At 63.0% G+C, this 115343-nt stretch carries 104 protein-coding genes, 6 tRNA genes, 1 other RNA gene and 1 pseudogene (2 of these 112 cut by a window edge); 56 read left to right on the forward strand and 56 right to left on the reverse strand.

Features of this window, described 5'->3' with window-relative positions; genetic code table 11:
- The 5 genes in view from JDV76_RS01390 to JDV76_RS01410 are tightly spaced (at most 3 nt apart) and all read left to right on the forward strand, a layout consistent with a single transcriptional unit that may run on beyond the window.
- Positions 1-267: the 3' portion of a cation:proton antiporter subunit C gene (locus tag JDV76_RS01390; protein WP_198735074.1), read on the forward strand. It extends 153 nt beyond the left edge of the window; the window shows 267 of its 420 coding nt (coding positions 154-420); the start codon falls outside the window, past its left edge; the stop codon is at positions 265-267.
- 3 nt (positions 268-270) lie between these two features.
- A complete protein-coding gene (locus tag JDV76_RS01395) occupies positions 271-1842 on the forward strand; it encodes a monovalent cation/H+ antiporter subunit D family protein (RefSeq protein ID WP_198735075.1) in 1572 nt (523 codons plus the stop codon).
- Positions 1842-2219 carry a monovalent cation/H+ antiporter subunit E gene (locus JDV76_RS01400; RefSeq protein WP_198735076.1) on the forward strand — a complete coding sequence of 126 codons (378 nt, stop codon included), beginning with the start codon at positions 1842-1844 and terminating at the stop codon, positions 2217-2219. Before JDV76_RS01395 ends, JDV76_RS01400 begins: the two co-directional genes overlap by 1 nt.
- A complete protein-coding gene (locus tag JDV76_RS01405; RefSeq protein ID WP_198735077.1) occupies positions 2216-2485 on the forward strand; it encodes a cation:proton antiporter in 270 nt (89 codons plus the stop codon). Before JDV76_RS01400 ends, JDV76_RS01405 begins: the two co-directional genes overlap by 4 nt.
- On the forward strand, positions 2485-2883 hold the full coding sequence (locus JDV76_RS01410; protein ID WP_198735078.1) for a Na+/H+ antiporter subunit G: 399 nt from the start codon (positions 2485-2487) through the stop codon (positions 2881-2883). The genes JDV76_RS01405 and JDV76_RS01410 overlap by 1 nt, the downstream gene beginning before the upstream one ends.
- Before the next feature lie 70 nt (positions 2884-2953).
- Here the strand turns inward: JDV76_RS01410 and JDV76_RS01415 are convergent, their stop codons facing one another.
- Both JDV76_RS01415 and JDV76_RS01420 read right to left on the reverse strand, forming a co-directional pair.
- The gene (locus JDV76_RS01415; protein ID WP_232958703.1) at positions 2954-3550 is read right to left on the reverse strand and encodes a DM13 domain-containing protein; all 597 of its coding nucleotides are present in this window, start codon (positions 3548-3550) and stop codon (positions 2954-2956) included.
- 102 nt (positions 3551-3652) lie between these two features.
- Positions 3653-5215, reverse strand: a complete 1563-nt coding sequence (locus JDV76_RS01420) for a catalase (protein ID WP_198735079.1) — start codon at positions 5213-5215, stop codon at positions 3653-3655.
- Positions 5216-5433: 218 nt separating this feature from the next.
- On the opposite strand from JDV76_RS01420, the gene JDV76_RS01425 reads away from it, so the two are divergent.
- Entirely contained in the window at positions 5434-6030 is a 597-nt protein-coding gene (locus JDV76_RS01425) for an RNA polymerase sigma factor (protein WP_198735080.1), read from the forward strand.
- A gap of 52 nt (positions 6031-6082) precedes the next feature.
- On the opposite strand, the gene JDV76_RS01430 is transcribed toward JDV76_RS01425, so the two are convergent.
- The 6 genes from JDV76_RS01430 to JDV76_RS01455 all read right to left on the reverse strand — a co-directional run bounded on the left by JDV76_RS01430 (position 6083) and on the right by JDV76_RS01455 (position 16846).
- Complete coding sequence (locus tag JDV76_RS01430) at positions 6083-6925, reverse strand: SpaH/EbpB family LPXTG-anchored major pilin (protein WP_198735081.1); 843 nt, start codon at positions 6923-6925, stop codon at positions 6083-6085.
- Positions 6922-7881 (reverse strand): class C sortase, encoded by a 960-nt coding sequence (locus tag JDV76_RS01435; RefSeq protein ID WP_198735082.1) that lies wholly within the window; start codon positions 7879-7881, stop codon positions 6922-6924. The genes JDV76_RS01430 and JDV76_RS01435 overlap by 4 nt, the downstream gene beginning before the upstream one ends.
- A gap of 155 nt (positions 7882-8036) precedes the next feature.
- A complete protein-coding gene (locus JDV76_RS01440) occupies positions 8037-9593 on the reverse strand; it encodes a SpaH/EbpB family LPXTG-anchored major pilin (protein ID WP_198735083.1) in 1557 nt (518 codons plus the stop codon).
- A gap of 181 nt (positions 9594-9774) precedes the next feature.
- Positions 9775-13875, reverse strand: a complete 4101-nt coding sequence (locus tag JDV76_RS01445; RefSeq protein WP_198735084.1) for a vWA domain-containing protein — start codon at positions 13873-13875, stop codon at positions 9775-9777.
- A gap of 596 nt (positions 13876-14471) precedes the next feature.
- Positions 14472-15503: an aspartate-semialdehyde dehydrogenase gene (locus JDV76_RS01450; protein WP_198735085.1), complete on the reverse strand. Its 1032-nt coding sequence runs from the start codon at positions 15501-15503 to the stop codon at positions 14472-14474.
- 77 nt (positions 15504-15580) lie between these two features.
- Complete coding sequence (locus tag JDV76_RS01455) at positions 15581-16846, reverse strand: aspartate kinase (RefSeq protein ID WP_198735086.1); 1266 nt, start codon at positions 16844-16846, stop codon at positions 15581-15583.
- A gap of 172 nt (positions 16847-17018) precedes the next feature.
- On the opposite strand from JDV76_RS01455, the gene JDV76_RS01460 reads away from it, so the two are divergent.
- Positions 17019-17873: a DMT family transporter gene (locus tag JDV76_RS01460; protein WP_198735087.1), complete on the forward strand. Its 855-nt coding sequence runs from the start codon at positions 17019-17021 to the stop codon at positions 17871-17873.
- A gap of 112 nt (positions 17874-17985) precedes the next feature.
- Positions 17986-18108, forward strand: coding sequence for a hypothetical protein (locus tag JDV76_RS12765; protein ID WP_255520403.1), 123 nt, complete (start codon positions 17986-17988; stop codon positions 18106-18108).
- A gap of 294 nt (positions 18109-18402) precedes the next feature.
- Here the strand turns inward: JDV76_RS12765 and JDV76_RS01465 are convergent, their stop codons facing one another.
- Positions 18403-19254, reverse strand: coding sequence for a GAF domain-containing protein (locus tag JDV76_RS01465; RefSeq protein ID WP_198735088.1), 852 nt, complete (start codon positions 19252-19254; stop codon positions 18403-18405).
- 483 nt (positions 19255-19737) lie between these two features.
- Here JDV76_RS01465 and leuA point away from each other — a divergent pair, with 483 nt between their 5' ends.
- Positions 19738-21579, forward strand: coding sequence for a 2-isopropylmalate synthase (gene leuA, locus JDV76_RS01470; RefSeq protein WP_198735089.1), 1842 nt, complete (start codon positions 19738-19740; stop codon positions 21577-21579).
- A 75-nt stretch (positions 21580-21654) separates the two neighbouring features.
- Here leuA and JDV76_RS12425 read toward each other — a convergent pair whose 3' ends face one another.
- Positions 21655-22740, reverse strand: a complete 1086-nt coding sequence (locus JDV76_RS12425; protein WP_232958704.1) for a ribbon-helix-helix protein, CopG family — start codon at positions 22738-22740, stop codon at positions 21655-21657.
- 621 nt (positions 22741-23361) lie between these two features.
- On the opposite strand from JDV76_RS12425, the gene JDV76_RS01480 reads away from it, so the two are divergent.
- The gene (locus tag JDV76_RS01480; protein ID WP_198735090.1) at positions 23362-23970 is read left to right on the forward strand and encodes a recombinase family protein; all 609 of its coding nucleotides are present in this window, start codon (positions 23362-23364) and stop codon (positions 23968-23970) included.
- Here JDV76_RS01480 and JDV76_RS01485 read toward each other — a convergent pair.
- On the reverse strand, positions 23938-24285 hold the full coding sequence (locus JDV76_RS01485) for a hypothetical protein (RefSeq protein WP_198735091.1): 348 nt from the start codon (positions 24283-24285) through the stop codon (positions 23938-23940). The two genes, JDV76_RS01480 and JDV76_RS01485, sit on opposite strands and share 33 nt — an antisense overlap.
- Positions 24286-24305: 20 nt before the next feature.
- Positions 24306-24755, reverse strand: a complete 450-nt coding sequence (locus tag JDV76_RS01490) for a hypothetical protein (protein ID WP_198735092.1) — start codon at positions 24753-24755, stop codon at positions 24306-24308.
- 827 nt (positions 24756-25582) lie between these two features.
- Between JDV76_RS01490 and JDV76_RS01495 the strand changes: the two genes are divergently transcribed.
- Complete coding sequence (locus JDV76_RS01495) at positions 25583-26212, forward strand: hypothetical protein (RefSeq protein ID WP_198735093.1); 630 nt, start codon at positions 25583-25585, stop codon at positions 26210-26212.
- Positions 26213-26333: 121 nt separating this feature from the next.
- Here JDV76_RS01495 and JDV76_RS01500 read toward each other — a convergent pair whose 3' ends face one another.
- A complete protein-coding gene (locus JDV76_RS01500; protein ID WP_232958705.1) occupies positions 26334-27014 on the reverse strand; it encodes a TetR/AcrR family transcriptional regulator in 681 nt (226 codons plus the stop codon).
- Positions 27015-27057: 43 nt separating this feature from the next.
- On the opposite strand from JDV76_RS01500, the gene JDV76_RS01505 reads away from it, so the two are divergent.
- From JDV76_RS01505 to JDV76_RS01525, 6 genes and pseudogenes are all read left to right on the forward strand, one after another.
- Positions 27058-28176, forward strand: coding sequence for a DNA polymerase III subunit epsilon (locus JDV76_RS01505; RefSeq protein WP_376992996.1), 1119 nt, complete (start codon positions 27058-27060; stop codon positions 28174-28176).
- A gap of 151 nt (positions 28177-28327) precedes the next feature.
- Positions 28328-28753, forward strand: coding sequence for a helix-turn-helix domain-containing protein (locus tag JDV76_RS01510; protein ID WP_198735094.1), 426 nt, complete (start codon positions 28328-28330; stop codon positions 28751-28753).
- Positions 28754-28902: 149 nt separating this feature from the next.
- Positions 28903-29109, forward strand: a pseudogene (locus JDV76_RS12980) (hypothetical protein); the annotation flags it as partial.
- Between the two features lie 75 nt (positions 29110-29184).
- Positions 29185-29442, forward strand: coding sequence for a hypothetical protein (locus JDV76_RS01515; protein WP_198735095.1), 258 nt, complete (start codon positions 29185-29187; stop codon positions 29440-29442).
- On the forward strand, positions 29439-30722 hold the full coding sequence (locus JDV76_RS01520; RefSeq protein WP_198735096.1) for a MurT ligase domain-containing protein: 1284 nt from the start codon (positions 29439-29441) through the stop codon (positions 30720-30722). The genes JDV76_RS01515 and JDV76_RS01520 overlap by 4 nt, the downstream gene beginning before the upstream one ends.
- On the forward strand, positions 30719-31471 hold the full coding sequence (locus tag JDV76_RS01525) for a type 1 glutamine amidotransferase (protein ID WP_198735097.1): 753 nt from the start codon (positions 30719-30721) through the stop codon (positions 31469-31471). Before JDV76_RS01520 ends, JDV76_RS01525 begins: the two co-directional genes overlap by 4 nt.
- On the opposite strand, the gene JDV76_RS01530 is transcribed toward JDV76_RS01525, so the two are convergent.
- The 6 genes from JDV76_RS01530 to ffs all read right to left on the reverse strand — a co-directional run bounded on the left by JDV76_RS01530 (position 31468) and on the right by ffs (position 37871).
- The gene (locus JDV76_RS01530; RefSeq protein ID WP_198735098.1) at positions 31468-32124 is read right to left on the reverse strand and encodes a recombination mediator RecR; all 657 of its coding nucleotides are present in this window, start codon (positions 32122-32124) and stop codon (positions 31468-31470) included. The genes JDV76_RS01525 and JDV76_RS01530 overlap by 4 nt on opposite strands.
- Before the next feature lie 195 nt (positions 32125-32319).
- Positions 32320-32649: a YbaB/EbfC family nucleoid-associated protein gene (locus JDV76_RS01535; RefSeq protein ID WP_198735099.1), complete on the reverse strand. Its 330-nt coding sequence runs from the start codon at positions 32647-32649 to the stop codon at positions 32320-32322.
- A 120-nt stretch (positions 32650-32769) separates the two neighbouring features.
- A complete protein-coding gene (locus tag JDV76_RS01540) occupies positions 32770-35547 on the reverse strand; it encodes a DNA polymerase III subunit gamma and tau (protein ID WP_198735100.1) in 2778 nt (925 codons plus the stop codon).
- 33 nt (positions 35548-35580) lie between these two features.
- Complete coding sequence (locus tag JDV76_RS01545; protein WP_198735101.1) at positions 35581-36240, reverse strand: suppressor of fused domain protein; 660 nt, start codon at positions 36238-36240, stop codon at positions 35581-35583.
- A 61-nt stretch (positions 36241-36301) separates the two neighbouring features.
- Positions 36302-37573, reverse strand: coding sequence for an aspartate aminotransferase type Ic (locus tag JDV76_RS01550; RefSeq protein ID WP_198735102.1), 1272 nt, complete (start codon positions 37571-37573; stop codon positions 36302-36304).
- A 201-nt stretch (positions 37574-37774) separates the two neighbouring features.
- Positions 37775-37871, reverse strand: an RNA gene (gene ffs, locus JDV76_RS01555) — signal recognition particle sRNA small type.
- A gap of 115 nt (positions 37872-37986) precedes the next feature.
- On the opposite strand from ffs, the gene JDV76_RS01560 reads away from it, so the two are divergent.
- Both JDV76_RS01560 and JDV76_RS01565 read left to right on the forward strand, forming a co-directional pair.
- Positions 37987-38071 (forward strand) — tRNA-Ser (locus JDV76_RS01560).
- A 160-nt stretch (positions 38072-38231) separates the two neighbouring features.
- A complete protein-coding gene (locus JDV76_RS01565; RefSeq protein WP_232958707.1) occupies positions 38232-39098 on the forward strand; it encodes a M48 family metallopeptidase in 867 nt (288 codons plus the stop codon).
- A gap of 47 nt (positions 39099-39145) precedes the next feature.
- On the opposite strand, the gene gluQRS is transcribed toward JDV76_RS01565, so the two are convergent.
- On the reverse strand, positions 39146-40078 hold the full coding sequence (gluQRS, locus tag JDV76_RS01570) for a tRNA glutamyl-Q(34) synthetase GluQRS (protein ID WP_198735103.1): 933 nt from the start codon (positions 40076-40078) through the stop codon (positions 39146-39148).
- A 76-nt stretch (positions 40079-40154) separates the two neighbouring features.
- Between gluQRS and JDV76_RS01575 the strand changes: the two genes are divergently transcribed.
- Positions 40155-40862, forward strand: coding sequence for a queuosine precursor transporter (locus JDV76_RS01575; protein WP_198735104.1), 708 nt, complete (start codon positions 40155-40157; stop codon positions 40860-40862).
- Positions 40863-40949: 87 nt separating this feature from the next.
- On the opposite strand, the gene tgt is transcribed toward JDV76_RS01575, so the two are convergent.
- The 6 genes from tgt to JDV76_RS01605 form a co-directional block, all read right to left on the reverse strand.
- Complete coding sequence (tgt, locus tag JDV76_RS01580) at positions 40950-42194, reverse strand: tRNA guanosine(34) transglycosylase Tgt (protein WP_198735105.1); 1245 nt, start codon at positions 42192-42194, stop codon at positions 40950-40952.
- Positions 42195-42230: 36 nt separating this feature from the next.
- Positions 42231-44693 carry an MMPL family transporter gene (locus JDV76_RS01585; RefSeq protein WP_198735106.1) on the reverse strand — a complete coding sequence of 821 codons (2463 nt, stop codon included), beginning with the start codon at positions 44691-44693 and terminating at the stop codon, positions 42231-42233.
- 184 nt (positions 44694-44877) lie between these two features.
- Positions 44878-44968 (reverse strand) — tRNA-Ser (locus JDV76_RS01590).
- 66 nt (positions 44969-45034) lie between these two features.
- A complete protein-coding gene (locus JDV76_RS01595; RefSeq protein ID WP_198735107.1) occupies positions 45035-45232 on the reverse strand; it encodes a CsbD family protein in 198 nt (65 codons plus the stop codon).
- A 277-nt stretch (positions 45233-45509) separates the two neighbouring features.
- The gene (locus tag JDV76_RS01600; protein WP_198735108.1) at positions 45510-45989 is read right to left on the reverse strand and encodes a nucleoside deaminase; all 480 of its coding nucleotides are present in this window, start codon (positions 45987-45989) and stop codon (positions 45510-45512) included.
- A 16-nt stretch (positions 45990-46005) separates the two neighbouring features.
- Positions 46006-46542, reverse strand: coding sequence for a tRNA adenosine deaminase-associated protein (locus JDV76_RS01605; protein WP_198735109.1), 537 nt, complete (start codon positions 46540-46542; stop codon positions 46006-46008).
- Positions 46543-46579: 37 nt separating this feature from the next.
- On the opposite strand from JDV76_RS01605, the gene JDV76_RS01610 reads away from it, so the two are divergent.
- Positions 46580-47593 carry a prephenate dehydrogenase gene (locus JDV76_RS01610; protein ID WP_198735110.1) on the forward strand — a complete coding sequence of 338 codons (1014 nt, stop codon included), beginning with the start codon at positions 46580-46582 and terminating at the stop codon, positions 47591-47593.
- A 53-nt stretch (positions 47594-47646) separates the two neighbouring features.
- Here the strand turns inward: JDV76_RS01610 and JDV76_RS01615 are convergent.
- The 3 genes from JDV76_RS01615 to JDV76_RS01625 all read right to left on the reverse strand — a co-directional run bounded on the left by JDV76_RS01615 (position 47647) and on the right by JDV76_RS01625 (position 48072).
- A tRNA-Arg gene (locus JDV76_RS01615) sits at positions 47647-47722 on the reverse strand.
- Positions 47723-47885: 163 nt separating this feature from the next.
- Positions 47886-47958, reverse strand: a tRNA-Arg gene (locus JDV76_RS01620).
- 22 nt (positions 47959-47980) lie between these two features.
- Positions 47981-48072: transfer RNA gene (locus JDV76_RS01625), tRNA-Ser, on the reverse strand.
- A 127-nt stretch (positions 48073-48199) separates the two neighbouring features.
- Between JDV76_RS01625 and hisC the strand changes: the two genes are divergently transcribed.
- Both hisC and JDV76_RS01635 read left to right on the forward strand, forming a co-directional pair.
- A complete protein-coding gene (hisC, locus tag JDV76_RS01630; RefSeq protein WP_198735111.1) occupies positions 48200-49222 on the forward strand; it encodes a histidinol-phosphate transaminase in 1023 nt (340 codons plus the stop codon).
- A gap of 189 nt (positions 49223-49411) precedes the next feature.
- Positions 49412-51160 carry a DUF5635 domain-containing protein gene (locus JDV76_RS01635; protein ID WP_198735112.1) on the forward strand — a complete coding sequence of 583 codons (1749 nt, stop codon included), beginning with the start codon at positions 49412-49414 and terminating at the stop codon, positions 51158-51160.
- A 151-nt stretch (positions 51161-51311) separates the two neighbouring features.
- Here JDV76_RS01635 and JDV76_RS01640 read toward each other — a convergent pair.
- Together JDV76_RS01640 and JDV76_RS01645 are read right to left on the reverse strand one after the other, a co-directional pair.
- Positions 51312-51401 (reverse strand) — tRNA-Ser (locus JDV76_RS01640).
- 152 nt (positions 51402-51553) lie between these two features.
- Positions 51554-52597: an alpha/beta fold hydrolase gene (locus JDV76_RS01645; protein ID WP_336244236.1), complete on the reverse strand. Its 1044-nt coding sequence runs from the start codon at positions 52595-52597 to the stop codon at positions 51554-51556.
- Positions 52598-52628: 31 nt separating this feature from the next.
- Here JDV76_RS01645 and JDV76_RS01650 point away from each other — a divergent pair, with 31 nt between their 5' ends.
- Complete coding sequence (locus JDV76_RS01650; protein WP_198735114.1) at positions 52629-53588, forward strand: NAD(P)H-quinone oxidoreductase; 960 nt, start codon at positions 52629-52631, stop codon at positions 53586-53588.
- Between the two features lie 22 nt (positions 53589-53610).
- Here the strand turns inward: JDV76_RS01650 and JDV76_RS01655 are convergent, their stop codons facing one another.
- On the reverse strand, positions 53611-54867 hold the full coding sequence (locus JDV76_RS01655) for an aminotransferase class V-fold PLP-dependent enzyme (RefSeq protein WP_198735115.1): 1257 nt from the start codon (positions 54865-54867) through the stop codon (positions 53611-53613).
- Positions 54868-54952: 85 nt separating this feature from the next.
- On the opposite strand from JDV76_RS01655, the gene wzm reads away from it, so the two are divergent.
- Both wzm and wzt read left to right on the forward strand, forming a co-directional pair.
- Positions 54953-55849 carry a galactan export ABC transporter permease subunit Wzm/RfbD gene (wzm, locus tag JDV76_RS01660; protein ID WP_376992984.1) on the forward strand — a complete coding sequence of 299 codons (897 nt, stop codon included), beginning with the start codon at positions 54953-54955 and terminating at the stop codon, positions 55847-55849.
- 14 nt (positions 55850-55863) lie between these two features.
- Complete coding sequence (gene wzt, locus JDV76_RS01665; protein WP_198735117.1) at positions 55864-56688, forward strand: galactan export ABC transporter ATP-binding subunit Wzt/RfbE; 825 nt, start codon at positions 55864-55866, stop codon at positions 56686-56688.
- Positions 56689-56705: 17 nt separating this feature from the next.
- Here the strand turns inward: wzt and JDV76_RS01670 are convergent, their stop codons facing one another.
- On the reverse strand, positions 56706-57473 hold the full coding sequence (locus JDV76_RS01670) for a FadR/GntR family transcriptional regulator (RefSeq protein WP_198735118.1): 768 nt from the start codon (positions 57471-57473) through the stop codon (positions 56706-56708).
- A gap of 325 nt (positions 57474-57798) precedes the next feature.
- On the opposite strand from JDV76_RS01670, the gene JDV76_RS01675 reads away from it, so the two are divergent.
- The 7 genes from JDV76_RS01675 (at position 57799) to JDV76_RS01705 (ending at position 66133) form a co-directional block, all read left to right on the forward strand.
- On the forward strand, positions 57799-59373 hold the full coding sequence (locus tag JDV76_RS01675; protein ID WP_232958709.1) for an ABC transporter substrate-binding protein: 1575 nt from the start codon (positions 57799-57801) through the stop codon (positions 59371-59373).
- Positions 59374-59487: 114 nt separating this feature from the next.
- On the forward strand, positions 59488-60444 hold the full coding sequence (locus tag JDV76_RS01680; RefSeq protein ID WP_198735119.1) for an ABC transporter permease: 957 nt from the start codon (positions 59488-59490) through the stop codon (positions 60442-60444).
- Between the two features lies 1 nt (position 60445).
- The gene (locus JDV76_RS01685) at positions 60446-62419 is read left to right on the forward strand and encodes a dipeptide/oligopeptide/nickel ABC transporter permease/ATP-binding protein (RefSeq protein ID WP_198735120.1); all 1974 of its coding nucleotides are present in this window, start codon (positions 60446-60448) and stop codon (positions 62417-62419) included.
- An 8-nt stretch (positions 62420-62427) separates the two neighbouring features.
- Positions 62428-63411 (forward strand): ABC transporter ATP-binding protein, encoded by a 984-nt coding sequence (locus JDV76_RS01690; RefSeq protein WP_198735121.1) that lies wholly within the window; start codon positions 62428-62430, stop codon positions 63409-63411.
- A 49-nt stretch (positions 63412-63460) separates the two neighbouring features.
- Positions 63461-64423, forward strand: a complete 963-nt coding sequence (locus JDV76_RS01695; protein ID WP_198735122.1) for a dihydrodipicolinate synthase family protein — start codon at positions 63461-63463, stop codon at positions 64421-64423.
- A 41-nt stretch (positions 64424-64464) separates the two neighbouring features.
- On the forward strand, positions 64465-65397 hold the full coding sequence (locus tag JDV76_RS01700; protein ID WP_198735123.1) for an ROK family protein: 933 nt from the start codon (positions 64465-64467) through the stop codon (positions 65395-65397).
- Positions 65398-65425: 28 nt separating this feature from the next.
- Positions 65426-66133: an N-acetylmannosamine-6-phosphate 2-epimerase gene (locus JDV76_RS01705; RefSeq protein WP_232958779.1), complete on the forward strand. Its 708-nt coding sequence runs from the start codon at positions 65426-65428 to the stop codon at positions 66131-66133.
- Positions 66134-66207: 74 nt separating this feature from the next.
- Here the strand turns inward: JDV76_RS01705 and JDV76_RS01710 are convergent, their stop codons facing one another.
- Complete coding sequence (locus JDV76_RS01710; RefSeq protein WP_198735124.1) at positions 66208-66456, reverse strand: NYN domain-containing protein; 249 nt, start codon at positions 66454-66456, stop codon at positions 66208-66210.
- A gap of 807 nt (positions 66457-67263) precedes the next feature.
- On the opposite strand from JDV76_RS01710, the gene glfT1 reads away from it, so the two are divergent.
- Positions 67264-68181, forward strand: coding sequence for a galactofuranosyltransferase GlfT1 (glfT1, locus tag JDV76_RS01715; protein WP_198735125.1), 918 nt, complete (start codon positions 67264-67266; stop codon positions 68179-68181).
- Positions 68182-68254: 73 nt separating this feature from the next.
- Here glfT1 and JDV76_RS01720 read toward each other — a convergent pair whose 3' ends face one another.
- From JDV76_RS01720 to JDV76_RS01735, 4 genes are all read right to left on the reverse strand, one after another.
- Complete coding sequence (locus JDV76_RS01720; protein ID WP_248140733.1) at positions 68255-68842, reverse strand: GtrA family protein; 588 nt, start codon at positions 68840-68842, stop codon at positions 68255-68257.
- A gap of 33 nt (positions 68843-68875) precedes the next feature.
- Positions 68876-69802 carry a plasmid pRiA4b ORF-3 family protein gene (locus JDV76_RS01725; protein ID WP_198735126.1) on the reverse strand — a complete coding sequence of 309 codons (927 nt, stop codon included), beginning with the start codon at positions 69800-69802 and terminating at the stop codon, positions 68876-68878.
- 85 nt (positions 69803-69887) lie between these two features.
- Positions 69888-70550, reverse strand: a complete 663-nt coding sequence (locus tag JDV76_RS01730; protein ID WP_198735127.1) for a hypothetical protein — start codon at positions 70548-70550, stop codon at positions 69888-69890.
- Positions 70547-71014 (reverse strand): hypothetical protein, encoded by a 468-nt coding sequence (locus tag JDV76_RS01735; RefSeq protein WP_198735128.1) that lies wholly within the window; start codon positions 71012-71014, stop codon positions 70547-70549. Before JDV76_RS01735 ends, JDV76_RS01730 begins: the two co-directional genes overlap by 4 nt.
- Before the next feature lie 64 nt (positions 71015-71078).
- On the opposite strand from JDV76_RS01735, the gene JDV76_RS01740 reads away from it, so the two are divergent.
- The 5 genes from JDV76_RS01740 (at position 71079) to JDV76_RS01760 (ending at position 79448) form a co-directional block, all read left to right on the forward strand.
- Positions 71079-71318, forward strand: a complete 240-nt coding sequence (locus JDV76_RS01740) for a hypothetical protein (protein ID WP_198735129.1) — start codon at positions 71079-71081, stop codon at positions 71316-71318.
- A 206-nt stretch (positions 71319-71524) separates the two neighbouring features.
- Complete coding sequence (locus tag JDV76_RS01745; protein WP_198735130.1) at positions 71525-72991, forward strand: FAD-binding oxidoreductase; 1467 nt, start codon at positions 71525-71527, stop codon at positions 72989-72991.
- Between the two features lie 42 nt (positions 72992-73033).
- Complete coding sequence (locus JDV76_RS01750; RefSeq protein ID WP_198735131.1) at positions 73034-73795, forward strand: decaprenylphospho-beta-D-erythro-pentofuranosid-2-ulose 2-reductase; 762 nt, start codon at positions 73034-73036, stop codon at positions 73793-73795.
- A gap of 68 nt (positions 73796-73863) precedes the next feature.
- On the forward strand, positions 73864-76035 hold the full coding sequence (locus JDV76_RS01755) for a galactan 5-O-arabinofuranosyltransferase (RefSeq protein ID WP_198735132.1): 2172 nt from the start codon (positions 73864-73866) through the stop codon (positions 76033-76035).
- Positions 76032-79448 carry an arabinosyltransferase domain-containing protein gene (locus JDV76_RS01760; RefSeq protein ID WP_198735133.1) on the forward strand — a complete coding sequence of 1139 codons (3417 nt, stop codon included), beginning with the start codon at positions 76032-76034 and terminating at the stop codon, positions 79446-79448. The genes JDV76_RS01755 and JDV76_RS01760 overlap by 4 nt, the downstream gene beginning before the upstream one ends.
- A gap of 1021 nt (positions 79449-80469) precedes the next feature.
- Here JDV76_RS01760 and JDV76_RS01765 read toward each other — a convergent pair.
- The 3 genes from JDV76_RS01765 to JDV76_RS01775 all read right to left on the reverse strand — a co-directional run bounded on the left by JDV76_RS01765 (position 80470) and on the right by JDV76_RS01775 (position 83241).
- On the reverse strand, positions 80470-81585 hold the full coding sequence (locus tag JDV76_RS01765; RefSeq protein WP_232958710.1) for a GH25 family lysozyme: 1116 nt from the start codon (positions 81583-81585) through the stop codon (positions 80470-80472).
- Positions 81586-81673: 88 nt separating this feature from the next.
- Positions 81674-82609: a PrsW family intramembrane metalloprotease gene (locus JDV76_RS01770; RefSeq protein WP_198735134.1), complete on the reverse strand. Its 936-nt coding sequence runs from the start codon at positions 82607-82609 to the stop codon at positions 81674-81676.
- Positions 82606-83241 carry a hypothetical protein gene (locus JDV76_RS01775; RefSeq protein ID WP_198735135.1) on the reverse strand — a complete coding sequence of 212 codons (636 nt, stop codon included), beginning with the start codon at positions 83239-83241 and terminating at the stop codon, positions 82606-82608. The genes JDV76_RS01770 and JDV76_RS01775 overlap by 4 nt, the downstream gene beginning before the upstream one ends.
- A 111-nt stretch (positions 83242-83352) precedes the next feature.
- On the opposite strand from JDV76_RS01775, the gene JDV76_RS01780 reads away from it, so the two are divergent.
- From JDV76_RS01780 to JDV76_RS01800, 5 genes are all read left to right on the forward strand, one after another.
- Entirely contained in the window at positions 83353-85284 is a 1932-nt protein-coding gene (locus tag JDV76_RS01780; protein ID WP_198735136.1) for a M13 family metallopeptidase, read from the forward strand.
- A 27-nt stretch (positions 85285-85311) separates the two neighbouring features.
- Positions 85312-86457, forward strand: coding sequence for a hypothetical protein (locus tag JDV76_RS01785; RefSeq protein WP_198735137.1), 1146 nt, complete (start codon positions 85312-85314; stop codon positions 86455-86457).
- A gap of 110 nt (positions 86458-86567) precedes the next feature.
- Positions 86568-87098 carry a PadR family transcriptional regulator gene (locus tag JDV76_RS01790; protein ID WP_198735138.1) on the forward strand — a complete coding sequence of 177 codons (531 nt, stop codon included), beginning with the start codon at positions 86568-86570 and terminating at the stop codon, positions 87096-87098.
- Positions 87095-87796: an ABC transporter ATP-binding protein gene (locus JDV76_RS01795; RefSeq protein ID WP_198735139.1), complete on the forward strand. Its 702-nt coding sequence runs from the start codon at positions 87095-87097 to the stop codon at positions 87794-87796. Before JDV76_RS01790 ends, JDV76_RS01795 begins: the two co-directional genes overlap by 4 nt.
- Positions 87793-90486 carry an FtsX-like permease family protein gene (locus JDV76_RS01800; protein ID WP_198735140.1) on the forward strand — a complete coding sequence of 898 codons (2694 nt, stop codon included), beginning with the start codon at positions 87793-87795 and terminating at the stop codon, positions 90484-90486. The genes JDV76_RS01795 and JDV76_RS01800 overlap by 4 nt, the downstream gene beginning before the upstream one ends.
- 118 nt (positions 90487-90604) lie before the next feature.
- On the opposite strand, the gene JDV76_RS12430 is transcribed toward JDV76_RS01800, so the two are convergent.
- The 3 genes from JDV76_RS12430 to JDV76_RS01810 form a co-directional block, all read right to left on the reverse strand.
- Complete coding sequence (locus JDV76_RS12430; protein WP_248140735.1) at positions 90605-92317, reverse strand: NEW3 domain-containing protein; 1713 nt, start codon at positions 92315-92317, stop codon at positions 90605-90607.
- Positions 92318-92363: 46 nt separating this feature from the next.
- Entirely contained in the window at positions 92364-93410 is a 1047-nt protein-coding gene (locus tag JDV76_RS01805) for a sialidase family protein (protein ID WP_232958711.1), read from the reverse strand.
- A gap of 278 nt (positions 93411-93688) precedes the next feature.
- Positions 93689-94168 carry a methylated-DNA--[protein]-cysteine S-methyltransferase gene (locus JDV76_RS01810; RefSeq protein ID WP_198735141.1) on the reverse strand — a complete coding sequence of 160 codons (480 nt, stop codon included), beginning with the start codon at positions 94166-94168 and terminating at the stop codon, positions 93689-93691.
- A 34-nt stretch (positions 94169-94202) separates the two neighbouring features.
- Here JDV76_RS01810 and JDV76_RS01815 point away from each other — a divergent pair, with 34 nt between their 5' ends.
- Positions 94203-95096 carry an alpha/beta hydrolase gene (locus tag JDV76_RS01815; protein WP_232958712.1) on the forward strand — a complete coding sequence of 298 codons (894 nt, stop codon included), beginning with the start codon at positions 94203-94205 and terminating at the stop codon, positions 95094-95096.
- Positions 95097-95563: 467 nt separating this feature from the next.
- On the opposite strand, the gene JDV76_RS01820 is transcribed toward JDV76_RS01815, so the two are convergent.
- The 8 genes from JDV76_RS01820 to JDV76_RS01855 all read right to left on the reverse strand — a co-directional run bounded on the left by JDV76_RS01820 (position 95564) and on the right by JDV76_RS01855 (position 100502).
- On the reverse strand, positions 95564-96385 hold the full coding sequence (locus JDV76_RS01820; RefSeq protein ID WP_198735143.1) for a VOC family protein: 822 nt from the start codon (positions 96383-96385) through the stop codon (positions 95564-95566).
- Positions 96385-96678: an RNA-binding S4 domain-containing protein gene (locus tag JDV76_RS01825; RefSeq protein ID WP_198735144.1), complete on the reverse strand. Its 294-nt coding sequence runs from the start codon at positions 96676-96678 to the stop codon at positions 96385-96387. Before JDV76_RS01825 ends, JDV76_RS01820 begins: the two co-directional genes overlap by 1 nt.
- Positions 96679-96736: 58 nt before the next feature.
- Positions 96737-97054 carry a YbjQ family protein gene (locus JDV76_RS01830; protein ID WP_198735145.1) on the reverse strand — a complete coding sequence of 106 codons (318 nt, stop codon included), beginning with the start codon at positions 97052-97054 and terminating at the stop codon, positions 96737-96739.
- 72 nt (positions 97055-97126) lie between these two features.
- Positions 97127-97405 (reverse strand): heavy metal-binding domain-containing protein, encoded by a 279-nt coding sequence (locus tag JDV76_RS01835; protein WP_198735146.1) that lies wholly within the window; start codon positions 97403-97405, stop codon positions 97127-97129.
- A 41-nt stretch (positions 97406-97446) separates the two neighbouring features.
- Entirely contained in the window at positions 97447-98109 is a 663-nt protein-coding gene (locus tag JDV76_RS01840; RefSeq protein ID WP_198735147.1) for a LysE family translocator, read from the reverse strand.
- Positions 98110-98151: 42 nt separating this feature from the next.
- A complete protein-coding gene (locus JDV76_RS01845; RefSeq protein WP_198735148.1) occupies positions 98152-98871 on the reverse strand; it encodes an SDR family oxidoreductase in 720 nt (239 codons plus the stop codon).
- 255 nt (positions 98872-99126) lie between these two features.
- The gene (locus tag JDV76_RS01850) at positions 99127-99729 is read right to left on the reverse strand and encodes a DNA-3-methyladenine glycosylase I (RefSeq protein ID WP_198735149.1); all 603 of its coding nucleotides are present in this window, start codon (positions 99727-99729) and stop codon (positions 99127-99129) included.
- Between the two features lie 95 nt (positions 99730-99824).
- Positions 99825-100502 carry an alpha-ketoglutarate-dependent dioxygenase AlkB family protein gene (locus JDV76_RS01855; RefSeq protein WP_198735150.1) on the reverse strand — a complete coding sequence of 226 codons (678 nt, stop codon included), beginning with the start codon at positions 100500-100502 and terminating at the stop codon, positions 99825-99827.
- Positions 100503-100541: 39 nt separating this feature from the next.
- Here JDV76_RS01855 and hrpB point away from each other — a divergent pair, with 39 nt between their 5' ends.
- On the forward strand, positions 100542-102968 hold the full coding sequence (hrpB, locus tag JDV76_RS01860; protein ID WP_198735151.1) for an ATP-dependent helicase HrpB: 2427 nt from the start codon (positions 100542-100544) through the stop codon (positions 102966-102968).
- A 14-nt stretch (positions 102969-102982) separates the two neighbouring features.
- Here hrpB and JDV76_RS12850 read toward each other — a convergent pair whose 3' ends face one another.
- Positions 102983-105304 (reverse strand): PKD domain-containing protein, encoded by a 2322-nt coding sequence (locus tag JDV76_RS12850; RefSeq protein WP_198735152.1) that lies wholly within the window; start codon positions 105302-105304, stop codon positions 102983-102985.
- A gap of 156 nt (positions 105305-105460) precedes the next feature.
- On the opposite strand from JDV76_RS12850, the gene JDV76_RS12985 reads away from it, so the two are divergent.
- Together JDV76_RS12985 and JDV76_RS01875 are read left to right on the forward strand one after the other, a co-directional pair.
- Positions 105461-105595: an ATP-dependent helicase C-terminal domain-containing protein gene (locus JDV76_RS12985; protein ID WP_376992997.1), complete on the forward strand. Its 135-nt coding sequence runs from the start codon at positions 105461-105463 to the stop codon at positions 105593-105595.
- A 162-nt stretch (positions 105596-105757) separates the two neighbouring features.
- Positions 105758-106012, forward strand: a complete 255-nt coding sequence (locus JDV76_RS01875) for a hypothetical protein (RefSeq protein WP_198735154.1) — start codon at positions 105758-105760, stop codon at positions 106010-106012.
- Here the strand turns inward: JDV76_RS01875 and JDV76_RS01880 are convergent.
- Together JDV76_RS01880 and JDV76_RS01885 are read right to left on the reverse strand one after the other, a co-directional pair.
- On the reverse strand, positions 105978-106526 hold the full coding sequence (locus JDV76_RS01880) for a phosphatase PAP2 family protein (protein ID WP_198735155.1): 549 nt from the start codon (positions 106524-106526) through the stop codon (positions 105978-105980). The two genes, JDV76_RS01875 and JDV76_RS01880, sit on opposite strands and share 35 nt — an antisense overlap.
- A complete protein-coding gene (locus JDV76_RS01885; RefSeq protein WP_198735339.1) occupies positions 106526-107302 on the reverse strand; it encodes a TSUP family transporter in 777 nt (258 codons plus the stop codon). The genes JDV76_RS01880 and JDV76_RS01885 overlap by 1 nt, the downstream gene beginning before the upstream one ends.
- A 147-nt stretch (positions 107303-107449) precedes the next feature.
- Between JDV76_RS01885 and JDV76_RS01890 the strand changes: the two genes are divergently transcribed.
- The 6 genes from JDV76_RS01890 to JDV76_RS12990 all read left to right on the forward strand — a co-directional run bounded on the left by JDV76_RS01890 (position 107450) and on the right by JDV76_RS12990 (position 112266).
- Positions 107450-108511, forward strand: coding sequence for an AbrB family transcriptional regulator (locus JDV76_RS01890; RefSeq protein WP_198735156.1), 1062 nt, complete (start codon positions 107450-107452; stop codon positions 108509-108511).
- A gap of 351 nt (positions 108512-108862) precedes the next feature.
- Positions 108863-109063 carry a hypothetical protein gene (locus JDV76_RS01895; RefSeq protein ID WP_198735157.1) on the forward strand — a complete coding sequence of 67 codons (201 nt, stop codon included), beginning with the start codon at positions 108863-108865 and terminating at the stop codon, positions 109061-109063.
- A gap of 342 nt (positions 109064-109405) precedes the next feature.
- On the forward strand, positions 109406-109933 hold the full coding sequence (locus tag JDV76_RS01900; protein ID WP_198735158.1) for an LppP/LprE family lipoprotein: 528 nt from the start codon (positions 109406-109408) through the stop codon (positions 109931-109933).
- Positions 109934-110477: 544 nt separating this feature from the next.
- On the forward strand, positions 110478-110699 hold the full coding sequence (locus JDV76_RS01905; RefSeq protein ID WP_198735159.1) for a hypothetical protein: 222 nt from the start codon (positions 110478-110480) through the stop codon (positions 110697-110699).
- A gap of 200 nt (positions 110700-110899) precedes the next feature.
- Complete coding sequence (locus tag JDV76_RS12440) at positions 110900-111454, forward strand: hypothetical protein (protein ID WP_232958713.1); 555 nt, start codon at positions 110900-110902, stop codon at positions 111452-111454.
- A gap of 455 nt (positions 111455-111909) precedes the next feature.
- Positions 111910-112266: a transposase gene (locus JDV76_RS12990; protein WP_418884415.1), complete on the forward strand. Its 357-nt coding sequence runs from the start codon at positions 111910-111912 to the stop codon at positions 112264-112266.
- Between the two features lie 924 nt (positions 112267-113190).
- On the opposite strand, the gene JDV76_RS01920 is transcribed toward JDV76_RS12990, so the two are convergent.
- Positions 113191-114060 carry a replication initiation protein gene (locus tag JDV76_RS01920; RefSeq protein WP_336244238.1) on the reverse strand — a complete coding sequence of 290 codons (870 nt, stop codon included), beginning with the start codon at positions 114058-114060 and terminating at the stop codon, positions 113191-113193.
- 86 nt (positions 114061-114146) lie between these two features.
- On the opposite strand from JDV76_RS01920, the gene JDV76_RS12445 reads away from it, so the two are divergent.
- Together JDV76_RS12445 and JDV76_RS01930 are read left to right on the forward strand one after the other, a co-directional pair.
- Positions 114147-114692: an LGFP repeat-containing protein gene (locus JDV76_RS12445; protein WP_198735162.1), complete on the forward strand. Its 546-nt coding sequence runs from the start codon at positions 114147-114149 to the stop codon at positions 114690-114692.
- Positions 114693-114926: 234 nt separating this feature from the next.
- Positions 114927-115343 carry the 5' portion of a hypothetical protein gene (locus JDV76_RS01930; protein ID WP_198735163.1) on the forward strand. 3 nt of this gene lie beyond the right edge of the window, so 417 of the gene's 420 nt are visible here — the first part of the coding sequence; its start codon is at positions 114927-114929; its stop codon lies beyond the right edge, outside the window.

The following is a 115343-nucleotide window of genomic DNA, read 5'->3' on the forward strand; positions in this document are numbered from 1 at the left end:
GAGCCCTTCGGTGGGCGCACCCCCCTCGACGAGGCCGCAGACCCCCTGCCGCAGGCATTCGTCCTGACTGCCATCGTCATCACCATGGCGACCACCGCCTTCATGCTGGCGCTCGCCGCCCTGGGCCGCTCCGACGACACCCGCTCCGCGGAGGACCCCGACGAGGAGTCCCCGCTGGAGACCCGCGGCCGAACGGCCGCCCCGGTCCGCCCCGGCTCCCACCGCGCGGCCCGCGTCGCCCAACGGCTGGCCAAGGAGGAGAAGTAGACAGTGAACAACGATCTTTCCTGGGTTCTTCCCCTCTTCGTCGCCGTGCCGCTGGCGGCCGCGGCCATCGCGGTGATCGTGCCGTGGCGCATCGTCCGAGACCTGCTCATGGTTCTGGTCCCCGGTGTCGGCATCATCGCGGGTGGCTGGCTGTTCGCCCACACTGCGGAGGCCGGCACCGTGGCGCACTCGGTCGGACTCTACGACGGCGGTATCGCGATCCCGTTTGCTGCGGATCCGTTCTCGGCGGTGATGATCCTGACCACCTGCGTCGTTGCCTTCGCCTCGAACATGTTCGCTCTCGTCGCCGGCGAGACCCGCGCCCGGTTCTACCCGGCGCTGACCCTGATGCTCACCGCCGGTGTCAACGGTGCCCTGCTCACCGCCGACTTGTTCAACCTCTTCGTATTCATCGAGGTCATGCTCCTGCCGTCCTACGGACTGATCGCCATGACCGGAACCTGGTCCCGCCTCGCGGGTGGGCGGATGTTCGTTCTGGTGAACTTGACCACCTCCACGGTCCTGCTCATCGGTGTGGCGCTCGTCTACGGCGTAGCGGGCACGGTGAACATGGCTGCTCTGGCTGGAGCAGCGGCGGGCAACGGCCCGCTCACCGTGGCGATGGGCGTGGTGGTCATCGCCCTGTGTGTGAAGGCCGGTGTCTTCCCGGTGCACACCTGGCTACCCCGCACCTACCCGGGTACGTCACCGTCTGTGATGGGATTGTTCTCGGGCCTGCATACGAAAGTTGCGGTGTACGCACTGTTCCGCATCTACACCGTCGTCTTCGCCCTGGACGAACGCTGGTCCTGGCTCATCGCCGTTGTCTGCGTGGTCTCCATGCTGGTCGGTGGCTTCGCGGGCCTCGCCGAACACACCATGCGCCGCGTCATCGCCTACCAGATGGTCAACGGCATGCCATTCATCCTGGTCGTGCTCGCATTTGCGACGCTCGACCCGGTCCGTGCTCTCGCGGCCGGCATCCTCTACGCCCTGCATCACATGATCACCGTCGGTTCCCTCGTTCTCACCGTCGGCGCCGTGGAGGAAACCTACGGCACCGGCATGCTGACGCGGTTGTCCGGTCTGATGCGTCGGGAGCCGCTCGTGTCTGCGGTGTTCGTGATGGGCGCGTTCTCGGTCGTCGGCTTCCCCCCGTTCTCCGGCGTGTGGGGCAAGCTGTACGTCACCCTCGCCGTCGCCCGGGAGGGAGACCTGAAGGCATGGCTGGTCATCGCCGCGATCATCGTCGCGAGCTTCGGGGCGTTGCTGTCCATGCTGCGGCTGTGGCGGGCGGTGTTCTGGGGCAAGGACATGAGGGAGAAGGAATTCCCGGCGACGTTGCTGGTCTCCGGATCCAAGCTCGCACCGGGTGCGGCACTCGCGGTGCTCAGCGTTGCGATGTTCTTCGGTGCCGGGATTCTCACATCCGTGACCACCACCGCCGCGGAGGGACTGCTCGACATAGACGGCTACCAGCAGGCAATCCTCGGAGATCTCTCCACCGCGGTGGGTGTCGTCGACACCGGGGGCACGCCCCTGCAGGGCATTGACATCCCAGAGGAGGTCCGCTGATGTTCCACGTGATCCGATTCGGGATCTGGCTGATCGGCCAGGTGTTCGCGGGAGCGCTCACCGTGGCCCGCGACGTGGTGCGCCACCGCACGCACATGCACCCCATCGTGGTGGCCTATCCACTGCGGGTGACCAAGGACTGGCAAATAGTGGCCCTGGCGACCTCCATCACCATGACCCCCGGCACGCTCTCCGTCGGGCTGCGGCCCAACCCAGACGGAGACGGCCCGGAGCTCCTCCTCGTGCAGGCGGTCTACGGTGCGAACCCGACCGAGGTGTTCGAGGGACTGGCTGACATGGAGGAACGGATGGTTCCCTCGGTCAGAGGAATCGACCATGGGGCGCCCGGTCAGGGTGCCGGAGAGGAGACCCGATGAGTGCGCTGACCATTATTGTGGCGGTGTCCGTCGTGATGATGACCCTGGCGCTACTGGCAAGCCTTGCACTGTTGCTGAAAACCCGTGAAGACACCACCCGGGCGGTGCTCGCGGACAAGGTTTTCTACACCATGATCGCGATCTTCGTGACGTGGACGATCATCACCCCGACGTCGATCTCCTACGAAATCCCGCTGCTCGCCGGCCTACTCGGAATACTGACAACCGTTTCCTTTTCTCGTGTCCTGTCGAAGGGACGTCGCTAATGACTGTCGTGGAGATCATCATCAGCCTGACCCTCCTGTTCGCCGCGGCGATGACTCTGGTCACCGCAGCCGCGATGTGGCGGGCCCCGGACGCCATGACGCGGGCGAACCTGTTGGGGCCGACCATCGGTGTCGCATTGCCGCTGATCATCGCCGCCCACCTCCTGTACGACTGGTCGACGACGGGTTTCGTCGCCACCGATCTACTGCGGGCGTGCATCGCGATCACCGGCCTGCTCGCCATCGGTAGCCTGTCCACCTTCTATCTCGGTCGTTCCATCTTCGCCCTGGAGAAACCGGAGGTGATCACCGCCGAGGCACTGCGTACGGGCTGCCACGGTAGACAGGGGCCGGAGCCCTCCGGAGTCGACGACGAATCCCAGTCCACATCAACCTAAGACGACAAAAACGAATGAGCCCCCACCGGAAAAACCGGTGGGGGCTTCTTCTTGTGTGGACGGGGTCGGGTCAGATCACGGTGAGCTCTGCGGCGCCGAACGCCGAGCTGAAGCGCTCACACCAGATCACCACGCTGTTCGCCGTGTTCAGATCGAGATCTGCGGGGATGGTGTAATTCTGGTTGCCGTGGGTGGCTTTGAGCTCCCCGAGGGTCACATATCCCGTGTCTCCCAGTGTCGAGTAGTCGCCGACCGCCGGGGTGAGGACGACCTTGAGATCCGGTCCATCGAGACTAGCCAGATCCTCCAGGCGTAAGACCCTCGAGCCGTCCGGGAGTTCCGCGATGAACGCGGTGCCGGAGGTGTCGTGATCCAGGGAGATGACCTGCCCTCTCTTGACCTTCACCGGCTTCACTGGTTTTACCGTGTCCACGGCGGCTAGGTCCGTGCTTTCCCCGACGGTGACCGTTTCATCACCTGGGGCGGTGGCGACGGCGTCGCCGGTGGAGGGAAATGCTTCGTCGACGCTGGACGAGGTGAAGGCGCGCCAGGGCTGGGTGAGCGCCAGGGCGATCCCAATGGCGATCACCATGATCAGGGCAATCAGCGCGATGTAGAGCGGTTTTCTGGCGGCGTTCTGTGTGAGGGGCATATCTGCTACAACCATGGATGACGTGTCTACATTCCCTGGTGGGCGATTTTCCTTCCCACGGCACAGAAAACGGCCCCGTGACCGAAGTCCCGGGGCCGTCCAGCTCACACCAGGTGACTAGCTGGCGGCGTCAGAACGGAGTTCGCGAACGCGGTTGCCGAGCCATTCGTCGACATTGGTCCAGTACTGGTAGACGTTCTTCTCCACCTCGCTGGTCAGGCCATCCATGGTGCGCGCGATGTTGCCTGCGAGACGCTCGCGGGCGGCATCGTCGAGAACCTCGCGGACGAGGATTCCGGCCTGCACGAAGTCGCCGTCCTCGGCATGCTGCACGTAGGCGCCGCGGGTGAAGTCCGTGCCGTGGGTGTCCCACAGGCCGAGGTCACCGGCGATACCGACGGTGACACCGGAACCGGAGGTCTCGCCGTCGTCCAGGTAGCCACCCTCACGCTGGGTTTGGTTCGGGGTGTAGACGGGCTGCTCGGGGGCGGCGAACTCGTAGGTCATCGAGCCGTCCTGCGAGTAGCTGTTGACCGGGCAGACGGGGCGGTTGACCGGAAGCTGCTCGCTATTCGCCCCAACGCGGTAGCGGTGGGCGTCGGCGTAGGCGAAACCACGGGCGATGAGCATCTTGTCCGGCGAGAAGCCGATGCCGCGCACCAGGTTCGACGGCGCGAAAGTGGCCTGTTCGATCTGTGCGAAGAAGTTGCGTGGGTTGCGGTTCAGGGTGAAGTGACCCACATGGATCAGCGGGTAGTCCTTCTGGGACCAGGTCTTGGTGAGGTCGAAGGGGTTGAAGCGGTAGCTCTCCGCCTCGCCGACCGGCATGATCTGCACCTTGACGTCCCATGTCGGGTAGTCACCGTTCTCGATAGCGGTGTAAAGGTCCTCGCGGGCGGAGTCCGGATTGGCGGCGACGGTTTCCGCGGCCTCGGCGTCGGTGAGGGTCTCCCAACCCTGACGGGTCTTGAAGTGGTACTTCACCCAGAAGCGTTCACCGTCCTCGTTGACCCACTGGTACGTGTGGGAACCGAATCCGTCCATGTGCCGGAAGTCCTTCGGGATACCACGGTCCCCCATGAGGTAGGTGACCTGGTGAGAGGACTCGGGCGTACGGGTCCAGAAATCCCACCGCATGTTCCAGTCCTGCAGGCCACTGCCGGGCATGCGCTTCTGGGAGTGGATGAAGTCGGGGAACTTGATTCCGTCACGGATGAAGAAGACGGGGGTGTTGTTGCCGACGAGGTCGTAGTTGCCCTCGGTGGTGTAGAACTTCAGCGAGAATCCGCGGACGTCGCGCAGTGCGTCGGCGGAACCCTGCTCGCCGGCGACAGTGGAGAAGCGGGCCAGCATAGGAGTGACGGTACCGGGCTGGAAGAGGGCGGCGCAGGTGTACTTCGAGACGTCCTCGGTGACGGTCAGCTCGCCGAAGGCACCGGAGCCCTTGGCATGGACGACACGCTCTGGGACGCGCTCGCGGTTGAAGTGGGCGAGCTTCTCGATGAGGTGGAAGTCGCGCAGGTCGACGCTTCCCTGCTGCCCCTGGGTGACCGAGTGGTTCTCGCTCGGGACCGGTGCTCCGGCGAGGCTGGTGGTGGAACCGTGGGCGACCGGGCACTGGCCGGCGGCGACGATGTCGTCGACGCTCGGGGTGCCGGTATTTTCGTTGTGATTGGTCATGCGGGTGAGTCTCCTCGACTGGGCTGGTGTGAGGTGTAGGTGAAGCAACCCTTAGGTTTACTTATCGGTTGCTGGTGACTCAAAGTCTATGCCATTTAATCGCGACATGCCAGCGATCCGACCAAGTACCAACTTTCGACGGATGCACGCGGCCGACACCCCTGACCGACGGACATGCGGGCGCGGCGGCTCACCTGTGCGCTGGTATATTCCAGGATGTGAAGTCTTCAGGTGAGAGCGATCGGGCGCAGCGGGACGCGCAGGTCACCGAGCTGGCACTCAAGGCCGGCCGCGGGGACCGCGCCGCCCTGGCGGATTTCGTCTCCGCCACCCAGGGGGATGTGTGGCGCCTGCTCGCGCACCTCGGGGGTCCCGACATCGCTGATGATCTCACCCAGGAGACCTATCTCCGGGTGATGGGCGCGCTGCCCCGGTTCGCCGCGAGGTCATCTGCGCGCACCTGGATTCTCTCCCTCGCGCGTCGCGTCTGGGTGGATAACATCCGCCACGACATGGCCCGCCCCCGGAAATCTACCGTCGAGTACCAGGACGCGGCCGCCGGTTCAGCAACCTCTGACTCGTGGACCGAATGGGTCGATGCCCGTATGTTGATTGACGCGCTCCCGGAGGATCGCCGTGAGGCGTTGATCCTCACCCAGGTGCTCGGCTACACCTATGACGAAGCGGCGAGGATCGCCGGGGTCCGCACGGGTACGATCCGTTCTCGGGTCGCTCGGGCGCGGGCCGATATTACGGCTGCCGTCGAGCCGGGTACCGGCGCCGGCCCTGGGGAGAACCGGCGCGGGGTACTGTAGCGGCGCGATCGCGATCCGATCGCTGGCAACGATACCGCTGCGCTATCGGCTTCTAATCTGACCGGCGGCGCCGGACGAGGAACATTCCAAGTAGCACGAGACACAGACCGATCACGGACAGGCTGACGACATTCGCACCGGTCTCGGGCAGATACCTGGCGATTCCCTTCGTCGGCCCTTTTTCGGGGTCCGGAGTGGGAACCTGTGGTGATTCCGGAACTGTGGATTCCTTCACCGTTGGTGCCGGGGACGACGATCCCGAGCCTCCAGGGATGGGAATCGGAATGGGCATCGGAATGATAATTCCGTCCGAGGAACCGGTGGAACCGGGTGGAATGACCGTGGGTTTGTTCTTCGGAACAACCCGCACGTCATAGGACCAGGTGGTTCCGTCAACGTCCGCTAGTGGTAACACAATGAGGAAGGGCGCGGAGACTTTGAAATCCTTTGACGGATCTGGTGGGGGAGTTTCCCGCACCCGGTAGAGCCCCTGAGGTAGCGTCTCGAACACCGCGTCACCGTCGCTGTTCGTTACGGCCGTATATTCTTCGATGACGGGGGCAGACAGGGTGTCTTCGACGGTAAGAGCCGGAAATGAATCCCACACCGATTGGTCTTTGAGGTCGTATCCGCCGAGCCTGTCGACCGTGAAGGTAGCCCCTGCCACCCCTCCCGGCGGTGGGGTGTCTTCCGGGACCTCGTCGAACGGGTTGCCGGCGTTCTTGTGAAGTACAAGGCGGACTGTACGATCAGCCTGAATAGCGGCGATGCTCAGTTTCCCGACGTTTCCGGTAACAACCTCAGCCGTTGCGAGCGGCGAGACTGCAACCGACAACAGGGCTCCAATCAGCGCAACGGTGGCTGCTCGTCTTTTCAGATCGTGTGTGTGCGTCAAAGCGTCCACCTGTCCTTGTCATCGTTTCCGGACATTGAGTGCCGTCCACGGGGTTCGTTTCTTCTCCCGGCTCCGAACAAAGCACGCCACAGCCATAGGAGCAGCAAGAGCAGTGCGAGCGCCGCGGCGGTGAGGGCGGCGATCATCCACCATTGCCAGACAATGCCGCCGGTCTCCTTGAAGGCTTCCCGTTCCTCGACCGGATCAAGAGGCACCCGCGTTCCGCGCACCAGGAGACGGTGGGAGTTGATGCCGTAGGGAGTGCAGGTCACCAAAGTCACCAGATCGCGGCCGGGAACAGCACGAAGATCGTCGGTTTCTTCCGGTAAGACCACCTTGATCTGGTCAACCTGATACTTCATGCGCTCGCCGAAGGTGTTGAGATAGAAGGCGTCGCCTTCCTTCAATTTGGTGAGGTTGTCGAATAGCGTGGCGTTGGTCAGTCCGGTGTGCCCGGTGAGAACGGCATGGGTTCCCTCGCCACCGACGGGGAGTGCTGAACCGAAGAGATGACCGACGCCTTTCTGCAGGGTCCGGTCGTCGGACCCGTGATAGATGGGCAGATTGACCTCCGCTTTGGGGATGACGATCTGCGACATCGCGTAGTCCGTGTTGAGTTGGCCAAGATACTCCTGGTACGCCAGATTGTCCTTACTGACTCGTGACAGCCAGGGGTCGAGGATCGGACCGTCGATATGCTCACTGTTGTACTGCCGTGCACGCTCTACTTGTTCGCTGAGCTTCTCGGGGGCCTGCTCCTGGATGACCTCGGAGTAGCGCTTCGCCACTTCGGTCTGACGGTAGTTGTTCCATTGTGTGGATACAACGGGATAGACCAAGACGGCGACGCCCACGATGATCAGGAGTGCCGGAAGAAGGATCGCCGAAGCTTTTCGCTTCCGCTCGCCCGTAGTACCCGCTCCAGGCGAGACTTCGGTTAGTACTTCGTGCGACATCCAATACTCCAGATCAAAGAAATCTAACTAAAAATGGTGGGGATCGAAGGCTCCCCACGGGCCTATTCTGGTGAGTATCGCACAAGGCTGATACCCACCGGATCTTCGATTACTCCAAAACTGGAGAAAACCGCAGAGTTACTGCCGGAGAGTCCCTAGGACTTCCGTGAGGAACGCTTCGCAGCGAAAGCGCCGAGTCCGAGAATCGAAGCACCGAGTGCCATCAGCAGACCCACACCGGCGCCACCTGTCGCCGGCAGCTTCGACGAGGTGCTCTTGAGGTTGGTGATGCTCTTCTCAATCGTCTTCTGTTCCGTTCCGCTATCCACGGTGGTGTCCGTCACCTCGACGACGATCGGCTCAACGAGCAGTTCATGCCCCTCCGGAGCCTTGACCTCCTCGAGGCAGTACTTGTACGAGCCGGACTCGGGAACGCGGACAGATTCGATCAGGATCGAACCTTCACTACCTTCGGTGGTCCAGGAGGACTGTCCGCCGACGGTCAGCGCAGTAGACATAAAGGTGCTGGCATCCGTACAACGGTAGAGCTTGAACTCCGCACCGGCGAGCTTGGTGGCGTCTTCGGAGACCTTGTTGATCTTGATGTTCGCCCAGCGGGCCGGCACCTTGGGGCTCGTGCCACCCGCGGGGTCGGTGGGCTTGTTCGGGACGATCGACCCAGGATTGGTCGGGTTTGCCGGGTCGTCGGAATCGCCGCCCGGGTTGGACGGATCACTGATGGGCTTCACCTTGTACGAGACGGTACCTTCGTTGGCAGTTTTGCCGTCGAACGTTCCGATCTTTTGGACCGTCGCAGGCAGCAAAACGCTCACCTCGTCGTCGTCGCCAGCGTCGCGCAGCTTGATAAGGCCCGCGTTGGTGAACTCGACTGCCACGTCTTGGCTCTTACCGGCGGTCGAGGAGACCGGGCTTTTGACTACGTAGTCATCACTTTCGGTCAGAGTCGTCGTGCCAATCTTGACGACCACCTTGTTCGCATCGGTATTGGTCAATTTCAACTCATCCGGAAGCTGGTCCTCGAAAGCGAAGTAGCTGAGGTATGAGCGGTTCTTGTCGAAGGGCGGGCGAGCCGTGGTGATTTTGTATTTGATGATGTCACCGGCGTTGGCATCCTGGCCGTCAACGATCTCCTTGGTGACTGTCGTACGGGTGTTCTTCGGGTATGCGACGACGTCGTAGTTCCAGCTGTTGAGGTTCGCCGGATCGGTCATCGGAAGGAACACGATGAAGGGATCTGTCTTGACGACGCCCTCGGGTGCATCGGTCTCCGTGACGACGTAGGCACCCACGCCACTGAGATCAGTGTTGCTGAATACTACGGTTCCGTCGGAACCCGTCGTCTTCGTAATCGGAGTGCTTCCCGTGGTGTCAGCGCTTTCGGGAGTCAGGGCGGCTGCCGCCTTGAACCCGGCTGCCGTGTTGATATCGGCGCGGATCTTCCTGAGTTCGAAAGTCACGCCAGCGAGCGGGGTTCCGCCAACGTTGGTGTCTTCCTTGCCCGTTGGATCATTCTTCGTGTAGGCGTTGACGCGCTTTTTGATCGTCAGAGACACGTCGTGGGTGGCGTCGATCTGTGCCTGCGCGGTGCGGACCGCGAGCGCTGCGGGAGCACCGATTGACGCCGTCGTGACGGCCATCGCGACGACGATGGCTTGTGTGGCGGCGCGCAGCGCGCGCTTGTTGTTCTGCATGGTAAAACCTTTCTTTTCCTTTTCAGGATGCGCCCAGTTGGGCGCGTTTGTGCGTAATATGCTGATCGTTGTCGGCCTAGCCGGAATAGCGCGACCGGTTGAATCTACTCGAGTTTCCACGAGGTACCGACACCGGCAGGACCTGCGCGCTGTCTTATCGACGACGATTTGTTCATCTTTTCTACACCTTACGTCCCCGACGGTTAATAAAGAACGCACCGGCAAAGAGAATCAGCGCACCGAGCCCATAGGGGGCAACGCCGAAGCCGCCTGACTTCGGAAGAAGCCCATCTAGTGCGGGTAGTTGAACAGCCCAGGCCCTGTCACTACTGATTATGTCCGGGTTAGTGGACTGACTATTACTCTGCATGAAACTTGCGTTAACCGTAGCGGTGTTGACGTGGTAGCCGTCGGAGTTGTACCTCATACGTTCGCCGTTTTCAATTCGCCATGAGCAGGTAATAGTTTGTCCCTGTGTTAGTGGCGCAGCCGGAGTGACCTTCACAGACGAGGAACCACTAGTGGCGATGTCCACATTCCGGTCACACTGGAGGCCCCTGATCGACAAACTCCGACCACTCTGTGCCTCCTCGCCGTAGCGGTCTCCGATGGTGAACCACTCGATGTCTGGTTTACCGAGGTTGGTCACCGCATAAGCAATCTCTACGTCCTTAGCTCCGGGGAGGATCGCGGTAGCGTGATCTCTATCATCTGCTTTTTCACCATTAATCAATTTTTCGAGTTCGATCCGCGGAATAGCAAGAGAGATACAAGCGTCAGCGTCGTTATCCGGTTCACTTAGGAAGTAGACGCGATTCCGAAGTCCACGTCCGTTATCGGAAGCCCTACATTCAAGGTACTCAGAGGTAGCGGATAAACCATCTTCTGAGGTGATCTGATACGTCACAAGCACGTCGATTGTGGCCTGGGAGTCTCCGTTAGCATTGGAGTTTCCCGGGATAGCAGCGAGTTCCGACTTGTTGAGTGTGAACGTCCCATCCGAGTTGTCTTGGAGCGTCACATCGCTCGAGCTGCTAAGAAGCCGCGTGTTCGAGCCGTCGGTGTTCCGTGCTACAACTTTGATCGCTTTAACCCCCGAGATTGGGGCAGGAGATTCAATAATCGATTCGGGTGTGCCCGCGACCACAGAGGTGTTTTTAACCGTCACGTTATAAGCGGCGGTGAATGTATCACCTTTCCTTCCTCTCGCGACAACGGTATCCGACACTGCGTTCTTCGACATAGTGAACGTCGCGGGGAGTTTCAACCAGGCTTTGTCACTGATCGGAGAGCCGACTGCCTCACTGCTTCCATTGAGTTCCTGATCACTGTCAACCTCGTAGGACGGGACGACGACTACCTCGTCACCGTGAATCCCGTCAACTATGTCGTCGGCATCAAGCTCCGCGGTACTTACGGTCCCACTACAGGTCACTTCCTCCTCTTTTGCGAGGGGCGGATTGAAAGTTACGACTCCACTTGCGGCGTCATATGTCCCGATGGTTTGAGTATTTTCACCCGAACAGGAGAGATTCTTAACTGGCACCTTCTTGGTAGTTCGGTTACCGGCACTGTCCAAGACATAATCGGTCACCTTGGCGGAGACGATAGCGCCCCTGGGAAGTTCAGACGTTGGATCATTGAGGTACTTCGGGCCGCGCACGCTGTTGTTGCGGATCACGTAAGAAACTTTAAATTCTGATGCGCCCGGGGGAATTGAAATGGTTTTGGCGCTTTTCTGATCATCCACAGACTGGCTGGGGTTAACGGGTGTTCCTTGATCATTGATCTTTTTCGTCACCGCCGCGTCGGCGCGTTGAATCGAAATACACACGTGTGCGTTGTTCGCGTTACGCACCTCAGCGATACCGTTTCCCTGCTTCGCGGAAATCGTATTATTCACACCTCGGCCGACGTTGTTTTTCGAGCGCGATTTTTCGCAGATGTAGGAATCTGCGTCGGCTCCTTGGAGAGCCTCGGTGACCTCATAGGTGACCTTGATCTGGAAGTTGCCTTTGTGGCGGGCCTTCAGTACCCGGAGTTTATCGTCAGCCAAGCGCCAGTTCAGCCCATCACCGTCGATGTCGACCAAGGAAACAGGCTGGTCTCCAACGATCAACTCATTCTGCGCGTCCAGATTGCCGGTATTACTTATCGGCGAATTGAACGCGGTCATCTCAATGACTTTTAGGCCGCGTGCGGTCCTGGGTGTGTCCGTGAGTTCAGGGACTTTGCCGTCGACATAGCCGGAATTTGTCAGCACTACAGTGTATTCGGTGTTGAACCGTTGGCCGACGGGACCGGTTACGACGCGGGTAGGACCGCCCTGGAAGGTCTTGAATAGAGTCAGGTTCGGTGACGCTTTAACCCAAGCGTTGTCCGAGACCGTCGCAGCACCACTGTCACCCGCATTCTTCTTGGCCGTTACGGTGGCCTCATTTCCGAAATATTTGATCGGAGCATCTGGGTTATCCGTATTCTGGAACTTTAGGTCAACAATGTTCTTCGTCTGCGTACAGATGAGACTCCGACCACGGACCAACGGATTCCTGAGCGTCACTCGAGCAGTCTTCTTGTCACTACTCAGGGCGACATCATTATTCTCGCCGCAATTCAGACCATCAAGCGTAAGGCCAGATTCACCAGAGGAAACCTCGAGCTGATTGTCAACCAACTCGAAATATCCAACCGGGATATCGCCAGTATTTGTTAGCTTGTAATCAACAAGAAAAGTTGGATAGTCGTTGTCGTTACCTAGATCGTATGCATCACTCTTATTATTAGCTTCGACGGCGGCGGCGGACTGAGACCGAACCAACTTGGAGAAGGTTATTTCGGGATCTACTTGCGGCGGATTGACGATGCAACCCTGTGTTTGTTTGAGAAGCTCCTCTCCTAATTTGGAAAAATCGGAAAGAGCTACTGCCTCACCATCATGAGCAAGACTTCCGGTAACGCGTTTCGGGGTTGAAACAGCATGAGTCGTTACATAATTATTTGATGCCCCATACGTACACGCATTCGGCTTGTAGACCAGACCGTATGGGTTACTTATAGCCGCCCATTTATTACTTGTCTGACAGGAGACCTTATTTAGTTCACTCTCCGGAACCACTCCGCCCCCTGCCAACCTATCACTATAGGTAACGCCCCTGGGCCGCAGAGACGGCAAATAAAATGACTGAGATGCGTTTTCACTCGCCCAATGCACGGTCGTACACTCGCCCTGTAAGATTTTCTTGCAGTTGGGCACGACGACGGAAACTTGCTTTTCCTCCCCAACATAGATCGGAATGATCTTGGTGTTTTCCTCAATCAGCCTGTCTGCAACTAGCTGAGCTTGCTTGAGAGAGTAACTTACGGCGTTGTCGCCGGGAGCATTACCTGGTCTGTTCGGGAGCCCATCCGTGACGAATAGGACCGAGTCATAGCCTTGACCTCTCACCTGTTCGAGACCTGCTGCCCAGTCAGTTGACCGGAAGCTGGGTTTACTTGTTAGTTGAGCTACTTTATCCTTCGCTTCTTTCGCATTCGATTCCGTAAGTATCTTGGGACCGAACTTTGCCTCAGGCACAACATTCGCTTGCTGAGCAAAGTTGTAAAGACCCAGTGTGGTTGACGTGCCAGCCAACTGATCGATCACGCTATCTGCCGCTTTTTTTATCTTCTGTATTCCGTTCGGATCAGCATCGGGAATACTTGACGAAACATCAAAGACAATGGCGATCTTGAGACCACATTGAAGTGAGGGATCAGCTCTGGGAGCGTTCTTGGCAACTCTCACATCAAAGGTTCCTACTGGCTCCGCAGTGCGAATAAGCCGGTGAACGTCGATATGGACAAGTTCATCCGGATTCTCTAAGTAGTACTCACGGAAGCCATTAGCCTCGTCCTCGGGCCAGTTCGCCAGGGCATCCTCGTATTCCTGAGGTAGCCGACCGGCCTGCTGCGCCGAGGTCTGAAGCTCCGGTGTATTGAGTCCGCTCGTCGAATCAATGATCCTCGATTCCGCGGCCGGTGCTTCCGAGAGAGTATCCGCCCCATCGACCGGTACCCACGGAGAAGTCGCACGATTCGGAAGACCTGCAGATGCGCGTTCCGGGGTCTCCACAGGGGTGCGCCGCTGCGATTCCTGGACCTCATCTGCGGAAGCATCTCTCGGCGACACCTGCACAGCCACAATGGCGATCAGGAGAGCCACGGTCGCGATCAACGCGAAAACTCGCTTTATGGTGAAGGTGACTCCACCCGCAGGGATGGTGCAGTTCTGTTGCTCACTCAAAACTCTGGTGCCTCTCGACGTACCCACCGTCAGGGACGATGGAACGGTTGTTTTCTCGCTTCAGGGGAATCAGCTCCGCGACAGAACCAAGACCCTTTGGTTGTTCTCCAGCAAACTCGTTTACTTGGCAGGCACTGATACTGCGCCTTCAGTGCGCACTCTGTGTCTGATCTGCCTTATACCGTTCGATGGTGGTCGCTCCGGCTGGGCACTGCGCATAAAAAAGGATACTCTCAGAAGATGGTAACATTTATCTTCACATATGCCAAGGCGGCATCTACAATATCTCCGGCTATACACCCTCGGCAGGACCAGTTAGTGAAATGACACAGACCCTACCCCTCTAGGGCAGATATTTCGCATCCTCCATAAAGCTATCCTTCATATTCCCCACAGCCGACCGGAAAAAAGACCGTGAGCAGGTATTTCGGCGTTTCCTCTGGATATATCGGAGATGGGGATTCAGTGCGTTACATCTACGACATACGGCAGAGCGGGACGTTTGGGTTGTCATGACCTGGGGCCCGTCCCGACATCCGGAAACGAAAACGCCGCCCCTGAAAGAGGAGCGGCGTTTCTTCGGTTTAAGGTTGCGTTCAGACCAGCAGTTCAGCTATCTGGACGGTGTTCAGAGCGGCACCCTTGCGCAGGTTGTCGCCGGAAACGACGAGCACCAACCCCTTCCCATCATCAATGGACTGGTCCTGACGGATCCGGCCGACGAGGGAGTCGTCACCGCCGGTAGCGGCGAGCGGCGAGGGCACGTCTACGACGGTCACACCCGGCGCGCCGTCAAGGATCCGGGTGGCCTCCTCAGGAGTGATGGGCCGGTCGAACTCTGCGTGGATCGTCAGGGTGTGCCCGGTGAAGACTGGGACGCGGATGCACGTCCCGGAGACCTTCAGGCCTGGGATACCCAGGATCTTGCGGGATTCGTTGCGTAGCTTCTGTTCCTCGTCGGTCTCGCCGCTTCCGTCATCGACGTAGTTACCGGCGAGGGCCACTACATTGAATGCGATCGGGGCGACGTAGGGGGAGGTGTCCTCCGGCGCGACAGCCGAGGAGTCGAGCGCCAACGAGGTGGAGCGGGAACCGACCTCTGCGATCTGGTTCGCCAATGCCTCCACACCGGCGATTCCGGAGCCCGAGACAGCCTGGTATGAGGAGACATGGAGTCGGTTGAGGCCGGCAGCGTCGTGTAGCGGCTTGAGCACCGGCATGGCGGCCATGGTGGTGCAGTTCGGGTTCGCGATGATGCCCTTGACCACGTTTTCCTTCGCCTCCGGGTTGACTTCGGAGACGATCAACGGAACTTCGTCGTCCTTGCGCCACGCGGAGGAGTTGTCCACCACGGTGGCACCCGCCGCGGCGAAAACCGGAGCGTACTTCTTCGAGGTGGAGCCACCCGCGGAGAACAGGGCGATGTCGATGCCCTTCAGTGACTCCTCGGTCGCTTCCGCGAGGTCCTCGACCTCGATCTCCTCGCCACGGAACGGCAACATGGTTCCGGCGGACCGGGCGGATGCGAAGAAACGGATCGTTTCCAGCGGGAAGTTGCGCTCCTCAAGGATGGCGCGCATAACGCGACCGACCTGTCCGGTTGCACCAACGACGGCGACAGTGGTCATGGAATCAGAACTCCTTTGTACTACGTGCGGACGGTCACCCCCGGAAATCTGGGATGACCGACAAAGCGGGAATGTGGTTAGCGTCCGGTACCGGCATAGACGGTGGCTTCGGAATCGCCGCCCAGCTCGAACGCATCGTGGAGCGCGCGTGCGGCGACCTCGACGTCAGTCTCACGAATGAGCACCGAGATGCGGATCTCCGAGGTGGAGATCAGCTCCAGGTTAACGCCGGCGTCGCGCAGGGCCTCACAGAACACGGCGGTGACGCCGGGATGAGACTTCATGCCTGCGCCGACGAGAGAGACTTTGCCGATCTGGTCGTCGTACAGGACGTTCTCGCAGGCGCCCTCGGCCTGCAGCTTCTTCAGCAACTCCACCGCACGCGGCCCGTCAGCTCGCGGGCAGGTGAAGGTGATATCAGTACGGTTGTCCTCCAGGGAGGAGATGTTCTGCAACACCATGTCGATGTTGATCTCGGCGTCCGCCAGTACCCGGAACACGCGGGCGGCCTCGCCCGGGGAATCCGGGATGCCGAGGACAGTGACCTTTGCCTCGGAGCGATCGGTTGCGACGCCGGTGAGAACTGCTTCTTCCACGGGAATATCCTCCATTGAGCCGGTCACGAGGGTGCCGGGGTCGTTGCTGTAGGACGAGCGTACCCGGATCGGGACGCCGAATGCACGGGCATACTCGACACTGCGCAGCACCAGGATCTTGGATCCCACCGCCGCGAGTTCGAGCATCTCCTCGAAGCACAGCTGATCGAGTTTGCGGGCGTTCTTCACGATGCGGGGATCCGCCGTGTAAACACCATCTACATCTGAATAGATCTCACAGACATCGGCGCCCAGGGCCGCGGCGAGGGCAACTGCGGTCGTATCCGAACCGCCCCGCCCGAGCGTGGTCACGTCACGGGTGTCCTTGTTCACGCCCTGGAAACCGGCGACGAGACAAATCCAGCCCTCGTCGAGGGCCTCGCGGACGCGGCCAGGGGTGACGTCAACGATTCGGGCGTTACCGTGACGCTCCGTAGTGAGCACTCCGGCCTGCGATCCGGTGAAGGACTGAGCTTTCGCACCGAAGGATTCGATGGCCATGGCCACCAGCGCATTCGAGATGCGTTCGCCTGCAGTGAGGAGCATGTCCATCTCCCGCGCGGGAGGGACCGGATTGACCTGTGCGGCCAGATCCAGGAACTCATCCGTGGTGTCGCCCATCGCGGAGCAGACCACGACGACGTCGTTGCCCTGCTTCTTCGTGGCGACGATCCGTTCAGCCACACGCCGGATGCGCTCAGCGCTCTCCAACGAGGACCCACCATATTTCTGGACGACCAGTGCCACGCGTCACCTCTCGGGTTTGATGTCTGTTACGAAATAGTCAACACCATCGTACAAGGCGCTACCACACCAGCCCGCCACCGGAGCACCGCCGCCGCACAGAGACCACCGACGCGAGCAGTGTAAGTCAGGCGGAATATGGGTGCCAGCAAGCGTATCCGCTAGCGTGGAGCGGGTGCAGAGCAACGTCATCGCCGTGGTGTTCGCCCTCGCCTCCGCCCTAACCATCGCCTGGGGAACCGTCATCCGGCACCGGATCGCCGAGGAGGCCCCGGGCGACGGTACGAGCCTCCGGAGTGCCCCGATCGTCGCGGTGATCGGGCGCCCCCTGTGGTGGGTCGGCACGTTCGCAGCGTTGCTCGGCTACGCGTTGCAGATCGCGGCACTCGGATTCGGCACGTTGCTCGTCGTGCAACCGGTCCTCGTCCTCTCCCTCATGTTCACGTTCCCGATGTCCGCAGTGTATGACGGTCGCCGGATAAGCAAGGCCGAGACATTCTGGTCGTTGATCCTGACCGCCGCTGTGGCGGTGCTGGTCATCCTCGGCCGGCCAAGTCCGGGCCTGCTCGAGCCGCCCCTCAACCGGTGGCTCCCGGCGCTCGCCGTAGGTGGTGCGCTGTTGTTCTGCCTCGACAGGCTCGCCTACACGCGGATCCGGCGGCAGAAGGCGCTCCTACTCGGAATGGTCACCGGCGGTGTGATGGGTTATGTGGCGGTGCTGTCCAAAGCATTCGTCGACATCTTGGTCCACCAGGGCTTCACCGGGATTCTCTTGAGCTGGGAGTCCTACGCGCTGCTCGGGGGAGCCGTGCTCGGGACCGCGGTCCAGCAGTCCTCGTTCAATGCCGGGGCCTTGCGCCAGTCGCTCCCCGCGATGACGGTCACCGAACCGATCTTCGCTTTTGTCCTGGGCTACGCGGTCCTCGGGGAGAAGTTCTCGGTGAGCGGGTTGAGCTGGACGTGGATGGCGCTGGCTCTGCTCGCGATGATCATCTCGACATTCCTGCTCTCCCGCCGGGGTGTCGGCTAGGGGACTGCCGTCTGACGGCCCACGGAGCTGCACGAGAGCGTTAGGATCGTCAACGGTGGGCACCGGCCCAGGTCTGTGCGCCACAACTGATCCCGCGACCCCCAGGAGAACCATGACCTTCATCCCGATTCCCGTCCCCGTCGTCGTCGAGGGCCTTCGCGACACCGGCTCCGCCGCCATCGACGCCTACGTCGCGTTCATCGACTGGGTTCGAGCGGCAACCGGCTCCGCATAAACAACGCACCAGACGATTGAACCCCACCCCCAGCGTTCCGGGGTGGGGTTCAATCGTCTGAGTCTCTCACACCTGCGGATGCGACTCCTGCGGTTGAGTTCGCGGACGCCGAGTCTCCTGAAAACCGAACGGCACGCGCGGGAACTCTCGGTAGTACCGCTCCGGATCACACTCCAGCAGACGCATCCTGCTCAGCAGCATCTCATCGGTAGGTCGTGACCTGTTGTTCACTGTGCACTTCCTCAAAAAGTAGACTCTGCCTCCGATTATCCCATGCCACACACCAATCGTCCGTCAAGCGGCACCGTCTGTGTCGGCCCGGATACCGGGGGCACTCTTCTCCACGGCGAACGTCAATGACATCACCGCAGCGAAGGTGCGGAACATATCCACATCATGGTCGGTTATATCACCAGCAGCGGGCGCATCAATGGTGAGTATCCCGTAGAGGGTACCGCTGATCAGCAACGGCCACGTGGCGAAAGTCTGATAGCCGCTACCATACTCTTCATGCACACGGGTGTTAAGAGTATCTCTCTCAAACCTATTGATACCTTTGAGGGAGTCCTCGAAAGTCTTATCCCCCCTTCGAAATACACGGTCCGACAGTTTTCCGCGGGTCCGGCCATCCTCCTGCCAGGCGGACAACGATGACTGATCACGATTAACCGTAAACAGACAGGCACGGACCCCGTCAGTCGGCCCCAGGTCCTGGCGAATCATGTTCAGGATGATCTTCCGCACAGATTCCATCTGGAGGCGAAGCGGTTCCTCACTCATATCGCTCATCCCATCCGCAGTCTTCAGGATCGCGCCCGACAACTCGTTCATCGCCCAGCGGAATGCCTTGTCGTCCTGTTCAATCTGCTTCGCAACCTCCGACTGCATCTCCTCCCGTAGAGCCTCCTCCCAGTCACTGCGACTCCGATCCTCCGCCTTCTGCTGCTTGGAGCGGAGGCCGATGAGCCCCAAGCCGACGATCAGAGACAAGGCACCGGAAATGACCATCCATGCCAGGCCGCCCTTTCCGAAAGCGTAGAAAGTAGCCGAAGACCCGATCGTCACACACGCTGTGGTCAACCACTCAGGTGCATCAGTAAGAAACCGGGATATCCGTTCCTCCGGGGTTTTCTTCTCGCCGCCCACCACTCACCTCCATGTGCTTTTCATAACAACCGCCGCCCTGGCCAATTCATCCCCTTAGCAAGTCTGCATCCTTGAGGTATTGCAGTCCATTCCCTTTCATCGAACGAACCATCCGCCACCCCCGCACCACACCCGTGCACAGATTTTATGGCGACGACATGTTCAGAACACAGCGGTGAGCAAATACGTTTAGATGCCGTAAAAAAAGGCGTGAACAGGAAAAATGGTGACCGCACGGCGAGGCCCCCCCGCACTCCGAATGTGCCGCAATGTCCATATAGTGGAATTGCTCTCCCAAAATCGAGGTTCTGTTGTACCGTATGCCCCATGCAGCGAGCGCTTCTCCTTAGCCGCCGCGGCGGGTGGAACAAGGTCTGACACGACCGGCACCCCGTCGCGGAGTAGAGTTCTGCCGCCGGTCGTGACTTCACCACCACAACCGACCGGCCCTCATATAAGGGTCCAACAAAGGATTGAACTCTCATGGCTCCCTCTGACGCATTCATCTCAGCGCCCGCAACCATCAACACCCCCTCCGGCCCGCGTGCCGAAGATCAGGCCTCCTGGAACATGCAGCGCGGATCCGATATGCCGATCCACCGCTACCAGCCCTTCCACGAGGAAGTGGAGCCGATCAGCCTGCCGGACCGCACCTGGCCTGACCAGCGCATCACCCGCGCCCCGCAGTGGTGTGCGGTGGATCTGCGTGACGGCAACCAGGCACTGATTGACCCGATGAGCCCGGAACGCAAGCGCCGCATGTTCGAACTGCTCGTAGAGATGGGGTTCAAAGAGATCGAGGTCGGTTTTCCCTCCGCATCCCAGACGGATTTCGATTTCGTCCGCGACATCATCGAGAACAACCGCATCCCGGATGACGTGACGATCCAGGTACTGGTGCAGGCCCGCGAGCACCTGATTCGGCGCACGTTCGAGGCGTGCGAGGGCGCGAAGAACGTCATCGTGCACTTCTACAACTCCACCTCCAAGCTGCAGCGCCGCGTAGTGTTCCGCAAGGATAAGGAGCAGATCAAGAAGCTGGCGACGGATGCTGCGGAACTGGTCAAGTCCCTGGCCGCCGACTACCCGGGCACCAACTGGCGGTGGGAGTACTCCCCCGAGTCCTTCTCCGGCACCGAGGTCGCCTACGCCAAGGAGGTGTGCGACGCCGTCGTCGATGTCCTGGAGGGGACCCCAGAGAACCCGGTGATCCTGAACCTGCCCTCCACAGTGGAGATGATCACCCCGAACGTCTACGCCGACTCCATCGAGTGGATGCACCGCAACCTGGCTAAGCGCGATTCCGTCATCCTCTCCCTGCACCCCCACAACGACCGGGGTACGGGTGTCGCAGCAGCCGAGTTGGGGTACATGGCCGGCGCCGACCGCATCGAGGGCTGTCTGTTCGGCAACGGTGAGCGCACCGGCAACGTCTGCCTGGTCACCCTGGGCCTGAACATGTTCACCCAGGGCGTCGACCCGCAGATCGACTTCTCGGACATCGACCGGATTCGCCGCACGGTGGAGTACTGCAACCAACTCCGCGTGCCCGAGCGTCACCCCTATGGCGGTGACCTGGTGTTCACCGCGTTCTCCGGTTCTCACCAGGACGCCATCAACAAGGGCCTGGACGCGATGGCCGCCGGTGTCCGCGCGGGTGCCACGCACACCGACGTCTCTCCCGAGGAACTGCGCGGATCCGTCTGGGAGGTTCCCTACCTGCCCATCGATCCGCGCGATGTGGGCCGTACCTACGAGGCCGTGATCCGCGTCAACAGCCAGTCGGGCAAGGGCGGCGTCGCCTACATCATGAAGACCGATCACGGTATCGCACTGCCCCGCCCGATGCAGGTGGAGTTCTCCGCCGCAGTGCAGGCCGTCACCGATGCCGAGGGCGGCGAGGTGAACTCGAAGAGCATGTGGGACATCTTCGCCGGTGAGTACCTGGATCAGCGGGCCCCGCTGGAGCAGGTATCCGTGCGCGTCGACGCCGCCGAGACCGAAAATGACCAGGCCTCCGTCACCGCGCACGTCATCCACAACGGCGAGGAGAAGACGGTCACTGGCCACGGCAACGGTCCCGTCGCGGCGTACGCCAACGCCCTCGAAGCACTGGGCATTGATGTTGAGGTGCAGGACTACAGCCAGCACGCCCGCACCGCCGGTGATGACGCCGAGGCCGCAGCCTACATCTACGCGGACGTCAACGGCACCCGTGTCTGGGGCGTCGGCATCGCGGGCTCCATCACCTACGCATCACTGAAGGCCATCACCTCGGCCGTCAACCGGGCGAACGTGAAGAACCTCGCTTTCACCGGAGCGTAACCGCACCCTACAGAACCAAACGGCGTCACCCACACGCCTCGACTTGACCGCGAACGCGGGGATCATCAAGGCCGACTACTTCACACAGCAGACCCAACACCACGTGTTGAGTCTGCTTTTCTTTTTGTACGGGTGCTTGGGGTGTGGGATGAACTCAATCCTCCAACCGCTCTCGCTCACGCTCTTCGAGTGAGACGGTCGCACGCTCCCGGCGACGCGCGGCTTCATGCTCGGCACGCACCGAGTAGACATGCTCCAACTCGTCAAGGGGTACTTACCCAACGCTTCACGGATGTAGAACGCGCGCGGGCGTCCTGTTTTTTCCGCCAGTGCATCCAACCGGTTTTTCTCATCATCCGTAAGCCGAAGACTCACAACACCACTTATGTAAACATGTTTACACTTCCCCGGTATCTCCACAAGGATCTCAGCGGGCAGTGCAGGGCAGGCACGCAGCAGGCGAAGGGGCGCGGGATCAGACCATTCGCACGCGCACACCTGGCACGCCAGAGGAACGCGCACACCGCATGAAAAAACGCGCACCGGGCGAGCACACCAAACCCACGGAAAACCCCACCGAAAAACCCCAAAATGCAATACACAGTATGACCTCCAAGTGAAGGGCACGAAAACTCCTTTGACCAGCGGCGACTTACTGGCGAGTAACCGTTCACGAAAGGCAGAATTTTTAACGCACGTGCGCGTAGATTCATCTACGCAGAGCGCCGAAAGGTGACCGGAGATCAGGAAGTGGAAGGGGCGGTGAGCGAGAGTGAGTGAGCAAGATCGCGCGATGTGTGCGCAATGTGGCGGGCCGATACCTCCGTGTCCAGACCCGCGCGGCCAACGCGCGCGGTACTGTTCGGGGGCGTGCAGGGCGCGAGCTTCTCGTGAGCGAGCGGCCGCAAAGTGGCGTGCTGAAGTGGAAGCGGAAGCCGAAAAGGCACGGCTTGCCGCGTCACGTTCCGCGCGAATCTCGACACTGGAAGTGTCCGCGATGATCGAACGGAACCCGAAGTGGCTTGCTGAAGTCGCGCTTAGTGTGCGCGCGGATCGGCTAAGAGCCGCGCTCCGGGAGGGGGACTCCGTGCTCGCATGGAAGTATGAAGAACCCACCCCACCGGTGGAGAACTCGCCCCGCCCCGCCGGTGTAGGAATCATCAGACCTCAGAAGAAAAATAAAAAGAAGAAGCGACGGAAGTAGCAAGCAACCCCCAGTCGGACACCTACAACTGGTTCCGTCACGGTTGACAAAGACCGTAAGTGAAGCCCCGACTGTTGCCGAAAAAGGCGAGAAAACGCACGCCGCTACGACACTACGAAGCACTTCACGCACAGATAACTGGCACACTTCGAAGCAAAAGTTACCCACTTTTTCCGCCGCAGACGGTCGCCTCCGGCGAGCACAACAAGACCGATCCGTGCCACAAAAAGTCGCGACACCGGACCACCTACGGACACAAAACCGGCCACACTATCGGCAGAACACTCACCCACAAACCGGCAACAAGTAGCGACTCCCCCACGCCTTTAACGCGCGCTCCCGTCCTCCGCTTCGCTCCGGTTGGGCCGTGACAATGGTGGAGACACAGCACAGAACAACGCACCAGAACGTGACACAACAGAGAGAAAGAAGCGCCCCTTTCTTCTTTCACTGGCGTTAAACCCATCGTTTTAGAGCTACTTGGAGACGCGCGTAAACCGGCTACTGTTTTACCTGCTGGGTGGTCTGTTAAACCCCGCCTGTTAACCGGTAGGGTCGGGGTGTGAGTGTTTACGGGTATGCGAGGGTATCGACCAGGACGCAGAAAACCGACCGGCAAAACAGACGAACTAACAGCCGCTGGTGTCGAGCACATCTACACCGACCACTACACCGGGCGCACGATGCAGCGCCCGAACTTTCAGGCATGTCTTGAAGTGCTTAGCGAGGGCGACACCCTTGTGGTGTGCGATCTAGACCGGCTAGGGCGCACCACCGTAGAGGTCATTCACACCGCCGAGGAACTTCAACAGCGTGGAGTGCGGTTGAAAATTCTTCGACTCGGGGTGGACACATCAACCAGTGAAGGAAAATTTTTCTACCGGCTAGCCGCATCCCTTGCCGAGCTAGAAGCCGACCGGCTCAGAGACCGCACCATGCAAGGACTAGAAGCCGCACGCAAACGCGGCCGGATCGGTGGCCGCCCCAAGGCCTTAACCCCCGCCCAGGCCGACCGCGCCCGCGAGCTACACGCAGCCGGGGAATCCCAACGGCGTTTAGCTGAACTGTGTGGAGTCAGCCGCACCGCCATCATCACCGCCCTTAACCAGCACGGTTCAACTAGGCCATTCCCGCGCAATACTGGCAACTACGGTTTACGAACGGCGGTGTTTCCACGCTACGTTTGAAGCTGCCAGCACACTGGCCGCCACACCAATCGAAAAGAACGTGACCATCCCTTTTGACTGGAGATCCAGCACAGCGGTCACCACGCAACCAATCGCGAAGAGACCACAGATCGCTGCGATGACTACCGGCTCTCCCCGGCCATCACCGTCAGGGAGAAGCCACTTCCAGTACTGGTAGGCAAGTACAGCACCCGCCGCCACCGTGGCCGACGCCGAGAAGTACCAATACTCGAAGGACGAGGCACCAGAGCCGCCGCCAAAGTAGGCCAGAGCCAGCGACAATGAACCAATGGCGGCCAGTATTACAGTGGCCACCGCAACAGACCCGGACCGCATCACTCCGGCTCAGGTGCATTCAAGAACGGAGCAAGCTGGGCTGCTGTGATGCCGACAACACCCAGCGCGGCTGCGATCCGTTGACGGTTCTTCCAAATCAGCTTCGCGACTTTCGTAGTCAAACCGGAAGCGAATGGGATGCCAGCACATCCCATAACAAGGTCCGCTAATTGATAGTAGATTCGATCCGCATCGTAGCCGTCACGGAACACCCACGCGGCATTGAGAACACATCCGACAATCGCTGTAGGGCCAGGGAGTAGGACTCCACGATCTTCCCCGAAAGCATTCCTATTTTCAAAAGCCCTACGTATCTCTTCCGGACTCGCATCACCAAGCCAAGTAAGAGCTTCTTCTATAGTGTCCAAATTTGCATCTTCGGAACGGTCCCCGGCCGCCGTCGTATTACCTGCACGGCCAGTCATCAAAACGCCTGCGTTGGCTGGCACGATGAATCCACTTGCGAGAGAGATGGCCGTAATTGCCGCCACCACACAACGTCTCGTCTTCACCGTATGCCGACACGGTCGGACATACCCAAATTGCATCACGATCACGCCTTTCCGGTCGAGAATACTTGTCGTCCCCGGCAGTCGAGAACCTATCGCGTTTGGAAACAGATTTCCAATAGATGCGTGTATAAAATCACCCCGCACCACCCCCTATCCGGGCTATTCTACCCCCGAATAGAACTGGTAACGGGGGCTTTCTCCACATCTTGAAAATGGTCCACACTCGACCAGCTATCAGGCCAGGACACGACTGCCAAAATGGCATAGTTGACCGAACAGCGCTTTTCCATTCGCCACCATCGACCGGTCAGGCCAGACCGGCGTTATTACTCTCACCAGCCGGGAAAGAAGCCGCCGCACCCGCCCACAAAACGGGCTTCACATTGGCGAAATGCCGTCCGCCGGCAATCGCCCCACCTATGCAGCTCAGAGGCTGACTGCCAACTTGTCACAGTGGGACGAACAGTGAAAACAGGATCACCGGAAAACCCGGCTTCAGGCAGCCACACATGACCACAGCTAGAGGGCTGTGCGCCAATCTGACACGGGGCTGAACAGTGGTTTCTAGTGCGACCACCACGACCGGGACAGCCACCACACGACAACCAGCACCAACCACCCGAAAACACCCCAACACAACCATAACACCATAATAATACGGCTCGTATCGGCTTATTATTATTCTGGTGGTATGATGGTTAGTATCCCTTTTCCGCGCCGTTTTCCCTAGGAGTCCCCTCCTGTCCGACCGCTACGCCCCGACCATGACCGACAGCCCCCGCCAGCGGCTCAACGCCGCTATCGCGCATCTGGTCAACACGGAAGGCCCCGGTGCTGTGACCGTGGCGAAGGTGCGGAAAATGGCGCGCACCGACAACGGGATCGCCGCCGAGGTGGTCAAGCAGTGGAGGGAGACGGCGAACGCGACAGCAGCCGCAGGGCCGGTCACCGACACCAGCGACCAAGAAGCCATGATCGTGGCGACCATGCGGGCCATGATCGAACAAGCATGTGCCGAGGCCCGCGCCGATCAGGCAGAGCGTGAAGCCATGCGGGTGGAAGAAGCCCAAAAAGCCGCCCGCCAGGCCGAGGACGAACGCACAGCCGCCAACGAGGAGTTGGAAGAGCTACGGGCGGAGTTGGCCGCCGCCCGCGCTGAAATCGCCCGCCTGACTACCGAGATAACCCGCGTCCAGGAGCGCGGCGAGACCAAAGCCGAGATGCTGGAAACCGAACGGCAGCGTGACGAGGAAAGGCACCAGGCCGAGCTGTCGCGGATGCAAGCCACCATCGACACCATCTTGGCCAGCACCAAAGCCGCCGCCGCGGCCAGCAAGACCACCAGGAAAACCACCCGGCCGACTGCAACCAAGAAAACCACCGCAGACAGGTAACCCTCCCTCCAAAAAGCCGCCAGCAACGCCGCTGGGGGCTTTTCACGTCCCAAGAAACGCCTCATCCCGGTCACGAACCGGGGTGGGGTGTCGTTCTTCTTGCTGGCACAGGTAAACCCGGTTACACCTCCGGCCGCCGACCCTCCAGACCCGCGATGATGAAATCGAGCTTCGAGTCCAGGAATCCCCTCCCGATCCAGGACTCCTGTGGCTTGAACGCATCATCCTTCTGCGCCACCTCGACCAACTTCTCAAACCCTGTCCGGCCGTCCTCCCCCGTGCCTCGCATCGTAGAAATGCTGATGTGCGTGGATATCACCGTGTCCCCGATGAAATCCAGTGCGAACAGAGCCTGGGATTCAGTGAACCCAAATTCATGAAGCGCATCGACGAGCGTCCTGGCGATTCCCTGGATGTGACGAAACGCCCCGGGGAACGTGAACAGAACCTGATCCAGACCCTGATACCGTTCACACACCATCCACGTCGTCTCCGCCCACTGTCTCAGCAGCTCCTGCCACGATCCAGCGGCGGCGTCCGGCCACTCCACTGACGCCGCTCCACGCGCCAGACACGCATCAACGAGATCATCTCTGCTATCGAACACGCGATACACCGCCGACGTCGATACCCCGATCTGCTTCGCCACCTCAGCCAGGGTGAAACGCGCAATACCGATCTCCAACGCAGCATCCACAACATCCTCGACCGAAAAACTGGGCTTCGGGCCCGTCTTACGTCCGACCCGGCGCACCGGGTGGTGGGGAGAACTCATCGGGATCATGCCGTCCAGATTAGTCATGAATCCCCGATACCTGCGCACCGACCTCACCACCATTGAGCCTATGATGGAGGTGATGACAACGACGATGCCCGGCACCACAGACAGCGCGAACGAGCGCTCCGGAGACAACCGGGACCGCGCACAACGCCAGCGCGATCGCGCGGCGGAGATCGCCGCCGCGCCATATGTCGTTGCGGCGATCCAGTCCACGGGCATCCATCCCAGCACCGCACGCCTCGTCGCCATCGACCTTGTCACCTACTCCACCACCGGCGAGGAGGTCGACTCCTACCACGCGGTCCTCAACCCGGGTACGGATCCCGGCCCTCCCCACCTCCATGGCCTGAGTTCCGCGGAGATCCGTTCCGGACAGCGATTCGACAACGTTCTGCGCTCGGTGACCAGGCTCATCGACGGCCGTACCCTCCTGGTCCACAACGCGCCCCGGGTCTGGGGATTCATCGTCTCCGAGTCCCGACGCGCCATCCGGAGCAACACCAACCGGACAAACCGCGGCCGGCGGGCCCGGGGCCGTAAGCGCAGACCCGGGCATGTGCCCAGACCCGTGGCGATCATCGACACACTCGCGACCGCCCGCCGGCGATCGGTCCAACTCGATGACACCCGGATCCGGGGTGTCGCCCGTGCCCTCGGACTTGATGCGCCGACGCCAGTGGCCTCCGTGGAACGAGCGGATATCCGCGAATCCGAACACACCCGCACCGACAACCGGCTCATCGCGCAGCTCTTCTTCGACGCCTACGGTGGCCCAGCGGCCCTCGATGAGCAGCGCCCCTTCGCGCGCCTGGACCCCGGCAACCTCCACGGCGACCGCTTCGGCCTGCAACGTAGCCACCTCCGCGTCGATGCCGCCGATGCGGAACGCCGCTTCATCAACCCCGGCCCCTGGCAGCGCGGCACACCGCTGACCGAGGGCATGGAAATTGTCGTCTCCCCGGAGATAGCGGCCGATCCGGACGAGATCATCGCTGCAGCGGTCGGCGCGAACCTCAACTACTCCGAGAAGCTGACCCGCGCCACGAGTCTCGTCGTGTGCAACCAGACCACCGACCTGTCCGGGAAGGCGATGCACGCCGCGCGCAAGGGCATCCCACTGATCAGCGATTCCGCTTTCCTTGAGATCGTCGGCGGCGACATCGTACCGGGCACCCGGGAGTGACCACGGTGGACCGGCAACCACAGATCCCGAAACCCACCCCGTTGCAGATATATCTGAAACCTGTTACCGCGTGAACGTAGACCGCGGCTACTGAGCCGCTCCACACAAACAGGCAGCATCTTCAGCAAAGAAAAGAATGGAGGAGAATGTCATGCCTACCGCAGCCGGTCACAAACTCACGTTTACCGAGACCCAGATCGAACAGGCCCGCGCAATCTCCGAACAGAACCCCACCTACACCTTCCACAGTCAGCAACTCAGCAACCAAGCAGTTCCCCGGGAAATTTCAACCATCCTTTCCACTGTCATTCACGCGGTGGCTCAAGGAGAGACCCTGGTGATCGGAAAGCTCCCGAAGGAACTGACCACCACCGAGGCCGCACGTCAACTCGGCATATCACGCCCCACGTTGATGAAGCTCATCGCCTCCGGTAAAATTCCTGCGCATAAAGTCGGATCGCATTCTCGACTCAAGACGACTGATGTTCTGGACTACCTGAAGGCAGAACACGAACAGGCGTGCACGTCCTTCGAAGAACTTCGTGAGCTGGACGAGTCGATCACCTTTGAGCCCTAAAAACCAGGCAGGAGGGTCAAACGGCGGACGCCCACAACAGAGTTTTACTGGATGCCAATATATGGCTTTCAAGGACCTTGACCGACTGGTTCTTTCTCATCTATCTGAGCGCTGAGCGCCCACCGTTTTTGATCCTCTAGTCGGAGGATATCCTCGCCGAAGCCCACTATCATCTGAGAAAAAACAATCCCAGCCTTCCGAGCGGGACCATCGACAAGCGTTTTGAGAGAATCCGAGGAATTCTCAAAAATGGCCGGATCAAAGACTACGAAATTGACGATAAGACCCACCCGGACGAAAACGACTGGCACGTCATCAATGCAGCGCTAGCGGGGCAGGCCGGGTACCTGATCACAACCGACAAGAAATTTAACGGGCTCGATCCCGACACCCTCCCTTTTGAAATTCATAATGCAGACTCTTTTCTCACAATGCTCGCCGATTCGAATCAGCACCTGATCGAATCGGTTGCAAGAAAACAGTGGGATTATTGGAACAGAAAGCAAAGCGCGGCATGGAGAAACGGCTGCGCGGTACCAAATTTTAATTTGGTCAAACAACTGGAAAAAGCAAGCTGTCCGCATTTTGCGGACCACATTCGTAATTTCCTCACCGGCTTAGACGTCGAAGAAATTCACCACTCTCCGAGTACTCAACTTCCCTTTCGGACGGTAGACTCGGCAGAATGAAACTCAACCTCCCAGCACCCGTGAAGCGGTTGCGCACCGCTGTGGCCACGCTTGCGGCAACAGCGGCAACGGCGGCATCACGGGCCACCGGGCGCGGCGCGGGCGGCATGATCGGCGGCCTCGTCGCCGGTGCCATTGATCCCGCGATCATGGAGGGGCTCGGCAAAGGCCGCCCCGTCGCCCTGATCACCGGCACCAACGGTAAGTCCACCACCACCCGCATGCTCGTCGCCGCGCTCCGTACCCGGTTCGACGTGGTGACCAATGAGGGCGGCGACAACATGGACGCCGGCATCATCTCCGCGCTGCTCGGCGGGCGCGACGCCAGCCACATCGTCCTTGAATGCGATGAACTGCACGTGCCCGGTGTGACGCGTCGGCTCCGCACGGACTGCCTGGTGCTGCTCAATCTGACCCGTGACCAGCTCGACCGCGTCGGGGAGATCAACTCCATCGAACGCGCGCTGCGGCAGTGCGTCACCGACAATCCGGACATGACCGTCATCGCGAACTGTGATGACGTGCTGATGACGTCTGTCGCCTACGACGCAGCGAACGTCGTGTGGGTCGCCGCCGGTAACGGCTGGCACGGGGACTCGGTCTCCTGTCCCCGCACCGGTGGGCACATCGTTCGGGACGGCGCGGACTGGTACGCGGTCAAGCCTCTGTCCGACGGACGTGAGTTCCGCCGCCCCACACCGGCGTGGACGATCACCGATGACGGCCTCACGGGTCCGGACGGTGAGACCCATCCCGTGAATCTCACCCTGCCCGGTACCGCGAACCGGGGTAACGCCGCCCAGGCCATCGCTGCCGCCGCAGAGCGATACGGTGTGCCCGTCGACGAAGCACTGCCTGCGGTGGAGGCGGTGGACAATGTCGCCGGCCGGTATTCCACGATCCGGTTCGAGGGCCATGACGTGCACATGCTGCTGGCGAAGAACCCCGCCGGCTGGCAGGAGGCGCTGAGCATGGTCGACCGCACCGCCGACGGGCTCGTCATCGCGGTCAACGGCCAGGTCGCCGACGGTGAGGACCTGTCCTGGATCTGGGATGTCCGTTTCGAGGACTTCGGGGAACTCTCCGTCGTCGCCGCCGGTGAGCGCGGCACCGATCTGGCGGTCCGGCTCACCTACGCTGACATCGACCACACCCTGGTCAAGAACACCGTCGACGCGATCCGCGCCTGTCCCGAGGGGCGCGTCGAGGTGCTCGCGAACTACACGGCCTTCCGCGATCTGCGCCGCGCACTGACTAAATTCACGGAGGACAAGCAATGACCCAGCTGACCATCGGCCTCATCCTCCCGGAGGTTCTGGGCACCTACGGTGACGACGGCAACGCCCTGGTCCTCCGCCAGCGTGCCCGCATGCGCGGCATTCCGGCGGAGATCCACACCGTGTCACTCGGCACGCCCGTACCCGAGGGCCTCGACGCCTACTGCCTCGGCGGCGGTGAGGACACCGCCCAGATCCTCGCGGCGGAGCACCTCATCAGTGACGGTGGCCTGCGCCGGGCAGCGGACGCCGGGCGGCCGATCCTCGCGATCTGCGCGGGTCTGCAGGTGCTGGGTACGTCCTTCCGGGCGGCAGGTCGCACGGTCGACGGTGTCGGACTACTCGACGCCACCACCTCCGCACTGGCGAAACGCACCATCGGTGAGGTCGCGTCCACCCCCACCGGCGCCGGGATCACTGCGGTGCTGGACCAGCCGCTCACCGGCTTCGAGAACCACATGGGTGCCACGATCCTCGGCCCCGACGCCGAGCCCCTCGGCACCGTCACCCGGGGTATCGGCAACTGCGACACACATGGCGCCGCCGGAACTGACGATCCCGGCGCGCAGACCACCGCAGAAGGAGCCGTCCAGGGCAGCGTCATCGCCACCTACATGCACGGCCCGGCACTCGCCCGCAACCCGCAACTCGCTGACCTCATCCTCGCCCGGGCGCTCGGTACCGAGCTCGCGGATCTCGCGCCGCTGGACCTCGACGTCGTCGATAAGCTGCGCGCGGAACGACTGCGCTAGAGCGTCAACCGACCGCTGAGCGCCCTGGACAACGTCAACTCGTCGACGAACTCCAGATCCCCGCCCAGCGGCATTCCCGAAGCCAGCCGGGAGACCGTCAGGCCCGGGAAGTCCCGCAGCAAACGCGCCAGATACGACGCCGTCGCCTCCCCCTCCGTGTTCGGATCGGTGGCGAGGATCACCTCGGTGATCTCCGGCGCGTCGTCGAACTGCGGTTCCTCCGGCGTCGAATCCGCCAGCTCACGATCCGGCAACACCCCGCCGATGCGCTGCAGCAGCGGGGAGATGTTCAGGTTCTTCGGCCCGATGTTCGCCAGCGGATCCAGTGCGCCCCCGAGGACGTGGTAGCGCCCGTTGTACTCGCCGGTGCGCTCGATGACCTGGATGTCCTTCGGTTCCTCCACCACGCAGATCAGGCCCTTGTCGCGGCCTGAATCAGCGCAGATCCGGCACACCGACTCCCGCGAGATGTTGCAGCAGATCCGGCAGAATGCGACCCCATCGCGGACCGCTCCGAGGGCGTTCTGTAGCCGGGTGACGTCCTCCGGGTCGACGGTCAGGAGGTGGAACGCGATCCGCTGCGCCGACTTTGGCCCCACGCCAGGCAGCCGGGACAACTCATCGATGAGGTCCTGGAGTGGTCCTTCAAACACCGGCGCGTCTCTTTCCTACTCGGAGGCCATGGACAGGGATAGACCCGGTTGCGGGTCAGACACCCCGATCAGACTACGGCCGCCACGGGTGACGACCAAAGCGCACGGTCCCCGTCGTGGTGCCCGGGGCCCGGAAGAAACGACACCCGCGCCCCGGCTGCGGCTGGGTACGCGGGTGTCGAGTGAAGCGGGCCGTTAGCCCATCAGGCCGCCGAAGTCGCCGCCCCCGAGGCCCTGCGACAGCGGGCCCATCTTCTCCTCGGCGATCTGCGCGACCTTGCGGTGCGCGTCATCGTAGGCGCCGACGATGAGGTCCTGGAGAGTCTCGATGTCCTCGGGGTCGACAACCTTCGGGTCGATGGTGACGGCGGTGACCTGACCGTTACCGGTCATAGTGGCCTTGACCAGGCCGTTGCCGGCCTCGCCGACGACGCTGGCTGCGAGGATTTCCTGCTGAGCGGCTTCGAGCTTGGCCTGCATCTCCTGCGCCTGCTGGAGAATCTGGTTCATGTCGGGCTGAGTCATTGGCTGACCTTCCTGATGTGTTCGTCGGTGTTCATCGGTGTGCGGCGCTGCGCGCGCTTGCACGGGCCCCGGTAAGATCCGGTGGCCGTCCGTGCGCAGTCTACCTGCCGATCGTCCGCTCTAGAGTTGGCGCGCACCGAGTTCCTCGGTCAGCAGCTCCATCGCAACATCCCGTGCGGTCCGGCGGTCGAGGGTTCCGGGCCCGGCGGCCGCCTCGCGGAGCATGTCCTCTTCTTCCTCCTCGGTTCCCGCCCCCGACGGGTCGGGCGGGGTGGCCGTCGGGGCATCCGGTTCGGCCTCGGGAACACGCGCCGGAACGGGCTCCTGTGGGGCTAAGGTCCCGGGGCCTGGGACCCCCTCATCCCGCGGATAGCCGTAGGGATCATCGGGCATCGGCGGATCATCGTCGAAGGGCTCCGGGGGCAGAGGCACGCCACCAGTGAAGCTGCTTGTGTCCTCCCGCAGGGCGGAGTGCTGTTCCTGTCGCTGACTGACCCGGTTGAGCACCTGCTCCCAGGGCCGTTCATCGGCGCTTTTCTGCCGTTGCTGGGCGGGGCGCGCGGGTGCAGGCCCCTGATCCCCGACGGCGTCGGGGTCCCCGGGAGTCTCAGGTTCCGCTCCGCCGAGCGGTGCCGGAGTCCCCCAGCCGCCGGTACCGGAGGCCGCACCCCAGCCCGGTCGCCCCGCAGACGGTTCTCCCTCGGACGGCCGAGGTACAGGTTCGGGAGCAGGATCAGGCGCCGCGTCCGTGTGCGGCCCGGGGGTCGGCTCCGACCGGTGATCCGTTCTGGGTCGTGGCGTGGTCGGGGCAGGGGCGTCCCGTGGGGCCCGGGGCGCCGGATCAAAAGGGGCGGTGCCCACCTCGCACTCAACCTCAAGATCGAGCTGGAGCTCGTTCCTCAGCGCCGCGACGATGGCTCCGTTGTTGCTCGGTGCGTTGAGGCGTGTCGCGAGCGCCCCCGTGTTGTGGCCGATGACGAGGGTCCTCCCGCGGACACCGAGAACCGTGGCCTCGGTGAGCATGATCTCGGCGACCTTGTTGCTTGCGCCGATGGCCGTGCGGAGCTGTGCCCAGTTGCGGCGCACGAGGTCCGCCGGATCCTCCGCCGAGGCGGCGTCCGGGGTGTCCTCCCCACTGTCGGCCTCCGTTCCCCCGATGTCGTCGACGGGCGCGTGCTCTGCGGGGGCCTCGGAGTGATCGTGCGGTGCGGGCGGTGCGACCTGCTGCGTGTCCTGCCGGGGCTCGGGGTCGGGTGAAGGCGACAGCTCCGGACGCTGTCCAGGTGCCTCCTGCGCGGATTCGGGGCCGGATGCAGGCTGTGGCGCCACCTGCTGGGGCCGGCCCCCCGAAGCGGAACCGGGGGCAGAAGCCCGCCGTCGGTCCTGCAGGGTGCCTGCGTCGGGTTCGGGCTGGACTTCTGGCTGCGGTGCCGCTGCGGCCAGGGCACCGGGCTGGGGGGTCTGTTCCGCCCCGGGGGACTCCCGCCTAGTCTCCTGCTCCGCCTCGGGGGCGGTCGGCCGAGCCGGGGCCGGTTGTCCGGGCCGCTGCTGGCGTTCGACGCCGCGCCGGGCCAACCGCTCCGCAGCTTCGCGGGCGCGACGGGCACCTTCGCTGGCCGATGCCCGGACCGGATTCTGCGGGGGTGCTTCGGCGGAGCCCGGGGCCTCGGACTGCTGCCGGCTCTGTTCCTGGTTGGTGGCGGCGAGCGCCGCTGCCCGGGTCGCAGGCGGGGCGTCGGGGAGTTGGTTGAGTCCCTGCTCGACAAGGTCGAGCCGTTGGCTGACTCCGGCGATGCTGTCGGTGCCCGCCGGCAGTAGCATGCGGGCGCAAAGGATCTCCAGGAGAAGCCGGGGCGCGGTGGCTCCCCGCATCTCGTCGAGCCCGTCATTCGCGAGGGCGGCCAGACGCGCGAGCGCCGAACCGCCGAAGGCTGCGGCCTGTTCTGTGATGACAGGTACCTGTGCGGCGGGAACGTCGACGAGCCCCATGTCGATGGCGTCCGGTACGGCCTGCAGGACCATGAGGTCGCGGAGCCGGTCGAGGAGGTCGGAGGTGAAGCGGCGGGGATCGTGCCCGGCCTCGATGACGTCGGCGACGGTCCGGAACATCGTCGCCCGGTCGCCCTCAGCCAGGGCGTTAACAGCGGCGTCGATGAGTGAGGAGTCGGTGACCCCGAGCAGCGGGACAGCCATGTCATAGGTGAGGCCGTCGGGCCCGGCACCGGCGAGAAGTTGGTCCATCACCGACAGGGAGTCACGCGGGGAACCACCGCCGGCCCGGATGACGAGCGGGTAGACGGCATCCTCGACCTCGACGCCTTCCGCGGTGCAGGTGCGTTCGAGCAGGCTACGCATGGCCGGCGGGGTGAGGAGCCGGAACGGGTAGTGGTGGGTCCGGGACCGGATGGTCCCGAGGACCTTCTCAGGCTCCGTGGTGGCGAAGATGAACACGAGATGCGCTGGGGGTTCCTCGACGATCTTCAGCAGGGCGTTGGCACCCGCGGTGGTGATCATGTGCGCCTCGTCGATGATGAACACCCGGTAGCGGGATTCGGCCGGGGCGTAGAGCGCCCGATCCCGCAGTTCCCGCATATCGTCGACGCCGTTGTGGCTGGCGGCGTCGAGCTCGGTGACGTCGAGATTACCGGGGCCGCCCGGCGCGAGGGACACACACGAGTTGCAGGTACCACACGGTGTGGAAGTCGGCCCCTCAGCGCAGTTCAACGACCGCGCCATGATCCGTGCAGAGGACGTCTTGCCGCAGCCCCGCGGGCCGGAGAAAAGGTAGGCGTGGTTGATCCGGCCGGAGTCGAGCGCCACACTCAGTGGGTCTGTGACGTGCTCCTGCCCGATGACCTCGGAGAACGTTGCGGGACGGTACTTGCGATAAAGAGCCACTCCCCCAGCCTACCGGGGTCGGGGTGGCACAGCTCAGCGCCCCAGATCGAGGAGGTTGACGTTCTGCTCCACCATCGCCTGCTGCAGGGCCGGAACGCCGTAGGTTCGGGCGTAGGAGAATTCGTCGTCGGTGAGCAGGACGAGCTGCAGCAGGACGGTGAGCCGGGCGTTCACCGACTTTGCCCCAGGGTCGTTGGTGCTGACGTGCCCGGCTTCCTCCATCATGCGGGGCACTCCCCTGGCCCACACGTAGGGGACGACGAGGAGCCCGTGACGGACGGTGATGTCAGGTTCCGCAACGAGCCCACCGAGCACCCCAACGCCGGGCAGCAGCTGCCCGGGTGATGCGGGGATCCTGCCCGCGGAGTCCCGGAGGAACGTGGCGGTCGCCGCGACGACGCGGTCGAGACAGTCATGGGCGCCTGCGGCGACGGCGAACACCTCACTGCGCACGTCGACGGGGCGGGCGTCCAGATCCGTGGGCTCGGTGGGAACATCATCGACCGCCGATTCGGCGATACGGCCCGTATCGGTGATCAGCCCGGTGTCAACCCTCCCAAAATCAAGGGTGGTGGCCAGGCGTTCGCCGGAATCGAGGACACCGGAACCGATGTGGAAATCTCCTATCCGGTGCACCTCGAGGGACCCCGGAATGAGGTCGTTGATCCAGTAGGTCGTTTCCCTGAGGTCCACCGGTCCTCCCCCTTCTCGTCGCGCCGACAGATACCGGTGAGACGAGTATAGGGGCGCCAGGTCAGCCGGCGAACTTCTCGGCCGCCGCAAGCAGCACGCAGGTGGCGACGCCATCCATGGCGACCTCGAGTTCCTCGACGGGCGGGAGCGAGGGCGCGAGCCGGATGTTGCGGTTGTCGGGGTCCTTGTGCAACGGGTACGAGGACCCCGCGCCGGTCAGCGCGATTCCGGCCTCTTTCGCGAGCTGAACCACACGCGATGCGGTGCCGTCGACGACGTCGAGGGAGATGAAGTAGCCGCCCTCGGGTTTCGTCCAGGTGGCGACGCCGTGTTCACTGAGGCGGGTGTCGAGGATGTCCAGGACGGCGGCGAACTTCGGCGCCAATGAGGCCGCGTGCTTCCGCATGAGGGCACGGACGCCCTCGGCGTCACCGAAGTAGCGGGCGTGGGCGAGCTGGTTGACCTTGTTCGGCCCGATGCCCCGGACACCAGCGTGCATGCCGTACCAGGCCAGGTTCTCCTTCGAGGACGCGAAGATCGCAATACCCGCACCCGCGAACGTGATCTTGGAGGTCGATGTCATGAACCAGAAACGGTTCGGATGACCGGCCTTCTCCGCGAAGTCGATGACATTGTGAATGACCGGGAACTCGTCGGTGAGGGTGTGCACCGCGTAAGCGTTGTCCCACACGATGCGGAAGTCCTTCGCGGCGGTCTCCATCTCGGCGAGTTCACGGCAGACCTTCCCGGAGAAGGTGATGCCGGTCGGGTTTCCGAACACCGGCACGGTCCACATGCCCTTGACCGACGGGTCCTTGACCAGTTCGCGGACGGCGTCCATATCGGGGCCCTCGTCGGTCATAGCGACGGTGACCATCTCGAAGCCGAGGTGCTCGGTGATGGTGAAGTGACGGTCGTAGCCGGGTACCGGGCAGATCCAGCGAACCTTGTCGAGATCCTTCCACGGGGTGTCCGAGTCATTGTTGCCCCAGACATAGGACGCGAGGATCAGATCGAACATGATGTTGAGCGAGGACGCGTCACCGGCCCAGATCTGGTCCACCGGGACACCCAGGAGATCGGAGTAGATCGAACGGATATCGGTGATTCCGGTCAGCCCGCCGTAGTTGCGGACGTCAATGCCGTCGGCGGTGATGTGCTCGCCTGCACCCGGCTGGGCGAGGAGGTCCTCGGAGAAGTCGAGCTGCTCCGCCGACGGCTTACCGCGGGTCAGATCCAGCTTCAGGTTCCGGGCCTTGAGCTCCTCATACTTCGCCGAGATCTCCTCGGTGAAATTGGCGAGTTCCTTCGCATCGAGATCCTGCAACGGCATGGGTGCCACCTTCCGCGGTGAATGGTTGTGAAACGTTCCTGACACCGGCCCCAGGGTTTCTCCCCCGGCGAGCGGTGTCTCCGGGGTCCACTGTAGCCGCCGCCGTCGACGGGCACCACGGCTGGAGCACGCTCCGGGAAAGAGACGGAATACACAAAGATGCACCGCCCCTACCCGGGGCGGTGCATCTTAACGTGCACGTTTAAGGGGACCCCGCGCACCCGTCAGAGCTCGCTGACCCTTGCTGCATTCCTGCCCTGGGGGAGTTCACAAGATGTACGCCGCACGGGGTCCTGTTGACAGGGTAGCCCACAAATGACCGGAGACCCAAGCCGAGGTCGGGTTTTGATCGAGGCGGAGGTTTAGGTATAGTACACCGCAGACGTGACGGGGAAACCTGTCATGCTCTTTCTGGAGGATTCGACTAGCGGCCTATGTCGCACGCCTGGAACGCGTGTTGGGAGCAATCCCTCAGGGGTTCAAATCCCCTATCCTCCGCAGCAGTAAAGCCCGTACCGTGAGGCAATTCTCGTGGTACGGGCTTTTCGCATACCCAGAAACACGGTTTACCGGGCTTCACCCCGACGTTGTTTCCCGACACGGCGACCACCATCATTCCGCGGAGTGCAGATTCCCGCCCTGTCGGCGAAAGGACCCCATGACCACGTTCCCGCCCGCTTCCCCCACAGGCGTTGACCGGATCGATCCGACACTCAGGGAATTGCGGCACCGTAGGGAATGGCCCCTGGTCATCCTCGGTCTCGTTCTGACCGCGATCGCGGCGACCGCCGCCATCGGGCTGCTCATCAGTGGCTACAGCCTCAACGACTGGGCGACGGGGGTCCTCCTGGGACTGATCACGCCCATCGCCGCTCTGGTGTTCATCCGCATGATGTACTGGAAAACAGCGGCCAACAGCATCCAGATCACGGAGAACCAGCTCCCGGAACTCCACGCCCTCTACACCGAACTCGGCGAGCGGATGGGGTTCAACCGGCCCGGCGGCCCGGAACTACCGAACCTCTACCTCCACAACGGAAACGGCACGATGAACGCCTACGCCAGCAAGTGCAGGATGCGGGCCGCCTACATCGTGTTGTACTCCGGCATCGTCGATCTGGCGTACACCCACGGCGATTTCGGTGCCCTCCGATTCATCCCCGCCCATGAACTCGGCCACGTGAAATGCCGGCACGTCTCGCTGTGGCGGCTCATCTACGCACCCATCATGACGCTGCTGTTCCTGAACAAATCAACCACAAGAGCCCAGGAATACACCGCCGACCAGGTCGCGGCGTCCTACGCACCCGATGATGTACTCACCATGATCCACCTGTTCGCCGGGAAAAACCTGGGCCACCGCATCGACCTCGACGAGTATTTCCGCACGGTCGACGGACACAAGGAGGGATTCTGGCTCCGCTTCGCCAACTTCAGGTCCGACCACGCCATCGGATTCCGCCGCATGACCACCCTTCGCCGCACCCTCACGAAGGGATGGAACGTCCACGGGAAGATGATCTGACCTCCGGAACAAAACGTCAGCCGCACGCCCCGATCCCGACCGCCGGTTCACTCCCGGCGCGGCTCCTCCCGCCACACCACGTCCCCGGTGGGGAGCCGATCCGGATCGAACCGCCCTAGCAGCTCGGCCATGTCCGATACCCCGGGCATCCCCACGGAATCCGCGATCCGCCCCCGGATTTGCTCGATCGACTCATGTTCGAGCATCTGCCGCAACGTCACCGCCCCATCTCGCTTCGCCAGGCGCTTACCCTCCGGGCCGAGCACCAACGGCACGTGCACGTACCCCACCTCCGGATAACCGAGCAGGTGCGCCAGGTACGCCTGGCGGGGCGCCGACGACAACAGATCCCGCCCCCGCACAACCTGATCCACCCCCTGCGCCGCATCATCCACCGTGACCGCCAGGTTGTACGCCCAGTCCGGGCACTGCCCACCACGGCGCAGCACCAGATCATCGACCTCCCCGGTGTACTCCCCGGCGTAAAAGTCACGGACCGTCCACTCCCCCACCCCGGAACGCAGCCGGAGCGCCGGAACCCGATTATCGGCGGCGAGTGCCGCCCGCCGTCGCTCCCGCGTCACATCATCCAGATCACGGCACGTCCCCGGATAACAGCCCGGGAGCACATGCGGCGCACCGGACGCCTCCCGAATCTCCCGGCGCGAGCAATAGCATTCATAAACCAGCCCACGGGCACGCAATTCGTCCACAGCAGCCGCGTACGCCGGATACCGGTCCTGCTGCACCCACACCTCACCATCGAAATCAAGCCCCAGCAGAGTCAGATCCTCGATCTGCCGCCCCGCGGACTCCGCCGAGGACCGCTGCGTATCGATGTCCTCCACCCGCAGCAGAAAACGCCGCCCCGACCGCCGAGCAAACAGCCAGGCGAGCACTGCCGTCCGCAGATTGCCGAAGTGCAGGTCACCGCTGGGTGAGGGCGCATAGCGACCGGCGCCGGGCGAGGAAACGGACATGGGCCCATGCTAACGGTGCCAAAGAGTCGGGCGTCGATAAGCAGCCACGCACCCCCGGTGTGGCACGATGTTCGCCATGACAAAACCCACGAAGTCCCTGCCTGGGCAGGGCGCTGCCGACACGTCCGCAGCGTCCGCAAACGCCCGCTTCATCCCTGTCCAGCGCTCCTACTACCCCGTACTGCTCGCCCTGTTCGTCTCCGTGTTCGTGATCTCGAACATCACCGCCACCAAAGGCGTGACACTCGGCCCCATCATCACCGACGGCGCCTTCTTCCTCTTCCCTCTCGCCTACATCATCGGTGACGTCCTCGCCGAATGCTACGGTTTCCGCGCCACCCGGCGCGCCATCTGGACCGGCTTCGCCGTGATGCTCCTCGCCGTCGCCGCCTTCACCATTGCCATCGCGCTCCCAGCCGCCGACTTCTACGACGGCCAGGAATCCTTCGCCAGCGTCCTCGGCGTGGTCCCCCGCATCGTCATCGCCTCACTCGTCGGCTACCTCGCCGGGCAACTGCTCAACTCCTACGTCCTCGTCGCCATCAAGAAACGCACCGGCGAGAAAACCCTCTGGGCCCGCCTCATCGGATCCACCATCGTCGGCGAATTCGGTGACACCCTGCTGTTCTGCCTCATCGCCGCCCCCGTCATCGGCATCGCCACCATCGGCGACACCGTCAACTACACCCTCGTCGGCTTCCTCTGGAAAACAGGCATCGAGGTCATCATGATGCCGCTGACCTACGCCGCGATCGCCTGGGTGAAGAAACGCGAGAACTACTGACCCCGCCTCCCGCGGGACTGTCACCGACGACGGCCCCAGCCCGGTCCGGGCCAGCCGAAACCAGTACCGCCCGGGGATTCGATCCGCCTACCGCTTCGACGCGTAGTAGCGGCCCATGAACTCGTCGCGGAACGCCTCATAGTCACCGTTGTCGATCGCGGCCCGGATGCCGTCGACGAGGCGGATCATGAAATAGAGATTGTGCATCGTGCACAGCGTGCCCGCCAGGAACTCCTTCGCCTTGAGCAGGTGGTGGAGGTAGGCGCGGGAGTAGTTCTCACTGACGTAGCCGCCGAGTTCCTCGTCGATACCCGTGAAATCCCGCTTGAAGCGCGCTCCGGTCAGTGTCATGCGCCCATCGAGGGTGTACACGCCACCGCGTCGCCCAAGCCGCGTCGGCGCGACACAATCAAAGGTGTCGGCACCGGATTCAATCGCGGTGAACAAGTCATCCGGCTCGGAGATGCCCAACAGGTGCCGGGGCACCTCGACGGGCAGTTCATCACACACCCAGCCGACGATGGTGCCCAGCCGTTCCTTCTCCAGGGCGCCACCGATGCCGTAGCCGCCGAAACCGCGTTTCCCCTCCGCGCGGAACTCCTCCGAGAGGGACACCAGACCGCGCGTCGCCTGCCTGCGGAGATCCTCGTACTGGGCACCCTGTACCACTCCCCACAGGGACTGCAACGGCTTGCCGACGCGCTCCTCGGTCAACCGGTTGTGCTCCTCCAGGCAGCGGCGCGCCCACCGGTGGGTGCGTTCGACGGAGGCATCCTGGTACTCGCGGGTGTCCATGAGCGTGGTCAGCTCGTCGAAGGCGAACATGATGTCCGCGCCGAGCTGGTGCTGGATCTGCATGGACACCTCCGGGGTGAAGCGGTGCCTCGACCCGTCGATCACGCTGCGGAAATCAACACCGTCCTCGTCGACGTGCGCGAAACGGTCCTTGCTCCGGGCCTTCACGTCGGCGGCGGTGAGATTGGTGGTGTCCATCGCCAGAACTTTCTTGAAACCGACACCGAGGCTCATCACCTGAAATCCACCGGAGTCGGTGTAGGTGGGGCCGTGCCAGTTCTCGAACGCGGCGACCCCACCGGCAGTATCGACGATGTCGGGGCCGGGCTGGAGGTAGAGGTGGTAGGCGTTGGAGAGGATCGCCTGCGCGCCGGTTTCCCGGATCTGTTCCGGGGTCAGGGTCTTCACCGTGGCCTTGGTCGCCACCGGAATGAACGCCGGAGTGGCTATGTCGCCGTGCGGAGTGTGGATCACCCCGGTGCGCCCGTGGGGGCTGGATTCCAGGCGGGTGCCGAGGGTGAAGGTGGTGTCAGTCATGTCAGACACTGTAGTGCCGGTGCCGACGTGTGGCGGTCAGCGGCGTGCACCGGCACCCGCCGGGGTCCGATCCTCCGTGGTATTGCCGGATTCGTTGAACTGTTCCTCCAGCACGGCGCCCTCGATGTCGAGGGTCGGGAGGATGCGGTCCAGCCAGCGTGGCATCCACCAGGTCGCGCGGCCCAGGAGGAACATCGCGGCGGGAACGAGGCCCATGCGGATGAAGAAGGCGTCGAAGAGGACACCTGCACCGAGGGCGAAGCCGAAGATCTTGATGAACGGCAGGGGCTGGTCGATGAACGCGGCGAACACCGCGATCATGATGAGCGCGGCGGAGGTGACCACGCGGGCCCCCATGGTGAAGCCCTCGATGATGGATTCCTCGACGGCGTTGTAGCGGGAGCCTTCGGTGCGTTTCCCTCCGGTGGCTATCCAGTGTTCGCGCATGCGGGTGACCAGGAACATCTGGTAGTCCATCGCGAGACCGAAGGTGACGCCGATGAGGAAGATCGGCATGAAGGAGATGATCGGGGCCGGCGTGTCGACGATGCCCCACAGTCCCTCCTGCCAGAACAGGACGGTGACGCCGAATGCGGCACCGACCGAGAGCAGGAACCCGAGGCCCGCGATGACGGGCACCATGATGGAGCGGAATACCACGAGCAGGAGCACGATGGCGAGTCCAACGACGACGGCGAGGTAGATGGGCATCGCCTCGGCGAGTTTCTTCGTCACATCACGCTGGATCGGGGTGAGCCCGGTGACCCCGATGTCAACGCCGGTGGCGTCCTCGATCTCAAGGTCGCTGGCGCGCAGTGAGCCGAGGAGTTTCGAGGTGACCGGGTCGGCGGGGCCACTGCGTGGGGTGATCAGGAGCTGGGCGGCCCGGGTGTCGTCGGAGAGCCCGATGATCTGGACGTGCTTGATGTCCGGGTTCGTGCTGTAGCGCTGCGCGACATAGGCGTAGGACGCCATCGCCGCCGCGTTCCCGGGGTTGAATTCGTCGGGGTTGCCCGCGCGTTGGGCGTCGACGAGGGGGCGGAGGATCTGGGCATCGGGGTTGACGTCGTGGGCGTCGATGATCATGAGGAACGGGGAGTTGATGCCCTCCCCGAATCCTTCCGCCAGGAGATCAGCGGATTTGCGGTGGGTGGAGTTCTTGCTGAAGGTGCTGTCGGAGGGCAACGCCATCTGCAGGTCGAGGACGGGATAGGACAGGGCGGATAGCCCGAGGACCACGACGGTGAGTACGAGGGCGGGTACCCGGTGCACGAAGGTGACCCAGGCTCGGCCCATGGTTCGCTTCTCGACGTCCGTCCCTTCCGCTGCGCCGGGGGTTTTCCTACGGCGACGCCCGAAGCCGGGGACGCGACCCGCGAACGCGAACCGGCCGAACAGTCCGAGGAGCGCCGGGAGGAGGGTGAGGGCGACGGCGACGGCGACGGCGACGGTGAACGCAGCGGACACGCCCATCCAGGAGAGGAAGGGGATGCGGACCATCGTCAGGGCGACGAGCGCGATGATGACGGTAAGGCCTGCGAACACGACGGCGGAGCCCGCTGTACCGACGGCCATGCCCGCGGCGTGCTCGGCGGAGTCCCGCCCGTGCCCGTGGTTCCGCTCGGCGCGGTAGCGGGAGAGGATGAACAGGGTGTAGTCCACGCCGACCGCGAGGCCGAGCATCACGGCGAGGACCGGGGTGACGTTGTTCAGCGGGGCGAAGTGGGTGGCGATGAGGATCGCGGACGATCCGACGGAGATACCGGCGACGGCGGTGATCAGTGGCAGGCCCGCTGCGACGAAGGAGCCGAAAGTGAACAGCAGGACGAGGAAGGCGACACCGAGGCCGATGATCTCGCTCGTCGATTTGATGACCAGGGGGTCACCGAATGCGGGTCCGCCGGCTTCAACCTGCAGTCCGGCCTCGCGTCCGACATCCATCGCCTGCCGGATCGTGGCTCGCTGTTCATCGGTGACATCGGCGGGCAGGGGGACGTCGAGGCTGAAGCTGGTGTAGCCGATCCGCCCGTCCTCACTGACCAGCGCGAGGTTGTTCGCGTCCGCCTTCGCGGTCTCCTCCGGGAGGCCCGACCCGACAGACTGGTCGATGACCGCCTTCTGCAACTTCGGATTGAGGGTGACGGGATTACCGAAGCGGTCCCGGTCGATCACTCCGGGTACGTGTGCGTCGATGTCCGCGATGACCCGGTCAATGGCCTCGGTGTAGCGCGGTTCGTCGAGACGCTGCCCCTCCGGCGCGGCGAACACAACGGTCACACCGGTGGAGGTCAGTGGGTTGCGCTGGTCAGGGAAGTTCCGGACGAGGGAATCGGCGGCCGCCTCGGAGGCGGTACCGGGAATGTTGAAGATGTCGTTGAACCCGCGTTGAAGGGCGCCCGCGCTACCACCGACGCCCGCGACGATGATCACCCACGCTACGAGAACAACCCATTTCCGCCGGAAAGACCAGCGTCCGATTTTATACAGCAGCTTGGCCACAGGTGTTTCTCCTCTGTCACGGCGGGATTCGTCGGCGTATGTCAGGATACGTAACCCGCGTGGTCCGTCGCGCCACCGCGGCGCGATACCGGTGCCACTGTAATACGGGACGCCCTCTCGGCGCGCGGATCGCGGAACCTGATGAACAGAAAAAGACCCCCGGCATCCCGGGGGTCTTTCCCATTGGCGGTGGCGGGGGGATTTGAACCCCCGGTTGGGGATTACCCAACACTCGCTTTCGAGGCGAGCACCTTCGGCCGCTCGGACACGCCACCGCCGACCAGCCTAACCGCACGGGGCGTCAGGCAACAAATTGCCACGCCAGCCGTGCCGTTTCCGGTTTACTTCTTGTCGAAAATGTCTTTGACCTTGCCGGCAGCGTCGCGGACGACCTCTTCAGCCTTCTCGACGCCTTCCTTGATGTCGGACTTCACCTGATCGGCACGACCTTCGTTGGCCAGGTTCTCGTTGTCGGTGGCCTCACCGACGCCTTCCTTGATCTTGCCGCCGAGGTCGTTGGCCTTGCTTTCAAAACCCATGATGAGAGCTCCTTCGTTGGTTGGTGAATCGGATGGCCCCATATTAGGTGTGTTCTGGGGAACAGGCATCTTCGAGCGCCAACTTTATCCGGAACGTTATCTGACACAGCCACCGAAAGATATTACTTTAATGTTCGTTCAGGTAATGCACAGGCTTTCCATAAACATGTGTACTGAAGTGGGATAACAGCTTCGCAGGCGGGACCCCGGGAATACCCTAGGAGCTACGAGGGATCATCATGTGACCAATCACTGCGGTTGACGAAACCCCCGGATATCACCGGACCCGGTCGAAGAAATTGGTCATCAGTTCGGCACATTCCCCACCCAGAACACCCCCACGAACGTCCGGCCAACGGCTCACGCCCGGAGGCCGGAGCACATCAAGGACGCTGCCACATGCCCCGGTCTTCGGCTCGAAGGCACCGAAGATGACCTCCCCAACCCGGGCATCCAGGAGCGCACCAGCACACATGGTGCACGGCTCCAGGGTCACAACCAGGGAACAGTGGCTCAGACGCCACCCGTCGCCGTGGAGCCGTGCCGCCCGCCGAATGGCGAGCAGCTCCGCGTGCGCGGTGGGATCCCCGTCCGCCTCACGGCGGTTCGTCGCCGCGGCCAACTCCCGGCCAGAAGGGTCGATGATGATGGCCCCGACGGGGACATCTCCGGGCGGGGTCGTCCGAGCCACCTCGATGGCGCGACGCATGAGGGTCTCAGCCCGGATCAGCCCCACCGGGTCGGGGAGCACCGGCATGACGGGGCGCCTCCCGTCAATCGATGTCGAGGTCGACGGCGTCCGCGAGTTCGGCCTCGAAGCCGAGTTCAGCCGCGATCCGGAGCAGCTGCTCGGAGGCCCAAAGTTCGGAGTCGTCGCAGATGACCGTCATCACCTGTTCACTAACACCGAGGTCAGCGAGGATCGCGATGTCACCCTCGGCCCAGGGATCAACCTTGTCCAGTTCGTCGGCGTCCAGTTCCGGGATGTCCGCGCCAATCTCGTCCAGCGCACCGGCCGCGAGATCGTCACCGATCGCCATCGTCGCATCCGACAGCAGCAGCCGGACACCGCCGGGCGCGGGCCGGAGAATGAGGAAGTACTCATCATCCACGCAGAGCATCGCGAACGCGGCGCTCTCGCTCCGCAGGCGCCCGACCGCCGCCACGGCGTCATCGATCGAATCGAAGCAGTCGTCTATCTCGCGGACGTCCCACTCCCCAGCCGACCGGGAGACGGTCACGGCGAAGCAGAGATCATCGTCATGTTCGCCGGTGTCACCGTCGAAACCGTCAAAGCCATTGGAATCCATACCGGTAACCGTAGTCGCGGTATGGGAGAATTGTCAGATGACCACTACCGTAATCTCCCGTCCCGTCTGTGTCCTCGGTCTCGGACTGATCGGCGGCTCGCTGCTCCGCGATCTGACCGCATCCGGACACCCCGCATTCGGCTACAACCGTTCCCCCTCCGCCGCCCACGCCGCGACCGATGAGGGCTACGACGTCACCGATACCCTCACCGATGTCCTGGAGAGAGCTCAGGAGTGTGGCGCCCTGATCGTGATGGCGACCCCGATGCCCGCCATCCCTACACTCCTCGACGCCATCGACACCCACGCGCCCGACTGCGGATTCACTGATGTGGTGAGCGTGAAGGCAAAAGTACTGGAGCTCGTTCGTGAGCGCGGCATGGCCGACCGCTACGTCGGTGGGCACCCCATGGCGGGAACCGCAGACAGTGGCTGGACCGCCAGCCAGCTCGACCTCTTCAAAGGAGCCGCCTGGGTGGTCACCTTTGACCGCGCCCTCGACGACACACCCCCACCGACAGAGTGGGTGTCCCTCTGGATCGACGTGGTGCACATGGCCACCCGTGTCGGCGCCGAGGTCATCCCGGCGCAGGTCGGCAACCACGATGCGGCGGTCGCACGGATCTCCCATCTGCCCCACCTGCTCGCGGAGTCGCTCGCGATCGTCGGCGATAACGGCGGGGCACTCGCCCTGTCCCTCGCGGCGGGCAGCTTCCGCGACGGCACCCGCGTCGCGGGCAGCGCTCCCTCGTTGGTGCGCGCCATGTGCGAGACCAACAATGAGGCCCTTCTCGACGCCCTGGACGAGACCCTCGCGCTACTCAACGACGCCCGCGCGAATCTCGCCGACGACCGGCCCAGCATCGAGGAACTCGTCGATTCCGGGTACCGCTCCAGGATCCGATACGAGGCACGCTCCGGAATGCACACCGACAACGGTGGTCTCCTCGCTTCCCCGCGCCCGGTGATCCGGTTCCAGCCCGGTGCACCGGGGTGGATCAATCAGCTCGCCCACGCGGAGATGCTCGGTGCCCGCATCGAGGTGTACTGACCCGAGCGCAGAAGACCCGGCACCGCGTGGTCACGGTGCCGGGTCTCTATTCTTGGTGCGCCCGGAGGGATTCGAACCCCCAACCTTCTGATCCGTAGTCAGATGCTCTATCCGTTGAGCTACGGGCGCATGCCATCCCGGATCATCTCAGTTCCGGCAACGAGAAACCATGTTACACCCACCGCCGAAAGGTCGACAAATACGCAGGCGGGACCAGCTTTCCGGACATAAAGAACGACCCCGTGCCGGATGCCCGGCACGGGGTCGAATCTATTCCTGTCTCAACACAGAGTGCGCCCGGAGGGATTCGAACCCCCAACCTTCTGATCCGTAGTCAGATGCTCTATCCGTTGAGCTACGGGCGCATATTCAGTTAACCCTTGCGGGTGGCGGAGGCGAGAGGATTTGAACCTCCGGTCCTCTGTTAGGAAGACAACTCATTAGCAGTGAGTCCCATTCGGCCGCTCTGGCACGCCTCCATCGACTCCACGACTACCGCACGAATGCAGACGACGTGAAACCAGGCATGATGTTACCCCGGGCCGGGCCACCACGGCAAAACCACAGGCCATGCACCCCACACCGCCGAGTTGTAGTGTGGGGCACATGATCCGCGATGATGTGTCCGCCATTCCCGCCTACATCCCGGGACGCGCCGTGCCCGACGCCCTGAAGCTCTCCAGCAACGAGGCCGCACACCCACCACTCCCCGGCGCCGTGGAAGCGATGACCGCCGCAGCACGTACCGCGAACCGCTACCCGGACATGGGCGTCGTCACGCTGAAAGCGGAACTCGCCGAAACCCTCGGACTCTCCCCGGAACAGATCGCCGTGGGGTGCGGTTCCTCCGCACTCTGCCAGCAGCTCATCCAAGCCACCTGCCGAGCCGACGACGAAGTCATCTTCGCCTGGCGTAGCTTCGAGGCATACCCGATCTTCTGCATGGTCGTCGGCGCGAAACCCGTCATGATCCCCCTCGACGACAACCACCGGCACGATCTCGACGCGATGGCCGCCGCCATCACCGAGCACACCCGGCTCATCTTCGTCTGCAACCCGAACAACCCCACCGGCACCACTATCTCTGACGCCGAGTTCACCGCCTTCATGGACCGCGTCCCGAACGACGTCATCGTCGTCCTCGACGAGGCCTACTTCGAATACGCCCGAGACGAGAACAACCCGGTATCCACCGAACTGATCCACCGCTACCCGAATCTCATCGGCATGCGCACCTTCTCCAAGGCCTACGGCCTCGCCGGGGTCCGCGTCGGCTACGCCTTCGGCAACCCCCTGGTCATCGACGCCGTCAACCGCGTCGCACTCCCGTTCAGCGTCAACGCCGTCGGCCAGGCCGGGGCACTCGCATCCCTGGCGGCAGCCGATGAACTGCTGAGCCGCACCGACGAAGCGGTCACCCAACGGAACATCGTCACCGCCGAGATCCCCGGCGCGGTGGAATCTCAGGCCAACTTCGTCTGGATCCCCACCGACGACGCCCACCGCATCGCCACCGAACTCGCCGATCACGGCGTACTCGTCAGGGCATTCGACGAAGGAATCCGGGTCACCGTCACCACAGACGACGAGACCCGGACATTCCTCGACGCCTGGCGGCAACTCATCTAGCGGAGCCCCTAATCTGCACGGTTTCACCACACATGGCCCAAACCGTGCAGAATAGCGCCCCCCTAATCTGCACGGTTTCAACGCGCCGGACCCAAACCGTGCAGAATAGCCACCCCCTAATCTGTTGATACGGTGGAGGCGGCGGCGTAGCCCCCAACCACCGTAGGTCGCATCAAGGCAAGGGTCCCCATGGAGAACTTCAACCCCACCCGCAGGTCAGAGCTTGAGAATCTGGTGGAGTCAGTGTTGTCCGCCGAGCGGGACGGGCGCCTGCTCAAGACAGACGAGTCCGAGGCCCTCGATTTCAAAGAAGAAGCCGGGCGCCGACGCGGTCGCGAGCTCGAACCAGGGCAACCGACCAATCCTGAAGCAGCGCAGAAGCTCGCCGACGAAGTAGCGTGCATGGCCAACTCTCCCGGGGGCGGGGTGCTCATCGTCGGTGTCGAGGACCGCAGCGGTCGGCTCATCGGTACCGAGCTGGACAGCGAATGGCTTCGACAGAAAATTCACCATGCAGTCGACGTGGCCCCCCGCATCGATGTCCGGTACGTTGCCGGCTTTCGACTCCTGGTGATCTATGTCGCCGAGGCACGCGAACCCGTTCCCGACACGGGAAACAATTTACGCTGGCGCGTCGGTGATTCCTGCACGAAAGTTGACCGCGCCGAGTGGTGGGCCCACCGCGATCGAGCCCGGGGGCTCGATCCCCTCGCTGCCCGAAGCGACAAGAATCTGGATGCTGTTCGACCTCATGCGCTGGAACTCGCACAGAGTTGGTCCCGCGATCACTCCTCCACCCCGGAGGAATACCTCCGAAAAATCGGTGCGCTCAGCGCCGACGGATACCTGACAGTGGCAGCAGAAATACTCTTCACCGACACCGGCAGAACGTGGCTTTCCTTCGCCGCCATCGACGTGGAGGGCGGTCACGTCCTTGACCAGTACGACGCGAACCCGAGGCACAGCCTCCTCGAACAGATCGCCGCCATTGAACAACGGGTAGACGCCCACAACACCACCTTCACGCAGAAAGCGGGGCTGTCACACCGTCGAATCCTGGCTGTCCCGCAGGAAGCGGCGCGCGAAGCGATGCTCAACGGACTCATCCACCGCGACCTCGAACGACGGGAACCAACCGAGATCAGGTGGATGACCCTCGACAGCACCCATATCGTACGGAGCCCCGGCGCCTTTCCCGACGCGATCAGCACCGACAACATCCTGAGCAATAGAAACGCCCGTTATCCCGCCCTCGCCGACTTGTTCCGGGCGATTTCCCTCGTTGAAAAGCAGGGGCTGGGGGTTGACCGAATGTACCTGTCGATGATGGCTCTCGGCCACCGGCCGCCCCTCATCACCGAGGTCGCCGGGCCCTTCGTCGAGTGCATTCTGCAGGGTGGGAAACCCCTGTACCCGGCAATCTCACTCGTCGATCATCTGCGCCCGCAGGAGCGTGCCTCAGACCTACGTATCATCGCAATTCTCTACCGGCTACTAACCCACGCCTTTATCACCACCGGCGAAATCGCGAGCATTCTCCAAAATTCCTCACAAGCCGCAGAAATCGCCATCTCCGCGGCTCGGCAGACCACCATTGTCGGCCATCCGCTCATTGAATCGATCCAACCGAGCGCCTGGGTACTGGGGAAAGGCGCCCGAAGCGTGGCTCTCGAAGAAGGCGACGCATGCAGTGCAGACGATGTCGTCGGATACCTCAACCCCGCTACGGAAGGGCCACTCACCGAAACCGCCCGTCAGTGGCTCCATCAGTTCGAGGAGATAACGACCGGTCAGCTCATGTCGCTGTGCGACATCGGCAGAACCAAAGCGAGACGCATTCTCGACGGTCTCGTATCCTCCGGGGAGGCCACGTTCATCAAGGCTGGGCGAAGCAGCCGCTACCGGGCCATCGTCGCCACAGATACCCCGGGACGTTGACCGACCGGTCCATCGCCGTCTTCATCCCCCTAATCTGCATGGTTTCACCACACCCGGCCCAAACCGTGCAGAATAGCGCTCCACCACTAAACGACGTCCGTACGTGATCCCCGAAGATCCAGAAAACCCCCTGCTGCACAGGGGGTTTCTCTGGCGGAAGTAGAGGGATTTGAACCCCCGGTCCGTTTCAAGGGACGCTCGCTTTCAAGGCGAGTGCATTCGGCCGCTCTGCCATACTTCCAGAACCACCGTAGTGATCAGAGCCATCAACGGAGCCGACGGAACCGAGTGAAAACAACGGTGCCTTCCGATGATAATCAATCTGGTATGGGTTATGCACATCGAGGTGGTGTGACGCCCCGGGCGATCCGCCGGACACGGGTACGGGTTGATCTAGCAGCCCGCGCTCCCCGTTGCCTGCCGGAGATGGTCGGTCACGGCGGGCAGGACTTCCTCCAGGTTTTCCTCGACAACGAAGTGCCCGGCGTTGACGGCCCCACCTCGGACGCGGGGGAACCACGCCCGCCACGCATCAAGCGGATCCACCTGCCGGCCCACCACCCCCTGGTCTCCCCAGAGTACGAGCGCCGGGATATCGGAGATTTTGTCGAGGTCTGCGCGGTCGTGTTCAACATCGATCGTCGCTCCTGCGGCATAGTCACCGCACCATGCAGCGATGACCTCGGGGCGGAGGGCGGCATTCTCGTAGTCCTGCAGGGCTTCCGGGTCAAAGGAATGGAACGTGCCGGCCATTCCCGCGAGCTGCGCCCGGACAAATGCCAGGGGATCCCCACCGATCAGGCGCTGGGGCAGCGGCTCGGGCTGTGAGAGGAACACCCAGTGGAAGTAGCGTTTGGCCAGGTCCGCGTTCATGAGGTCCCAGACCAGGTAGGTGGGGAGGATATCCAGGAGAGCCACGGAGAGCACCGCATCCGGATGGTCGAGGGCCATGCGGTAGGCGGCGCGGGCGCCTCGATCATGGGCCACGACGTGGAACTGCTCTTTTCCGAGGTGCGCCATGAGTGCGATGAAGTCGGCGGCCATCGTGCGGAAACTGAAGTCTCCGTCATGGGCCGCGGATTGACCATATCCGCGAAGGTCCGGGATGACGACGAAGTGGTCCTCCGCGAGGTATGGTGCCATCCGATGCCACATCGCGTGTGTCTGTGGGTACCCGTGCAGCAGCAGAACCGCTGGCCCAGCACCCCCGGTTCGGGCATGGATGGTGGCGCCCGGAACTGGAACCCTGATGGTGTCGAATCCCTCGTACACGGCGGAGACCTCCCGTTTGACCGCCTGAACAGCGCCATTTTCCGGCACCCTGTGCCCCGACACTACCAATAGCCGCCCTCTCAGCTCCACCTTCGGCGTACCATCCCCACATTTCCACGCATCCAGAAGGGGTGACGGCCAGCGCGGAGCCGAACGCCTCTGCACAGTTCGGTCGGCCTCCCCTACGCTGGTTCATATGAAGGCAATCACACTGGCAAATCCAGACGACAAGACATCACTCACGTGGAGTGCGGCCCCAACCCCCAACATCAGACCCGGTGAGGTGCTGGTTGAGGTGAAGGCCGTGGGTGTCAACCGCGCTGATCTGTTGCAGGCCGCGGGCCATTATCCGCCGCCGCCCGGGGTGTCCGAGATCATCGGTCTCGAGTGCGCGGGAGTGATCGCGGATCCGGGTGACTCCGGCCGGGAGAAGGGGGAACGGGTGGCATGTCTGCTGGCGGGTGGCGCATACGCGGAGTATGTCGCGGTTCCGGCCGGTCAGCTCCTGCCGATACCGGAGGGGTACTCTTTCGCGGAGGCCGCATCCGTCGTGGAGGTGGCGTGCACTCTGTGGTCAAACCTGGTGATGGTCGCGGGGCTGCACGAGGGGCAAACGGTGCTCCTGCACGGTGGCGCAGGCGGGATCGGCACGTTCGGCATCCAGTTGGCGAAGCAACTGGGCTGCACCGTCGCGGTCACGGCCGGGTCTGCGGAGAAACTCGCGACCTGTCGTGAGCTGGGGGCGGACATCCTGGTGAACTACCGGGAGGAGGATTTCGCGGAGGTGCTGAAGAACCGCGCCGACGTGATCCTGGACATCATGGGCGCCAAGTATCTCGACCCGAATCTCCGGGCGTTGGCGATGGACGGGCACATCGTGATCATCGGCATGCAGGGTGGTGTGAAGGGGGAGTTGAACATCGGGCGCCTGCTGTCCAAGCGGGGTTCGATCTCCGCGACGGGCCTGCGTGGCCGCGACCTGGAGGACAAGGCGCGGATCGTGGCGGAGGTCGTCGAACACGTATGGCCGATGCTCGACGAACGGCGTATCCGCGTGAACATCCACCGCACCCTGCCGATTGCTCGGGCCGCGGAGGCACACCGACTGCTGGATTCCGGTGAGGTCACCGGCAAACTGGTGCTCACCGTCGACTGACTGGGACAGGGAGCCCGTGCCGTCAGCCGAAAGAAGCGACGGCGCGGGTCAGTTGGTCGATGTCGGCGGCGGTGTTGAACGGGCCGAGGGACACGGTGACGGAACCGCCTGCCTCCCCTGCTCCCATCTGCTCCAGGAGCGGATCGGGTGGGCTGACCGTAGTAACAAGCCGGTTGTCCAGCAGTCGCCGGTGGACGGCCTGCGCGTCGACTCCGGGGACGACGAGGCTCACCCGTGGGATGCGGTCCTGACGGTAGACGTCACCGGCGGTTTCCCCGGTGATACCGAGCAGGTGGAGACCTCCGAGCCACTGCAGGGAATCGATCAGGTGGAGCGAGAGGAAGTGCATGTAGTCCTCCAGTTCCCCGGCCGATTCGATGAGTCGGTTCCGGCGGCTCCCGCGGGCATCCTCCTTCAGTCCCGCCAGATGATCCACGGCGGGCGCTACGCCACCGAGCAGGCCGGAGGGTAGGGGTCCGAACTCCAGCTTCGTCGCACTGGCGTCAGGCGCTCCCTCCCAGGCGGCATCCAACCTCGGGAACATCGTCGTGTCCCGGAACACCAGTGCAGAGACCTGCGGACCGCCGAACGAGGCGCAGTCGACGACGACGATGTCCGCACCCCACTCATCCATGTCGATGCCACGGTACGCAGCGACGGTGGAGGCGTCGACGAGGACCCAGGCGCGTGACCGCGCGTGCACGGTGTCCGCGATATCCCGGACCGGAGCGACGGTACCCAGGAGCCGGTGCGCTGCGTTGACAACGACGAGCCTGGTCGAACCGTCGACAAGTTCCCGGTACTGCCAGGCCGGCCACTCCCCGGTCCCGAGATCGGGTTCAGCCCACCGAAGGGTGACCCCGTCAAGCGCGCCCAGTGCGGTGAACGAACCGTTCAGCGAGGGGTCTGCACACCTGCCCAGGATCACCGAACCTCCTCGGCGCAGCCGCGGCCGGAGAGCGTCCGCCAGGGTGCGCAGCAGTACCTCCCGGTTGGGGCCGAGTACCACCCGGTCGGCGGACGCGCCGACGAGATCCGCGATGGCATGACGGGCGGCGGCGGTGTGTGCTCCACCGAGGAGCTCGCCCCCGGGGGCGGTCAGGCCGTGGGTGCCGGTGGCGACCTGACTCGACGTGGCCGATGCGGAGGTCCGGAACGCCGTGGCGACGCCCGAGGCGACCCGCTCAGGGATCTGTGGCACCTCATGTGCATTGAGATAGGTCCAGCCGTCACTCAACGACACATAGAGTCCGCGCACGCGGGCCACATCAAGGGCCATGTCGCCTCCTCTTTCCGTCCAGTGGTCACCCGCCAGTATGCCCGCCTGCCGCGCACGGCGCACCTGGGCCGCTAGGGTGTTCATTGTGTCAGATAGCCATTCAACCAAAGACCTGTCCGGGGACATAGCGCGGCTGGTCCGCGCCGAGGATCCCGGCGAGAGCCGCTCCCGGTCGACCACCTTCGCCGCGGCGTGGTCCGATCTCGTGCGCGGATTCTTCCAGCATGAGCTGTGGCTTCAACTTGGCTGGCAGGACATCAAGCAGCGGTATCGCCGCTCGGTCCTCGGCCCGTTGTGGATCACCATCGCTACCGGCGTCATGGCGGTCGCCCTCGGCCTGCTGTACTCCGTACTCTTCCGCATTCCGGTCGCCGAGTTCCTGCCGCACGTCACCGTCGGGCTCATCATGTGGAACTTCATCTCGGGCGCGATCAAGGACGGCTCGGACATCTTCATCGAGAACGAGGGGCTGATCAAGCAGCTGCCGAGCGCCCTGTCGGTGCACGTATACCGGCTGGTGTGGCGGCAACTGCTCTTCCTCGCGCACAACATGGTGATCTGGCTCGTGCTGATGATGGTCTTCCCCAGGCCACTCGGCATGGAGGGTTTCCTCGCGATCCCGGCGCTGTTCCTACTGGTGCTCAACGGTGTCTGGGTGTCGATGTTCTTCGGTATCATCGCCACCCGCTACCGCGATGTCTCCCCGCTGCTTGAGGCACTGGTACAGCTGCTGTTCTACATCACGCCCATCGTGTGGACCACCACCACCCTGAAGGACCAGGGTGGGGAGATCTCGGAGCGGGCGAAACTCGCCCAACTCAATCCGCTGTACCACTACATGGAGGTACTCCGCGCCCCGCTCATCGGCGCGGATCTGCCCGTTTACCACTGGTGGATCGTCATCGGCTGCACCGTCGTCGGCCTGTGTCTGGCGCTGCTGGCGATGAAGCAATGGCGATTCCGCGTCAGCTACTGGGTGTAAGGAGAACACACCACATGGTTTCCATCGACACCTATAACGCCTGCGTTGATTTCCCAATCTTCGACGCCAAATCCCGCTCCATGAAAAAGGCCTTCCTGGGGGCCGCCGGCGGTGCCATCGGCCGCAACTCCAACAATGTCGTCGTCGTCGAGGCACTGAAGGACATCAACCTGCACCTCCGGGAGGGTGACCGCGTCGGTCTGGTCGGGCACAACGGTGCCGGCAAGTCGACGCTGCTGCGTCTGCTGTCCGGGATCTACGAGCCGACCCGGGGCAGCGCTCACATCCGGGGCCGCGTCGCCCCGGTCTTCGATCTGGGAGTCGGGATGGACCCGGAAATCTCCGGGTACGAGAACATCATCATCCGCGGGCTGTTCCTCGGCCAGACCCGGAAGCAGATGAAGGACAAGATGGAGGAGATCGCGGATTTCTCCGAACTCGGCGAATATCTGGCGATGCCACTGCGCACCTACTCCACCGGTATGCGGATCCGTCTCGCACTCGGGGTCGTCACGTCGATCGAACCGGAGATCCTGCTTCTCGACGAGGGAATCGGCGCGGTCGATGCGGCGTTCATGGCGAAGGCACGTGCGCGGTTGGAGGAACTGGTCGCCCGTTCGGGCATCCTCGTGTTCGCGTCGCACTCCAACGACTTCCTCGCCCAGCTCTGTGACACGGCCCTGTGGGTCGATCATGGCCAGATCCGGCAGGCGGGTAGCGTCGATGACGTAGTCGAGGCCTACGAGGGCAAGGGGGCCGCGGATCATGTCCGGAACCTGATTCGGCGCATGCAGGAGGAGAACACGGGCATCCACGGTCGAGGCCCCGTCGGACACTGAGCACCCCCGTGGATGCTTCACCGGTTGTCGAGGATGGTCTCCAGCGGAAGGTAGTGGTCGCAGACGGCCCGCTCATAGGCGCGTACATCGCCCGCTATCGCGGCATTCAGCATGTCCCCGTGGGCGTGCGCGGTCTGCACCAGCCCCTCGTGCACCGCGAGTCCGAGGGTCGGCACGACCGACTGGTGGATCTGCCAGAATGAGTTGACGAGTTGTCGGACGACCTCGTTCCCCGCGAGCGCCAGCAGCCCGTCGTGGAACGCCAGATCGGCGTCCGTGAATGTCTCCCGCTTCTCCGCACTGTCCACCATCGAGTGCACCAGGGCCGTCAGTCCGGGTTGGCTCGTGCCGCGCAGTCGGCCGCAGATCGCCTCCGACATACCGAGGTCGAGGAAACGGCGAACCTGGATGACCTCCCGCAATGTGGCGAGGTCACCCCCCGCTGACAGCGTCGTCTTGAAGATGAGTGCCTCAACCAGCGGGGACATCGACAACGCCCCGACAAAGGAACCCGATCCCCGTCGCACGACGACGATATCGAGCGCCTCCAACCTGCGCAGCGCCTCCCGGACGGACGAACGGGAGACATCCAGCGCCTCGGCGAGACTCGTTTCCCCGGGAAGCGGGTCGCCCGGTCCCAGCTTGTTGTCCAGGATGAACTGTTTGATCGCTTCGCTGGTCACGTCCTTCCGGTTGCGGGTGGACTGCGTCCGGGGCACGGCATGCCCCACCGGCGGGTCCACCACCGAATCTGTTTCCGGTTCGCCGGCACGCATCGTACTCATGCAGCCAAATTTATCACGGTTGTCGGACAGGGCCCCGCCAGATGGCGCCTCTGTGACCCTGGGCAGACGGCGACATTTTTTATGATTCAGAAGATATTTAGAGGTCCGCCACGATCCAGCTCACTTCGTCGAGTTTTCACTAAACTCCAATTTAGCACCCCTTTTAAGGGGTGCTATCGCGGACTAAAAGCACATGTCACGCTTATACCGTGCACGTTTCGTTATCTTCCGTTTCCGATTTCATTGAGCGGAGTTCATGTACCCCGTATCATCAAGGTCGTAAGATGTCTGACAACTTTCCGTGTCCCCCACTGAGGAGCCCCTAATGCGAGCACCCACTTCACAGCGCACCCTCGCCCGTATGGCCGGCCTGGCCGCTGTCGCCGCTCTCGGTCTGACCGCCTGCGGCGGCGGAACCACCACCGGCGACAAGTCCGCTGACGGTTCGACCAGCTCGGCCGACGGCACCAGCATCATCACCGCCGCCGTCGGTTACGACACCGACAACTACGACCCAGGAACGACCACCTCCGCCCTCGCGCTCGCCGCGAACTGGCACACCATGGAGGGACTCACCGAGCTCGACCCCGCAACCCGCGAGGTCTACCCGGCCCTCGCTGCGGAACTGCCCACCAAGGTGGATGACACCACTTACGAGGTCACCCTGCGCGACGGCGCGAAGTTCTCCGACGGCACCGAGGTAACCCCGGCCGACGTCGTCGCCGCGTTCAACCGCACCATGGACGGCTTCTACGCCCCCATGCTCGGCTTCATCGACTCCGTCGAGGCCACCGGCGACAACGCCGTGACCATCAAGACGAAGTACCCCTTCTCCCTGGTCAACGAACGCATCTCCCTGGTCAAGGTCGTCCCCGCAGGACAGACCGACGATGAGCTGAAGTCCGCGCCGATCGGCACCGGCCCCTACAAGATGACCGAGGCCATCAAGTCCAAGCACGTCAAGTTCGCCAAGAACGAGAACTACAACGGCAACCGCCCCGCCGGCGCCGATGAGATGCGCTGGGACATCCTGGTTGACGACACCGCGCGCGTGACCGCCATGAGCGAGGGCTCCGTCGTCGCCATGGAGAATGTCCCCTCGGTGAGCAAGAGCCTGCTCGAGGGCAAGGTCGAGATGGAGTCCAAGCAGGGCTTCAACCTTCCCTTCGTCATGTTCAACACCAAGAAGGCCCCCTTCAATGACGCGAAGGTCCGCCAGGCCGTGCTCTACGGCATCAACGCCCAGGAGCTGATCGACAACACCCTCGACGGCAACGCGAAGGCGGCTACCTCTTTCCTCCCGGAGTCGCACCCGAACTACCACAAGGCCTCCCAGGTCTACACCTACGACCCCGAGAAGTCGAAGGAACTGCTGAAGGAGGCCGGTGTCGAGGACCTGCACTTCACCCTCAACACCACCGACCACGGCTGGATCGCCAACATGGCGCCGCTGATCCAGCAGCAGCTGGGTGAAGCCGGCATCACCGTCGACACCATCGACACGCAGGCGTCCGGCGCGATGTACTCGAACGTCACCGACGTCGACGACCCGCAGTTCGACGTGGTCCTCGCCCCCGGCGACCCCTCGGTATTCGGAAACGACCCTGACCTGCTGATGAACTGGTGGTACGGCGACAACGCCTGGACCCAGAAGCGCTCCGGTTGGAAGGGCTCCGAGGGCTACACCAAGCTCCACGAGCTCATGGACAAGGCCGTCCGCGCGACCGGCGACGAGCAGCAGGACCTGTGGAACCAGTCCTACGACGTCATCGCCGAAGAGGTCCCGATCTACCCGCTGTTCCACCGCAGCGTCACCTCCGCGTGGAACGCCGACAAGGTTGAGGGCTTCCAGCCGATCGCCCTGACCGGTATCTCCTTCCTCGACGTCAACGTCAAGTAATCCCCTAACCGGACCATCCTGTGGCCCCTGCCCCGCACGGTGCGGGGGCCACAGGGATACCGGATGGCACCGCACACCGGAGCGCCGTCCGTGAAAACTATCTGAGGTACTCACGTGTCCAACCTGATCAGGCTCATCGGGCGCCGACTCCTGGCACTCCCCGTCATGATTCTGGGCATCACATTCCTCGTCTTCTTCGTGATGTCCTTCAACCCGGTCGACCCGGCGTACGGAGCCCTCGGTGAGGGCGCTTCCGCCGCGCAGATTGAGGCGTACCACGAGGAATACGGCCTGAATGATCCACTCTTCGTCCGCTACTTCGCTTTCCTCGGCGGCCTCCTCCACGGTGACCTCGGAAGCTACACCTCCCAGCGGCTGCCCGTCTCCGGGCGTATCGCGGAGGCCTTCCCCGTCACCATCTCCCTGACCTTCTACGGCCTGATCATCGCCGTGGTCATGGCCCTCATCTTCGGTGTTCTCGCCGCCCTCTACCGCGACTCCTGGATCGACCAGATCATCCGCGTGTTCTCCATCATCTTCGTCGCGACGCCGTCTTTCTGGCTCGCGGTCCTGCTGATCCAGGCGTTCACCATCAACAACGACATCCTCCCAGCCTCGGGCCCACTCATCGCCTTCGAGTCCGATCCCAAGGCCTACATGATGCGAATGCTCATGCCCGCTTTCGCACTGGGCATCCCGGTGGCCGGCTCACTGATCCGCGTGGTGCGCACGTCCATGGTGGAGGAACTCGACAAGGACTACGTGCGCACCGCACTCGGTGCCGGCATCCCCAAGCACATCGTCGTGGCCCGCAACGTCCTGCGCAACGCGCTGATCACACCGGTGACCGTCCTCGGTCTCCGCATCGGCTACCTCATGGGTGGCGCCGTGATCATCGAGGTCATCTTCGCCCTCCCCGGCATGGGGCAGGCGATCCTCGAGGGCATCCAGTCGAACTACGCCGACCTCGTCCAGGGTGTGACGCTGACGGTGGCGCTCGCCTTCGTCGTCGTCAACATCGTCGTCGACATGCTCTACATCCTCATCAACCCGCGTATCAGGACGGTGTGACATGCGCAGAGAACTCACCACCAAACTGTCCAAGCCCGGACTGAGGTTCGGCCGCTGGCGGGCGATGTCGGTTCCGTCGCGCATCAGCGTCATCCTCCTCGCCGCGATCATCATCATCGCCGTGTTCGCGCCGGTGTTCGCGACCCACGATCCACTCCTGATCACCAGGCCGAACGCGGCACCGGACTCCGAGTACTGGTTCGGCACCGATTACCTCGGCCGTGACGTCTACTCGCGCATGGTCTACGGCGCCCGGATCTCCCTAACCATCGGCATCTGCGCGACCCTGTTCGCACTCGCGTGCGCCGCCGTTCTGGGGTCCATCGCCGCGGTCAGCTCGCGCTGGGTCTCCGAGACCCTGATGCGCGTGCTCGACATCATCATGTCTTTCCCCGGGATCGCCCTCGCGGCGGTGTTCATCGCGGTGTTCGGCAACTCGATCCCGATCCTGATCTTCTCCATCGGCTTCCTCTACATCCCCCAGCTGACCCGCGTCGTGCGCGCCAACGTGCTCGACCAGTGGGGCGAGGACTACGTCAACGCGGTCGTGGTCTCCGGTGCGGCCCGCACCTGGATCCTGATCAAGCACGTCGCCCGTAACTGCGTCGCGCCGATCCTCGTGTTCGCCACGGTGCTCGTCGCCGACGCGATCGTGTTCGAGGCGTCCCTGTCGTTCATCAACGCCGGCGTCCCGGAACCCGACCCCTCCTGGGGTTCGATCATCGCCTCCGCCCGCCAGGGTGTGCTCACCGGCTTCTGGTGGGCCGCGATGTTCCCCGGTCTCGCCATCATGATCACGGTCCTCGCGCTGAACGTCCTCGCCGAGGGCATCACCGACGCTCTCGTCGCCGCACCGGGTGCGACCAAAGTCGATCCGGCGGGCACCGACGGCAAGCGGGAGGCCGACCGCCTGGCGTCCGACCCGGTCGCCGCCTACAAGGTCCAGGAGGAGGACCTGAACAAGCGGCTCGCCGAGCTGCGGGAGGTGGAGTCCCGCCGGACGGACCGCTTCGTCCCCGACTACTCCGTACCCCCACTGCTGGAGGTCAAGGACCTCTGCCTCCGGTTCCCACGCCACGGCGACGTCGACGTCGTCGATCACGTCAGCTTCGAGGTACGGCCCGGGCAGACGATGGCGCTCGTCGGCGAATCCGGTTGCGGCAAATCGATCACGGCCCTCACGATCATGGGTCTGCTCGACAGCAAGGCGACGATCAACGGCGAGATCATCTACGACGGCACCGATCTGCTGAAGCTCTCGACGAAGCAGCACGCGGCGCTCCGCGGCCACGAGATCGCGATGATCTACCAGGACGCACTCTCCTCCCTGAACCCGTCCATGCTCATCAAGGCCCAGCTGAAGCAGCTGACCAAGCGTGGCGGGACCCGAAGCGCAGAGGAACTCCTCGAGCTGGTGGGTCTCGATCCGAAGCGCACCCTGGAGTCCTACCCGCACGAGCTGTCCGGCGGCCAGCGCCAGCGTGTCCTCATCGCCATGGCCCTGACCCGCGACCCGAAGCTGATCATCGCCGACGAGCCGACCACCGCGCTCGACGTGACGGTGCAGAAGCAGGTCATCGAACTGCTCAACGATCTGCAGGACAAGCTCGGTTTCGCGATGATCTTCGTCTCGCACGATCTCGCGCTCGTCGCGGAGGTCGCGCACTCCATCACCGTGATGTACGCAGGCCAGGTCGTCGAGCAGGCACCCACCGTCGAGCTGATGACCGATCCCCGGCACGAGTACACCCGCGGTCTCCTCGGCTCGGTGCTGTCCATCGAGGCCGGTTCCGGCCGACTGCACCAGGTGCCCGGCGTCGTTCCCAGCCCGCGGGACTTCCCCCGCGGTGACCGTTTCGCGCCTCGATCCTCGCATCCGACCGTCGGACTCGATACCCGCCCGGTACTCACCCGCGCCGGAGGCGAACACCACTTCTACGCCGTGCAACCTGAACTCGCCGAGAGCGGAAAGTGAGCAACCCGATGTCCAAGCACAATGAGCGGGATACCAACGAGGTCGCCCGCACCGAGACAGAATCCGCCCTCGACTCCTTCCAGCAGGACACCGTCGAGTCCGCGGCGGAGCACCCGGACGAGACGGTGCGCGCCCGCCAGGTGGACTCCACCGGGCGCGCGGCGTCGAACGACGACGGCTCGACGCCCATCATCGAGCTTCGGGACGTGTCCGTGACGTTCCGGTCCCGGTCGGGCGGGATCTTCAAACCCCACCTGGTGCACGCCGTACGCGGCGTCACCATGAAGCTGAACGCCGGTGAGACCCTCGGCCTCGTCGGGGAATCCGGCTGCGGCAAGTCGACAACTGCCCGCGTGATGTGCGGCCTGCAGGACCCCACCGAGGGCGAGGTGTACTTCCAGGGAAGGAAGGTGACCAAGCGCTCCGCGAAGGACCGTAAGCAGATCGGCCGCGTGGTCTCCGTTGTATTCCAGGACCCGGCGACCGCCCTGAACGCGCGCATGATCGTCGCCGAGCAGCTGCTCGACCCGATGGTTGTGCACAAGATCAACAACAAGAGCTACCGGGAGGAGCGTATCCGCGAGCTCATCCACCTGGTGGGCCTCCCGGAGAGCGTACTTCAGGCACTCCCCGGCCAGTTGTCGGGTGGACAGCGGCAGCGCGTCGCCATCGCCCGCGCGCTGTCTCTGAATCCGGACGCGATCATCGCCGACGAGCCGACCTCGGCGCTCGACGTGTCGGTCCGCGCCCAGATCCTCAACCTCCTTTCGGATCTGAAGGACGATCTCAACCTCGGCATGGTGTTCATCTCCCACGACATCCAGACCGTGCGGTACGTGTCCGACCGGATCGCCGTGATGAACGCCGGCACCGTTGTCGAGGAGGGGCCCGCGCAACAGATCCTGGATAATCCCCGGGACGAGTACACGCGTACCCTGCTCGGTGCGGCACCGTCTCTGCTGCACCCCGCGAAATCCGCCTTCTCCAACTGACGGCCAGTCCGCCGTATCACCCATCTGAAAATCAACTAGGAGCCCCACAGTGGAATCCCCCTTCACCGGTGTCATCCCGCCGGTAGTCACCCCTCTCGACGACGCCGGAAACTTCGACCGTGCCAGTTTCGACCGGGTGGTCAACCGCATGATCGACGCCGGGGTGCACGGCCTGTTCTTCCTCGGTTCATCGGGAGAGGTCGTCTTCTCCACCGATGAGCGCCGCCGGGAGATCATCGCCGCAGCGGTAGAGACCGTCGCCGGGCGTGTGCCCGTCCTGGTCGGCTGCATCGACACGGAGACCAACCGGGTGATCGAACACGCCCGCGCCGCCGCCGAACTCGGCGCCGACGCGATCGTCGCCACCGCGCCGTTCTACGCCCTCGGCGGGGTCAACGAGATCGAACGGCACTTCCGGAAGATCCACGAGGCCGTCGCCCTGCCCCTGTTCGCCTATGACATCCCCGTCTGCGTGCACGTGAAGCTGCCCGGTGATCTGCTGCTCAAACTGGGTCTGGACGGGGTTCTGGCGGGTGTCAAGGATTCCTCCGGTGATGACGTTTCCTTCCGTTTCCTCGCTCGCGACAACGCTGCCGCCGGGCATCCCCTCACCCTGCTCACCGGCCACGAGGTCGTCGTCGACGGTGCGTACATGTCGGGCGCCGACGGGTGTGTGCCCGGTCTCGGCAACGTCGACCCGTACGCCTACGTCCGACAATGGAACGCCTACCGTGCCGGTGACTGGGCCACGGTCCGCGCCGAGCAGGACCACCTCACCGACCTCATGCGCATCGTGCTCGTCACGATCGGGGCCGTCGGCTTCGGCGCCGGTGTCGGCGCCTTCAAAACCGCCCTGATGCTCCTCGGGGTGTTCTCCACGAACCGCATGCCGGAACCCGTCGCCGCCCTGACCGGTGAGAACCTCACCGCCATCGCTGAGGTGCTGAGGTCCTGCGGCCTGGAGCCGGCGGTCGATCCGGAGTCCGCCGGAATCGCCCCCTTCGCCTCCTGATCCGCCGGATCTCACCGCACCAACCGAGAGGACGGTCCCCCGTGAACAGTGACAGTGACGCCGGCCGCGTTCTCGCGGTCGACATCGGCGGCACGAAGATCAACGTGGCCCTCGTTGACGCGGACAACACCGTCTCAGGACTGTCCACCGCGGCGACCCCGAGCCGCGAGGACGGTGCCGCTGTCGTCCGCCAGGTGCTGCGGGTCGCGCGCCGCGTCATCGACTCCGCGCGCGGCCCGGCACCCACGCTGGTGGGCATCGGCAGCGCGGGTGTCGTCAGCCCGGACGGGCGGCGCATCACCTCCGCGACGGACGCCATCCGTGGCTGGGCCGGCACCGAGCTCGCCGCCGGGGTCGAGGAAGCACTCGGTATCCCCTGTTCAGTCATCAACGACGTCCACGCCCACGCCCTCGGCGAACTCGCCGGCGGTGCCGGTCGGGGACATGATTCGATGCTGATGGTCGCGGTCGGCACCGGAATCGGCGGGGCGGTGATCGTCAACGGCGGGCTCGTGCCCGGCGCGCACGGCGTTGCCGGCCACGTCGGGCAGATCAGGGTCACCACCACCGATCCGGAGAACTGTGCAGGCTACACGGACACCCTGGAAAACCTCGCCTCGGGGCCGGGCATGACCCGTTTCTACGCGCAGCTCGGCGGTCGGGGAGTGGGCAACGGTCATCAGCTCCAGGCGGCCGCCCGAACCGATGCCCTCGCCGCGGACGTGATCATGTCCGCGGGAACGGTCACCGGCCACACGGTAGCCTCCCTCGTCAACGCACTCGATCCCGAACTGGTCGTCATCGGCGGAGGTGTCACCCGGATGGGCGAACTCTGGTGGCGGCCGCTCGAGGAGGCCTACGCTGAAACCCTGATGGCGCCACTGCGGGGTACTCCCCTGGTCGCCGCCGAGCTCGGCGATGACGCCGCCCTCGTCGGAGCGGCACACCACGCCCGCGCACACCTCAATCCCTGAAGAAGAAGGAGCCCCACCCATGAGTGACATGAGCATCGACGCCCTCCTCGACCGCCTCCGCGGCGGACTGGTGGTGTCCTGCCAGGCCTATCCCGGCGAACCGCTACGGCGCGCGGAGATCACCGCCGCCATGGCCAAGGCCGTCGTCGAGGGGGGCGCGCGCGCCGTCCGTGTCCAGGGCGTCGCCGACATCGCCGCCGCACGGCAGGCCGTCGAGGTTCCCGTCATCGGGCTGATCAAGCACGGCCACGACGGCGTGTACATCACCCCGTCCGTGGCGCACGCCCGGGCGTGCGCGCTGGCGGGCGCGGATGTCGTCGCCATCGACGCCACCCTCCGCGAGCGGGGCAACGGTGAATCCTTCGCCGACGCCGTGGCCGCGATCCACGCCGAGTTCCCCGGTGTCGCGGTCATGGCGGACTGCGCCTCCGTCCCCGATGCGGTGGCCGCCGCTGAGGCGGGTGCGGACATCATCGGCACGACGCTGGCGGGCTACACCCCCGGCTACGAGCACGCCCGGGAGAAGACCCCCGGCCCGGACCACGCGTTCATCGACGAGGTGCTCGCCGTCGTGGACCGGCCCGTTCTCGTGGAAGGACGTCTGCACCGACCAGAGGATGTCGCCGACGTCTTCGAGCGCGGTGCGTTCGCCGCGTGCGTCGGCACCGCCATCACGCATCCGACGACGATCACCAGTTGGTTCGTGCCGCAAGCCCCAAAACACCAAGCATTATAGTGGCCATAACCAGATCTTCCCGCTACTGGGACTTCTAGATTTAAAGGTAGCTAATTTTTAAGATTTTTTATCAACTACAAATCTATGTTACCAACATGAAGAGGATCATTCTCTGAACGTCGCGCAACACATTCCCGTACGCCATCTACATGCTCATTCAAGCTATCTGCCGCCCTTGCCCACATAGGATCAAGAATAAAATCAATACCAGACCTTCTGGCATGCTTTGCCGCCGGGACGAAATCAGAATCACCGGAGATCATGATAATTTGATTAACAAGACCAGCTTCTGACAGTGCAGCAATATCGAGACCAATCCTCATATCCACCCTTTCTGGGTGATATCGAGATAGAAGTCTCTCTCGGTCAAGTCCTGCACAGTTATAGACCCTGCACACAATTTCTTAAGCGCCTTGTGCCTCAAGTTGTACCCGTTCTGTGTCTCCAACTCCTCCCCACGGCGCAATGCCACCTTACGCCTTTTCACTAGCTCTTTAAGAAATTGGGCCATCCATTCATACTCTTCAGTCTGCGCCAAGTGTACCTGTTGACGTGTAAGTGGGTGAAATAAGACTTTTTGAGACGGTTCACAATCGTAGTAAAATATACGATACAGATCCCCACAAGATTCCCTAATATGTCATTCCGAAAGCCCATCTGCCCGCTGCCGCGGATCTTTCTCGCCAAATAAAGCCTTAGCACGATGTCGATAGAAACCCCCATCAACAATTATAGCTACTTTCAATGGGCTCCGAATGGAAACTAAGCCCGAGACAGAAACGATACTCGCTTCTTCCTTATTGACCTTCCGGGCCCTACGCGCCATGAATCACTCTCTAATTATTATCCTTTGAATATGGAAAATGGCACTGTCATCGGCGACCTTCTTATAGCGAAGCGTCAACGGCAGCACCACTGTGTTGCACAGTGTAACAACAGCTTGCGGCGTAGACACCCCTCTGGATGAACACGGTAGACCAGTTTTCACTATGTGGTTCACCAACCTATGAGCCCGAACCCGTAGGCTCCACTATTATCTACCAGCCAAGGGCACTCGGCTCACTTCTTAAGAACACCCTCTACATGAGAAATCCGGTCGTGTGTCAGGAACCCTGTGCGACAATGGGCGCATGGCTCTCACCACCTCGGACCGCGTCGCAGCGGTCATCGTCACCCACCGTCGCGCCGATCTCCTACGTGCCTCCCTGGAGGTCGTCGCCACCCAGTCGGCGCCCGTGGAGTGGATCATCGTGGTGGACAACGGCTGCGAGCGGGCCGTGGCGGACGCGGTGGCGGAGATCGCCGGGGACCGGGGCGTCTACCTGCCCTCGCACACGAATCTCGGCGGCGCGGGCGGTTTCGCCTACGGGTTCCTCACCGCACTCGCCCTGGGCGCGGACGCTGTCTGGTGCGCCGACGATGACGGCCGACCCGAGGGGCCGGACGTGCTCGCCACTCTGCAGGAGTGCGCGCAGCGGCACGGCCTGGACGAGGTCTCCCCCGTGGTGTGCAACCTCGATGACCCGGATCTCCTCGCCTTCCCGCTCCGGCGAGGGCTGGAGTGGCGGCGCAGGCGCGGTGAGCTCATCGACCCGGCGAATCCGGACGATGATCTCCTGCCCGCTATCGCCTCCCTGTTCAATGGCGCGCTGATCTCCGCGGCAGCCATGGAACGTATCGGTGTCCCGGATCTCCGGTTGTTCATCCGGGGCGACGAGGTCGAGTACCACCGTCGGCTGATCCGCTCCGGGTTGAAGTTCGGTACCTGCCTGCGCTGCGCCTACCTGCACCCGGACGGCTCGGACGAGTTCAAGCCGATCCTGGGCGGGCGGATGCACACCCAGTACCCGGACAACGAGAGCAAGCGTTTCTTTACCTACCGCAACCGCGGCTACCTGATGAACCAACCCGGCATGCGCCACCTTCTCCCCCAGGAGTACGCCCGTTTCGGCTGGTTCTTTCTGGTCAAGCAACGTGACCCGGCGGGGTTCCGGGACTGGCTTCGGCTGCATCGCATGGGGCGTCGGGAGCGCTTCGAGCGCCCCTGACCGCGGACGCGCTGCATCACACAACGAGCCATGCCCGGCGCGGCGTCGACAGGCGGCAGTCCGTGTCCCGGGGTCAGCGGACCTTGAAGATCACGGTGCGCTGGACGACGAAGTTCACCACGGTGGCTATGCCCTGCGCGATGACGAAAGCGACCACCAGGGAGAACAGGTCGGGGATGTCGCGCTCCACGAGGAACCCGAACAGGTACTTGTACAACTGGGTGTTCAGGACCCAGGTCAGCGCGTAGAGCACGGCCACGGCGATGAACCGGGCCCGGGAGGGGGCAGCCTGGAACGTCCAGCGCCGGTTGATGGCGTAGGCGGTGATCGTGCCAAAGATGAAGCCGATGTTGCGGGACGCGAACGGGCTCAGGCCGAAGATCATCTGGAACAGCCATGTCAGGCCGATGTCCACCACGGCGGAGATCCCACCGGAGATGATGAACCGGACGCCTTGCGTCTTCACGTCACGCCCGTCGCCGGATTCGGCGGGCGGCAGTGGACCGGTGAACTCGTCCGCGCCGGCGGCGATCTGCGCCGCCATCTCCTCGGCGGAGACGAAGATGCCGTCATCGGCACTCCCACCATCGGGCGCGGCGGAGGGGTCGGGATGCCGCGGATCGCGGGCGTCGGGGGCGGTGTTGTCGTCGTAGTCGGCCACGCCAGGTGATGCTACCCGTTCGCCGACGCCGGGTCAGCGGCGCAGCAGATAGCGGTACAGGTCCAGCCGTTCGACGGGCGGCAGGGCGCCGGTGCCGCACCCGCCGGCACCGGCGAGCGCGTGCAGGGACTCTGCGCACAGGCCGCGGATACGCTCGGCGGTGAGCGCTCCGTCGTTATCGTCGACCCACCCGATCTCAGCCATGGCGGCTTCGATGACGTTGTCCCCCAGCTCGGCGTCGACGAGGGAGGACAGGGTGAGCACAGTGACCAGGAACGCATCGCGGGCCTCGGGCTCGCGTTCCAGGGGTAACCCGTCCAGGATGGTGCGTGTCCGTTCGTTGAGCTGCACCGGGCGGGCGAGATCCAGCGCCTGGAGCAGCGGGATGAAGTCGAAGATACGGGACCGGTTGATCAGGTCCGCGACCCCGCCGTCAACCAGGGCGAGGGTGGAGGCGATGGTCTCCGTGCCGGTGAGTTCGGCGTTGATGTCCGCAGGGTCGAAGTCGACGGAGCCCGACGTGCCCGGTCGCAAGCTCCCGGAGCCACCGATGCAGAGCGCCCGCGGGGTTCCGCGGTCCCGCGGATAGGACTCAATGACCTCGATGAACATGCGCCACAGTCCCCAGGTGTAGACGGCGATGTCTCCCGGTCGGGCGAAAACGTCGTGGACGCATCCGTCCGTCCGGAAGGTCCGGGTACCCGCGGTGAAGGACCAGGGGGCATCGGCACCGTGGCCGTGGAACCCGAAACAGATGCTCAGGACTCGATGGAGCTCCGTGAGTGGCATCGCGTCGTTGAGGCCGACCTGCCGGTGGATCTCCCGGTCCGCGCCCCAGAGAGTCACCCGGATGATGAGTGTGCGTGGTTCACGGTCGGGTACCGCTCCGCCCACGGCGGCACGGGCGTCGCGGCGGGGCGCGAGCTCGATGACGTTTCCGCGGACCGGATCGGTGGACATGGCCCCCAGCGTAGCCAGCCGGCGCGGTCCGCGCCGCCTGGTTATCGGTTCATCTACACCGATGGCCGGGCGCAGCCCGGGGAGTTCAGCTGAGTGGCAGTGGTCGGACGTCCGGTCCGAAGGTCTCCTTGAGCTGGGCGCGGCTCCGGCGCTGAGATTCGACCGCGAACCACTGCTCCACCAGGTCACCCGCAGCCTGGGCCGTGCACCAGGCCGCTCGGGCGACGACCTCGCCATGGAACGCGGCACCGCTGCCGGGCCCATCGTCGGGCAGGGTGACGGCGGGTAGTCGGGGCACCGTGAGGTGTGGATTCTCCTCGTGCGCCTTCTTCGCGGCGGCGCGAATCTCGTCCGTGGCGCGGGCGAGGGCGGCGTGAATCGCGGCGAGTGTGGTCCTTCCGGCGCGACTGTCGGCACCGGCCACGGCATCCGGGTCGGTGGTCCCGACGGGCAGAACGACGGTATGGCGCAGGAGGGACTCGAGGACAGTGACGGGATCGCCGGGCTCGATCTCCGGCACTTCGGCGAACGTGGTTCCGGCTGCGCCGGGGTCGTGACCGCCGACGTCAGCGGGGGGTTCCCCGATGATCCAGGCTCCGCTGTAACGCCCGGTCGCCGAGTTGGGGTCGGTCTGGACGTGCCAGACGATGCGGAGAGTCGGGTCGGTGGCGTCGAGCACCGCGATGGTGGGGTGGTGCGCGGGGTCCGCGGTACCGCCGGTGGGTGTGGTGTTCTGCGTGTCGGTCACCGCTTCATTGTCCCATCCCGAGGTTCTGTGGTGTTTTCCAGTGCGCGGACCCCAAGCAGGATCGGCACGGTGCAGACCCCGAGCACAGTGTGTGGTCGGGTGACTCCCCGGGAACGGAGCCAGCCGACGAGTGCGCGTGTGATGCGGGCATCCGCGTAGATACTCAAGCAGAGGAGTGCGGATCCGCCGACGAGCACCGGCCAGAACGCCGGGTTATCCCGGCGTGGGGTGTCGTCCCGCAGTTCGACGGGTGCGGTTCCGACACCGTCGGGTTCCTTATCCGGTTCGGAGATCGCAGTATCGGTGAAGGCTGCGGTGGCTGCGGCAAGGACCGCAGCATCGACGCCCCAGCGGATCAGTCGGTGGTGGATGTAGTCAGGCATCGCGGTGACGACGCCACCTGCGACTGCGAGTGGAAGATCGGCGACGATCCCGGCTCGTGGTCCTGTACGTGGTGCGGCCATGTCCGACAGCCTACCGAGGTGGCCGGGGTACGGGCGCCGGCCCGCGTTGGCTAGACTCGGACACATGTTCGGACTGTTCAAGGGCCAGGATCGCAACTCCGGGGAAGCACCGGGGCATATCGCGGCGGAGCGCACCCAGTTACCGTTGAATCAGCACATGACGATGCTCATGGCGCAGGAACTTCCGCTGCTGGACAGTGTCGACAGGGTGCGGGTCTACGAGATCCTACGGGAGTATGACGGCCCGGAGATCACCTCCCAGGAGGAGCTGCCCGGGGAAATCCGTCGGATGATGGACCTGTAGCTCCCCGGGCCTGGTCATGGTGCCGGTTGTGCCACCCGCCACGAGCCACGACTGGCTTTCGTTGTTCCGCTGCGGTGTACCGCAAAGGTTGGCCCGCCCGCATGTGGGATTGTGGGAAATGACACGCTGATTTCTTCCTGGGAAACTGCCCGATCGGGCCCGATTGACCCCCACTCAGCTGGTTCTGGGAGTAGCGTGGACAATCGATGACGAGCGATAAGGGCGCGTCCAGCACCGTTGCTTCGAGCGGTGCCTCCGGGGCCCTGAACACAGAAGCCAAGAAACTGACCGGCTGGGGCCGCACGGCCCCCACGACCGCCGAGGTCCTGTCCACGGAAGACCTCGACACGATCGTCAAGGCAGTGCAGCTGGTCGCCGAACAGAACGAGAACAAGCCCGCCCACCTGCGGCGCGGCGTGATCGCCCGCGGCCTGGGCCGCTCCTACGGCGATCCGGCGCAGAACGCCGGCGGCATGGTCGTCGACATGACCCCGCTGAACCGGATCCACTCCATTGATTCAGCCTCCGCCGTCGTCGACGTTGACGGCGGTGTCACCCTCGACCAGCTGATGAAGGCCGCGCTGCCCTACGGCCTGTGGGTTCCCGTCCTCCCGGGCACCAGGCAGGTCACCATCGGCGGTGCGATCGGTCCGGACATCCACGGCAAGAACCACCACTCGGCCGGATCCTTCGGCGATCACGTCGTCTCCATGGAGCTGCTCGTGGCCGACGGCCGGATCCTCCACCTTGAACCCGAGGGTTCCGCCGACGATCCGGACGGTTCCCTGTTCTGGGCGACGGTCGGCGGCATGGGACTGACCGGCATCATCGTCCGCGCGCGGATCAAGATGACCCGGACCGAGACCGCGTACTTCATCGCCGACGGCGACATGACCCACAGCCTCGACGAGACGATCGAGTTCCACTCGGACGGCTCGGAGAAGAACTACACCTACTCCTCCGCCTGGTTCGACGCGATCTCCGCGCCACCGAAGCTCGGCCGCGCCGCGATTTCGCGCGGCTCCCTGGCCACGCTCGCGCAGCTCGAGGAACTCGCTCCTAAGCTGGCGAAGGACCCGCTGAAGTTCAACGCCCCGCAGCTGGTAACGGTCCCGGACATCTTCCCGTCATTCACGATGAACAAACTGTCCATGATCGCCGTCGGCGAGCTGTGGTGGCTGAAGTCGGGTACCTACCGCAACCAGGTGCAGAACCTGACGCAGTTCTACCAGCCGCTCGACCTGATCGGCGAGTGGAACCGCGGCTACGGCCCCAAGGGTTTCCTCCAGTACCAGTTCGTCGTACCACGCGAGGCCGTCGAACCATTCAAGGACATCATTCGGGACATCCAGTCCTCGGGCCACTACTCCGCACTGAACGTGTTCAAGCTGTTCGGTGAGGGCAACCGTGCCCCGCTGTCCTACCCGATGCCCGGCTGGAACGTGTGCGTGGACTTCCCCATCAAGGCGGGTCTGGGCCAGTTCCTCGACGAACTGGACCGCCGCGTGATGGAGTTCGGTGGCCGTCTCTACCTGGCCAAGGAGTCACGGACCTCAGCGGAGAACTTCCACAGTATGTATCCGCAGATGCAGTCCTGGCTGGACACCCGCAACACGATCGATCCGAACGGGGTCTTCGCATCGGATCTGTCACGCCGTCTCGAACTGCACTAGACCGATCACCCACACGAGAACGATCAGGAAGTAGAACACGACATGCTCAATGCTGTGGGCAAGGCCCAGAACATCCTGCTGCTCGGCGGCACCTCGGAGATTGGCGTCGCCATCGCCTCCGAGTTCCTCGCCGCTGGCCCGGCCGCGGTCACCCTCGCCGCACGGGAGAACTCCCCGCATCTCGAGGAGGCGAAGGCGCAGCTCGAGCGCGCCGGAGCCAGCGAGATCCGCGTCATCAACTTCGACGCGACGGACTTCGACAGCCATCCGGCCGTGATCGAGGAAGCGTTCTCCGAAGGTGACGTCGATATCGCGATCGTCGCCTTCGGCACCCTCGGTGACAACGAGGAACTGTGGCGCAACCAGGCCAAGGCCGTCGCTGCCGCGCAGGTCAACTACACCGGTGCGGTCTCCGTCGGTGTGCTGCTCGGCCAGCGCTTCGAGGCGCAGGGCCACGGCACGATCGTTGCCTTGAGTTCTGTCGCCGGCATGAAGGTACGCCGCTCCAACTTCGTTTACGGATCCACCAAGGCCGGTTTCGACGGCTTCTACAGTCAGCTCGGCGAGGCCCTGCGTGACTCCGGGGCGAACGTCCTCGTGGTCCGTCCGGGTCAGGTCCGCACCCGGATGAGTGCGGACGTCGAGGAGGCGCCACTGACGGTGGACCGCTCGCAGGTCGCCGAAGCGGTCGTGGCGGCTGTCAGCGACGGCAAGGACACCGTCTGGGTCCACCCGTTGTTCCGGTACGTGATGATGGTGTTCAACCACATCCCGCGGGCGATCTTCCGCAAGCTCCCGTTCTGACCGGATGACGCCTCCTGCACCGGGTCCGTGACCGGCGTGTCCGGGCCCGGTGTGGGAGACTTGAACTCATGACACACGCGACGGATGGCTTCACTGCCGCACCAGCCAGGACGACCCGCAACAGGGTGTTCTTCGGTCCGACCGCCCCGGCGGGGGGCGCAGACTTCACCTCGGACGCGCTCGGGGGCCGGGCCACCGTCCTCGCGATCGGTGCGGCCGGCATCGGCGGCGGCACACTGACGTTGATCTGCTGGTTCATCCTGAAGATGACCAACCTCCCCGCGTTCGGAGGTTCCCTGGTCTCCAGGGCGCTGTCCACCGCGGGCACCGTCGCGGTTCTCCTGCTCGTGGTTAGTCTTGTCTTCCTGTGGCTGCGCGACGAGCACCACGACCGCAGGCGCCGCGAATCGAAGACCGACGAGGTCAGGTCACTCGCGCGGGGGCCGGGCGCGGCAATCTCCCCGCACACCGTCCCTGACGACATGGACGAAGCCGATGCCCCCGTGATCGAGGTCGAGTTCCCCGACAGTGAACGGGTGACTCCCACGCGGCCCCGGTGGCGCGTGTGGCTGACCTACCTGGCCTGCTACCTGTCGCCCGCCGCACTCGTCGTCACCGCACTCGCACTGCCGCTGTCCGCTACCCGCCTGTACCTCGACGGTATCACCGTCGACCAGGGATTCCGCACCCAGTTCCTCACCCGATTGAGTGACTCCGCCGCGCTCAGTGACATGAACTACATCGACATGCCCTCCTACTATCCTGGGGCCTGGTTCTGGTTCGGCGGTCGCTTCGCGAATCTCCTCGGTCTCGACGGCTGGGCAGCGTTCCAGCCGTGGGCCCTGGTATCACTCGCCGCCGCCGCATCGATGGTGGTGCCCACCTGGCAGCGGCTCAGCGGATCACTCACCGTCGCCACGGGCGTCGGATTGACCAGCATCTGCCTCATTCTCGTGATCTCCTCCGAGGAGCCGTACGCGGCGATCGTTGCGCTCGGGGTCCCCGCCGCCACTGTCCTCGTGCGCCGCGCCCTCGACGGCAGTCGACTCGCCATGGCAGGCATGATCATCTACCTCGGCGCCTCGGCATCGATCTACACCCTCTACACGGCGGTGATCGCCCTATCAGTGGTGACGGTCGCGGGAGTGTTCGCCGCGGTCGTCGACCGGTCCTGGCTCCCGCTGCTGCGGATGATGCTGATCGGCGTGTGTTCCATGGCCATCGCGTCAGTGGTCTGGGGCCCCTACCTGCTGGCCATAGTCAGCGGAAAGCCGCACTCCGGTGCGACGGCAATGCACTACCTGCCACACAACGGCACCCAGGTCCCGATGCCGATGCTCTCCTTCTCCGCAGTCGGAGTGCTCTGCCTGCTGGGCACGATCTTCCTCGTCGTCCGGGCCGTGGACCGGGATGTCCGTGCGATGGGCATCGCCCTGGTCGTGTTCTACGGCTGGATCGTGGCATCGATGATCGCAACCCTCGCAGGGAACACCCTGCTCGGGTTCCGGATGGATGCCGTCGTCACCCTGCAACTCGCCACCGCTGGCGTCTTCGCGATCGCGGAGATCCGCCTGCTGGGGCCGGATGCCCTGTACCCCCACCAGATCTCGGCCAGCACGGGACGCAACGTCACACTCGTCATGGTGACACTACTACTCATCTCAGGGGTCGCCTACGCGCAGACGATCCCGCAACGCAACCACAACGCCATCGACCTTGCGTACACCGACACTGACGGCGACGGGGTCCGCGCGGACCTCTATCCACCGGATTCGGGTACCTGGTACAGCGAGATCGACGAGCTGATCCGCGACAAGGGTCACGTCCCGCGGGACACGGTCGTGCTCACCGACGAACACAATTTCATGTCCTACCACCCCTATCGGGGTTTCCAGGCGTTCACCAGCCACTACGCCAACCCACTGGGTGAGTTCGACCTCCGCAACCGGGAGATCGAGCAGTGGGCCACCGCCTCGTGGAACGTTCTCACCGATCCTCGGGCGTTCGTCGCCGCACTTGAGGAGTCCCCTTTCACCCCACCCGACGTATTCATCCTGCGGGGTGACGCCGACGACAAGGCAGAGGGCTGGAAGTACGACATCGCGGAAGACATCTACCCGAATAACCCGAACGTCCGGTTCCGCGGCGTCTGGTTCAACCCAGCCTCGTTCACCGGTGACGGCTCCCCCTGGGACATCGAGCAGATCGGCCCCTTCGTGGTGGTGACCCGCAGCCGATGAAGCGCTCAGGAAGCTCTGACGTAGACTTGTCTGCTGTGTCAGCCACAGCCGTTAATCCCCCGCCCACCGCGTCGAGACGGTTGCTCAACCTCGCCATAGTCAGTGGTGTCCTGGGTTTCCTCATGTTCGTGATCACGCCGTTCATGCCGGTCTCCCAGACCCAGTCCTCCTTCGACTGGCCGCAGAACGACACCCTGAACAGCGTCAACGCGCCGTTGCTCAGCTACGTACCGCAATCCGTCGAGGTCGATATCCCGGTATCCGCGCTCACCGAACTGCGGGAGGACCAGTCGACCGTCCTGGGTACCCTGCCCGCCGACAGCGAAGACGCGACCACGCGCGGACTGTTCGTCCGACTCACGCCCACGGGGCTCGACGTCATCGTCCGCAACCAGGTTCCCTTCGAACTGGGCACCGAACAGCTCGAGACGCTTCCGCCGGACGCCGTACTCCATGTCTCCTCCACCGAGGACGAAACCACCGCCCGTATCAACGGCGCCCGTGGCCCGGACGGCGAGGAGTACAGCGGAACCATCACCGGTGACCAACGACCGCAGCTGACCGGTATCTACACGGAGCTGAACGGGGACAGCACCACCGCCCGCGAACTCATCGACGAGGGCCTTTCGGCCCACATCGAGATCAACTCACGCTTCACCTCCACACCGAGCGCCCTGAAGTACATCACGATGTTCTCGGGCCTGGTGCTACTGCTCATCGCACTGTGGACGCTGCACCGGATGGACATCCTCGACGGCCGCCGGACCCGACGTTTCCTGCCGGTCAGGTGGTTCCGGCCCCGGCTGCTCGACGGCATCGTCGGCGGTGTCCTCGTCTGGTGGTACATCTTCGGCGCCAACACGTCCGATGACGGCTACCTGCTCACCATGGCGCGGGTGTCGGACCACTCCGGCTACATGGCCAACTACTACCGCTGGTTCGGCGTCCCCGAATCCCCGTTCGGTGCCCCCTACTACGACCTGCTCGGCCTCATGGCGCAGGTCTCCACCGCATCGGTGTGGATGCGCCTGCCGGAGCTCATCGCCGGTCTGCTGACCTGGATGATCATCACCCGCGAGGTGCTGCCGCGCCTGGGCTCGAAGATCAACAACCGACGGGTCGCGCACTGGACCGCGGCATTCTCCTTCCTGGGCTTCTGGATGGTCTACAACAACGGCCTGCGTCCCGAGCCGGTCATCGCCGTCGGCGCCCTGCTGACGTGGGTGTCCATCGAACGAGCCATCGCCACGTCCCGACTCCTGCCCGCCGCCGTCGGCGTGATCATCGCAACGGTGTGCCTCGGTGCCGGCCCCACCGGGCTCATGGCGGTCGCCGCCCTCCTCGCCGGACTGTCGGGACTCATCCGCATCGGGCTGCGCCGGATGCCGCTGCTCGGCGCGGAGCGGGATGCCCCGAAGAGTGCGGCGATCAGGGCAGCCGCCGCAATGATGGCTCCCTTCCTCGCCTCCGGTACCGCAATCCTGCTCGCCGTGTTCGGTGACCAGACCCTCGGAACCGTCCTCGAGTCCATCCGGGTCCGCTCCGCGAAGGGCCCGTCGCTGAACTGGTATGACGAGTGGGTCCGCTACGAGACACTGATGCAGCAGACCGTCGACGGTTCCTTCGCCCGCCGCTTCGCCGTGCTGATGCTCTTCGTCTGCCTCGCGCTAGTGCTGGCCAGCGTGCTCCGCAACGGTCGTGTCCCCGGATCCGCCAAGGGACCGTCGATGCGGCTGATGCTCGTGTTCTTCGGGACCATGTTCTTCATGATGTTCACGCCCACGAAGTGGACGCATCACTTCGGCGTGTACGCCGGTATCGGGGCGGCGCTCGCCGCGCTCGCGGCGATCGCCGTATCGAACATGGCGCTGAAGAGCGTCCGGTCGCGCACCCTGTTCATCGGCGCGATCCTCTTCGTCCTCGCCTTCGCGCTGTCGGGCACCAACGGCTGGTGGTACGTCTCCAGCTACGGTGTCCCGTGGTTCGACAAGACCATCCAGTACCGCCACATCGAGGCATCCACCGTGATGCTGTTCATCGCGCTCGCCGTGCTCGCCCTCGGAGCGATCCAGTCCTTCGTAGCAGACGTCGCCACGGCGCGTGCCGCCGCCGAGGGTCGGGCCGAGGAGTACGCCGCGGAAACGCAGCGACGCCTGCGCCGCTTCGACGGCGTGGCGGCCTCACCGCTCGCGGTCGTCTCCGCGCTCGTCGTCATCTTCTCGATGCTGTCCCTCGGTAAGGGCTTCGTCGACCAGTATCCGGCCTATTCGATCGGACTCGGTAACGTCCGCTCCTTCGCAGGCAACAGCTGTGCACTCGCCAACGACGCACTGATTGAGTCCAACACCAACGACAGTTTCCTCACGCCCGTTGACGGCACCCCGCTCGGCGAATCCCTGGAGAGCGAGGACAACCGAGGTTTCGACGCGAACAACGTCCCACCGTCGATCAACTCCGCAGGCGTGGACACCACCACGACGGGAGCCGGCTCCATTGCGGGTGCAACCGACGATGACACCGTCTCCGGTGACTCGGGTGGCCAGGATTCCGGTTCCGGTGGCGGTATCCGAGGCGACGTGGGGGTCAATGGATCAGTCGCGCAGCTCCCGTTCGGGATCGACTACCGCAAGGTGCCGGTCCTCGGGTCCTACACCGCCGGTCCGCAGTTCCCCGCCGAGGTCACCACGTCCTGGTATGAGCTGCCGGAGCGTCATCCAGACGCACCGCTCCTCGTCGTGTCCGCAGCCGGACGGATCGAGCACAACGACATCAACGGCGTCCGTCAGGACGGGCAACAACTCGTCATCGAGTACGGCACCCGCGAGGCCGACGGCCGGGTCACGGGCCTCAACGAGATCGAGCCCCTCGACATCGGACCGGCGCCGGGCTGGCGGAACCTGCGCGTTCCGCTCGACCAACTCCCGCCGGAAGCGAACGTCGTCCGTATCGCCGCCGCAGACACGAGTCTCGACCCCGAGCAGTGGCTCGCCATCACCCCACCCAGAGTGCCGACGCTGACGTCGCTAAACGAGGTCGTTGGCTCCGAGGACCCCGCCCTGCTGGACTGGTCGGTGTCGCTGCAGTTCCCCTGCCAGCGTCCGTTCGACCACTGGGCCGGCGTCGCCGAAACCCCGCTCTGGCGGATCTCACCCGACCACGGCGGCAAGGTGACGCTCTCCCCGTGGCAGGACTACAACGGTGGCGGTGTCATGGGTGTCGCGGAAGCCATCAACAAGGCCACCGAGCTGCCGAGTTACCTGAAGGATGACTGGCACCGCGACTGGGGCTCCCTGGAATCCTACGAGCTGCGCACCGATTCCCGCGGTGAGGCACCCGTCGATGCGGTGATCGACTACCGCACCGTGCAGCGTTCCGGTTTCTGGAACCCGGGCAAGATGAAGATCGAGGACTGACCACAGGTCCGGGAAAGCTCCCACCCGTTGCGCCATGAGCGACGGATGGGAGCTTTGACCGTTGTCTTACAGAACGAGGCGGGTAGCGTTTCCGGCGTGCTATCGGTCGCCTACGGGGACGGTCCCGTCGCCGAGGAATGGTCGAGCTCGTATGGGCCTGCCCCGAGGACACCGCACGCAACTGCTCAGTTGACTGACGGGGCATCGCCCCCTCGCGTTATCCGCCGGGTGGCCCACAGGAGAAGCGGAGTCCTTAGTTTTTCCGTCCTCGTACAGCGGACTGCGGAAGGAGCACCGGGGCCAACGGATGACGGGCTGTCGCGCATGGTGCCCCCGAGCCGTCCGAGTCGGTGGGTTTCCGGATTGACCCCATCACCGACGGCACCCAGGGAGTCCGCACCACCGACGCAGTTGTCGGCGGCGACGGGGAACCCACCCTCTCCGGCTTCGGCAGGGGCCGAGTTCGGAGTACTGGCTGTTCTTCTCCGAACAGTCCCGGGGCGCACCAATAAGTGAGACACCTGCGCCGTCGGTGGCTCCGGCCCCTGACACTCTGCGTATCTCCATCCCGAACCCGGATCGCGTCAAGGGGTCCGGAAGAACGCCCGGGTAGCGGGGGTCCCGTGAATCCGGCGATCATGGGCCGACGCCCCCGGATACGCGGTCGAACCCCTGCGCATCATCCGTGCCGTACATGGCGATGTCCAGAATGGCGAACAGCGTGGTCGGGGCCAGGCCTGCACCCTCCACGATGCGGTATCACGGTGTCTCAGAGACTCCTACCACGACCCACCCACGCACCACCCCGAGACGGCGATACCTGTGGTGCTCGTGACGACGCTGCATCAGAGTTGACGGGAATGCAAGGACTCCTCACCGCCATCAGTACGGCACGAATGCAGCGCACTCGTACTCTGACCGGCCGCCGACCGCGAAGTCCGCTCTCCGGATCAGGTACGGGCCCGCCGCAGCTCACCTACTCCCGTGCCCGCCGGGGTTCCCGCGCGGGCACGCTGAGGAGTCAGCCGATCTGCTCGGCGAAGTGCTGCACGTTCTTCAGCAGAATGAGGAGATCGCCGATGGTGTAGTCACCGGTCTGGAACATCACCTGCAGGTCGGGGACGGGCAGATCGCCGTGGGCGATCAGTTCGCGGACACGCTCGACGATCTCGGTGGCGGGGCCGATGTCGATTCCCTGGCTCTGGGCGACGACTACAAGGGCACCGATCGCGAGAGCACCTGCCGCGACGGCGAGGATGGCCCCGACGAGTTCCCGGTTATTGCTACCCAGTGCTTCGAGTTCGGTGACCCGGCCGCCGATGGCATCGAGGTCAATGCCTGCGGTGAGCACCTCACCGAGGTGGACATCGATATCGGCACTGAAGTCGTCGAGCTGCTGCTCGCTACCGTTGAACAGATTCACGTCGGCGACGGTGACCATGCCGGGCACGACAGCGTTATCGGCACGCTGCCAGAAGGTCATGTGGTTCCAGCCACCCGGGATATCCCTCGGGGGACGGTTCTCGTACGCGGCGAGCCACAACGGGTAGTCGCTGAACTCGCTGGTATTGGCCATGTTCTTCTGCCAGAAGTACCGGTAGGTGTAGATGATCGGTGTGCGCCCGGTGAGTCGCTCGATCTCGGTGACGAACTCCCGTACCCAGGCGCTGAGCTCGACCGGCCCGAGATCTTCCGCGTACTCGATGTCGAGTACCGGAGGCAGAGAGGGTTGCGGCTGCGTCGCAAGCACCGCGGCGTATTCGGCGGCCTGTGCCGTGGCGGAGTAGTTGGGGCGGGCCATGTGGTAGCTGCCGATCAGCATGCCCGCGTTCCGGGCCTGCTGGGAGTCGGCGGCGAAATACGGGTTGATATATCCGATGCCCTCCGTGGCCTTTACGAAGGCGAACCGGTGACCGGCTGCGGAGACTTCGCGCCAGTTGATCGCGGCACCTTCGGGGTGCTGCCAGCTGGCGACGTCGACGCCTTGGGGTGAGGCGATGCTGAACGCAGCGGCTTTCGGAGCGCCCAGCAGAGCGGCGACCAACGCGAGCGCAGTCATGAGTGCGGTGACAGGAATGGTGACGGCGCGGTGGTGCGTCGCGCGCACAGCAGCGCGATCGTGCGTGAAAAAGTCCATGGACAAAAATCTACCCCAAATTCACACAAGTCACATCTTTAACATCAGTAACGTGCACAACGGGGCTGCGATTCCGTCACTCCCGGGGTCAACCCTTGTACACGACCCGTGCTCCACCCGCCCCGAGCGCTGTGAAACCACCCTGCTCGAGCTGGTGCACCGACATCACCGGACGATCGAGCAGCACATATCCGGAATCCGCCCGGGCAAACCGCCACGCACGCATCGACACCCAGATAAACAAGGGGTAGACAACGAGTGCGACCATCGCCATGGAGACCATGCTCATCCTCAGGTTGACGTACATGATGTTCCAGCAGAAGTGTGCGGTGAATGCCACACCTACCCACACCAACCCGGTACCGAGCCGCCATAGACGACTGCGTCCCGCAGTGAACACCGCGACGCCGATACCCCAACCGACCATCCCAGTGAACAGTACGTGCAGGAAGGGGCCTCCGATCATGCGCAGCCCCCACATCCCCAGCATCCCGTCCATGTCACTGACCGGGTCATACAAAGAATCCACCACCGCGTAAAGCGCGTTCTCGACGACCTCGAATCCGATTCCAACGAGAACACCGGTGACGAAGCCGTGCCAGGGCCGCACCAACGGACGGAAACTGAAAAGGATGATCAACACACCCAAGGACTTGACGGTCTCCTCCGGGTAGGCACCACCCCAGGACGCCTCGAAAAGATCCAGCCCGAGCCGCGCGGGAAGATCCGTCGACGCCGTCGCCAACGGGAACACCAGCAGCGGCGACACCGTGGCACCCCACAACACTGCGGCCAGCACGTACCCCGCCCCGGCACGCGGCCACAGCGGGGTAAACCGGACGGCCAGCAGAACGACAGTGAGCTCCACCACAGCAAACAGCACACTGATCCCGACGACCCCGAACGACGGCAGCGCACCGTCAGAGGCCCATCCTGCGAACAGTGACACCATCAGAAACAGCAAACCCCCAACGAGCCCGATACCGTTGAGGATCCACAGCACGATCTGCAGAAACCTGTTCATACCCGCGCCTCCGACGTCAGTGCTGACGGTAGCTCCAACTGGGTGACATCGCGCTCACCGTTGTTCCGAACCTGCGGCGAAATGAGGCCGGTGTAATCGTCGCCCCGCTCACCGAAGACAGCAACAACCAGCAGCTCGCCCTCGTGATCACCGGTACCCGGCAGCGCCAGACCCGTGAACTGTTCCTCCGGTTCCTCACCCGAGAACATCACCATTCTCGGCCCGTCTTCTTCCGGGTGATGCAGTTCCAAGAGGTCGCCGTCCCGCATCACCTCAAGTTTCTTCGCCTCAAAGATCCCCATCGCGCGCATCATTCGGCGCGCAGCGAGTTCCGGGTCCGGGACGTCCTTGACAACCAGAGACTTGATCTGGGTTCCACCACAGTCCCATCCCCCTTCCATGACGACGTCCTGGAGTTTGTCACATATCACCGGCTCCCCGCCCGCGTACCGCAACGGAATCTGCCATCCACCGCCGACGGAATCCCCGAGGATCACCTCACCGACGGGCCGCCCGCTCCCGGGCAGCTGATCCATGATGAGCAGCGGAACCGACACCACCAGCATCAGCACCCCGATCAACTGTGCGACATGTGCAGGCCGGAACTGCGGTTTCAGACGGTATTGTTGCATGCCCCTGAAGATACCGACATGTACCGATGGGAGCATCGATACGTACAGGGCACCGGAGTAGGGGCCCGAGGTAGTGGATCCACGGTCCAGCAAACCCGTAGAGTTGGACCCATGAAGGATCTCTACCGCTATGTCAACGGCCCCTGGCTCGACTCCCACGTCATTCCGGATGACCGCGGCGCCGACGGCAACTTCCACAAGCTCCGGGACCGCTCGGAGGAGGATGTCCACACCATCGTGGAGGCCGACGATGGCCGTGCCGGAATCCTCTACAACTGCTTCATGGACATTGAGGCGATAGAAGCCGCCGGAGTCGCGGTCCTGGGCGCCGATCTAGACCAGCTCGACGTCGACACGCCCGAAGAACTCGCCGCCGCCCTGGGGCACCTCGACCGGGAGGGGGTCGGCGCCCCCGCTGGCTTCTGGGTGGAGAAGGACTCCGCCGGCGAGGAGGCACTGGCTTACCTGGTCCAGTCGGGTCTCGGGCTGCCCGATGAGGCGTACTACCGCGATCCCGCCCACGCGGAGACACTGGCCGCCTACCGCGCGCACGTCGCCACCATGCTCGATTTCCTCCCTGCAGACCGCCTCGGCGGGCTCTCCGCCGACGCCGCCGCCGAGCGCATCGTCGAGCTGGAGAAGCGCATCGCCGCCGGACACTGGGATGTCGTCGCAGCCCGGGACGCGGTGAAGACGTTCAATCCGACGGAATTCGCCGATCTTCCAGCGCTCGTCCGCACCCTCTGCACGGCATCGGGCCTTCCGGAACACCGGCTCATCGTGATGATGCCGTCCTACCTCGGACACCTGGACGAGCTGCTGCGCGAAGCGGATCTCGCGGACTGGAAGCTCTGGGCCACATGGCACATCCTCAACGCCCGGGCGGGTCTGCTCACGGACGAGATCAGCAGGACCAACTTCAACTTCTACGGAACAGTCCTCCAGGGTGCCACCGAACAGCGCGACCGCTGGAAGCGCGGAATCGGTCTGGCCGAGCGCTTCGTCGGTGAAGAGATCGGCAGACTCTTCGTCGCCGAGCACTTCCCGCCCGAGCACAAGAAGCAGATGCTCACCCTCGTCGACCACCTGATCGGGGCCTACCGTGAGCGGATCACGAACCTCGTCTGGATGACCGAGCAAACCAGGAGAAAGGCCCTGGTCAAGCTCGACAAATTCAACGCCAAGATCGGCTACCCCGACAACTGGCGCAGCTACGAGGGGCTGGTCTTCGAGCCCGGGGGCGCCAATCTCGTGGCGAACGTCCGCCGCGGCAACGCCTTCCTCCACGACTATGAACTGAACAAGATCGGAAAGCCCGCCGACCGCGCGGAATGGGTGACCACCCCGCAGACGGTTAACGCCTTCTACAACCCCGTCGTCAACGACATCACCTTCCCCGCAGCAATCCTCCGACCGCCCTTCTTCGATCCCGACGCGGACGCAGCGACGAACTTCGGCGCGATCGGGGCCGTCATCGGACACGAGATCGGGCACGGTTTCGATGACCAGGGCAGCCAGTACGACGGCGACGGCAACCTCAATTCCTGGTGGACCGACGAGGACCGTACCGCTTTCGAGGAACTGACCGCACGACTGGTCGGCCAGTTCAACGGGCGGGTCCCCAGTGTGCTGGAGGGCACCGAATCCACAGGTGTGAACGGGGAGTTCACACTCGGTGAGAACATCGGTGACCTCGGAGGCCTCGGCATCGCCGTCGTCGCCTACGGCCGCTACCTGGCAGATCAAGGCCTCGACTTCGACTCCGCCCCCACCGAAACCGTCGACCACGAGGGCGGCGACCCGAACATGGAGGGCCGCGAGTTCACCGGCCTGCAGCGCCTTTTCATCTCCTGGGCGCGGGTCTGGCGGACGGCCATCAGGCCGGAGTTGGCCACCCAGTACCTCGCCGTCGACCCTCATTCGCCCGCCGAGTTCCGCTGCAACATCATCGCGGCCAACGTGGACGAGTTCTACCGCGCCTTCGACGTGCATCCCGAGGGCATGATGTACCTGGAACCCACCCGGCGCGTCACCATCTGGTGACACCGGCCACGAGAGGATGAGACCCGGATGACACACTATCCGCCACCCTATGCACAGCCCCCGACACCGGCGGCGACACACCAGCGGAACTGGCCGAACATCATTCTGGTAATTTTCATTCTCCTCCTCTACGCATCCATCACCGCGCAGGCGGTGACGAGCCGCTCCCTCCTGTCCAGCGCCGCCCGGGATGTCCCCGCGTCCCCGTTGTACGGCTACTCCGCCGTCCGTGACGCGCCGGAGGGATGCCCGGGTGACACGCCGTGTCCACCCATCACGGAACGCATTATCAACATCGTCGGCCCGGATGCGGACCCCGTTCCCGTGATCGAGGCGAGCGCCACCCTGGGTACCGGAGAAGGATCACAACGGACCCTGGCATATCTGCTTGAGGACCAGATTCCGGAAGGTCCGGGGCCGGGCGAGTTACTCCTCGACGATCTCACCGCCCGGAGGCTGGGACTGTCCGCGGGGAGCGAGGTCGATCTCCGCATCACCGCGGATACCGGCACTGAGGCCGGAGTCAGGCTCCAGTTGGCCGGAACCTTCCGCCCGGCGGTGGATGAGCGGGCCGAGGAAGCCGGCGATCCGGACGCCGCACGTCAGGCGATTCTCTCCGCCACCGACATCCCGGCACTGGACGGAACACCTCCCACCGGCTGGTGGACGGCCCAGACGATCCCCGGTGGGTTCGGGGCCCTGTCAGTGGCGGGGCTTGAGGGCACACGCCAGCTGCAGGACAGCTGCGACTTCGCCCCCGAGTACGCACGGGGCCCCGGCTTCGCCTCATGGTGCGAAGCCGGGGCCCCCGGTCCCTCGGGTGGACTGGAGGGCCTGGATGCCCCCTACAACAGGTGGGTCATCCAGAGCACACTGGCGTTGATCGCCGCCATTTTCTGGGGGTTGACAGTCCGCCGCAAGATCGCCCTGGTACTGGTTCTTATGCCCTTCTCCGCGATGGGAGGGATTATCCTCGGGTGGCTCGCCGCCTACCCCATCTCCAGGGTCCTCGCCCCGGTGATCTGGCCGGAAGGCGGATTCGTCTTCGATCGCGTGGGGCCACTCGGATTCTTCGCTCTGCTCGGCGCCGCCGGCGGAGCCGGGTGCGCCGCACTCGTCGGACTGCTGATCGCGGCCATAGCTGAATCGGTACGCGCGAAGAACCAGCGGTAGGGACAAATCGCCACTGGCGCTCTCTGACGGGGCCACCATATTGATTACCCAGTAAGTTACTGGGTAACATACTGGGTGACCACCCCGCCCGATTACCTAAGGATCCGACGATGTCAATAAAGTTCGCGCTACTCGGACTCCTCGATGACGAACCCTGCGGTGCAGGGAAACTCCGGCAGCGCTTCGAAGACCGCACACAGGGGATCTGGCCGATGAACATCGGGCAGGTCTACCAGACGATCCAACGACTCGACCGCGACGGACTCATCGAGAAAACCGGAACCGACACCACCTCCACCCGCCCCGCCGACATCTACACCACTACCGGGGCCGGACGTGCGGCCCTGGAGCAGTGGTGGAACGAGCCGACCCTCCGACCCCGCAACGACCGCGATGACCTGGTCATCAAGATCGCTGTCGCGACCGTCATCCGGGGGGTGGACAGCCGGGAGCTCATCCAGCGGCAACGCGAGGCCACGATGCAGGAGCTCCGCGAGATCACCCTCACCAAGGCCTCGATCCCCCCGGCCCGCACCGCGGAACGTCTCCTGCTCGAACGCCGCATCTTCGACCTCGAGGCCGAGGCACGCTGGCTCGACCACATTGAAACCCTCGCCGACCCGGAAGGCCTCCGATCATGACCACCTCCCCCATCCTCACGCTGGAGAACGTCACCCGACTGCACTCCGACGGCCCCAACACCATCGCCGCCCTCGAGAACGTCAGCCTCTCCGTGGCTCCCGGCGAACTGGTCGCCGTCATGGGACCGTCGGGCTCCGGGAAGTCGACCCTCCTCAACGTCGCCGGGACCCTGGACGCCCCGGACCACGGCCGCGTCATCATCAACGGGCGGGATACCGCAGGCCTCTCCCCCACGGAGCACGCCGCGATCCGCCGCCGTGACGTCGGATTCGTCTTCCAGTACTACAACCTGGTCCCCACGCTCACCGTCGCGGAGAACGTCGCACTCCCCCTCGAGCTCGACAACGTATCCCGCCGCGAGGCACGCGCCGCCGCGGTCGCTGCGCTGGCGGACATCGGCCAGGCCGAACTCGCCGACCGCTTCCCCGCCGAGGTCTCCGGCGGCCAGGCGCAACGCGTCGCCATAGCCCGCGCCCTCGTCGGTCAGCGTTCCCTGCTGCTCGCCGACGAACCCACCGGCGCTCTCGACACCACCACGGCGGAATCGGTGATGGCACTCCTGCGCTCACGTATCGACGCCGGCGCAGCAGGCCTGCTAGTCACCCACGAACCACGCTTCGCCGCCTACGCCGACCGCACCATCTGGCTCCGCGACGGGCAGCTCGTCCAGCCCCGCACCGGGAGGGACGCCCGATGAACGCCTGGCTCACCTCCGCCCGGATCGCCCGGCGCGACCTGACCCGCCACCGGTGGCGTTCCCTCGCCGCCGTCCTCCTGTTCGCCCTGCCCGTCATGGCGGTCCTCGTATTCACGGGAGCCGTGCTCAGCGAGAGAACCAACCAGGGGACCGATCCCACCGGCGGCTACGACAGCGTGTGGCTCGATCACACGCCCTGCACCGCCGGGGACGACCTCTGCGAAGGGCCCGATGCCGCCACCGTCGCGAAGACCGACCGTCAGCGGATGTCCGAGAACCTCGGAATGGACCCCGGCACCCCAATCGCCACCTTGGACACCGAGGTCCGGATATCCACGCCCGAAGGCACCAGCTTCAACCGTACCGCGACCGCGCTACCGGACACCGTCACCGGAGCACCGCAACCCGGTTCCTTCATGACCTGGGGACACACCGCGAGAGGCCTCGGTCTGGAACCCGGTGACACAGCGACCGTCACGGTTCTGGACATGTCCGGAGACGCACACACCCGTGAACTCACCTACGTCGGCCCCACCCCCGGCAGCACCTTCCTCTCCCTCGCCGACGTCCCGGGGGCACGGATCATCGACGATCCCGCCTTCACCGGTGCCCCCGAGACGTCCCCGTGGCAGGTCAACTATCTGATCCCCCCGGGACTCACCGACCGGACCGCTGATGGTGAGGTCTTAGAACGGGCCGGCCGCACCGGTGTCGACATCAGTTTCCGAGCGGCGCAGGGTGAAAAAACGGCCCCCATTGCCCGGGACATCCTCCGGGGACTGACCAGTGACAGTGCCCTCCTGAACTGGATACTGCTCACCTTCGCACTCCTGATCGTCATAGCCGTCGTCACGCCAATCTTCGCGGTCGCTGCCAGACGTCAGACTAGGCTCATGGGTCTGCTGTCGGCCACCGGCGCAGCGCCGACGCATCTGCGCCACGTGCTGCTCATCCAAGGGCTGATGGTCGGCGCCGTGGGTGCGGTCCTCGGCAGCGTGCTCTCCCTCCCCGTCGAACGGGTGCTGATCGGGCTTACCGATCCCGGGTCCGCGGTCTACTGGCCCTGGGACCTCGCACTCCTGGTCATCATCACCTCACTGATCGTCGGTGTCGGAGCCTCCCTGCTCCCCGCACTACAGATGGGGCGGCAGGATCCGGTTGTCGCACTCCGTGGCGGACGCAGCACCAGGATCCGCCGGTTCTCCCGGCCCATGATCATCGGACCAGTGATCATGCTCATCGCCGCATGGTGGGGCGTCACGGCCGACTCACCGTTCATCCACGCCCTCACCCAACCTCTGCTCGGATTGGGGCTAGTCCTGTCTGCCCCTGTCCTACTCTGGGGGACAGCCGCCGTCGCCGCACGATTCCCCCTCCCCGGGAGACTCGCCTCACGCGACGCACTACGTTCCATGACGAGGACCGCTCCCGCAGTCGGAGCGATCGCCGGCATCACCTTCGTCTCCACCACGTTCCTCAGCATCCTGTGGCTCCCGTCGACCGTGTACGAGGGCGAGAACAGACTCCCGGACGACGCCGCACTGTTCACCACGACAGGCGCGATCCAGCTCACCCCCGATGCCGCACACCGACGCATCGACGGGATCCTCGATGCGCCCCGCACCGCACAAAGCGACATCCTCACCCCCGAACCAGGACTGTGGAACACCACTGACTGGGAGGGGCTCGCCGCCGCCGGCAGCGCGACCGCCGACGACGAGTTCTACCTCGACCCCCCACTGTTCCAAGACTGGAACGCCCATGGTCTCCCCGGCATCCACACCAACGTACTCATTAACGACGGCTCAGCGGTCACCGCACTGGAGGGACTCACGGACAGACAACGCGCCGCGATCCGCACGGCGCTGGACAAGGGCGAGATCGTCGTCACCGATCCGGACCTCACCGTCGACGGTCAGGCGGCATTCGGCAGAGAGAAGCGACGGAACCACGAATCCCCGTCACCCCGGGAAAACGAACACGCCACGCAGACCGTGAACACAGGTGGATTCGCCCACCGCGGCGTCACAGCGACGGAGGAACCGCGGAACCACGAGGTTCTCACCCACCCGGCGACGGTCATCCCCCTCGACGGCCCCGGTGTCTGGCTACTCACCCCGGAGACCGCCACCGAGATCGGCATGAGAACCACCTACGCGGGCACCCTGGTGCGTACGTTCGACCCGATCAGCACCCTCGACTCCTTCCGGATGAGCACGGAAGTGAACAGGGACCAGCCGCTCCGGGTGGAAACGGCCAACGAACCGCCCTACCAACAGTTGACCTGGATGATCCCACTACTGATCACCTGCCTGATCAGCTACGGCATCGTGGTACTGCTCATGCTGCTCACCGCCGCGGAATCCCGCAGGGACACCGATGTCCTCACGGCGGTCGGTGGATCACCCCGGGTCCTCGCCCGGTACGTCGGCGCACAGGGCCTGATCATCGGACTCGGCGGAACGATCTCGGGAACCCTGGCCGCCTTCATCCCCGTCCTGGGCGAGATGCTCGACGGGGGTGGGAACGGTTTCCTGGAGGGGGTCTTCCACCAGGTCAACGCCGTTCAACGGTGGACCGACCTCCTGGCCACCCTCATCGGCATCCCGCTCCTCGCCTGGGTCACCGGCCTGGCCATCGGTACCTGGATCGCCAGGCACCGACGTCCGTTAAGCGAGCGGCGGGACTAGGGCAGCGCCGTGAACCGGACGACCACATGCACAACACTGCCCCGGAACGCTGATGAGCGTTCCGGGGCAGTGTTGTGCAGATCAGCGGAAACCGGGACGCCCACTGTCCAACAGCAGCTCAGTGGTTTCGAGAACCCGTGAGCTCGTTCCACCACTTGACAATAGGCAGATCATGCAGCCATGCCAGAGCTGAATTTAATCCGACGAGTACCGTGGACATGCGGAAACCCCATCGGAATACTGACCCCAGATCAAAGACTCCGTCGTGCACACTCGACCCCACACTCGATCCGGCATAAAACTCTGAACTCCCGACCGGCTTTTCCTCCCCCGCCGACACCGTGAAACTGGTTGTGTTCTGAACTCCCGGATAATCGGTCGTTTCGTCGGAAGTCTCCGGGATCTCGGCGTTGACAATAACCGTCACGGGGGACGCTCCCGCAGGCAGTGGCTCCACCACATACCGCGCAAAAGCGTACCCATCCTTGTCGGTCAACACAGGATCGAGATCTTTATTCGCGACCCTGAAGGTCACCGGTACTCCGCTCACCGGTCCTTCCGGACCAGAGACCAGAGCAACAAGTTGGATGCTCCGTGGTGTTCCATTTGAAATGAGATCTGCTTGCTCACCCACAGTGAGCGTACGCTGCACATTATTTCTACCTTGCGGCAGAACTCTCAGCACACCCGTCGCATCGGGCCCCACCAGGACATGGCCGGACTCTTTCCCGCTCGTCAGGCGCGCCCGCAGACGATGATCAACCGGCTCACCGTTAATTGCCACGCTATCCACGCTCACGGGTATTACTGCTAGACCTTCCGGATTCACCGGAACCTCTGCCTTCTTCACGAGATCCAGGTACAACGCAACATTGGTACCGTCAGGGATCTCATCCTGTCCTTCGGGGAGAGCGACCTGAACAACAATGTCCTTCTCCAACGTCGAACCGTTCGACTCCAACGGAGCGACAGGCAATATGGATAGCTCCGCCCCAACCTTCGTAATACCTTCTCGGAGATCAACCTTCGGAAGAACCTGCTCAAAGGTTCTGTGCACCGTGACAGCATCGTTTTCCGGCCCAATTCTCCAGGTCACCGTCGGCTGATAGTAGCCTCTTTCACTATCTTCAGCAGTGACCGTATGCCGGGCATAACCGCAATTCTGAACGGAGTTCGCCGGGAAGGTCTTCCAGCGGCAGTTTTGCGGCGCATTATCTGGATCGAAGAATTCAAGCTCACCATCGGGAATTATCCCGATCGGGTGATCAAACGGGTTCGTAGCCCGAAAATTGTATCGGATAACATCTCCCGCCTTTTTCACATCAGCAGCATTCAGTACTGAAGGATCGATGGTCACCTGTTTCTCGGAAGATTCAACTCCATCCACGACATGGACCCGGAAGTGACCCTGCTTGAACAAGCCATAATCTTCAATACGGAGAAGCCCATCTACCTGTCCAGTGGACACATTCTCAGGAGCGGTGACAGTAAACTCCACCGGAACTGAAGAACCAGCAGGAATAGTCACGGAAGAGGTCTCGGTCACCCATCCGACAGGAAGATCGATCTCAAGTTTTCGATCAACAATATCGTCATCAAAAGGGTTAGTCAGCAGCGCAGAAACCGAGATTGTTTCCCCAGGCCGAACAATGGGTGACTCCACCTCGGACCCCAGACACGATGCCCCCAACCACGGCAGATTGAAACGGGCAAAGTGAATACTGTTACTGTTCCCCCTGTTACTTCCCTCAAAAAGAAGACCGACAGAGCCATCCGGGAGCGTCGCCATCGACGTGTACTGAACATCATTCGGCCGAAATTCCTTCGCCACCGGCCACGTCTGTCCATCATCACAACTCATCCTGACGGTACCGGCCTCACGTGCACTGGGTCGACGCCGTATTACTAAACAACAACACCTTCGCCTTTGCGGAACCCTCCGGGGCATTAGGGAACGCACGAATGATGGAGGCATTGTTCCGTGGATCCGGAAGTGAATAGTCCAACGTGGGCTCCGACCATGTCACACCACCATCACGGCTGTAACTGATCTTGCGATAAGTCTCGTTGCCCGCAGATGAACGAGAATTATTCATCAGCGTTCCGTCGGAGAGTTCAACAATCTTGTTCTCATCCATCGACACGCCCCACGGGGTTCCCGCACACCAGGTCTCCCCATAATCATCGGACAACCATGCCACCGCCTCATAGTCACCGGATTCGGTGACAACCATCGCTGGCTGAACCAATCGGCCCGCATGCTCCCCATACTGCAGCTGAATACCGTTACCCGACGTCGCAAAGCGTGACCGCCACGGGTTCTCCCCTGTCACTTCTGCGGTAGTCACATTATCTGCATTCCATGTGATCCCACCATCCCCACTCCGCGCGTACGCGGCATGCAGAACTGATCGATTATCCGGATCCGTACCCGGTATTGATCCCTGAAGCCCCTGCTCAAAGCTCTTCACATGAAAATTGAAGACACGTCCAGTTACCCAGTCCACAACCACCGAAGGATCTGAGAATCCCTGGGGCACAATCGGATCACCAGCAGCGACTGTTTGCTGATCCCCCCAGGATAGTCCACTGTCTCCAGATATTCTCTGGACAACGCTATTCGGCTGTGGCGCATCCGCACAATTATCCGGACGGCCATCCCATGAAGCCAGGACATTTCCGTTAGGCGCCACTCCGAGCGAGGGAATGCGGTAGCAATTGAATCCATCATTGCCCCCCTCCGCTAGAGTTTTCTCCTCATAAAAAGGCTTAACAGCGAGATCGGCATCACTGTCAAATCCACGAACACTCTGGTGTCCCTCCCCAACCTCAACCGCAAACGTCGGAATCGCAGCAGAGGTGACCACCACGGCAACAGCACAGGCCATACCCACAAACCTGGCTGATGTTCTTCTTTTTTCCATGCACTGCTCCTATTGCAGAAATTAAACATCATTCCTGTGCTACCCCTTGAGGAAATACCACACAGGCACCACAACGGTGATCCCAATTGGGCCGTCACAGCTAAATGAAATCCTAGCGCATAGATAATATCATCAATTCCGCAGCTCAACCGCCCAAATAAAGAGAACTGAATAGCAACACCAGTTCCGTAATTATCAGGAATTGACCCCGCAAAAAATAGCCCAATTGAAGCAGTTCATACGCACACCAAAAATCCCACAACCACAGGACAGAAAGCCTAGAAACGCATACCCTCTAACTCCAAAAGCCCACGCTTAAACGTCAAACCCCCGGCAAAACCGCCGATGCCCCCACCCGACGCCAACACTCTGTGACAAGGCACCAACACCGGCAGCGGATTCGAGGCACACGCCGACCCCGCCGCACGAAACGCCCGCGCATTACCCGCCAACTCCGCAAGCTCCGCGTAACTCACCGTCTCCCCGAACGGAATCCCCCGCAACGCCGCCTGCGCCCGCTGCGTGAACGTCACCGGCTCCGGCACATCCAACAACACCTCAAACACCTGACGTTCCCCCGCCAGATACTCCCCGATCTCCCCGACCGCCTGTGTAGCGTGACGCGCCGCCACACCGGAACCAGGACGGTCGTCGATAAGCGCCCCGCGGAACAGCACCCGGCGCACACCCGCATCACCGGCAACCACCGTCAACGGGCCGAACGGAGTGTCAAGCGTGCGCAACGCGAACATATCCATTGGCCAGACACTACCCGCCGGTAGCATGGCCACCATGAGCGAGACACCCGACGAACCCCAGGTCATCCACGACGACGCAACCGGACGTGACTTCGTCGTCGGCGGCACCGAAGGCGGCCTCGACGAAGAGGGACAGCTCGAACAACTCACCTGGTACATCAACCAACACCACCCTGCACCCGACTGCACCCCGCCCTGGGCCGGCGGTATCAGCGACCGGCCGACCTGCGATGACTGGGCCGCACGCCTACCTGACCGGCTCACTCACGCCGCCATGCTCATGCTCGGCACCGCCGCCGGACACCGCATGCCCGGTGTCGACTACCTCGGCGGGGTCACCGCCGAGGATCTTCCCGGGATCGGTGTCATGTTCACCCCCTCCGAACCCACGGGAGACTGGGCAGTCAGCCTCCACGGGGGCGGGTGGTGGCGCGGCGCCGGAACCTGTCTCGACAACGCCTGGCGGCCCGGAGTCGCCGCCGTGGCGGAACTGTCCGGAACAACCATCATCGACGTCGACTACCCCCTCGCACCCGAACACTCCGTCACCGCGATGTGCGCCGTGACCCGCGCCGCCATCGCCCACGCCCGCCAACAAGGTGCACGGCACGTCGCCGCCTGGGGTGAATCCTCCGGTGCAGCGCTGGCCACCCTCGTCGCGGACGACGTCGACAAGCTCCTACTCACGCGCCCCAGCCTGCACCTCGGCGGACTACCCGACACCGTGCGCGGCGACGCCGAGATCCCCGACCCCGCCACCTGGCCGCGCACCCTGATCCAGGTCGGTGAACAGGACACCACCGTGCCGCGCTTCCGGTGGGCGGAACACGTCGCCGAGGTACTGACCTATACGGCACAACACACCATCGTCACACCCACCGTCGCCCGGAAGATGGCGAAGGACGCCGCGAACTTCCTCCGGAGATAGGACAGGGCCGCTCGGGGGCGGTCGATGTCCGGCGGGCAAGCTCCGGGATGGTCCCGGCAGACACATCCACGGCACGGGTCGCCGCCCGCACCAATCCGCCGGGACACCAGGTGCCGAAGGCGGGTCGCCGGTTCCCCATCACACCGTCTTCGGACCCGGCTTCGCCTCTACAGCCATTCACCGGGGCGTCGTCAATGCGTGCCAACACCCCACCTGACAAACGGAATCCTGGGAAAACACACCTCACCAATACGTGTTAGCACGCAATAACGAGAACCCGGGGCAGATTGCTCCCCACAACAGCCGGGGACCAACCGGCATCGCCAGTACGTGCAAACACCACAGAACCCGGAACTCCTCCTGGGGAAACAGCTCTCACTAGTGCGTGTTAGCACGTAACAACGAGAACCGAGGCAGCAGAAAACCCGGGCGGCCCAAGGGGTGCCGCCCGGGTCCCGGGGTATCGGTCAGCTGTCGAACTGGCTGAGGTCGATGCCCTGTAACGGGTCTGCCTCGTTGCCCTCTTCCACGAGCTCATCGGCCTCGCACAGGGTGAGCGTTGCGCCGGTGGAATCGGCGATGATCAGCATGGTGCCGAACTCGGCGTCGAAGGGGCCGCGGATGATCTCCCCGCCAAGTTCGGTCACCTTCTCCGCCGTCGCGGCGATGTCCTTGACACCGAGGTACGTCTGCCAGAAGCCGGGAACCTGCGGCGGGAACGTGCCCTCCGCGTCCCAGACTCCCGCGAACGGGGAACCATCGACATCAATGAGGGTGTAGCGGGCGCCGTCCTCGTCGAGCCTGCGGACGGTCCAGCCGAACAGTTCGGTGTAGAAGTCGACGGCGCGGTCGTAGCCGCTGGTAGCGGTGAGTTCGTGCCACACGGAGGTGCCGGGTTCCCCACCGGAGACGAAGCGTTCCTCTCCGGAAGGCTCGATCACACCGAACATCGCACCCGCGGAGTCCACGAGAATAGCCACCTGCCCGAGATGGACCTCGAAGGGCTCGGTGAGAACGGTGCCGCCGAGTTCCCGGGTGCGGGCAACGGTGGAGCTAATGTCGCCGGTGAGGAAATACGTGATCCACGTGTCGGGCTGCGTCGCCTCCTGCGGCTGTTCGATGAAACCTGCGACGGGCAGGCCCTGGGCGCGGGCGAGCCGGTAACCGGGGGCGGCCTCCTCAACGTCCCATCCGAGGATCTCAGCGTAGAAGTGCGCGGTTTTCCGCATCTCGGAGGTCGTGAGGTCGATCCAGAACGGCATACCGTCCTGCGCCATGAACGCGGGCATTACATGTTCCTCCACTTTTCGGGGTCGAAGTCATCGTTGGCGGTGGCTTCGTCGAAGAAGTCATCGTCATCGTCGCTGGGCGCGGCGACGCGTGCCGACGCTCCACCCACTGTCACAATGTCCCCGACCCGAAGGGTACGACCCCGCCGGGTGTCGGCCTCACCGTTAACCGTGACCTCACCGGCGGCGATCGCTTCCTTTGCCGCACCCCCGGTGTCCACGAGGTTGGCGAGCTTGATGAACTGCCCGAGTTTGATTGTGTCGTCCCGGATCGCGACGTCGACTGCTTCCATACGTCCCAGTGTACGGGCGTGGTCAGTGGTACCTGGCACTGTCCGCCCGGTTGCTGTCCTAGGTGAATCGCACCGCAGTTCCCGTGGCGGCGACGAGCAGCATGTTGCCTTGTCCTAGGACGGCATACTCGATGGACACGCCGACGACACCGTCGGCGCCGAGGTCGATAGCCCGCTGCACCATTTCCCCGAGAGCGGATTCGCGGGCAGCCGCTGCTTCCTGCTCATATCCCTGGCTACGCCCACCGACGATGTTTCGGAATCCGGCGGCAAAGTCCTTCAGCGCGTTGATACCGACGATGGTTTCACCGGCGACGACACGGATGTAGTCACCGATCTCGCGTCCCTCAATGGTCGGGGTGGTGGAAACGATCATGGCCTGTTCTCCTTGTGATGGTGGTGTGACTCATCACCGAGTGTAGGGATATCGACGTGACAGCGTCCGGTATCAGATGAGGCGCACAGCGGTACCGGTCAACATGATCTCGACGTTCCCGATACCTCCGGAATACGGGTGACTGACCTGGAGTCCGAGAATCGCGTCAGCACGCAGCTCAGCGGCTTCCTCACGGAGCATGTGGAGTGCCTTGTCCCGCGCTTTGAGTGCGGTCTCGGTCTTCTTCGCCTCGCTGCCACGCAGAGTGTAGGCGGCACCGGTACCGGTGACGACGCCGAGATACTCGTAGACCTCTCGCCCGGCGACAGAGTCCGTGGTGGTGATGATCATGGTGTGAGCCTCTCGGAAGGATACGGGTTCAGTGCGCGAGTCTAGACCGCTGTGGCGACCCCGTGCAGGCCTTCGAGGAGCATGTAGGCAGCAATCAACGCGAAGACCACACCGCTGACCAGATCGATCAGGGGGGCGTTGCGGATGATCCGTACGGCGAGGGTTCGGACTGCGAGGGCGAACCCGACGAACCAGGCGACCCCTGTGACGGTCAGGATGAGCAGGATCGTGACCCCCGCGATGAGACCGCCCTCCGGGTCGACGAACTGGGCGAAGATCGCGGCGAAGAAGAGCACCGCTTTGGGGTTGGACAGATTGGTCGCGAGACCGGTGCGGAAAGATGCAGCCGGTGCCGTGGCACGTTCGACGGTGGTGGTGCCCGCACGGTTCGCCCACACCCGGGCACGCTCCTTTCTGCCCGTAATTCCTACCCGGATGGATTTGACCGCGATCCACGTGAGATAGCTGCCGCCGATGATCTGCAGGATGTGTAGCAGGCCCGGGTGAGTGGTCATCAGAGCGGACAGACCGATGAGGCTGGCGACGATCCACAGGGTGTTGCCGACGCAGATACCGAGTGCGCACCACACCCCGTCCGCCCGGCTGCGGGCACCCAGCCGGATGATCTGGAGGGTGTCTGGGCCGGGGCTGACGATCGCCGCGATCCAGACAACGAGCAGGGTGGAGAGGGCGGCAACAGTCATGTGCCAGATGTTACCGCCCGGGATGGGCCGTAAAGACGGGGATCACACCTGGTCGGTCGGCATGATGAGCATCGTGTCGATGTTGACGTGCGCCGGCATGGACGCGACCCAGCGGACGGCTTCGGCGATGTCGGCGGCGGTGAGGTTGATTTTCCCGTCGTAGACGCTGGCCGCACGCTCGGTGTCGCCCTTGAAGCGGTTGAGGGAGAAGTCGGTCTCGACGCGCCCGGGATCGATTTCGCAGACCCGCAGTGGGGTGTCGGCGGTCTCGATACGCAGAACCCGGGTCAGCGCGGCGACGCCGTGCTTCGCGGCGTTGTATCCGCTGCCGCCCGCGTAGGGGACACGGGCGGCGATCGACCCGATGTTGATGACCTGCCCGTGTGACCGCGTGAGACGTTCCAGCAGGGCCTTGGTCACGCGCAGGGTACCGAGCACGTTGACCTCATACATCCAGGTCCAGTCCTCGATCTCGGTTTCAGAGACGGGGTCAAGGCCCAACGCACCACCAGCATTGTTGACCAGGAGGTCACAGCGTTCAATGTCGGCGGTGAACTCCTGCACACTCGCATCATCGGTAACGTCCAGGTGGCGGGCGATGCAGCCGGTCCGCTCGGCGAGCGCCTCAAGCTTCTCCATACGTCGCGCCCCGGCAATGACCGTCCACCCGTCGGCAATCAGCGCCTCAACGCAGGCTTCTCCGATACCTGCGGATGCGCCGGTTACGACGGCGATCCGGCCCGTGTTTCTTGATGTGCTCATGGGTTCATTCTGCCAGCGTCTCGATCGAGTGGACCCCACCATCATGGAAAAGCCCCCAGACATGGGGATACTCTTCACCCCACCATATCCACATCAGTCACTGTCAATCGCTGGCCCCGGTATCCGTGGATCTGACGTGGGCAGGATGATCAACACTGGAACCCTGGATAACTGGCCGGGGTTCCCTCCATGTATTCCTCGCCCGCAGTGATCCAGCAGGTGTCAGGCACACAACCACGTGACGAGGCTTCCGCATCATTCTTCGATGAGGCCGGATGCTCCCCTGATTCGGTTGTCCACCATGCCGACGGCCTCCATGAGCGCGAAGCAGGTGGTCGGACCGACGAAGGAGAATCCAGCCTTTTTCAGCGCCTTGGCGAGAGCAAACGACTCCGGGCTGGTGGTGAGCTGTTCAGCGGCCGAGTCGGGTGGCGTCCATGCCAACGGGGTGAAGGACAGCACCAGCCGGGGTAGCCCGCCGCTCTCCCGGAGGACTAGCGTGGCGCGGGCGTTGGTGAATACAGCGCGGATCTTTGCGCGGTTCCGAATGATCCCGGAGCCAGCCAGAAGTCTGTCGGCGTCCGCGTCACCCCAGGTGGCGAGCACCTCCGGGTCGAATCCCGCGAACACCTCCCGGAAGGCGGGACGCTTGCGCAGGATGGTCTCCCACGACAGTCCCGCCTGGAACCCCTCGAGACAGATGCGCTCGAACAGTCCCTGTTCATCAGTGACGGGGCGGCCCCATTCGTGATCGTAATAGTCACGGAGGAGATCGGAGGTGCAGGCCCATTTCGGCCGGATCCTGTCATCCGCCCCGAGGACAAGACCCCGGGCGGCGAGATCGTCGGTGTCATTCATGGCTTCACCCTAGGACACCGGTTTTCCCGCAATCGACGGCCGACACCGCCCCCTGTGGACAGACACCTCGACAACCCGGTTCATCCACAGCCCGGTCAAGCGGTGACCTGGCGGATCGTGATGTTGATGCGACCCTCGGTGAGCCCGCAGTTGTCCGGCGTGGTGTCCGCGATCAGGCGGGGCACCCCGTGGAACGCCAGGCGCGCGGGCCCACCGAAGATCAGAGCGTCGCCGGATTCCAGCGGGATGTCCCGCCAGGGGCGGGTCCGTCCATCCACGGTGGCGATGCGGAAGATCGCGGCAGCTCCGATGGAGAAACTCACCACCGGGGCATCACTCAGTTCGGTGTCGTCACGGTGCATCCCCATCCTTGCGCCAGGTGGGTAGTAATTGATCAGTACGGCGTCGGCGCGGTAGTTCTCCACCCAGGGATCGAGTTCCGGTGCGTGGCGGGCGGCGGCGGAGAGCGCACCACGAGCGAGATCAGAGAGGAGGTCCGGAACCGGTGGAACAGGCGTTCCGTCCGGGGTGCGGGAGCTGTAGCGGTACGGGTTGGTGTGGAACCAGAGCCCGAGCGTGGTCATCCAGACACTCATCTGCCCGCTGCGCAGGACGGGTCGGCGCATGGCGGCCGGTCCGCGGGCGTGGGCACGGGCGCCGGTGACCAGACGGGACTGCGTGTCGGGAGCGAGCCAGGAGGGCAGGTGGACGACTCCGGGGATGATGCGGGTAGGTTCGCGGGGCAGCGCACCTGGTTCGAACAGTTGTGCCATGAGATCACCGTAGCAGCGCCCGGTGGATACACTTCCCCCGTGTCCACCTTCGATCTGACCCGCATCGGTGCCAGGCTTGCGGCGGCGCGAGCCGTCGGTACGCTCGGTGACGCCCTGGCTGGCACCGGGGCTTGTGTCGTGCAGGCCCCGCCCGGCACCGGTAAGACCACTCTGGTGCCGCCGGCCCTGGCGAACATCACCGGAGGGACGGTGGTGGTCACCGCACCCAGGCGGGTGGCTGTCCGCGCGGCGGCGAGGCGGCTCGCCCACCTGGACGGCTCGCGGCTGGGTGACCGGGTGGGTTTCACGGTGCGCGGTGAGCATCATGCGGGGTCGCGGGTGCAGTTCGTGACGCCGGGCGTTCTGCTGCGCCGACTCCTGGCGGATCCGGAACTGGCAGGTGTGGATGCCGTCGCCCTCGATGAGGTGCACGAACGCCAACTGGACACCGATCTGCTGGTGGGCATGCTCACCGAGCTGCACCAGTTGCGTGACGATCTGGTGCTGACCGCGATGTCGGCGACCATCGACGCCGACACGTTCGCTGGTCTGATCGGTGGCCCGGTGGTGTCCACCGAGGCAGTGACGCACCCGCTCGACGTCCGGTACATTCCCGGCGGTACGCGGCTGGGTGCACGGGGTGTGGAGTGGGCGTTCCTCGACCACATGGCCCGGGTGGCCGTGGACGCCGTCGCGGAACTCGAGCATTCGGCGCTGGTGTTCGTGCCCGGCGCGCGGGAGGTCGACCGGGTCGTGTCGACGATCCAGGGACTCGCCCCTGGCGTGCCGGTGCTGCCGCTGCACGGACAGCTCGCCGCTGCGGTGCAGGATGCTGCCCTGACGCCTGCGGACCGGCCGCGGATCGTCGTCGCAACGTCGATAGCCGAGTCCTCGCTCACGGTGCCGGGGGTGCGCACCGTCGTTGATTCGGGGCTCGCGCGGGTCCCGCGGCGGGACACTTCACGCGGCATGACGGGCCTGGTGACCACGACGTGTGCCGCATCCTCGGCGGACCAGCGGGCCGGTCGCGCCGGTCGTGAGGGCCCAGGAACGGTACTGCGCTGCTACGAGCCCCGCGTGTACTCGACGATGCAGCCACACATCACACCGGAGATCGCGACGTCGGATCTGACGCAGGCCGCACTCCAGTTGGCGTGCTGGGGCACACCCCGCGGTGTGGGGCTGCCGCTTGTCGACGCCCCGCCCGCCGCAGCTATCACGGAGGCCGAGCAGGTGCTCCGACGCCTGGGGGCGGTCAACGCTGATGGGGCTGTGACGCCGTTCGGGCGGAGGCTGGCGGGTATTCCCGCCAGTCCCCGGTTGGCACGGGCGCTGCTGTTGACCGTTCCGCTGCTCGGCGAGCGGGCGGCGCGCACGGTCGCACTGCTCGCCGATCAACCCCGTGGGGACGTCGCGGCTCAGGCCCGTGCGGAGCGGGGGCGGCTCGGCCGGGAGGCCGCTCGGTTGATGCGGCTGGCCCGCGGCGCGGAGGCCGAGTCGGATTATCCGACCACGCATCCCGAGGGCCTGGTCACCGCGCTGGCGTACCCGGAGCAGGTGGCCCGGAGAACCGGCGGCGACTGGTTGCTGGCCAGCGGTACCCGGGCGACCCTCCCCGGCGGTACGGGTCTGGATGACGCGGAGTGGCTGGCCGTCGCGGAGGTCACCCGCACCACGGCGCGGGAGGGGCGGACCGGTGCGGTGATCCGGGCGGCCGCCCGGCTGGACGAGGAGACCGCCTTGGCCGTGGTCGGCGTGTCGGAGACCGTGACCGCGACTCTCGAGGGTGGGCGGATCCGGGCCCGGAAGGTCCGCAGCGCCGGGGCCATCGAGCTGAGTTCGACCCCGACGAGCGTCGACAAGCGGCACGCCTCGGAGGCGATCGCGGAGGGGCTACGGACCGATGGCCTGGGGGTGTTCACCTTCTCGGCGGCGGCGAACGACCTGCGCCACCGGCTCGCCTGGTTGCACACCCACGTCGGCGATCCGTGGCCGTCGGTGGCGGAGGGGGAGCTGCTGGCGAATCTGGATGCCTGGCTGGCTCCCGATCTGGAGCGTATCGCCCGGGGCACCCCTCCGGGGACGATCGACATGCACGCCGCACTGCGCCGACTGCTCCCCTGGCCGGAGGCGGCGCAGATGAACGAACTCGTGCCCCAGCGCCTCACCGTACCGAGCGGGAACAGTCACGCCATCGACTATTCGGGGGAGAAACCCGTCGTGGCCTGCAAGCTCCAGGAGTGTTTCGGCCTCGCGGAGTCACCCAGGATCACCGGGGTCCCGGTGCTGTTCCATCTCCTGTCACCGGCGGGACGGCCGCTGGCGGTGACCGATGATCTGGCGAGCTTCTGGTCCGGGCCCTACAGCGGGGTGCGCGCGGACATGCGCGGCCGCTACCCGAAGCACCCGTGGCCGGAGGATCCGTGGACCGCGACCGCGACGGCGCGGACGAAGCGCCGGATGTGATACCGACACCTAAGCTATCTACGAGACGAACTCAGGAAGGAAAAGATCGCCGAGATCACACCACCGAAGATACTGAGAACCGCTAAAACCTTCATCAAACTTGAGAAAATATTCTCCGATTTTAGAGAACTCGTACCGTGGAAAGAACTCGTATCGTCTGACTGGACCGGTGGCTCCGCATCAGTCCGGTACGAACTCAAAGACCATTCACCTAGCGCGTAGTCGAAAACTCTCGCTCCATCTTCAGACATCACCTCAATATCAACACGATCGATTCCAACGTTTCCAGCCGAATCAAATACCCGAAGTTCAACCGTGTAAGAACCAGGCGTGGAATAGACATGGCTAATGTCAAAAAGATCGTCCCAGCTTTCGAATTTTTCAACTGTGCCGTCGCCAAAATCAATTGTAGCTGACATTCCGCCCGTCACGAAGACTTTACTTAACGCACCACTCATCGGTACCGTTTCCCCGACAGCCATAAAACCTGGAATGGAAAGAATCGCTTCCGGGCTAGATTCCAAATTCGCTGTAGCCGTAATGATCGCGTCCGCCGACTGCGCATCCTGGTATGACACGACTACACCACCAGTGAAATCAATGAGATCCTTAATCGAATTCGCCATATCAGGATTATTTGTTACAGCACTAATCCGAATAGGTTGCGAATTATCACTTGCCAAATCCTCAGACCCAACCTGGATCGCTCTACTCATGCGATTTTCACCGTTGGCCGACCTATTGATTCCCAGAATTGGCGTCAAACAACTCGAATCCTTCGAATAACCACCTGGATTTCTCGGCCACTGTTCAGCGCCAAACGTGAAACTGTTTGCCGAACTGCGCGCTTTTAACGCCTCCAGAGTCAAACCGGTACGACATTCCGGATCGTGAGCTGGTTGATCGCCTATGACCAATATGTCTCGAGTCCTCGGCACGGACCAATTCGCTTCTTGAGCCAATGCTATACCAGATAGCATATCTTCAGGAAGCTCTTCGTCACCACCATCCGCTGACAGCGCCTGGAGTCGCTCGTTGAAGATTGAAAAATCTTTAGTCAAGGGGACCACTACTCGCGCCGCTGTGCTTTCCCCATTAACATACATGGGGCTATCCCAGTCTTTATACTCAACTAATCCGATACGTGAATCGGGATTAGTCGAGAGGACTTTCTGACCAATTTCAGCAGCATTTGCCTTAGCTTCTGCGATGTCATCCCACATGGACCCAGTCGTATCAATGACAAACATGACTTCGCGCGGTGGCCCAACCTCGACGCTTCCTCCCGGGGTGCCACTGTTTTCATCCGATTCATCGTCTTCCCTGTAGAGCGCAGAATGAAGGGCTTCTAAAAAGCGCTTTTCGTAAGGTGCTTTGGCGGCATCTTCTTTAAAGTAATCACCATGAGCCCCGCCATTCGTCTCGACCAGATCGCGGATTCTTGGCACCGTGAAATCGCAGATTAGATCATTATCAATACAATAATCAACGACGTTTTCATTCTTGATATTCCGAAGAAGATCTGAGCGCACTTTACTTCTTCCACGGAAGCTGTCAGCCGCCTTTTGTGCGCTTTCTCCAGCACCCTTAGATAAACCAAGCCGGTCAGCACCTTTAGCAAGTAGTACAGCCATATCTATATATTCATTGGTTTTTCTTAAAAGCGGAATTAGATCTTGAAGCATGCGAGAGCCATCATTGCGAACTACAAAGACCCCTTCGCCTGTATGCGCATCTCCAATATTATATTGGTCGTTTTTTACACGGAATGGATTGCCCATATAAGCGGATCCGTCAACATATCCAGCTTGAGTGAGACCTTTTTCTGCAGAAAGCAGCGCTATGGTGCCCTGCGAGTATCCAAGGGTTGTTACCGTCGGCTCGCAATTGTTATCTCTTTTATAGCGTGCGATTTTGTTGACCGCCGCAATCGTCCCCTTGCTGGCTGAGCTGCGGACCGTTTCACCGAAAAGTGCAGTTTCCCCAGGAACAAGTGCGCTTTTCAAATTGACCGCAATAGCAGGGTACTCATTGTCGTCAAGGGCCATAATCTCAACACCCTCTAGGTCTCCAGAATTATCGAGTTTTTTGATAACCCTGTCAATCATGTTCCCTTGCCAGCCGCTCAGATATTCTCCGGTAGATGCTGTTCGATCATCGATTCTTCCTTCCCCACTGCCACGAGCGATGAGCAGTATGGGCTTACTGCAGATTTGGTCAAATCGACCATCTGCCGCTTGGGCGCCGACCGTTTCCGGCGTAGCCACTACCATCGTTGAAATGATCGCACATGACCCGAAAATTGAGAGTATTTTTCGGTAGTTTCGTGTGAGCACGGCTTCTCCTAACAGAAGTTAATTTTATTTCTCGCAAATACGACACTTGTTTGTCTAACGGTAGTGGCGGATTTTCTTTTTTGCAAGTGATACTTTTTCTTCCAAGAAACCACCAATTTAGATGGTATCTAAAATAATGGCTATTCAACACAAAGAATTCGCCCACTCGCCCATAGTTCACAATCTATGCATGGAATCCGCGCGGACATGCGCGGCCGCTATCCGAAACACCCGTGGCCGGAGGATCCGTGGACCGCGACCGCGACGGCGCGGACGAAGCGCCGGATGTGACGGTACGAATGGTACAGCGCCCGGGAAGCCCATCCGGGGGTGCGTACTGGTAATAACCGGATGGGGCTGATAGACCTGAAGGTGCGCCATCACCGCTGAGCTGGTGAGAGACCGCGATCCCGCAGGAGCACCCACCAGCCCGCACGATCGGAGGTACCTCCCATGCAGAAGCCGACCACCCAGCTCTACATCCTGTGGGCGATCACCGTTGTGGCCGCGGTTCTCCTCGCCCTCCAATCCTTCATCTTCTTCCCGATCCCGCTCGTCGCGGCGATCGTGGCCTACCGGAAGATGCGGCGCGTCCCGGAACTCCGCACACAGTTCCTCATCGTGCTGTGGGTGAACATCGTGGTGCTCATCGCCCTCGGCGCCTACGTCGTCATCACCTTCCCGATGGGCAACCCCGCCGCCGCCTGATCACGTCCACTCCCCCGACCACACCGAGCGACACCACCGCCACGGCGACACCGGCGGTGGTGTCGCTCAACCAGTGCACCCCCAGAATCAGCCGACTCGCCGCCACGACCACGGTCACGGTGACCGCGACGAACACAGCGGCCCACCGCCCGACACGGCGCAGCACCGGCCAGAACACCAGCACGAGGGCTCCGGTGAGGACCGCCGCACCCGTCACGTGTCCCGACGGGAACGCCGCCGTGGGCTCCACCGCGAGCCGCCACTCCACCGGCGGCCGGGCCCTCCCCACCACGGGTTTGAGCAGATGGGTCACCACCTGGGCGAGGACGACCGCGCACCAGAACCGCACGGCGGTGGCCCGCCCGAACCGGCGAAGGAACAGCACCGCGAGGACCGTAGCGAACACCAGGACATGCCAGGGCCGGAACGCCTCCGCAAGAACCTCACTAACCGCCACCATCCACGGTGCGCGGTGGGCGACGAGCCACTCCCCGAACGCGACGTCGGGAACCATCAGCCACCGAGGATCTGGGTGTACGTCAGATAGCTCGACATCACGATGACCATGCACAGCAGCGCCGCACGGATGAACCCCGTACCACCGCGCACCACCGTGCGGGCACCGATCTGCGCACCCGCGATGTTCGCCACCGCGAGCACCAGGCCGAGGATCCACCAGATGTGACCGCCCACAGCGAACACGACGAGCGCCCCGACGTTCGTCGCCGTGTTGACGACCTTCGCCAGGGCGGCGGACGTGAGGAAGTTCTGGCTCAGCACACCCGTGAACACCATGATGAGGAACATGCCGGTGCCCGGCCCGAAGATGCCGTCGTAGCCGGCGATCAGCGCCACGGCACCGACCGCGATCAGACGCCGTACGCCTTTCGGCGCCTCGCGTGCGATACCGGTGCCGAAGCTCGGGCGGAGCACCACGAACACACCCGCCGCGACCATCAGCACGATCACGATCGGCCGCATGAGGGACTTGTCGATCGCACTCGCCGCGAGCGCACCGCCCGCGGAGCACACGGCGGCCACCGGCACGAACCGGATCACCAGGGACCGGTCCACACCGACCTTCCGGCACAGTGCGAACGCCGCCGACGCCGTCCCCGACACCGCCGCCAACTTGTTCGACGCCAGCGCCGTCACCGGGGCCAGCCCGGGGGCCACGGCGAGGATCAGCGGTATCAGGATCAACCCGCCACCACCGATCACCGCGTCGATCCAGCCGGCGACACCCGCGCCCGCGATCAGGATGAGCCACGCGGGCAGGGCGAGATCCATGGTCACCAGCTTTCTCAAGGGATCCGGAAAGGTGACTGCGGTCACCCATCAGGGCTGGATGTCAAATGTACCCGGATCCAATCCGTACGGTTCAACGATGGGCACAATGGACGGTGGAAACCCGATGACCGGCGGAGAGGAGAGCCCGTGCACGCCCCGCGCATCGACCGCCGGTGGCTTGCCGTCGTACCGTCGACGCTGATCCTCGGGTGGGTGTTCACCCGCATCGGGCTGCCCGCGGGCTGGGTGATCGCCTCGATCCTCGTCGCCGCCACAGCAGCCGTCGCCACCGGCCGCAGCATCACTCTCTCCGGCCGCGCGTCCCGGGCAGCCCGCGCGGTGATCGCCATCCTCGCCGCGGCACCGCTCACGGCCACGCCCGCTACCCAACTGGTGAATTATCTCATCCCCGGGCTCGTCGTGTCCGCCGCGACCATCGGGATCGGTGTCACCGGCGGTCTGCTCCTGCACCACGCGCACCGGGAGATCAGCCGCTCGACGGGTGTGCTCTCCATGCTCGCCGGTGGCGCCTCCGTCATGCCGTTCCTCGCCCGGGACATGGGCGCCGACTACCGCTACGTCACCCTCACCCAGTACCTCCGACTGCTGGCCGTGATGCTCTCCCTGCCGCTCGCGGCGATGCTCATCGGCTTCGACACCCACCCCACCGCCGACACGGCCACAGACTTCTCCTGGATCGGCCTGCTCGTCCTCCTCATCATCATGGCTGTGGGGCAGCCCGTGGGGACCCGGCTGCACATACCCGCACCATCGATACTCGGGCCGATGCTGCTCACCGTCCTCGCCCACACGCTTCTCGACGACCGGCTCACCCTCACCCTCCCCGGAGCCGTCACCGCAGTCGCGTTCATGGCAATCGGCTGGATGGCCGGCGGGGCACTATCCGTCCCAGCGCTGAAATCCTTCGCCCGGACCCTGCCCGCCACACTGCTGTTCATCACCGCCCTCATCGCCGGCTGCGCCGCCACCGCTCTACTGCTGACCTGGTGGCTCGACATCCCCTACCTCGACGCGTACCTCGCGACCAGCCCCGGCGGACTCGAGACCGTCCTCATCATCGCCGACGAGGCCGACTCCGGGCCCGTCGTCGCCGCGGTCCAGATCATCCGACTGATCGGCGTACTGATCCTCGCAAGCTGGATGCCACAGGTACTACACCGGATCGCACGCGTCCGCCACCGGGACTGAACAGGCTGGACGATAGGCCAGCACCGTATGACCGCCACTGGCCGAAACAACAGCCTGGCAGTTCTGCCGGACGAACCGGTGGTGGTCGGTGTTCGCGAAACTCTGCCGTGGGAAGCACAAATCTCCTCGGGCTGCCGGTCCATGATGATTTCATTCGGTGTCGTTCACCGCCGACGTGCCGAACCGGGTGTTGCTCAGGGACGTCTTCGGCCACCGGACTGCTTGAGGCACGACTCATCTTTATGCGGTCAAGGACGTATTCTCGGGGTTGGATCGTGGACTACCGGATGACTCGCGGGTGGAAGACCTGGCTCGCAGCCGCCGCCTTCGACAAAGCCATCACCAGGCATCGTGTCGAGGGGCATGGTCGGCGCCACCGAGGACAACGCCGCCATGGAGCGCTTGTTCGGACTGTTGCAGAACACCGTCTTCAACTGGTGCCGGTGTGCCACCCGTGATGAGTTGCGGATCCCAGTTGTCGCATGGATTGAACAGACCTACCACCGCGGAGCAGAGACAGAAACGGCTCAGACAGTTGACCCCATCCAGTGAGACAATCATGGCGACCGCAGCCAACCAGGCTGGACAACCACTGTCACCCGTTTCTGCGGCAGACACCCTCACTAATTGTCGTCAACGAACCTTGAAAATGGTCACCTTTCGAAGGGAGAAATGATGGGGTTAAAGGTGCGGGCAGGTGAAAAGAATCGTGTTACATTCGCTCCAGGAGGAGGAAAAGCATGATTAGCTCTAAAGTTTCAAAAATTATCGTTTTTCTGGCCACTTGTGTGCCTGGGCGCATGTAGCGCTTCCCATAATCGAGAGCCTTCTTCGGAGTCTTCTTCTGGAACACCGCTTCCCCCTAGTCCATCTGTAGGGAGGGAATCGTCCGCTTTGAGTCAAGAAAGCGCTTCTCAAGTTCCCCCAGAGGAGGCCGTGGGGTCAGGAATAACGGTTGTCGATCCATCTTCCGGAAGAAGTTGTGATTCCACTGCTCAAAACCCACTTTCTGAAGTGGATTCTTTGCCGATTGTTTCTTCCGGCGGGCAGCAATTTTCCTTCACCATCACCGAGGATCACTTCGATCCGTGCGCACCTCTAAGTTGGGCCGTTCTTGCAGGTGGTGTTGGGACAGGTAATTCTCAGCGTCAAGGAGTGGTATTTTTCCGGGCGGGGAGAACAATCGCCGACCCAGCTCCCTTGATGGAAGAGAAAGTTATTGGAGTAACCCCACTCGGCACCGACTCGGTCAAGGTTTCTTATGGGGTTCTTGATGGTCCACGAGCCGCCGGACACTCTCTTCCCGGGTCTGCAGTGTTCACCCTAACCCCGGAGGGCTCTCTATTGATTTCCGAAAACACGCTTCCTTCCACTGCCGATGAAGCTGGACTCCAGTTGGACGTCCGTAATCTAAATCTATAGGACTCACGCGGCGAGGCCCGGTCGACACAAGTAAAGGTTGTATCAACCGAGCCTCCTTCAGGATGACCTGCTATCGACGGAATTTGAGCACCCCACGATCCGACCCGAGTAGACATCCCTTGATTACACAGAGGCAGAGCTTGAGCACCCGAGACCTCCACCGCCACAAGTAACCTTGCAGCGGCCAGCTCAATAACCTGTGACAGATATCCCGCCGACCCGACACTAAACCTCGTCGCCTTACTCAAGCAGCCGGATCCACTTGCGCGCTTCGCACAACCAGACCACTTCGGCAAACCTGTCCGGACTTAGCGCCCCTCGCCGAGGTCGGCACGACGCATCCATCTCCACGGCATCATCAGGTGAACACCAAAGTCTTTTGCACTCTGCTCGATCACCACTCCCGGCTCGCGGTTCCTCGTCACGCGCACAACATCGCCACAGAAACTCACTCGGGGAGGACTGAGACCCAGCAACATCCTCCCAGTCTCACCCCACGAGCAAGCCAGACCAGATGCCACCTACCCGAGCAGCAAACCCACCCATGGGGTACACAGACAAACAACTCGAAGCACTCGCAGCCACCTACAACAACGGCGATCCCGTGGAAAACCTCGACCCCACAAGCGGCACCCCAGGCGCATACGCATGGGCCCTCGACATCATCGACAACCCAGAAGCCCAAGCACGCCGCGAAAACCACACCATCCTCGAAATCATCCGCGAAGCACGCAACCGCTACCTCGAAGAAGAACAAGACGCCTAACAGCAAAATTAGGCACACCTACCCACCACAAAGGGGCGAAATGGATTTTCTTTCATCATCCTTGACGATGTGGCGTAGCACACTCACAGTAGTGGCAAGTCACGGACATTGTCCACCACCTCTGGAAACCAAGCGCCACACGGCAGATCGGTTCACCGACCGGGACAGAAACAGTCCCCCAAGCACCATCAGGAGAATAAATGAAGAAAACAGCCATCATATCTGCAGCAGCCATCATCGTAACCACAATGACTGCTCCCCTGGCAAGCTCCTCTACGGCTGTAGTGCACGAAAATCAGACAACTAACTTCATTGAAGACAGTAGGGGTGCCAACAAGGACAAGTTTGACGGAAATACCTTCACCTTCACTTTCGATGAACCAGTAAAGGATGAAAACGGATTTTCCGAAAGATATTTCAATTCGGGTTCCTGTTCAGGAACCTTTGCAGACCCCCGTCTGGAAGCCGATGGGCTCATCGGATATGGACTCAGTGTGTCATGCTCTGGCACCGGATTTCTTCCACTAAGTGCACAGATCACACTCCAAGAAGAGCATTTAGGCACTTGGTATGAAGATGTTGATTCCCCAGGAATCGTTCCCCTTACAGAAGGTGGCTACGGCTTCGTCAGAGGTGAAGCCTACTGTAACCATGACAATTCAGGACATGACTACAGGGTCAAGGCCGTCATTTATGCGGGCAATCACACCGGTCGCGGACGCTCAAGGGAAGTTCACTTGCCGTGCAATCTATAACCCCCGCGTGGGGCTCAAGATCCACTCACAGAGGTCAGCACACGCTCTTTCATATCCCCCGGAATAGCTCTCATCTAGCTGAGACTTCACTTTCCTAAAGAGGGCTTGAACCATTTTCTCCAATTTTTCCTCCGGATAAGCATTAGGAAGCTCATGGAGTGGGACGTTGAGAGAAACCGGAGGATCAGCATGAGTCCAGTAAGACCTCATATCATCAGAAAAGATAAGCAAATCAGTGCCCATAAGGTGAGACTGCAAAACAACATTACCAAAAATAAGTGTTGGCATATTCTTTTGAATCATTAAGAGTCCTTTACCTATGAGTATCGATGAGGTTACGCCCCAAGCCTACAGCTCACCCACCATCCCAATAGGTCACAGACGAAGTTGTGTGTGCTTGCACTGTCCGCCACCGAACAACCCACGCCCAACCCCGGGGTCTGCTGCGCGAATAGGTGACAACTAGTTTGGCTGGTCTTGGTGCTAGCTGGAAGGGAGTTGTTGGGCCTAAGCGATATCCGAAAGAGTTCCGCGATGACGTGGTGCGTGTTGCTGTGGCGCGTGATCCGGGTGTGACGTTGGTTCAGGTGGCCACGGATTTCGGGATTCATGTAGCCACGTTGGATACGTGGCTACATCAAGAACGCCAAGGGGCCGGGGAACAAGAAGGTGTGTGCCGCTCAGAGTCACAGGAATTACGTGATTTGCGGCGTCGGAACCGGCCGCTGGAGCAAGAAAACGAGGTGTTGCGGCGGGCGGCAGCGTATTTGTCGCAGGTAAATCTACCGGGAAAAGGTACTTCCCGCTCGTGAAACAGCTGGCGTTAGAAGGGATTCCTGTGACGTTGACGTGTCGGGCGTTGAAGCTGTGTTGAAGCTGTGCCGGGCCGAGTATTACCGGTGGTTGGCTCAGCCGGTCACCGCATCTGACAGGGGGGCGTGCAGGGCCGTGTGGCAGCTGTGCGTGCAGCTCACGCAAACGACCCGCAGGCCGGCTGCCGGTATCTGCGTGATGAGGTTGAAGTATCTGGGGTGGTGATGTGTGGGCGCGCTGCCTGGCAGTTGTGTTCGGCTCATCAGCCGTGGTCTTCCTGTGGCAGGAAGCGGGGGAAGAACGGGAAGCGTTCCGGCCTGGCGGTCCCTGATGATCTCCGTGCTCATAGTGACGATCACGGCAGGACTCGCCACGATTTCATCGGTGCTGCTCGTTGGGTGAACCAGGTGTGAGTCACCGATATCACCGAACACCCCACCAGGGAAGGGAAACTGTATTGTTGTGGGGTCAAGGACAGGTTGTCGAGCCGGGTCGTCGGCTACTCGGCTGCACCTCATATGAGCTCTGGACTGGTGGTCATCACTCCAAATACAGCGGTTGCTCGCCGTGAGATCAACAGGCACAGTGTCACCGGTTGGGTTGTCCATTTTTGATGGTGGGTCGCAGTTGAGGTCTTGTAGATACCGTTAGATGTTTGGTCGTCGCGGTCTGAAGGGTTCAATGGGTAGAGCCACTGCGGGTGATAACGCAGTGATGGAGTTGTTTTTCTCGTTGCTGCAACGCAAGTGTCTTGAGCCTCAAGATATGGGCCAGCCACGAAGAGCGGACCGTTGCGGTCATGGCCTGGATCGAACACCGCTACCACCGGTGTGTCCGACAAAAACGCCTTGACCGGGTCACACCGATCGAGTGTGAAACGATCAACAGTAAATGCAGCCTTCCAGGCTGCATAGAACTGTCACCTAAACCTGCAGCAGACCCTTACGTCCGGCGCTGGTTTGCCGTTCTATGGTGCGTTGGGGGCGGCTGGGCCTGCCGTTAACGACGTAGCCGCGCACACGGCGGGCCATTGTCAGACGATCACTCATGGGCGGTATCTCTGGTTCACGACCGTCAGCCCCTACGGTCTGGGCCACCATGTACGCGCGTTCGTAAGCGTCGATCAGCAGGTTGTCCTTCATGGGGCTACCCGCACCATGCAGCCGGTGGCCTTCAGCAAGAGCGTGTCTAAACGCTGTTTCATCACGGGCGGCACGTCCAGGAGCTATCCACCGCACCCGTGCCCCGTCGATCAGGTCACTTGCCGCGTCGTCAGCGCTGAGTAGCTCCCGATCTAGGTCCGCCAGCATTCGGCCCTGTGCCGCCGATGCGCGCCCGGCTTCGATACGTTCCCAGCCCGAGCTGTACTGCTTTTCGCCTACGTTTTCGGTGGGTGCTGTGGCCGGTTTCCCGATGATGGTGCGTACCCTTCTGACCATGCTGCCCATGGTGACGACCGTGTGGTGCTGATTGTGCCCACGGTAGGCGGTCATATCGTCGCCTCTGTAGAACGGCCACCGTGATATGCCGTGGGAAACGTGCCGGTCAGCACCAAGGTACTGCGTGAGTTCGGTATGCGGCACGGTGAGAAGACGGCTATTAGGGCTGGTGCGGTTTTTCGAGGTGTAGACCTTCTCGATGTACCAAATCAGCTGGCACTTTCCCGACAACGGGTTAACACCGATCCACGCAGGAGTGAGGCCATAGTAGACAAGCGTTCGCAGCCGGTCAACGACGGTGGGGGCCAGCCTTCTGCTCGATAGGCTGCTCCGTGCAGCGGATGCAGCTCCCAGGTGTCATCTTTTCCCCTGCATAATATTGAAGTGTGTGGCGCCATTCTTGATCGCTACGAGCAGCCCGGTGGCCCAGCATCACCATTTTGTGGCCGGTTGAGTCAATTCGGCTCAATCCGGATGGGCGGGGCTACCGGTTCACTCTGACCAAAGGCATTATTTACTGCTCCCCGGAGACCGGAGCGCATATTATTCCCATCCAAGTTTTCGAGGTTTGGAAAGACCTCAGGTGGGAGGCGGGACCAATGGGGTATCCGATTACGGACCAAGACGGACTCTCTTCCAACCCGATCGAGCGTATGCAGAAGTTCCAGCATGGCGCTACCGTGCAGAAAGCTGTGGGACTGAACGCGGCGGTGTACGGCCGCATCTACGATCGTTGGATCAAGACAGATGGGGTTAACAGTCGCCTCGGCTATCCGATTACAAATGAGTTCGATTGGAGGTCCGATCGGGGACGGATAAACGTCTTCGCCCGGGGAGTGATCGTCTGGTCATCGCCCACGGATGCCCCCGTAATTGATGGTTTTCCGCTGACAGAGTGGATTACTGCCCCCCTCGAGGACGGTAGATTCGGTTTCCCGATCGATGAACCATACGCGGATGGAATCGGCGAGGTTCAGAAGTTTTGAACGCGGTACCGTCAGCATCGCCACTGACGGCAAAAAGTGCACCGAGGCTTTTTGACCTATGAAAACGATATAGAAAAGTTGACAACAGTGTTTCCTGAGGTACTCTTTACGGGAAGCAGTCGGAGAGTAGCTCATCCCGGACCTTCAAAGGGAACCTCGAAGGACATTTTCGCTAGCTCAATAAACATTACAAGCAATTATAGATGGCACGACACAGAAGCGGCGGCGCTCTCCATGATTATTGCACTAAGAGTCCCGATATGCCGCCTGTCGGAAATTTTAATAGCTACAAATCCCTATATCATCAGGATACTTTTGCAATTAATGAGCTATGCCACACACCCCCCTGGCCGTAACTCAGCGGCTATATTGCCCTTGCAAAAACGGGCTGATTGTGACGATGAACTTTATTCAAATCTGAAGAATATTGCCGAAAAGTTTTCCCGTCAATCTTCTGCGTATCCAACACAAAAATTTACTGCGCGTCAATTAGCCACTCAGTATCACGCCGGAGTTGTTTTGTTTCACAAAAAAGCCTATTATCCGGACAGTAACTCGCTCATTAGCCCAGGATTAATTGAGCCCGTATTTTGGCATCACAATCCCAATCATTGGCATTTCTGGAATTACTCGGCAAAAACTTACCCTTGG

It is taken from the genome of Corynebacterium marambiense (assembly GCF_016342275.1).
GTDB classification, from domain to species: Bacteria; Actinomycetota; Actinomycetes; order Mycobacteriales; family Mycobacteriaceae; genus Corynebacterium; species Corynebacterium marambiense.

Coding starts and splice junctions, on each gene's coding strand:
- leuA (WP_198735089.1), top strand. CDS start 19,738: ATGGCTCCCTCTGACGCATTCATCTCAGCGCCCGCAACCATCAACACC.
- JDV76_RS01440 (WP_198735083.1), bottom strand. CDS start 9,593: ATGCAGAACAACAAGCGCGCGCTGCGCGCCGCCACACAAGCCATCGTC.
- JDV76_RS01525 (WP_198735097.1), top strand. CDS start 30,719: ATGACCCAGCTGACCATCGGCCTCATCCTCCCGGAGGTTCTGGGCACC.
- JDV76_RS01515 (WP_198735095.1), top strand. CDS start 29,185: ATGCTCGCCGATTCGAATCAGCACCTGATCGAATCGGTTGCAAGAAAA.
- JDV76_RS01820 (WP_198735143.1), bottom strand. CDS start 96,385: ATGCCCGCGTTCATGGCGCAGGACGGTATGCCGTTCTGGATCGACCTC.
- JDV76_RS01765 (WP_232958710.1), bottom strand. CDS start 81,585: ATGGACTTTTTCACGCACGATCGCGCTGCTGTGCGCGCGACGCACCAC.
- JDV76_RS01790 (WP_198735138.1), top strand. CDS start 86,568: ATGTCAATAAAGTTCGCGCTACTCGGACTCCTCGATGACGAACCCTGC.
- JDV76_RS01830 (WP_198735145.1), bottom strand. CDS start 97,054: ATGATCGTTTCCACCACCCCGACCATTGAGGGACGCGAGATCGGTGAC.
- JDV76_RS01610 (WP_198735110.1), top strand. CDS start 46,580: ATGACCACTACCGTAATCTCCCGTCCCGTCTGTGTCCTCGGTCTCGGA.
- JDV76_RS01675 (WP_232958709.1), top strand. CDS start 57,799: ATGCGAGCACCCACTTCACAGCGCACCCTCGCCCGTATGGCCGGCCTG.
- JDV76_RS01410 (WP_198735078.1), top strand. CDS start 2,485: ATGACTGTCGTGGAGATCATCATCAGCCTGACCCTCCTGTTCGCCGCG.
- JDV76_RS12440 (WP_232958713.1), top strand. CDS start 110,900: ATGAAGAAAACAGCCATCATATCTGCAGCAGCCATCATCGTAACCACA.
- gluQRS (WP_198735103.1), bottom strand. CDS start 40,078: ATGTCCGTTTCCTCGCCCGGCGCCGGTCGCTATGCGCCCTCACCCAGC.
- JDV76_RS12765 (WP_255520403.1), top strand. CDS start 17,986: ATGACCTTCATCCCGATTCCCGTCCCCGTCGTCGTCGAGGGCCTTCGC.
- JDV76_RS01400 (WP_198735076.1), top strand. CDS start 1,842: ATGTTCCACGTGATCCGATTCGGGATCTGGCTGATCGGCCAGGTGTTC.
- hisC (WP_198735111.1), top strand. CDS start 48,200: ATGATCCGCGATGATGTGTCCGCCATTCCCGCCTACATCCCGGGACGC.
- JDV76_RS01670 (WP_198735118.1), bottom strand. CDS start 57,473: ATGAGTACGATGCGTGCCGGCGAACCGGAAACAGATTCGGTGGTGGAC.
- JDV76_RS01595 (WP_198735107.1), bottom strand. CDS start 45,232: ATGGGTTTTGAAAGCAAGGCCAACGACCTCGGCGGCAAGATCAAGGAA.
- JDV76_RS01810 (WP_198735141.1), bottom strand. CDS start 94,168: ATGGATATGTTCGCGTTGCGCACGCTTGACACTCCGTTCGGCCCGTTG.
- JDV76_RS01825 (WP_198735144.1), bottom strand. CDS start 96,678: ATGGAAGCAGTCGACGTCGCGATCCGGGACGACACAATCAAACTCGGG.
- JDV76_RS01780 (WP_198735136.1), top strand. CDS start 83,353: ATGAAGGATCTCTACCGCTATGTCAACGGCCCCTGGCTCGACTCCCAC.
- JDV76_RS01420 (WP_198735079.1), bottom strand. CDS start 5,215: ATGACCAATCACAACGAAAATACCGGCACCCCGAGCGTCGACGACATC.
- JDV76_RS01655 (WP_198735115.1), bottom strand. CDS start 54,867: ATGGCCCTTGATGTGGCCCGCGTGCGCGGACTCTATGTGTCGTTGAGT.
- JDV76_RS01480 (WP_198735090.1), top strand. CDS start 23,362: ATGCGAGGGTATCGACCAGGACGCAGAAAACCGACCGGCAAAACAGAC.
- JDV76_RS01880 (WP_198735155.1), bottom strand. CDS start 106,526: ATGGTTCCCGACGTCGCGTTCGGGGAGTGGCTCGTCGCCCACCGCGCA.
- JDV76_RS01755 (WP_198735132.1), top strand. CDS start 73,864: ATGACACACGCGACGGATGGCTTCACTGCCGCACCAGCCAGGACGACC.
- JDV76_RS01520 (WP_198735096.1), top strand. CDS start 29,439: ATGAAACTCAACCTCCCAGCACCCGTGAAGCGGTTGCGCACCGCTGTG.
- JDV76_RS01505 (WP_376992996.1), top strand. CDS start 27,058: ATGATGGAGGTGATGACAACGACGATGCCCGGCACCACAGACAGCGCG.
- JDV76_RS12425 (WP_232958704.1), bottom strand. CDS start 22,740: ATGATTCCTACACCGGCGGGGCGGGGCGAGTTCTCCACCGGTGGGGTG.
- JDV76_RS01740 (WP_198735129.1), top strand. CDS start 71,079: ATGTTCGGACTGTTCAAGGGCCAGGATCGCAACTCCGGGGAAGCACCG.
- JDV76_RS01605 (WP_198735109.1), bottom strand. CDS start 46,542: ATGGATTCCAATGGCTTTGACGGTTTCGACGGTGACACCGGCGAACAT.
- JDV76_RS01785 (WP_198735137.1), top strand. CDS start 85,312: ATGACACACTATCCGCCACCCTATGCACAGCCCCCGACACCGGCGGCG.
- JDV76_RS01510 (WP_198735094.1), top strand. CDS start 28,328: ATGCCTACCGCAGCCGGTCACAAACTCACGTTTACCGAGACCCAGATC.
- JDV76_RS01905 (WP_198735159.1), top strand. CDS start 110,478: ATGGGGTACACAGACAAACAACTCGAAGCACTCGCAGCCACCTACAAC.
- JDV76_RS01805 (WP_232958711.1), bottom strand. CDS start 93,410: ATGGAAAAAAGAAGAACATCAGCCAGGTTTGTGGGTATGGCCTGTGCT.
- JDV76_RS01770 (WP_198735134.1), bottom strand. CDS start 82,609: ATGAACAGGTTTCTGCAGATCGTGCTGTGGATCCTCAACGGTATCGGG.
- JDV76_RS01815 (WP_232958712.1), top strand. CDS start 94,203: ATGAGCGAGACACCCGACGAACCCCAGGTCATCCACGACGACGCAACC.
- JDV76_RS01450 (WP_198735085.1), bottom strand. CDS start 15,503: ATGACCACTGTCGCCGTCGTTGGTGCAACCGGACAGGTCGGTCGCGTT.
- JDV76_RS01565 (WP_232958707.1), top strand. CDS start 38,232: ATGACCACGTTCCCGCCCGCTTCCCCCACAGGCGTTGACCGGATCGAT.
- JDV76_RS01705 (WP_232958779.1), top strand. CDS start 65,426: ATGAGCATCGACGCCCTCCTCGACCGCCTCCGCGGCGGACTGGTGGTG.
- JDV76_RS01495 (WP_198735093.1), top strand. CDS start 25,583: ATGACCGACAGCCCCCGCCAGCGGCTCAACGCCGCTATCGCGCATCTG.
- JDV76_RS01835 (WP_198735146.1), bottom strand. CDS start 97,405: ATGATCATCACCACCACGGACTCTGTCGCCGGGCGAGAGGTCTACGAG.
- JDV76_RS01500 (WP_232958705.1), bottom strand. CDS start 27,014: ATGACTAATCTGGACGGCATGATCCCGATGAGTTCTCCCCACCACCCG.
- JDV76_RS01845 (WP_198735148.1), bottom strand. CDS start 98,871: ATGAGCACATCAAGAAACACGGGCCGGATCGCCGTCGTAACCGGCGCA.
- JDV76_RS01885 (WP_198735339.1), bottom strand. CDS start 107,302: ATGGATCTCGCCCTGCCCGCGTGGCTCATCCTGATCGCGGGCGCGGGT.
- JDV76_RS01575 (WP_198735104.1), top strand. CDS start 40,155: ATGACAAAACCCACGAAGTCCCTGCCTGGGCAGGGCGCTGCCGACACG.
- JDV76_RS01710 (WP_198735124.1), bottom strand. CDS start 66,456: ATGAGGATTGGTCTCGATATTGCTGCACTGTCAGAAGCTGGTCTTGTT.
- JDV76_RS01690 (WP_198735121.1), top strand. CDS start 62,428: ATGTCCAAGCACAATGAGCGGGATACCAACGAGGTCGCCCGCACCGAG.
- wzt (WP_198735117.1), top strand. CDS start 55,864: ATGGTTTCCATCGACACCTATAACGCCTGCGTTGATTTCCCAATCTTC.
- JDV76_RS01875 (WP_198735154.1), top strand. CDS start 105,758: ATGCAGAAGCCGACCACCCAGCTCTACATCCTGTGGGCGATCACCGTT.
- JDV76_RS01795 (WP_198735139.1), top strand. CDS start 87,095: ATGACCACCTCCCCCATCCTCACGCTGGAGAACGTCACCCGACTGCAC.
- JDV76_RS01685 (WP_198735120.1), top strand. CDS start 60,446: ATGCGCAGAGAACTCACCACCAAACTGTCCAAGCCCGGACTGAGGTTC.
- JDV76_RS01600 (WP_198735108.1), bottom strand. CDS start 45,989: ATGCCGGTGCTCCCCGACCCGGTGGGGCTGATCCGGGCTGAGACCCTC.
- JDV76_RS01435 (WP_198735082.1), bottom strand. CDS start 7,881: ATGTCGCACGAAGTACTAACCGAAGTCTCGCCTGGAGCGGGTACTACG.
- tgt (WP_198735105.1), bottom strand. CDS start 42,194: ATGACTGACACCACCTTCACCCTCGGCACCCGCCTGGAATCCAGCCCC.
- JDV76_RS01745 (WP_198735130.1), top strand. CDS start 71,525: ATGACGAGCGATAAGGGCGCGTCCAGCACCGTTGCTTCGAGCGGTGCC.
- JDV76_RS01800 (WP_198735140.1), top strand. CDS start 87,793: ATGAACGCCTGGCTCACCTCCGCCCGGATCGCCCGGCGCGACCTGACC.
- JDV76_RS01735 (WP_198735128.1), bottom strand. CDS start 71,014: ATGGCCGCACCACGTACAGGACCACGAGCCGGGATCGTCGCCGATCTT.
- JDV76_RS01725 (WP_198735126.1), bottom strand. CDS start 69,802: ATGTCCACCGATCCGGTCCGCGGAAACGTCATCGAGCTCGCGCCCCGC.
- JDV76_RS01415 (WP_232958703.1), bottom strand. CDS start 3,550: ATGGTTGTAGCAGATATGCCCCTCACACAGAACGCCGCCAGAAAACCG.
- JDV76_RS01775 (WP_198735135.1), bottom strand. CDS start 83,241: ATGCAACAATACCGTCTGAAACCGCAGTTCCGGCCTGCACATGTCGCA.
- JDV76_RS01635 (WP_198735112.1), top strand. CDS start 49,412: ATGGAGAACTTCAACCCCACCCGCAGGTCAGAGCTTGAGAATCTGGTG.
- JDV76_RS01650 (WP_198735114.1), top strand. CDS start 52,629: ATGAAGGCAATCACACTGGCAAATCCAGACGACAAGACATCACTCACG.
- JDV76_RS01405 (WP_198735077.1), top strand. CDS start 2,216: ATGAGTGCGCTGACCATTATTGTGGCGGTGTCCGTCGTGATGATGACC.
- JDV76_RS01535 (WP_198735099.1), bottom strand. CDS start 32,649: ATGACTCAGCCCGACATGAACCAGATTCTCCAGCAGGCGCAGGAGATG.
- glfT1 (WP_198735125.1), top strand. CDS start 67,264: ATGGCTCTCACCACCTCGGACCGCGTCGCAGCGGTCATCGTCACCCAC.
- JDV76_RS01840 (WP_198735147.1), bottom strand. CDS start 98,109: ATGACTGTTGCCGCCCTCTCCACCCTGCTCGTTGTCTGGATCGCGGCG.
- JDV76_RS01750 (WP_198735131.1), top strand. CDS start 73,034: ATGCTCAATGCTGTGGGCAAGGCCCAGAACATCCTGCTGCTCGGCGGC.
- JDV76_RS01850 (WP_198735149.1), bottom strand. CDS start 99,729: ATGAATGACACCGACGATCTCGCCGCCCGGGGTCTTGTCCTCGGGGCG.
- JDV76_RS01550 (WP_198735102.1), bottom strand. CDS start 37,573: ATGCCGTTGCAGGATCTCGATGCGAAGGAACTCGCCAATTTCACCGAG.
- JDV76_RS01760 (WP_198735133.1), top strand. CDS start 76,032: ATGAAGCGCTCAGGAAGCTCTGACGTAGACTTGTCTGCTGTGTCAGCC.
- JDV76_RS01855 (WP_198735150.1), bottom strand. CDS start 100,502: ATGGCACAACTGTTCGAACCAGGTGCGCTGCCCCGCGAACCTACCCGC.